This window comes from Streptomyces sp. NBC_00322 (assembly GCF_036147535.1).
GTDB lineage: Bacteria > Actinomycetota > Actinomycetes > Streptomycetales > Streptomycetaceae > Streptomyces.
Genome location: NZ_CP108019.1, coordinates 5617534 through 5732876, shown reverse-complemented (window position 1 = coordinate 5732876; position 115343 = coordinate 5617534). Strand labels below are relative to the sequence as shown.

Annotated in this window: 96 protein-coding genes, 2 tRNA genes and 3 pseudogenes (2 of these 101 only partly in view); 56 read left to right on the top strand and 45 right to left on the bottom strand. The window is 70.2% G+C overall.

Annotation, left to right across the window (positions count from 1 at the left end):
* Window positions 1-913: the 5' portion of a vWA domain-containing protein gene (locus tag OG905_RS26260; protein WP_328677776.1), read on the bottom strand. The gene continues 674 nt to the left of window position 1, outside the view; only the first 913 of its 1587 coding nucleotides appear in the window; the start codon lies at window positions 911-913; the stop codon falls past the left edge of the window.
* Between the two features lie 435 nt (window positions 914-1348).
* On the opposite strand from OG905_RS26260, the gene OG905_RS26255 reads away from it, so the two are divergent.
* Window positions 1349-1951: a DNA-binding response regulator gene (locus OG905_RS26255; protein WP_328677775.1), complete on the top strand. Its 603-nt coding sequence runs from the start codon at window positions 1349-1351 to the stop codon at window positions 1949-1951.
* 23 nt (window positions 1952-1974) lie between these two features.
* On the opposite strand, the gene OG905_RS26250 is transcribed toward OG905_RS26255, so the two are convergent.
* Window positions 1975-2832, bottom strand: coding sequence for an ABC transporter permease (locus OG905_RS26250; RefSeq protein WP_328677774.1), 858 nt, complete (start codon window positions 2830-2832; stop codon window positions 1975-1977).
* On the bottom strand, window positions 2829-5600 hold the full coding sequence (locus OG905_RS26245) for an alpha/beta fold hydrolase (protein ID WP_328677773.1): 2772 nt from the start codon (window positions 5598-5600) through the stop codon (window positions 2829-2831). Before OG905_RS26245 ends, OG905_RS26250 begins: the two co-directional genes overlap by 4 nt.
* A gap of 133 nt (window positions 5601-5733) precedes the next feature.
* Between OG905_RS26245 and OG905_RS26240 the strand changes: the two genes are divergently transcribed.
* From OG905_RS26240 to OG905_RS26230, 3 genes are all read left to right on the top strand, one after another.
* Window positions 5734-6150: a GNAT family N-acetyltransferase gene (locus OG905_RS26240; protein WP_328677772.1), complete on the top strand. Its 417-nt coding sequence runs from the start codon at window positions 5734-5736 to the stop codon at window positions 6148-6150.
* 186 nt (window positions 6151-6336) lie between these two features.
* Window positions 6337-7524 carry a S8 family peptidase gene (locus OG905_RS26235; RefSeq protein ID WP_328677771.1) on the top strand — a complete coding sequence of 396 codons (1188 nt, stop codon included), beginning with the start codon at window positions 6337-6339 and terminating at the stop codon, window positions 7522-7524.
* A gap of 168 nt (window positions 7525-7692) precedes the next feature.
* Window positions 7693-8058, top strand: a complete 366-nt coding sequence (locus OG905_RS26230; protein WP_328677770.1) for a hypothetical protein — start codon at window positions 7693-7695, stop codon at window positions 8056-8058.
* A gap of 55 nt (window positions 8059-8113) precedes the next feature.
* Here the strand turns inward: OG905_RS26230 and OG905_RS26225 are convergent, their stop codons facing one another.
* Genes OG905_RS26225 through iolC form a run of 5 tightly spaced genes read right to left on the bottom strand, consistent with a single transcriptional unit; the run spans window position 8114 to window position 14360 of the window.
* Window positions 8114-9613, bottom strand: coding sequence for a CoA-acylating methylmalonate-semialdehyde dehydrogenase (locus OG905_RS26225; protein WP_328677769.1), 1500 nt, complete (start codon window positions 9611-9613; stop codon window positions 8114-8116).
* A 26-nt stretch (window positions 9614-9639) separates the two neighbouring features.
* A complete protein-coding gene (iolD, locus tag OG905_RS26220) occupies window positions 9640-11520 on the bottom strand; it encodes a 3D-(3,5/4)-trihydroxycyclohexane-1,2-dione acylhydrolase (decyclizing) (protein WP_328677768.1) in 1881 nt (626 codons plus the stop codon).
* A complete protein-coding gene (gene iolB / locus OG905_RS26215) occupies window positions 11517-12407 on the bottom strand; it encodes a 5-deoxy-glucuronate isomerase (RefSeq protein ID WP_328677767.1) in 891 nt (296 codons plus the stop codon). The genes iolD and iolB overlap by 4 nt, the downstream gene beginning before the upstream one ends.
* Before the next feature lie 16 nt (window positions 12408-12423).
* Complete coding sequence (locus OG905_RS26210; protein ID WP_328677766.1) at window positions 12424-13308, bottom strand: Cgl0159 family (beta/alpha)8-fold protein; 885 nt, start codon at window positions 13306-13308, stop codon at window positions 12424-12426.
* Window positions 13305-14360 (bottom strand): 5-dehydro-2-deoxygluconokinase, encoded by a 1056-nt coding sequence (gene iolC / locus OG905_RS26205; protein WP_328677765.1) that lies wholly within the window; start codon window positions 14358-14360, stop codon window positions 13305-13307. Before iolC ends, OG905_RS26210 begins: the two co-directional genes overlap by 4 nt.
* A gap of 129 nt (window positions 14361-14489) precedes the next feature.
* On the opposite strand from iolC, the gene OG905_RS26200 reads away from it, so the two are divergent.
* Together OG905_RS26200 and OG905_RS26195 are read left to right on the top strand one after the other, a co-directional pair.
* Window positions 14490-15401 (top strand): sugar phosphate isomerase/epimerase family protein, encoded by a 912-nt coding sequence (locus tag OG905_RS26200; RefSeq protein ID WP_328677764.1) that lies wholly within the window; start codon window positions 14490-14492, stop codon window positions 15399-15401.
* Between the two features lie 214 nt (window positions 15402-15615).
* Window positions 15616-15813 carry a helix-turn-helix transcriptional regulator gene (locus tag OG905_RS26195; RefSeq protein ID WP_328677763.1) on the top strand — a complete coding sequence of 66 codons (198 nt, stop codon included), beginning with the start codon at window positions 15616-15618 and terminating at the stop codon, window positions 15811-15813.
* A 93-nt stretch (window positions 15814-15906) separates the two neighbouring features.
* On the opposite strand, the gene OG905_RS26190 is transcribed toward OG905_RS26195, so the two are convergent.
* The gene (locus tag OG905_RS26190) at window positions 15907-18249 is read right to left on the bottom strand and encodes an MMPL family transporter (RefSeq protein ID WP_328677761.1); all 2343 of its coding nucleotides are present in this window, start codon (window positions 18247-18249) and stop codon (window positions 15907-15909) included.
* 253 nt (window positions 18250-18502) lie between these two features.
* On the opposite strand from OG905_RS26190, the gene OG905_RS26185 reads away from it, so the two are divergent.
* From OG905_RS26185 to OG905_RS26175, 3 genes are all read left to right on the top strand, one after another.
* Window positions 18503-19279: a TetR family transcriptional regulator gene (locus tag OG905_RS26185; RefSeq protein WP_443044086.1), complete on the top strand. Its 777-nt coding sequence runs from the start codon at window positions 18503-18505 to the stop codon at window positions 19277-19279.
* A gap of 109 nt (window positions 19280-19388) precedes the next feature.
* Window positions 19389-19700, top strand: coding sequence for a heavy-metal-associated domain-containing protein (locus tag OG905_RS26180; protein ID WP_328677759.1), 312 nt, complete (start codon window positions 19389-19391; stop codon window positions 19698-19700).
* A gap of 173 nt (window positions 19701-19873) precedes the next feature.
* Window positions 19874-22093 carry a heavy metal translocating P-type ATPase gene (locus OG905_RS26175; RefSeq protein WP_443044085.1) on the top strand — a complete coding sequence of 740 codons (2220 nt, stop codon included), beginning with the start codon at window positions 19874-19876 and terminating at the stop codon, window positions 22091-22093.
* A 427-nt stretch (window positions 22094-22520) separates the two neighbouring features.
* On the opposite strand, the gene OG905_RS26170 is transcribed toward OG905_RS26175, so the two are convergent.
* The 5 genes from OG905_RS26170 to OG905_RS26150 form a co-directional block, all read right to left on the bottom strand.
* Window positions 22521-23810: a citrate synthase gene (locus OG905_RS26170; RefSeq protein ID WP_324978645.1), complete on the bottom strand. Its 1290-nt coding sequence runs from the start codon at window positions 23808-23810 to the stop codon at window positions 22521-22523.
* A gap of 229 nt (window positions 23811-24039) precedes the next feature.
* Window positions 24040-26247 carry an SF1B family DNA helicase RecD2 gene (gene recD2, locus OG905_RS26165; protein ID WP_328677752.1) on the bottom strand — a complete coding sequence of 736 codons (2208 nt, stop codon included), beginning with the start codon at window positions 26245-26247 and terminating at the stop codon, window positions 24040-24042.
* Between the two features lie 463 nt (window positions 26248-26710).
* Entirely contained in the window at window positions 26711-27508 is a 798-nt protein-coding gene (locus OG905_RS26160; RefSeq protein ID WP_328682611.1) for a sugar phosphate isomerase/epimerase family protein, read from the bottom strand.
* A 32-nt stretch (window positions 27509-27540) separates the two neighbouring features.
* Window positions 27541-28680, bottom strand: a complete 1140-nt coding sequence (locus tag OG905_RS26155) for a dihydrodipicolinate synthase family protein (protein WP_443043993.1) — start codon at window positions 28678-28680, stop codon at window positions 27541-27543.
* Window positions 28677-29828, bottom strand: a complete 1152-nt coding sequence (locus OG905_RS26150; protein WP_328677751.1) for a Gfo/Idh/MocA family protein — start codon at window positions 29826-29828, stop codon at window positions 28677-28679. The genes OG905_RS26155 and OG905_RS26150 overlap by 4 nt, the downstream gene beginning before the upstream one ends.
* A gap of 138 nt (window positions 29829-29966) precedes the next feature.
* Here OG905_RS26150 and OG905_RS26145 point away from each other — a divergent pair, with 138 nt between their 5' ends.
* A complete protein-coding gene (locus tag OG905_RS26145) occupies window positions 29967-31031 on the top strand; it encodes a LacI family DNA-binding transcriptional regulator (RefSeq protein ID WP_328677750.1) in 1065 nt (354 codons plus the stop codon).
* Window positions 31032-31078: 47 nt separating this feature from the next.
* Here OG905_RS26145 and OG905_RS26140 read toward each other — a convergent pair whose 3' ends face one another.
* The gene (locus tag OG905_RS26140) at window positions 31079-31486 is read right to left on the bottom strand and encodes an ATP-binding protein (RefSeq protein ID WP_328677749.1); all 408 of its coding nucleotides are present in this window, start codon (window positions 31484-31486) and stop codon (window positions 31079-31081) included.
* A gap of 179 nt (window positions 31487-31665) precedes the next feature.
* On the opposite strand from OG905_RS26140, the gene OG905_RS26135 reads away from it, so the two are divergent.
* From OG905_RS26135 to OG905_RS26125, 3 genes are all read left to right on the top strand, one after another.
* Window positions 31666-32424, top strand: coding sequence for a GntR family transcriptional regulator (locus tag OG905_RS26135; RefSeq protein ID WP_328677748.1), 759 nt, complete (start codon window positions 31666-31668; stop codon window positions 32422-32424).
* A gap of 199 nt (window positions 32425-32623) precedes the next feature.
* On the top strand, window positions 32624-32812 hold the full coding sequence (locus tag OG905_RS26130; protein ID WP_328677747.1) for a hypothetical protein: 189 nt from the start codon (window positions 32624-32626) through the stop codon (window positions 32810-32812).
* 93 nt (window positions 32813-32905) lie between these two features.
* On the top strand, window positions 32906-33283 hold the full coding sequence (locus OG905_RS26125) for a hypothetical protein (protein WP_328677746.1): 378 nt from the start codon (window positions 32906-32908) through the stop codon (window positions 33281-33283).
* An 18-nt stretch (window positions 33284-33301) separates the two neighbouring features.
* On the opposite strand, the gene OG905_RS26120 is transcribed toward OG905_RS26125, so the two are convergent.
* On the bottom strand, window positions 33302-35350 hold the full coding sequence (locus OG905_RS26120; protein WP_328682607.1) for a TerD family protein: 2049 nt from the start codon (window positions 35348-35350) through the stop codon (window positions 33302-33304).
* 265 nt (window positions 35351-35615) lie between these two features.
* Between OG905_RS26120 and OG905_RS26115 the strand changes: the two genes are divergently transcribed.
* Window positions 35616-36551, top strand: coding sequence for a bifunctional helix-turn-helix transcriptional regulator/GNAT family N-acetyltransferase (locus OG905_RS26115; RefSeq protein WP_328677744.1), 936 nt, complete (start codon window positions 35616-35618; stop codon window positions 36549-36551).
* Window positions 36548-37309: pseudogene (locus tag OG905_RS26110) on the top strand (sugar phosphate isomerase/epimerase family protein); the annotation flags it as partial. The gene OG905_RS26115 and the pseudogene OG905_RS26110, both read left to right, overlap by 4 nt.
* Here OG905_RS26110 and OG905_RS26105 read toward each other — a convergent pair.
* A complete protein-coding gene (locus OG905_RS26105) occupies window positions 37212-38168 on the bottom strand; it encodes an EamA family transporter (RefSeq protein WP_328677742.1) in 957 nt (318 codons plus the stop codon). The pseudogene OG905_RS26110 and the gene OG905_RS26105 overlap by 98 nt on opposite strands.
* A gap of 112 nt (window positions 38169-38280) precedes the next feature.
* On the opposite strand from OG905_RS26105, the gene OG905_RS26100 reads away from it, so the two are divergent.
* The 3 genes from OG905_RS26100 (at window position 38281) to OG905_RS26090 (ending at window position 42229) form a co-directional block, all read left to right on the top strand.
* Window positions 38281-39180: a LysR family transcriptional regulator gene (locus tag OG905_RS26100; protein ID WP_328677741.1), complete on the top strand. Its 900-nt coding sequence runs from the start codon at window positions 38281-38283 to the stop codon at window positions 39178-39180.
* Window positions 39181-39591: 411 nt separating this feature from the next.
* Entirely contained in the window at window positions 39592-41409 is a 1818-nt protein-coding gene (locus OG905_RS26095; RefSeq protein WP_328677740.1) for a glycoside hydrolase family 3 protein, read from the top strand.
* 184 nt (window positions 41410-41593) lie between these two features.
* Window positions 41594-42229, top strand: coding sequence for a hypothetical protein (locus OG905_RS26090; protein ID WP_443043992.1), 636 nt, complete (start codon window positions 41594-41596; stop codon window positions 42227-42229).
* A gap of 34 nt (window positions 42230-42263) precedes the next feature.
* Here OG905_RS26090 and OG905_RS26085 read toward each other — a convergent pair whose 3' ends face one another.
* The 9 genes from OG905_RS26085 to OG905_RS26045 form a co-directional block, all read right to left on the bottom strand.
* Window positions 42264-43697 (bottom strand): S28 family serine protease, encoded by a 1434-nt coding sequence (locus tag OG905_RS26085; RefSeq protein WP_328677737.1) that lies wholly within the window; start codon window positions 43695-43697, stop codon window positions 42264-42266.
* A gap of 111 nt (window positions 43698-43808) precedes the next feature.
* A complete protein-coding gene (locus OG905_RS26080) occupies window positions 43809-44237 on the bottom strand; it encodes a hypothetical protein (RefSeq protein ID WP_328677735.1) in 429 nt (142 codons plus the stop codon).
* Between the two features lie 79 nt (window positions 44238-44316).
* Window positions 44317-48024: an ABC transporter ATP-binding protein gene (locus tag OG905_RS26075; protein WP_328677733.1), complete on the bottom strand. Its 3708-nt coding sequence runs from the start codon at window positions 48022-48024 to the stop codon at window positions 44317-44319.
* A gap of 108 nt (window positions 48025-48132) precedes the next feature.
* Entirely contained in the window at window positions 48133-49089 is a 957-nt protein-coding gene (locus OG905_RS26070) for a serine hydrolase (protein ID WP_328677731.1), read from the bottom strand.
* A gap of 111 nt (window positions 49090-49200) precedes the next feature.
* On the bottom strand, window positions 49201-50238 hold the full coding sequence (locus OG905_RS26065; protein ID WP_328677728.1) for an esterase-like activity of phytase family protein: 1038 nt from the start codon (window positions 50236-50238) through the stop codon (window positions 49201-49203).
* A gap of 256 nt (window positions 50239-50494) precedes the next feature.
* Window positions 50495-51976, bottom strand: coding sequence for a UDP-N-acetylmuramoyl-L-alanyl-D-glutamate--2,6-diaminopimelate ligase (locus tag OG905_RS26060; RefSeq protein ID WP_328677726.1), 1482 nt, complete (start codon window positions 51974-51976; stop codon window positions 50495-50497).
* A 486-nt stretch (window positions 51977-52462) separates the two neighbouring features.
* On the bottom strand, window positions 52463-54145 hold the full coding sequence (locus OG905_RS26055) for a thiamine pyrophosphate-binding protein (protein ID WP_328677724.1): 1683 nt from the start codon (window positions 54143-54145) through the stop codon (window positions 52463-52465).
* Complete coding sequence (gene speB / locus OG905_RS26050) at window positions 54142-55113, bottom strand: agmatinase (RefSeq protein ID WP_328677722.1); 972 nt, start codon at window positions 55111-55113, stop codon at window positions 54142-54144. The genes OG905_RS26055 and speB overlap by 4 nt, the downstream gene beginning before the upstream one ends.
* 43 nt (window positions 55114-55156) lie before the next feature.
* The gene (locus tag OG905_RS26045) at window positions 55157-56626 is read right to left on the bottom strand and encodes a sodium:solute symporter (protein WP_328677721.1); all 1470 of its coding nucleotides are present in this window, start codon (window positions 56624-56626) and stop codon (window positions 55157-55159) included.
* Between the two features lie 123 nt (window positions 56627-56749).
* Here OG905_RS26045 and OG905_RS26040 point away from each other — a divergent pair, with 123 nt between their 5' ends.
* The 4 genes from OG905_RS26040 (at window position 56750) to tesB (ending at window position 61019) form a co-directional block, all read left to right on the top strand.
* The gene (locus OG905_RS26040) at window positions 56750-58246 is read left to right on the top strand and encodes a PucR family transcriptional regulator (protein WP_328677719.1); all 1497 of its coding nucleotides are present in this window, start codon (window positions 56750-56752) and stop codon (window positions 58244-58246) included.
* Between the two features lie 113 nt (window positions 58247-58359).
* Window positions 58360-58830 (top strand): hypothetical protein, encoded by a 471-nt coding sequence (locus tag OG905_RS26035; protein WP_328677716.1) that lies wholly within the window; start codon window positions 58360-58362, stop codon window positions 58828-58830.
* A 125-nt stretch (window positions 58831-58955) separates the two neighbouring features.
* Window positions 58956-60113, top strand: a complete 1158-nt coding sequence (locus OG905_RS26030) for an acyl-CoA dehydrogenase family protein (protein WP_328677714.1) — start codon at window positions 58956-58958, stop codon at window positions 60111-60113.
* Window positions 60114-60143: 30 nt separating this feature from the next.
* Window positions 60144-61019 (top strand): acyl-CoA thioesterase II, encoded by an 876-nt coding sequence (gene tesB / locus OG905_RS26025; RefSeq protein WP_328677712.1) that lies wholly within the window; start codon window positions 60144-60146, stop codon window positions 61017-61019.
* 6 nt (window positions 61020-61025) lie between these two features.
* Here tesB and OG905_RS26020 read toward each other — a convergent pair whose 3' ends face one another.
* From OG905_RS26020 to OG905_RS26005, 4 genes are all read right to left on the bottom strand, one after another.
* Complete coding sequence (locus OG905_RS26020) at window positions 61026-61367, bottom strand: helix-turn-helix domain-containing protein (RefSeq protein WP_328677710.1); 342 nt, start codon at window positions 61365-61367, stop codon at window positions 61026-61028.
* A 117-nt stretch (window positions 61368-61484) separates the two neighbouring features.
* The gene (locus OG905_RS26015; RefSeq protein WP_328677708.1) at window positions 61485-62273 is read right to left on the bottom strand and encodes a phosphatase; all 789 of its coding nucleotides are present in this window, start codon (window positions 62271-62273) and stop codon (window positions 61485-61487) included.
* Between the two features lie 127 nt (window positions 62274-62400).
* On the bottom strand, window positions 62401-62679 hold the full coding sequence (locus OG905_RS26010; RefSeq protein ID WP_328677706.1) for a hypothetical protein: 279 nt from the start codon (window positions 62677-62679) through the stop codon (window positions 62401-62403).
* A 97-nt stretch (window positions 62680-62776) separates the two neighbouring features.
* Entirely contained in the window at window positions 62777-63373 is a 597-nt protein-coding gene (locus tag OG905_RS26005; protein WP_328677704.1) for an SACE_7040 family transcriptional regulator, read from the bottom strand.
* An 88-nt stretch (window positions 63374-63461) separates the two neighbouring features.
* Between OG905_RS26005 and OG905_RS26000 the strand changes: the two genes are divergently transcribed.
* The 10 genes from OG905_RS26000 (at window position 63462) to OG905_RS25955 (ending at window position 76376) form a co-directional block, all read left to right on the top strand.
* Window positions 63462-65078, top strand: coding sequence for a carboxyl transferase domain-containing protein (locus tag OG905_RS26000; protein WP_328677702.1), 1617 nt, complete (start codon window positions 63462-63464; stop codon window positions 65076-65078).
* Between the two features lie 14 nt (window positions 65079-65092).
* The gene (locus OG905_RS25995) at window positions 65093-67102 is read left to right on the top strand and encodes an ATP-binding protein (protein WP_328677701.1); all 2010 of its coding nucleotides are present in this window, start codon (window positions 65093-65095) and stop codon (window positions 67100-67102) included.
* Complete coding sequence (locus tag OG905_RS25990) at window positions 67099-68037, top strand: hydroxymethylglutaryl-CoA lyase (RefSeq protein ID WP_328677700.1); 939 nt, start codon at window positions 67099-67101, stop codon at window positions 68035-68037. Before OG905_RS25995 ends, OG905_RS25990 begins: the two co-directional genes overlap by 4 nt.
* A gap of 7 nt (window positions 68038-68044) precedes the next feature.
* Window positions 68045-69205, top strand: a complete 1161-nt coding sequence (locus OG905_RS25985) for an acyl-CoA dehydrogenase family protein (RefSeq protein ID WP_328677698.1) — start codon at window positions 68045-68047, stop codon at window positions 69203-69205.
* A gap of 121 nt (window positions 69206-69326) precedes the next feature.
* Window positions 69327-70352 (top strand): ABC transporter substrate-binding protein, encoded by a 1026-nt coding sequence (locus OG905_RS25980; RefSeq protein ID WP_328677696.1) that lies wholly within the window; start codon window positions 69327-69329, stop codon window positions 70350-70352.
* A gap of 2 nt (window positions 70353-70354) precedes the next feature.
* Window positions 70355-71230, top strand: coding sequence for a siderophore-interacting protein (locus OG905_RS25975; protein ID WP_328677694.1), 876 nt, complete (start codon window positions 70355-70357; stop codon window positions 71228-71230).
* 116 nt (window positions 71231-71346) lie between these two features.
* Window positions 71347-72822, top strand: a complete 1476-nt coding sequence (locus OG905_RS25970; RefSeq protein WP_328677692.1) for a pyridoxal phosphate-dependent decarboxylase family protein — start codon at window positions 71347-71349, stop codon at window positions 72820-72822.
* Entirely contained in the window at window positions 72806-74071 is a 1266-nt protein-coding gene (locus OG905_RS25965) for a lysine N(6)-hydroxylase/L-ornithine N(5)-oxygenase family protein (protein ID WP_328677689.1), read from the top strand. Before OG905_RS25970 ends, OG905_RS25965 begins: the two co-directional genes overlap by 17 nt.
* Complete coding sequence (locus OG905_RS25960) at window positions 74068-74598, top strand: GNAT family N-acetyltransferase (RefSeq protein ID WP_328677686.1); 531 nt, start codon at window positions 74068-74070, stop codon at window positions 74596-74598. Before OG905_RS25965 ends, OG905_RS25960 begins: the two co-directional genes overlap by 4 nt.
* Window positions 74595-76376, top strand: coding sequence for an IucA/IucC family protein (locus tag OG905_RS25955; RefSeq protein WP_328677685.1), 1782 nt, complete (start codon window positions 74595-74597; stop codon window positions 76374-76376). The genes OG905_RS25960 and OG905_RS25955 overlap by 4 nt, the downstream gene beginning before the upstream one ends.
* 59 nt (window positions 76377-76435) lie before the next feature.
* Here the strand turns inward: OG905_RS25955 and OG905_RS25950 are convergent, their stop codons facing one another.
* Window positions 76436-78058, bottom strand: coding sequence for a beta-N-acetylhexosaminidase (locus OG905_RS25950; protein WP_328677683.1), 1623 nt, complete (start codon window positions 78056-78058; stop codon window positions 76436-76438).
* A gap of 293 nt (window positions 78059-78351) precedes the next feature.
* Between OG905_RS25950 and OG905_RS25945 the strand changes: the two genes are divergently transcribed.
* The 3 genes from OG905_RS25945 (at window position 78352) to glmS (ending at window position 81410) form a co-directional block, all read left to right on the top strand.
* A complete protein-coding gene (locus OG905_RS25945; RefSeq protein ID WP_328677680.1) occupies window positions 78352-79206 on the top strand; it encodes a DUF4429 domain-containing protein in 855 nt (284 codons plus the stop codon).
* A gap of 66 nt (window positions 79207-79272) precedes the next feature.
* Entirely contained in the window at window positions 79273-79551 is a 279-nt protein-coding gene (locus OG905_RS25940) for a hypothetical protein (protein WP_266478803.1), read from the top strand.
* Window positions 79552-79592: 41 nt separating this feature from the next.
* Window positions 79593-81410, top strand: a complete 1818-nt coding sequence (glmS, locus tag OG905_RS25935) for a glutamine--fructose-6-phosphate transaminase (isomerizing) (RefSeq protein ID WP_328677678.1) — start codon at window positions 79593-79595, stop codon at window positions 81408-81410.
* 184 nt (window positions 81411-81594) lie between these two features.
* On the opposite strand, the gene OG905_RS25930 is transcribed toward glmS, so the two are convergent.
* Window positions 81595-82164, bottom strand: coding sequence for a GPR1/FUN34/YaaH family transporter (locus OG905_RS25930; RefSeq protein WP_328677675.1), 570 nt, complete (start codon window positions 82162-82164; stop codon window positions 81595-81597).
* A gap of 172 nt (window positions 82165-82336) precedes the next feature.
* Entirely contained in the window at window positions 82337-82858 is a 522-nt protein-coding gene (locus OG905_RS25925; RefSeq protein WP_328677673.1) for a universal stress protein, read from the bottom strand.
* A 408-nt stretch (window positions 82859-83266) separates the two neighbouring features.
* Between OG905_RS25925 and OG905_RS25920 the strand changes: the two genes are divergently transcribed.
* From OG905_RS25920 to OG905_RS25905, 4 genes and pseudogenes are all read left to right on the top strand, one after another.
* Window positions 83267-83572 (top strand): hypothetical protein, encoded by a 306-nt coding sequence (locus OG905_RS25920; RefSeq protein WP_328682606.1) that lies wholly within the window; start codon window positions 83267-83269, stop codon window positions 83570-83572.
* Between the two features lie 386 nt (window positions 83573-83958).
* Window positions 83959-85175 (top strand): annotated as a pseudogene (locus tag OG905_RS25915) (GlxA family transcriptional regulator).
* Window positions 85176-85276: 101 nt separating this feature from the next.
* Window positions 85277-85879 (top strand): oligoribonuclease, encoded by a 603-nt coding sequence (orn, locus tag OG905_RS25910; RefSeq protein ID WP_266476179.1) that lies wholly within the window; start codon window positions 85277-85279, stop codon window positions 85877-85879.
* A 101-nt stretch (window positions 85880-85980) separates the two neighbouring features.
* Window positions 85981-86053, top strand: a tRNA-His gene (locus tag OG905_RS25905).
* Between the two features lie 8 nt (window positions 86054-86061).
* Here OG905_RS25905 and OG905_RS25900 read toward each other — a convergent pair.
* Window positions 86062-86295, bottom strand: coding sequence for a hypothetical protein (locus OG905_RS25900; RefSeq protein WP_328677669.1), 234 nt, complete (start codon window positions 86293-86295; stop codon window positions 86062-86064).
* A 327-nt stretch (window positions 86296-86622) separates the two neighbouring features.
* A complete protein-coding gene (locus OG905_RS25895; RefSeq protein WP_328677667.1) occupies window positions 86623-87042 on the bottom strand; it encodes a hypothetical protein in 420 nt (139 codons plus the stop codon).
* Between the two features lie 827 nt (window positions 87043-87869).
* Here OG905_RS25895 and OG905_RS25890 point away from each other — a divergent pair.
* The 3 genes and pseudogenes from OG905_RS25890 (at window position 87870) to OG905_RS25880 (ending at window position 89701) form a co-directional block, all read left to right on the top strand.
* The gene (locus OG905_RS25890; protein WP_328677665.1) at window positions 87870-88610 is read left to right on the top strand and encodes a DUF6879 family protein; all 741 of its coding nucleotides are present in this window, start codon (window positions 87870-87872) and stop codon (window positions 88608-88610) included.
* Window positions 88607-89089, top strand: a pseudogene (locus tag OG905_RS25885) (Scr1 family TA system antitoxin-like transcriptional regulator); the annotation flags it as partial. The gene OG905_RS25890 and the pseudogene OG905_RS25885, both read left to right, overlap by 4 nt.
* Before the next feature lie 237 nt (window positions 89090-89326).
* Window positions 89327-89701, top strand: a complete 375-nt coding sequence (locus OG905_RS25880; RefSeq protein WP_328677663.1) for a hypothetical protein — start codon at window positions 89327-89329, stop codon at window positions 89699-89701.
* 357 nt (window positions 89702-90058) lie between these two features.
* Here the strand turns inward: OG905_RS25880 and OG905_RS25875 are convergent, their stop codons facing one another.
* Window positions 90059-91108 (bottom strand): LacI family DNA-binding transcriptional regulator, encoded by a 1050-nt coding sequence (locus OG905_RS25875; protein ID WP_328677661.1) that lies wholly within the window; start codon window positions 91106-91108, stop codon window positions 90059-90061.
* Window positions 91109-91332: 224 nt separating this feature from the next.
* On the opposite strand from OG905_RS25875, the gene OG905_RS25870 reads away from it, so the two are divergent.
* Genes OG905_RS25870 through OG905_RS25855 form a run of 4 tightly spaced genes read left to right on the top strand, consistent with a single transcriptional unit; the run spans window position 91333 to window position 96099 of the window.
* Entirely contained in the window at window positions 91333-92649 is a 1317-nt protein-coding gene (locus OG905_RS25870) for an ABC transporter substrate-binding protein (RefSeq protein WP_328677659.1), read from the top strand.
* 5 nt (window positions 92650-92654) lie between these two features.
* Window positions 92655-93695: a carbohydrate ABC transporter permease gene (locus OG905_RS25865; protein ID WP_328677657.1), complete on the top strand. Its 1041-nt coding sequence runs from the start codon at window positions 92655-92657 to the stop codon at window positions 93693-93695.
* Window positions 93696-93719: 24 nt separating this feature from the next.
* The gene (locus tag OG905_RS25860; RefSeq protein WP_443044084.1) at window positions 93720-94637 is read left to right on the top strand and encodes a carbohydrate ABC transporter permease; all 918 of its coding nucleotides are present in this window, start codon (window positions 93720-93722) and stop codon (window positions 94635-94637) included.
* A gap of 46 nt (window positions 94638-94683) precedes the next feature.
* Window positions 94684-96099 carry a GH1 family beta-glucosidase gene (locus OG905_RS25855; RefSeq protein WP_328677655.1) on the top strand — a complete coding sequence of 472 codons (1416 nt, stop codon included), beginning with the start codon at window positions 94684-94686 and terminating at the stop codon, window positions 96097-96099.
* Window positions 96100-96183: 84 nt separating this feature from the next.
* On the opposite strand, the gene OG905_RS25850 is transcribed toward OG905_RS25855, so the two are convergent.
* From OG905_RS25850 to OG905_RS25830, 5 genes are all read right to left on the bottom strand, one after another.
* Window positions 96184-97002 carry a trypsin-like serine peptidase gene (locus OG905_RS25850; protein WP_328677652.1) on the bottom strand — a complete coding sequence of 273 codons (819 nt, stop codon included), beginning with the start codon at window positions 97000-97002 and terminating at the stop codon, window positions 96184-96186.
* Between the two features lie 162 nt (window positions 97003-97164).
* Window positions 97165-97572, bottom strand: a complete 408-nt coding sequence (locus OG905_RS25845; protein WP_266476145.1) for an ATP-binding protein — start codon at window positions 97570-97572, stop codon at window positions 97165-97167.
* 223 nt (window positions 97573-97795) lie between these two features.
* Window positions 97796-99286, bottom strand: coding sequence for a glycoside hydrolase family 18 protein (locus tag OG905_RS25840; protein ID WP_328677647.1), 1491 nt, complete (start codon window positions 99284-99286; stop codon window positions 97796-97798).
* Between the two features lie 134 nt (window positions 99287-99420).
* Window positions 99421-100830 (bottom strand): sensor histidine kinase, encoded by a 1410-nt coding sequence (locus OG905_RS25835; protein ID WP_328677645.1) that lies wholly within the window; start codon window positions 100828-100830, stop codon window positions 99421-99423.
* Window positions 100827-101543: a response regulator transcription factor gene (locus OG905_RS25830; RefSeq protein ID WP_328677643.1), complete on the bottom strand. Its 717-nt coding sequence runs from the start codon at window positions 101541-101543 to the stop codon at window positions 100827-100829. Before OG905_RS25830 ends, OG905_RS25835 begins: the two co-directional genes overlap by 4 nt.
* Before the next feature lie 104 nt (window positions 101544-101647).
* Here OG905_RS25830 and OG905_RS25825 point away from each other — a divergent pair, with 104 nt between their 5' ends.
* Window positions 101648-102196 (top strand): hypothetical protein, encoded by a 549-nt coding sequence (locus OG905_RS25825; RefSeq protein WP_443043991.1) that lies wholly within the window; start codon window positions 101648-101650, stop codon window positions 102194-102196.
* A gap of 2 nt (window positions 102197-102198) precedes the next feature.
* Here the strand turns inward: OG905_RS25825 and OG905_RS25820 are convergent, their stop codons facing one another.
* Both OG905_RS25820 and OG905_RS25815 read right to left on the bottom strand, forming a co-directional pair.
* Complete coding sequence (locus tag OG905_RS25820) at window positions 102199-103074, bottom strand: spermidine synthase (RefSeq protein ID WP_328677639.1); 876 nt, start codon at window positions 103072-103074, stop codon at window positions 102199-102201.
* A gap of 33 nt (window positions 103075-103107) precedes the next feature.
* The gene (locus tag OG905_RS25815; RefSeq protein ID WP_328677637.1) at window positions 103108-103596 is read right to left on the bottom strand and encodes a hypothetical protein; all 489 of its coding nucleotides are present in this window, start codon (window positions 103594-103596) and stop codon (window positions 103108-103110) included.
* A gap of 239 nt (window positions 103597-103835) precedes the next feature.
* Between OG905_RS25815 and OG905_RS25810 the strand changes: the two genes are divergently transcribed.
* Window positions 103836-105245, top strand: coding sequence for a tetratricopeptide repeat protein (locus tag OG905_RS25810; RefSeq protein ID WP_328677635.1), 1410 nt, complete (start codon window positions 103836-103838; stop codon window positions 105243-105245).
* A 128-nt stretch (window positions 105246-105373) separates the two neighbouring features.
* Here OG905_RS25810 and OG905_RS25805 read toward each other — a convergent pair whose 3' ends face one another.
* Complete coding sequence (locus tag OG905_RS25805) at window positions 105374-105970, bottom strand: histidine phosphatase family protein (RefSeq protein ID WP_328677633.1); 597 nt, start codon at window positions 105968-105970, stop codon at window positions 105374-105376.
* 197 nt (window positions 105971-106167) lie between these two features.
* On the opposite strand from OG905_RS25805, the gene OG905_RS25800 reads away from it, so the two are divergent.
* From OG905_RS25800 to OG905_RS25770, 7 genes are all read left to right on the top strand, one after another.
* Window positions 106168-107046 (top strand): phosphatase PAP2 family protein, encoded by an 879-nt coding sequence (locus OG905_RS25800; protein ID WP_328677632.1) that lies wholly within the window; start codon window positions 106168-106170, stop codon window positions 107044-107046.
* On the top strand, window positions 106976-108094 hold the full coding sequence (locus OG905_RS25795) for a hypothetical protein (RefSeq protein WP_328677630.1): 1119 nt from the start codon (window positions 106976-106978) through the stop codon (window positions 108092-108094). The genes OG905_RS25800 and OG905_RS25795 overlap by 71 nt, the downstream gene beginning before the upstream one ends.
* On the top strand, window positions 108085-109671 hold the full coding sequence (locus tag OG905_RS25790; RefSeq protein WP_328677628.1) for a hypothetical protein: 1587 nt from the start codon (window positions 108085-108087) through the stop codon (window positions 109669-109671). Before OG905_RS25795 ends, OG905_RS25790 begins: the two co-directional genes overlap by 10 nt.
* The gene (locus tag OG905_RS25785; protein ID WP_328677627.1) at window positions 109668-111011 is read left to right on the top strand and encodes an AAA domain-containing protein; all 1344 of its coding nucleotides are present in this window, start codon (window positions 109668-109670) and stop codon (window positions 111009-111011) included. The genes OG905_RS25790 and OG905_RS25785 overlap by 4 nt, the downstream gene beginning before the upstream one ends.
* 272 nt (window positions 111012-111283) lie before the next feature.
* Window positions 111284-111625 (top strand): hypothetical protein, encoded by a 342-nt coding sequence (locus OG905_RS25780; RefSeq protein WP_266476131.1) that lies wholly within the window; start codon window positions 111284-111286, stop codon window positions 111623-111625.
* Between the two features lie 125 nt (window positions 111626-111750).
* Window positions 111751-112407 carry a bifunctional DNA primase/polymerase gene (locus OG905_RS25775; protein WP_328677620.1) on the top strand — a complete coding sequence of 219 codons (657 nt, stop codon included), beginning with the start codon at window positions 111751-111753 and terminating at the stop codon, window positions 112405-112407.
* A tRNA-Lys gene (locus OG905_RS25770) sits at window positions 112398-112471 on the top strand. The genes OG905_RS25775 and OG905_RS25770 overlap by 10 nt, the downstream gene beginning before the upstream one ends.
* An 85-nt stretch (window positions 112472-112556) precedes the next feature.
* Here OG905_RS25770 and OG905_RS25765 read toward each other — a convergent pair.
* Window positions 112557-113813, bottom strand: coding sequence for a M6 family metalloprotease domain-containing protein (locus tag OG905_RS25765; RefSeq protein WP_443043990.1), 1257 nt, complete (start codon window positions 113811-113813; stop codon window positions 112557-112559).
* A 363-nt stretch (window positions 113814-114176) separates the two neighbouring features.
* On the opposite strand from OG905_RS25765, the gene OG905_RS25760 reads away from it, so the two are divergent.
* On the top strand, window positions 114177-115343 hold the 5' portion of the coding sequence (locus OG905_RS25760; protein WP_328677615.1) for a putative bifunctional diguanylate cyclase/phosphodiesterase. The gene runs 642 nt beyond the window's last position; only the first 1167 of its 1809 coding nucleotides appear in the window; it begins with the start codon at window positions 114177-114179; its stop codon lies off the right edge, out of view.

Genomic DNA, 115343 nt, shown 5'->3' with positions numbered 1-115343 from the left:
GGTCGAGGATCGCGTCGGCGTCGGTCTCCCCCGTGTTGGCGAGGGCGTCGGAGAGGAGCACAACGCGATTGGTGGCTCCGCGGCGACGGCCCTCGACCGCCTCGTCGTAGCCGGTCCGCACGCCTGCCTCGACATTGGTGGAGTCGGTCGGCTCCAAGCTGTCGATCACCGAGTGGATCCGCTCGCGGCTGCCCTTGAGCCGGGTCATCGGCAGCCGGGTCTCGGCCTCGTCGCTGAAGGTGACGACGGCGATCGAGTCGTCGTCGCGCAGCTCGTCGGTGAGGATCCCCAGCGATTCCTGGACGAGGTCGAGGCGGCCCGGCTCGGCCATGGAGCCGGAGATGTCGATGACGAACGTGAGGGCGGCGGGCGGCCGTTCGCCCGTGCGGTCGGAGGGGCGGGTCGAGAGCCCCACGCGCACCAGCGACCAGTCCTCCCCGTCGACTTCGCCCTCGGCACCACGGGGCCGCGCGCCGTCGACCGTCACCGAGAAGCCGTCGCCCCTCGGCCGCGGATAGTCCTGCCGGAAGCTGTTGACGAACTCCTCGGGCCTGACGTCACCGGGCTGCGGCCGCTGTCCGTCGGCGAGTGTGCGGCGGGCATAGCCGTACGAGGCGGTGTCGACGTCGAGCGCGAAGGTGGACAGATAGTCGGCCGCGGGCCTTGAATCCTGGAGCGCGTCGTCCTTTCGCTGTCCTTCCGACCCGCCGTCAACCCCCTCCGCAGGTGCGCCTCCTCCACCGTCCGGCGCGATCGGCGCGGGTGCGGGCTTCGAGCCGTCGTTCGCCCTCTGCTCGCCGCTTCGAGAGGCCCGGTCGGCCTGGCCGCCCGCCCCGCAGCCCGCGGTCAGCAGCATGCCGCCGGCCAGTATCGCGGCCGCCGCTCCCCTGTACGTCCGTGTGCTGAGCTTCATCTGGGCTCCCCTGGATCGTCACTTGTGAATGTGACGTCCGAGACGGCTCCAGGGAGCAGTCGAAGGAGTTGCGGATGAATCTCAATGCGGCAACGGCGGGCGAGAGTTGCCCCCGGCCGGGAAGGGCAACTCCCTCAGTGGCTCTGCTGCTCGCACTCATCTCTCCTGCCTCCAGCGTGACCGGCCACCGCTCGGAAACGAAGGGACTGGCAAGGACTCGCCAGTCCCCGACCAGGCTCTTGTCACCATGTGCATTCATGTGCGTACATGGAGTGGCATACGAGTCCGAAGGGGACGGACCGTATGTCTGCGTGGATGGCGGGGGGATGATCTGCGATGGCAGTGGGGGTGGTTCCGGGCTCCGTGCTCGGTCCAGAGGTTTCACGGTCTGTTCTGCGCGACGCGCCTGGGCAGCCTGTTCAAGGAGTGGCACAGGTGAGAGCGGCCCTGACCGGGCTGGTCCGCTCCGCACGCCGTGAGCTCCTCAGCTTCGACGACCCGGCAGGTGCGCTGGGCCAGGGCATTCCGGAGCGGTTCCTCGAATTCGCCGGCGCCTGCGTGCGTTCGGCCACCGGGCAGACCGCGGCGGTCCGGCGTATCGCCCCCCGGCAGGGGCTGACTCATATGCGGGAGCCGTTACGCTGCCCCGGCGCGGTCAGGGTGACGGACTCCATTCCGTTCAAGATGGTGGTCGCGGACCGCACGGTCGCTGCCGTGCCGCTCGATCTGGAACTGCACTACAACGGCGTGCTGTTGATCCGCGATCCCGTTGTCGTCCAGACCCTGGTCCGCACGCACCGCACCTGGTGGGACACGGGTGATGATCCGACCCGACATATGGTGGTCGGTCCCGTGCCGACCCATCTGCAGTCCGTGCTCCACGCCATGCTGACCGGGCTCACGGACGAGGCGGCCGCGGTCCGGCTCGGCATGTCGGGGCGTACGTACAGCCGCCGCGTCGGTGAACTGCTCACCGCTCTCGGCACGACGAGCCGCTTCCGGGCGGGAGCGGAAGCGGCTCGTCGGGGCTGGCTGTAGCGATACGACTCGCCGGACACCCGTTAGGACACGATGTCCTTGCGGGAGAAGTTCCGGAAGGCGAGCGCGAACAGCACCAGTGCATACGTCACCGAGACCGCCGCGCCCTTCACCATGCCGTTCCACTCCAGCTGTGGCTGGAGCGCGTCGATCCATGCGAACTGCCAGTGCGCGGGCAGCCCATCACGCCATGACCCGAGCGCCGTGACCGCGTCCAGCACATTGCCGATGATCGTCAGACCCACCGCGCCGCCGACCGCGCCCAGCGGGGCGTCGGTCTTGGTGGACAGCCAGAACGCAAGCCCGGCCGTGACCAGTTGGGAGACAAAGATGAACGCCACGACCAGCCCCAGACGCGGCAGCGTGTCGCCGGTGTCAAGGGAGCCGCCCGTGGGCAGTTCCAGCGGCCCCCAGCCGTAGGCCATGGTGCCCGTCGCCAGAGCCACCAGCGGCAGCAGCACCATCGCCGCCGCGCTGAAGCCGAGCGCCACCGCCAATTTGGACCACAGCAACCGGGTGCGCGGCACGGGCGCCGCGAGGAGATAGCGCAGGGACGACCAACTGGCCTCCGACGCCACCGTGTCGCCGCAGAACAGCGCCACCGGCACCACCAGCAGGAAGCCCGCCGAGACGAACAGACACGTGGCCGCGAAGTTCGCCCCGGACGCGGTGGCCGTGTCCATCAGGGTCACCCGGCCGCTGTCCCTGCCGTCCGGGGTGCCGCCGATCGCGAAGGCGGCGATCAGAATGAGGGGCAGCGCGGCCAGCACCCCGGCCATGACCAGCGTCCGCCTGCGCTTCAGCTGCCGTACGGCCTCGACACGCAGCGGCAGGGTGCGCCGCCCCCGGTAGCCCGGGGCCGACTCGGCCAGCGTGCTCATGCGGGTCCTCCGATCAGGGTGAGGAAGGCATCCTCCAGGCGGCGGTGCGGACCGACGCCCGTCAACGGCACATCCAGACGGACGAGTTCGGCGATCATGCCGGTGGCCGTGGCCCCGTCGAGGCGTACGAGCAGCCCTTCGTCCGTACGGGACGCCGAGCCGATTCCCGGCAGCGCGGCGATCTTCTCGACCACCGGCTCCGCAATCTCCTCGGCGGTGGTGACGAGCAGGGTGTCGCTCTCGCCGGTGATCTCCGCGACCGGTCCTGCCTGCACCAGCCGGCCGCGGTCCATGACCACGAGATGGGTGCAGGACTGTTCGACCTCGGAGAGGAGGTGACTGGAGACGATCACCGTGCGGCCCGCGGCCGCGTACCGGATCATCACGTCCCGCATTTCGCGGATCTGGGGCGGGTCGAGTCCATTCGTCGGCTCGTCGAGAATCAGCAGATCCGGCATGCCGAGCATGGCCTGGGCGATGGCGAGGCGCTGCCGCATTCCCTGCGAGTAGGTGCGTACGGCGCGGGCGAGGGCGTCGCCGAGACCCGCGATCTCAAGGGCCTCCTCGATATGCGCATCGCCGGCGGGGCGGCCGGTGGCCTGCCAGTAGAGCTCCAGGTTGTCGCGGCCCGAGAGATGCGGCAGGAAGCCCGCGCCCTCGACGAACGAGCCGACCCGGGAGAGGACGGGCGCGCCCGGGCGGATGGCATGGCCGAATACCCGGATCTCGCCCTCGTCGGGCCGGATGAGACCCATCAGCATGCGCAGGGTGGTGGTCTTGCCCGCGCCGTTGGGGCCGAGCAGGCCGAGGACCTGGCCCTTCTCGACGCGGAAGGACAGCTCCCGTACGGCATACCGGTCGGCGGACTTGGCGTACCGCTTGGTCAAGCCGGTGATCTCCAGCGGCACTTCGGCCAGCTCGGGGTCGGGCGCCGGGGCGAGGACCCGGCGCCGGGCGGTAAGCAGGAGCGCCGCCGCGATCAGTGCGCCCGCGGCCGGGAGCGCCCAGGTCCACCAGGGAAGTCCCGCGGCCTGGGTCTTCACGGCGGGTGCGGTGGGCACCGCCAGGGTGCCGCCTCCGACGAGCGCGACGGTGTACGTGGCGGGGGCGGCCGGGGACGCATAGCCGAGGTCGGTCGCGGACAGGACCAGCCGCAGCCGGTGTCCGGCGTCGACCTGATGGTCCACGGCCGGCAGGGTCAGTGCGACGTCCCTGCCCTGCTTGGCGTTCTCGACGCGGACGGGGGCGACGAGCTGGGAGGGCAGCACCTGTTCACGGCCGTCGGGCCCGACGTCGTAGACCTTGCCGAACAGAACCGCTTCACCGCTTGAGGAGGTGACCTTGACCTTGACGGTCGGCGAGCCGGTGATCCGCAGGGACTGCTGGAGGGGCTCGGAGTCGAAGCGTGCGAACTGGCCGGGGAAGTCGAGGGAGAGACCGAGACCGAGACCGAGGGAGGAGAGCTGACCGAGGCCGCCGCCGAGGCCGGGGACCGCGGAGATGGCGGGCGGGGTGGCGCCCGCCGGGTTGGAGAAGCTCTGCTCGCGGCCGGTGAGCGCGATCGGCTGTGCGCCGCTCGCGAGCCCCGGGTAGCGGTCGCCGGTCGCGCCGCGCAACAGCGCCTGGCCGTCGGTGGAGTCGATGCCTCCGGTACGGCTGACGCGGAAGGCGGGTCCGGTGTCGGTGCCCTTGTCCTGCTTGAGGTAGCGGTCGAACCAGTCGCTGATCCGGGACTCGATCCGGCCCGTCTCCCGGTCGCCGCCGTCGTGGCCGCCGACGATCCAGTCGACGGAGACGGGCGCGCCGTTGGCGCTGATCCGCTTGGCCATGGCGTCGGCGTGTGCCAGCGGGAAGAGGGAGTCGGACTGGCCCTGCACGATCAGCGTGGGCACCTTGATTCGCTCGCCGACGGCGGAGGGGCTGCGGCGCTCAAGGAGTTGCTCGGCGGCGGCGTCGGGCTTTCCGGCAACGGCGACGCGTTCGTACATCGCGCACAACGCGGGCTGGAAGCGTCCGCAGCCGCCCGGGTTGGCGGGGCCCGCGGGGGTGGCCGCTCCGGCTGCACCCTGAGGCCCGGCACCGCCCGGGGGCGTGTCCCCGGCAGGTGCGTCGGCGGGTGTGTCGGCGGGCCGGTCTTCGGAGGTGCCCGGTGCGCCCCCGGAGCTGGTGGAGAAGAAGATCCCGGCCCAGAGCTTCTTGAAGACGCCGTCCGGGAAGAGCGCGTCGGAGAGGTTCCAGTAGGTGATGGCGGGGGCGATGGCGTCGACGCGCTTGTCGTATCCGGCGGCGAGCAGCGAGATGGCTCCGCCGTAGGAGGCACCGGTGACGCCGACGCGCGGGTCACCGTTCGCGTCCAGCTGCACCTCGGGCCGTTTCGCCAGCCAGTCGATGAGCCGCGAGACGTCCTTGACCTCGAAGTCGGGGTCGTTGAGCCCGATCTGCCCGGTGGATGTGCCGAAGCCGCGGGCGGACCAGGTCAGTACGGCGTATCCGTCGCGGGCCAGCTTCTCGGCCTGGGCGCGTACGTCGTCCTTGCTGCCGCCGAAACCGTGGCCGAGGAGCACGGCGGGACGGCGCTCCTTGCCGCCCGTCGTGAAGTAGGAGGTGTCGATCTTCGCGCCGGGCATCTCCTGCACCCGGTCCTCACGCTGCACGGTCGGTGCGCCGTCGTCGGCGACCGCGGTCCAGGTGCCCGCGCCGGCGAGTACGGCGATGGCGGCGACGCCTGCGAGCCATCGGCCGCGCGGCCCGGGAAGTCGGATCTGCATGCTTGAAACCCTAAGCGGATCCCTGTGCTCGCTCGGCTGCCGCCAGGCGGAACTGCTGAGCCTCCTCGAGTAGTACGCAGTACGGTCCTCGTACACCAGACGCGGTATGCACCGCCGCCCCGAAGGGACCCGTATGGACATCCGGCGCGCGACCACGGTGGCCGAGCTCGTCGCGGCCGAGCATCTCTATGACGGGCCGGTGCGGGCGGAGTGGGCGGAGCGTTTCCTGGCGGCGCCCGGGCATCTGATGCTGATCGCCTATGTCGAGGAGGCGCCGGCCGGAATGGTCTCGGGCATCGAGATGCTCCACCCCGACAAGGGCACGGAGATGTGTCTGTACGAACTGTCGGTGGACGAGCCGTATCGCAGGCGCGGCATCGGACGGGCCCTGGTCGAGGCGCTGCGTGAGGTGGCGCGCGAGCGCGGCTGCTACGACCTCTGGGTCGGCGTGGACACGGACAATGACCCGGCGCTGGCGACATACCGCTCGGCGGGCGCGAAGGACGACGGGGTGTTCGCGATGCTCACCTGGGAGTTCCCGGCCCGGTAGTGAACACCGGGGGCGCGAGCGGCGATTTGTGACCTTATGCGTGTTCACAATGTGTGGATCCGTCATGCGGCAAGTGGCGATGCTGTCTTGTGTCGCAGGTCACGTCACGAGACCCTGGTCAGCGCATATGCGGCTCCTGGCACCATGCACGCCCGTACTTGTCCGTCATCGGTCAACGAAAGGTAGGTGCACGAGATGAGAGCCACTGCCCGACGCTTCGGGGCGCTGATACCCGTAATCGCCCTTGCCGCCGGTCTCCAGTTCGCCGCCTCCCCCACCGCGCAGAGCGCGTCCCTCGGCGATCTTCGTCTCGCTCCCACTGCAACTGCCGTACAGAACAGCTGGATTGTCGTCCTCAAGAACGGCTCGACCCGCGCCGCCGATCTCGGCGTCACACCGAAACTCACCTACCGCAGCGTTCTCCAGGGCTTCTCCGCGACCATGTCCGGCGAAAAGGCGGCGAAGCTCGCCGCCGATCCGCGCGTGGCGTACGTCGAGCAGAACGCCACGGTCCGCCTCAACGACACCCAGGCCAACCCCACCTGGGGCATCGACCGCATCGACCAGCGGGACCTGCCGCTGTCGAAGTCGTACACCTACAAGACCACCGCGTCGAACGTGAACGCGTACATCATCGACACCGGGATCCGCACCTCCCACAGCGAGTTCGGCGGCCGCGCGAGCGTCGGCACGGACACCGTGGGCGGCGGCCAGAACGGCCAGGACTGCAACGGCCACGGCACGCATGTGGCAGGCACGGTCGGCGGCAGGACGTATGGCGTGGCCAAGGCCGTCAAGCTCATCGCCGTACGCGTCCTGAACTGCCAGGGCTCCGGGACGACGGCCGGGGTCATCGCGGGAATCGACTGGGTGACCGCCAACGCGAAGAAGCCGGCCGTGGCCAACATGAGCCTGGGCGGCGGGGTGAACACCTCGCTGGACAACGCGGTGAAGAAGTCCATCGCCTCGGGCGTCAGCTATGCGATCGCCGCGGGCAACGGCAACTTCCTCGGCCTTCCCGCGAACGCGTGCAACTACTCGCCGGCCCGAGTCCCCGAGGCGATCACGGTCGGCGCGACGGACAACACGGACCGGAGGGCGTCGTTCTCCAACTACGGGACGTGCCTTGACCTGTTCGCACCGGGCGTGAACATCACCTCGTCGTGGAAGGACAGCGACACGGCGACGAACACGATCTCGGGAACGTCGATGGCGACGCCGCACACGGCGGGCGTCGCGGCGCTGTATCTGGCGACGCACGCGACGGCCACCCCGTCTCAGGTCAGGGACGCGCTCGTGAACGGCGCGACGACGGGCAAGGTCCAGGACCCGCGGACCGGTTCCCCGAACAAGCTGCTGTACTCGCTGTTCTAACCGAGCCGGCTCTTCTGATCGGTCAACTGCCCGAGGAGCTCCTGCCCAGCCGGGTACGGGCGCTCCTCGGGCAGCGGCGTTCACCCCTGCGAGGGCCGAAATCCACTGGCCGCGGGCGGGACCGGCCTGGCAGCATCGGGCGCATGACGATGAAGAACCCTGGGGGTCATGCCGCGTAGGCGGCCCGGGCGGGTGCGCGCCGAGGTCGAGGTGTTGCGCTGCTGCCGGAGGAACACGCTGAACCCGATCCTCGGGCTCTCGCGCCGGACTCTGTGCGAGATCGTCCGGATCGAGGAGACCCGTAACTACCTATGGCCCGGCGACGTGGGCCAGTCACTGCGGCGGTGGCGGAGTTTCGTGTACGAGCCGGACCACCGGCTCTGGGACCCGCGTTATCCCGGCTGCACGGAGTGGCTGTGCTGCGGGGATCCCTTTCGGGCGCGTGAGAATCTCGAGGGCGCGATGCTGGCGCTGCCGCGGCGCGCCGCGCGCGAACTCCGGGTTCTCGTCAGCGCGTTGGACGAGAGGTACTGAACGAACCTGGCCCGCACGGACGAGGCGTCCGTGCGGACCGAGTCGTTATGCGGACTCAGTGATTGCGCGGGAAGCCCAGGTCCACGCCGATGTGGCCCTCCGACGGGTCCGGCCAGCGGGTGGTGACGACCTTGCCGCGGGTGTAGAAGTGGACGCCGTCGTTGCCGTAGATGTGGTGGTCACCGAAGAGCGAGTCCTTCCAGCCGCCGAAGGAGTGGTAGCCCACCGGGACCGGGATCGGCACGTTCACGCCGACCATGCCCGCCTCGACCTCCAGCTGGAAGCGGCGTGCGGCGCCGCCGTCGCGGGTGAAGATGGCCGTGCCGTTGCCGTACGGGGAGGCGTTGATGAGGGCCAGGCCCTCCTCGTAGGTGTCCGCGCGCAGCACGCACAGCACCGGGCCGAAGATCTCGTCGCGGTACGCGTCGGAGTCCGTGGAGACCTTGTCGAGCAGCGACAGGCCGATCCAGTGGCCGTCCTCGAAGCCGTCGACCGTGTAGCCGGTGCCATCGAGCACGACCTCCGCGCCCTGAGCCGCCGCGCCCGTCACATAGGTGGCGACCTTGTCACGGTGGGCCTTGGTGATCAGGGGGCCCATCTCGGACACGGGGTCGTTGCCGGGGCCGATCTTGATCTTCTCGGCGCGCTCGCGGATCTTGTCCACCAGCTCGTCGGCGACGGAGCTGATCGCCACGACCGCGGAGATGGCCATGCAGCGCTCGCCCGCGGAACCGTACGCCGCCGAGACCGCCGCGTCCGCGGCCGCGTCCAGGTCCGCGTCGGGCAGGACCAGCATGTGGTTCTTCGCGCCGCCGAGCGCCTGGACGCGCTTGCCGTTGGCGGATGCGGTGGCGTGGATGTAGCGGGCGATCGGCGTGGAGCCGACGAAGGAGACCGCGGCGACGTCCGGGTGCGTGAGCAGCGCGTCCACCGCGACCTTGTCGCCATGGACGACATTGAGCACGCCGTCGGGCAGGCCCGCCTCGGCAGCCAGCTCCGCGAGGAAGTTCGCGGGCGAGGGGTCCTTCTCGCTGGGCTTCAGTACGAAGGTGTTTCCGCAGGCGATCGCCAGCGGGAACATCCACATCGGGACCATCGCCGGGAAGTTGAACGGCGTGATGCCGGCGACGACGCCGAGCGACTGGCGGATCGCGGAGACGTCGACCCGGTTGGAGACCTGGGTGGACAGTTCGCCCTTGAGCTGGGTGGTGATGCCGCAGGCGAGCTCCACGATCTCCAGACCGCGGGCGACCTCGCCGAGCGCGTCGGAGTGGACCTTGCCGTGCTCGGCGGTGATCAGCGCGGCGATGTCGTCGCGGTGCGCGTCGAGCAGTGCGCGGTAGCGGAAGAGGATGGAGGTGCGCTGGGCGAGCGAGGCCGTGCCCCAGGTGGCGTACGCCTCCTTCGCCGCGCTGACGGCGGCGTCGACCTCGTCCGCCGAGGCGAGGGCGACCTGGGTGGTGACGGCGCCGGTCGCCGGGTCGGTGACCGGGCCCCAGTTGCCTGACGCGCCCTCGACGGTCTTGCCACCGATCCAGTGGTTGACGGTCTTCATTTCGTGCTCCTTCGCAGATGGCGGCGTCACAGATGGCGGCGTCGGGCTGAGACTTGCCGGTCGTACTCCTCCCGGGCCTTGACCGCCGACGGGCGGGTCGCGGTCTCGGCCACCGGAACATCCCACCACGCCTGCGCCGGTGGCGCGCCCGACACAGTGTCTGCCGTTTCGGTCTCGACGTAGACACCTGTGGGGACGTCCGCCTCACGCGCCTCGGCAAGCGCTTCGCGCAGGTCACGCACCGTCTTGGCACGGATCACGCGCAGCCCGAGGGAGGCGGCGTTGGCGGCCAGGTCGACGGGGAGCGGGGCGCCGGTGTACGTACCGTCGGCGGAGCGGTGGCGGTAGGCGGTGCCGAAACGCTCGGCGCCGACCGACTCGGAGAGGCCGCCGATCGAGGCGTATCCGTGGTTCTGCAGGATGATCACCTTGATCGGGATGTTCTCCTGGACGGCGGTGACGATCTCGGTGGGGTTCATCAGATATGTACCGTCGCCGACGAGCGCCCACACCGGTCGTCCCGGCGCGGCCATGCCGACACCGATGGCCGCCGGGATCTCGTATCCCATGCAGGAGTAGCCGTACTCGACGTGGTACTGGTCCGCGGAACGGGCGCGCCACAGCTTGTGCAGGTCGCCCGGGAGCGAGCCCGCCGCGTTGATCAGGATGTCGTCGCCGGTGACCAGCGCGTCGAGTGCGCCGAGCACCTGGGGCTGGGTGGGGCGGGTGTCCGGGTCCTCGGCCTCGTAGGCGGCATCGACGCGGTGCTCCCAGCGCTCCTTGTCGTCGCCGTACTCCGTCGCGTAGGCGGGCTCGACGCGGAAGCGGGTGCCGAGCGCCGAGGCCAGTTCGTCCAGGGCGGTGCGGGCGTCCGCGATCAGGGAGAGTCCGGCCATCTTGTGGGCGTCGAAGGCGGTGATGTTGATGTTGAGAAAGCGGACGGCGGGGTTCTGGAAGAGGGTCGCGGAGGCGGTGGTGAAGTCGGACCAGCGGGTGCCGATGCCGATCACGAGGTCGGCGGTACGGGCGAGCTCGTCGGCCGTGGCGGTGCCGGTGTGGCCGATTCCGCCGACGTCACAGCGGTGGTCGTGGGGCAGCGACCCCTTGCCCGCCTGGGTGGAGGCGACCGGGATGCCGGTGGCGCCGGCGAAGGACCGCAGCGCTTCCTCGGCCTCGCTGTGGTGGACGCCGCCGCCCGCGACGATCAGGGGGCGGCGGGCGGATGCCAGCGCGCGGCGGGCCGCTTCGAGGGCGTCCAGATCGGGCCGGGGGCGGCTCACCCTCCAGAGGCGCTCGGCGAAGAAGTCCTCCGGCCAGTCGTACGCCTCGGCCTGCACGTCCTGCGGCAGTGCCAGCGTCACGGCTCCCGTGTCGGCCGGGTCGGCGAGGACGCGCATCGCCTGCAGGGCAGCCGGAATGAGCATCTCGGGACGGGTGACCCGGTCGAAATAGCGCGAGACCGGTCGCAGGGCGTCATTGACCGACACATCGCCCGCATAGGGGAGTTCGAGCTGCTGGAGGACCGGGTCGGCGGGGCGGGTCGCGAACATGTCGCCGGGCAGCAGCAGGACGGGCAGCCGGTTGATGGTCGCGAGCGCCGCGCCGGTGACGAGGTTGGTGGCGCCAGGGCCGATGGAGGTGGTCACGGCGTGGGCGGAGAGGCGCCGTGACTGGCGGGCGTAGCCGACGGCGGCGTGCACCATCGCCTGCTCGTTACGGCCCTGGATGTACGGCATGTCTGTTCCGGACTCCAGGAGCGCCTGGCCGAGTCCGGCCACATTGCCGTGGCCGAAGATGCCCCAGGTGGCGTTGATCAGGCGGTGGCGGCGGCCGTCGCGCTCGCTGTACTGGCGGGCGAGGAAGGCGACGAGGGCCTGGGCGACGGTGAGTCGGCGCGTACTGCTCATCGGGCACCCTCTTCGGTTCCGGCGTCGTACAGGGGAAGGCGGGGGTCGACGGGCTGCGCCGGCCAGGTGTCGCGGATCCAGCCGTGGTCCGGGTGGTCGCAGATCAGCCACTCCCGGGTGGCGCCGGGGCCCGCCATGACATTGAGGTAGTACATGTCGCAGCCGGGCGCGGCGATGGACGGGCCGTGCCAGCCGTCGGGGATGAGAACCGCGTCGCCGGTGCGGACCTCGGCCAGCACGTCCGTACCGCCGGGCCTCGACGGGGAGACGCGGTGGTAGCCCATGCCGTCGTGGTCGATCTCGAAGTAGTAGATCTCCTCGAGCTCGGACTCGGCGCCGGGGCGGTGCTCGTCGTGCTTGTGCGGCGGGTACGAAGACCAGTTGCCGCCGGGTGTGAGCACTTCGACCGCGATCAGCTTGTCGCAGTCGAAGGTGTCGGCCGCGGCGAAATTGTTGACCTGGCGCGAGCAGCTGCCCGCGCCGCGCAGCTCGACCGGAACCTCCGGCGCGGGGCCGTAGCGAGCGGGGAGTCGTCGCTCGCACTTCGCTCCTGCCAGGGCGAAGCGGCCTCCCGCACCGGAGGCGATCTGTGCATGGGCATCTCGCGGGACATAGGCGAAGTCACTCACTCCGCCGAACACGCTTTCTCTGCCCTGCAGTTCAAAGATCTCGCCTTGTGTCTGCACCGTGCAACCGCCGGTGAGCGGCAGCACGATCCACTCACTGTCTCCGGCGACGAGGGAGTGTGAACCGCCAGGCTTCAGCTCCAGTACACGCAGGCTGGAGTACCCCCAGCCGGCCTGTTCGGGGTCGATCCGGAGGGCATAGGGCCCGTCGGCCGCGCTGCCCGCCCGCAGGTACTGCTTCTGGTCGTCGTGGTCGCTCATGACTTCTCCGTACCCCCTACAGCAGTCCTACGGCCGTATCGACCGCACCGGCGACGTCTCCGTCGACCGGATAGAGCAGCGAGCGTCCCACCACGAGTCCTTGGACGGTGGGCAGTTGCAGCGCACCACGCCATTTCTCGTACGCGCCGTGCTGGTCGTCGCCGATCTCTCCCCCGAGAAGGACCGCGGGCAGGGTGGAGGTCTCCATCACCGACGCCATGTCGTCGGGGTCGTCGGTGACAGGGACCTTCAGCCAGGTGTACGCGGAAGTGCCTGCAAGCCCGGACGCGATCGCTATCGACCGGGTAACCGCTTCGGCGCTGAGATCGTTGCGGAGCTGTCCGTCGATCCGGTGACAGATGAACGGCTCGATGAAGACGGGAAGCTGACGCTCCGCCATCTCGTCGACGACCCGGGCGGTGGCGTGCAGGGTGTCGAGCGAGCCCGGGTCCTCGTAGTCGATACGGAGCAATAGCTTGCCCGCGTCGAATCCGAGGCGGTCCAGGTCCCGGGGGCGGTGGCCGGTGAACCGGTCGTCGAGCTCGAAGGTGGCGCCGGCCAGGCCGCCGCGGTTCATCGAGCCCATGACGACCTTGTCGTCGAGGGCGCCGAGGAGGAGCAGGTCGTCGAGGATGTCGGCGGTGGCGAGTACGCCGTCGACGCCGGGGCGGGAGAGCGCCAGACAGAGCCGTTCGAGCAGATCGAGGCGGTTGGCCATGGCGAGTGGACGCTCGCCGACGGCGAGGGCGCCGCGGGCGGGATGGTCGGCGGCGATGATCATCAGGCGTCCGCTCTCGCCGATGAGCCGGGGCCGCCTGCGCCGCCGGGATGCGGCTTCGGCGACGGCCTCGGGGTGGCGGGTGCGGATCCCGACGAGCTCGGCGATGTCGACGGGGCTCACGACAGGGCTCCGGGCGGGACCGGCCCGAGCGCGGGCGCCTCGCCGGGCGGCGGGACAGGCCCGAGCCCGGACCGCGACGGCGGTGGGGTCGGGGACGGCGGGACCGGGTCACCGGAGAGGACCTGGTCGACCTCGGCGGCGTACGGCATCGCGGTGGAGCAGGCGAGGCGCGCGGCGACAATCGCTCCTGCGGCATTGGCGTACCTCATGATGCGCTCCAACTCCCAGCCGGACAGCAGCCCGTGGCACAGAGCCCCGCCGAACGCGTCTCCCGCGCCAAGCCCGTTGACCACCTCGACCGGGACCGGCGGAACCTCGGCCTGTGTACCGTCCCGGTGAACGGCGAGGACCCCCTTGGGCCCCTGCTTGACCACGGCGAGCTCGACCCCGGCGGCCAGCAGCGCGCGGGCTGCGGCATACGGTTCACGCTCGCCGGTGGCGATCTGGCACTCCTCCAGATTGCCGACGGCGACGGTCGCGTGCGCGAGCGCCTCGGCGTAGTACGGCCGCGCCTCGTCCAGGTTCTTCCAGAACATCGGCCGCCAGTCGAGGTCGAAGACGGTGGTCCCGAACCTGTCCCGGTGGGCGAGCGCGGCCAGCGTCGCCGTACGGCTCGGCTCCGCGCACAGACCGGTCCCCGTCATCCAGAACACGCGCGCCTCGCGAATGGCCGCCAGGTCCAGCTCGTGCTCGTGGATCTCGAGGTCGGGGGCCTTGGGCTGCCGGTAGAAGTAGAGAGGAAAGTCGTCCGGCGGGAAGATCTCGCAAAAGGTGACGGGAGTCGGGTATTCGGCCACCGGCGTCACCCAGCGGTCGTCGACGCCGAACTCCCGGAGTGCCTGGTGGAGATAGTCCCCGAAGGCGTCCTGGCCGGTGCGGGTGATCACCGCAGTCCGCCGGCCGAGCCTGGCCGCCCCGACCGCGACATTCGTGGCCGAGCCGCCGAGGAACTTTCCGAACGTGTCGACCTGCGCCAAAGGGACCCCGGTCCGCAGCGGATAGAGGTCCACCCCGATCCGTCCCATCGTGATCACGTCGTACGGCTGAGGCATGCGCGTCCCTTCGGTTCGACGCCGACTGCACCCAGGTCTAGTGCTCCTTCCTGAGCCCTGTCAACATTTTGTCCTTACATTCGGACGAACTCTTGACACCCTTCTCCGGCGGCCGGAAAGCTGACCGGCATGACCTCATCCGTCCCCTCCCTGAACCGCATCCGGGTCGGCTCGGCCCCCGACTCCTGGGGGGTGTGGTTCCCCGACGACCCTCAGCAGGTCCCCTGGCATCGCTTCCTCGACGAGGTCGCCCAGGCCGGCTACGAATGGATCGAGCTCGGCCCGTACGGCTATCTCCCGAGCGACCCCGCCCGCCTCGGCGAGGAGACCGCCCGTCGCGGCCTGAAGGTCTCGGCCGGAACGGTCTTCACCGGCCTGCACCACGGGCCCGCCGTCTGGGACAAGACCTGGGCACATGTCTCGGACATCGCGGCCCTGACACAGGCGATGGGCGCGGAGCATCTGGTCGTCATCCCCTCCTTCTGGCGCGACGACAAGACCGGCCAGGTGCTGGAGGACAGCACCCTCGCACCCGCACAATGGCGCGATCTGGCCACTCAGACCGAGCGGTTGGGCCGCGAGGTGCGTGAACGCTACGGGCTGAAGATCGTCGTCCATCCGCACGCGGACACGCATATCGACAGCGAGGAGAACGTCAGCCGTTTCCTCGACGCCACCGATCCCTCGCTCGTCTCGCTCTGCCTGGACACGGGGCATTACGCCTACTGCGGCGGCGACAGCGTCAAGCTGATCGAGACCTACGGCGAGCGGATCGGTTACCTCCATCTCAAGCAGGTGGATCCCGAGATCCTGGCCGAAGTGGTCGCGGACGAGGTGCCGTTCGGGCCGGCCGTCGGCCGCGGTGTGATGTGCGAGCCGCCGGCCGGGGTGCCCGCGCTGGAGCCCGTACTGGCCGCGGCCCAGGCGCTTGACGTCGAACTCTTCGCCATCGTCGAGCAGGACATGTATCCCTGCCCGCCCGACAAACCCTTCCCGATCGCCCGGCGGACACGCCGTTTCCTGCGCTCGTGCGGTGCCTGACGCCCACGCACCACTTCTGTCACGGTTGTCGCCCGCTCATCACGCATGTCTCCATTACGCGGGTCTTCCGTCACAGTCGATCAACAGGCCCACCCCTCCCGTCACCCGCAGTCGTTCAACGGGCACAGGCTCAGTGATCGCCAGCGTCCGCGCCGCAGCTCCCCCGACGGCCCCCCGGCTGCCGCTGCCGCGCACGCAGGGAGGTGCCACACATATGACGGACAGAAGACTCTGGTCGTACAAGGAGATCGCCGCGCATATCAAGGTGCAGCCGGACACGGTCCGTTCGTACCGAAAGCACGGCCTTCTCCCGCCGCCCGACCATGTGGAGACCGGCAAGCCCTACTGGTACGCGGACACGATCCGTGCGTGGGTCGCCAATCGCCCCGGGAACAGGGGCCGCCGGGACTGAGAGCTGAAACGCCCCGCCGACGGGCGCTGCCGACAGGACCTGCACCACCGGAGCCCCGCCCCCCTGATGCGGGGCTCCGGCGTGCTCGCGGTGTCAGGCCTCGACCTTGTCCCGCACCGCGTCGGGGTCCGTCTCCGGTCCCGAGTCCGTCGTCGGCTCCGTGGCCGAGTCCGTCGTCGGCTCCGTGGCCGAGTCCGTCGTCGACTGCGGGGCCGACGGCGAGGTCGGCTGCGGCACGGGCTGGGATATCTCGCCCTCACTCAGTCCGAACCGCTGGTGGAAGCGGCGCAGCGGCCCGGGCGCCCACCAGGTCGAGGCGCCCATCAGTTTCATCACCGACGGGACCAGCAGACTGCGCACCACCATGGCGTCCATCAGCACGGCCAGCGCGATTCCGAGACCGAGCATCTTGGTGTTGGTCACCCGTGAGGTGCCGATGCCCACCATCACCACCGCCAGGATCACGGCCGCCGCGGTGATCAGCCCGCCGGTGCGCTGAAGGCCGAACCTCACCGCGTGCTCATGGTCGCCCGTGTGGTCGTACTCCTCCTTGATACGGGAGAGCAGGAAGACGCCGTAGTCCATGGAGAGCCCGAAGGCGATGCAGAACATCAGCACGGGCAGCGTCGTCTCGATGTCCCCGGTGGAGGTGAACGAGAGCACTCCGGAGAGGTTGCCGTCCTGGAAGACCCAGACGACCGCACCGAACATCGCTGTCAGGCTCAGGGCGTTGAGCACGACCGCCTGGATCGGGATCAGCACACTGCCGGTGAGCAGGAAGACCAGGAGCAGGGTGACCACGGCGATGATCCCCAGCGCCAGCGGCAGCCGGTCCGCTATGGCTGCCTTGGAGTCCTCCAGCACCGCCGCCCTGCCCGTCACCGAGGTCTCGAACGGGGCCGGGACATCGCGCAGTTCGTGCACGAGCCGCTGGGCCTCCCGGCCGACCGCCTCGCCCTTGGGCTGGACCGTGAAGTAGGCCGAACCATTCGCGGCGACAGGCCCGTCGACCCGCAGCACACCCGGTAGGGCGGCGATTCGAGCGCGGTAGTCGGCGTACTCGGCGGGTGTCGTGCGGGACTTTGTGTCCCCGGTGTCCTCGGCGAAGACTTCGAGGCCACCGGCGGGGCTGCCGGGGAAGCCGTCCCGTATCTGCTGCTGGACCACATGCGATTCGGCGGTCGACGGCAGCTGGCGGTCGTCGGGCGTACCGAACTTCACGCCCAGGAAGGGCAGTCCGAGCAGCACCAGACCCGCAACGGTGGCGAAAGCGAAGAGCGGGGCGCGGCGCATCACCAGGCCCGCGACGCGCCCCCATCCCGCACCGGTCTCAGCCGTGTCCCCGTCCGCACCCGCAGCGCCCTTGCCGCGTCCCCTCCGCAACAGGCGGCGCAGATCAAGCGCGTTGACCCGATGCCCCAGGAGCATCAGCGCGGCCGGCAGCAGGATCAGCGCGGCGCCCGCCGCCAGCAGCACCACCGCGATCCCGGCATAGGCGAAGGACCGCAGGAAGTACTGCGGGAAGACCAGCATCGCGGCCAGCGACACCGCCACGGTCAGCGCGGAGAACAGAACCGTGCGCCCCGCCGTGCGCAGCGTGATGCCCACCGCCTCCCGCACCTCTGCCCCCGCGGCCAGCTCCTCGCGGAATCTGCGCACGATGAACAGGGCGTAGTCGATGGCGAGTCCGAGGCCGAGGGCCGTGGTCAGGTTCTGTGCGAAGACCGAGACATCGGCGAACTCGGTGATGCCACGCAGTACGGCATTGGTCCCCAGGATGGCGACGATGCCGACTCCCAGCGGGAGCAGCGCGGCGATCGCGCTGCCGAACACCATCACCAGCAGCACCAGCGTCACCGGCAGGGCGATCATCTCGGCCCGCAGCAGGTCGTCCTGGATGATCGTCGTCATCTCGTGCTGCACCGCGACAGGGCCGCCGATCGAGACGTCCACCGGGCCGTGGGCCCCGCGGAAGTCGGGCGCTATCCGCTGCAGCACCTCGGCCGCGGCCTTCTCGTCGCCCTGGATGCGGGCGGCGATCAGAGCCTGCCGACCGTCCTGGGCACGCAGCGCGGGCGAGCCCGTCTGCCAGTACGAACCGACGCCCGTGACGTCCTTCTCGGCGGCCAGCCGCTCCGCCAGTCGCCGTCCCTCGGCGGCGACCGCCGGGTCGTCCACGCTTGCCCGACGGCTGTCCACGAGCAGCAGCACGTTCGGCTGGGAGGAGGGGAACTCCCGCTCGAGCGCCTTGGTGGCATACGTCGACTCGGCGGACGGGTCCGCCCAGCCACCGCTGCCCATGCGCTCGGCGACTCCGCTACCGGCGAATACGGCCAGCGCGGTGAGGACGAGGGCGGCAAGCAGCGAGAGCCGGGGGCGCGCGGTGACGAAGCGGGTCCATCCCCCGAGAGGAGGCGGGCTGTTGACTTCGGACATGGTGCGGTGTCCCCTTCACCGTGGCCCATGCGCTGGCTTCCCGGCAGGCAGCATGGGTCGACCATTGCCATAGACTGGCAAACACGAGCTATCGCTCGCATTAATCAAGAATGCGAGCGACCACTCGCGTTTGTCAACCGCTTGAGGAAGCTGGGGATTTCACGTGCCGGAGCCCACGACGCCGGAGCCCGCCGCGACCGCCGAGCCCGCCCCCACCCGGCGCACCCGCGCCGCGACCGCCGAGCCCGAGCCGATCAAGACTCAGCCGACAAAGGCCGAGCCGCCCGCAAGCCGGCCCACCCGGCCCGCCCCCACCGAGCCCGCCACCGCCACCGCCACCGCCGCGACCGACGAGCACCCGCCCGCCGCCAAGCCGCGCCGTCGGCAGGCCCGCGGTGAGCGCCGTATCGCCCAGCTCCTCGACGCCGCGGCCAGCGTCTTCTGCACCAGCGGCTACACCGCGGCCAGCACCAACGCCATCGCCCGCGAGGCGGGCGTCTCCCCCGGCACGCTCTACCAGTTCTTCCCGAACAAGGAGGCCATCGCCGTCGAGCTGGGCGGCCGGCTCCTTGAGCGGTGGCGCGAGTCCCACGGCGCGGCACTGACCGCCGCCAATCTGGACCTCCCGCTCGACCAGCTGCTGGACGCGGTCCTCGATCCGCTCTTCGCCTTCAATCACGAGAACCCGGCCTTCGCCGTCCTCGTGCACGGCCCGGACGTGCCCGGTCAGATCACCCAGGAGTTCGACGCTCTGCACGCCGTGCTGCTCACGCGGATCGAGGAGATCATCGCGAGCTTCCTCCCCGACGCCCCACCCGCCGAGCTCTCCCGCATCGCGACCATGATCTTCGCCATTTTCAAGGCGGGCCTCGATCTGGTCCTCGCCCACGAGGGGGAGGCGCGGCAGGCGTACATCGACGAGATCAAGAAGGTCATGTTCCGCTACCTGGCCCCCATCGTCGGCCTCTGCCCGGCCGGACAGCGGGCCACGGAGCAGCGCAACGCGGAGCCGGGCGCACATTCGCATTAATACCCCCTAGGGGTATAGTCTGGCGAGTGTCAGGGAGTCTCGGTATTCCCGTGGCCCTCCGGCGCCCCCATGACCTCGTACGTGTTGCACCCTCGAAGAGGAGAACGCCATGACCGCCGAGACGAACACCGAGACCGCCCAGGCGACCGGCTCCTGCTGCTCGTCGACCGGCTCCTGTCACGACGGTACGGCTGACGTGCAGATCGGTGGCGTCACCACCGTCTACCAGGTCACCGGCATGACCTGCGGCCACTGCGAAGGCGCCGTCACCGCCGAGATCTCCGAGCTCCCGGGCGTCACCTCGGTGAAGGCGGTCGCCGGGACCGGCCGGGTGACGGTCGTCTCCGACGCCCCGCTGGCGGAGACCGCCGTACGCGAGGCCGTCGACGAGGCCGGGTACGAGCTCGTCGGCCGGGCCTGAGCGCGGAGACCCCGACCGCCGGGCGCAAGCCCTCCGTCGACGCCCCTCAATACCCCGTCAACGCCTCCCGCCGGGCCGTACCCGACCAGTCCGATACTGGTCCTGTACGGCCCGGCCCCCGTTTTGGAGTCCTGAACGTGGAAACATCCCAGGTCGAGCTCACCATCGGCGGGATGACCTGCGCCTCCTGCGCCGCCCGCGTCGAGAAGAAGCTCAACCGCATGGACGGCGTCAGCGCCACGGTCAACTATGCGACCGAGAAGGCGAAGATCTCCTACCCGCAGGGGCTGGAGGTAGCGGACCTGATCGCGACCGTCGTGAAGACCGGCTACACGGCCGAACAGCCCCCGCCGCCCGCGCCGAAGCCCGCCTCCGGGCTCGACGAACCCGCCGGCCCGGACACCGCGGCGCACCGTGACCCCGAGACGGCCGCCCTGCGCCAACGCCTCGTCGTCTCCGCCGTACTCTCCGCGCCCGTCGTCCTCATGGCGATGATTCCCGCCCTGCAGTTCGACAACTGGCAGTGGCTCTCACTCGCCATGGCCGCCCCCGTGGCCGTCTGGGGCGCCCTCCCCTTCCACCGGGCCGCCTGGACCAACCTCCGGCACGGCGCGGCCACCATGGACACCCTCGTCTCGATCGGCACGCTGGCCGCCTTCGGATGGTCGCTGTGGGCGCTGTTCCTCGGGGACGCGGGGATGCCCGGAATGCGCCACGGCTTCGACCCGACCGTCTCACGTTCCGACGGCGCATCGACGATCTATCTCGAAGTCGCCGCGGGCGTGACCACCTTCATCCTCCTCGGCCGCTATCTGGAGGCCCGCTCCAAGCGGAAAGCGGGCGCGGCCCTGCGCGCCCTGATGGAGCTGGGCGCGAAGGACGTCGCCGTACTGCGCGGCGGTACGGAAGGCGGCGGCAGGGAGGTGCGGATACCGGTCGGACGGCTCGCGGTCGGCGACTGTTTCGTCGTACGCCCCGGAGAGAAGATCGCCACGGACGGCACAGTCGTGGAGGGCGTTTCGGCCGTCGACGCCTCGATGCTCACCGGCGAGTCCGTGCCGGTGGACGTGACCGCGGGCGACCCGGTCACCGGCGGCTGTGTCAACACCGCGGGCCGCCTCGTCGTCGAGGCCACCCGCATCGGCGCCGACACCCAGCTCGCCCGGATGGCCAGGCTGGTCGAGGACGCCCAGAACGGCAAAGCCGAGGCGCAGCGCCTCGCCGACCGGATCTCCGCCGTCTTCGTGCCCGTCGTGCTGCTGATCGCGCTGGGCACCCTCACCGGCTGGCTCCTGACCACCGGGGACACGACCGCGGCCTTCACCGCCGCCGTCGCCGTACTGATCATCGCCTGCCCCTGCGCGCTCGGCCTGGCGACCCCGACCGCCCTCATGGTCGGCACGGGGCGCGGCGCACAGCTCGGCATCCTGATCAAGGGCCCCGAGGTGCTCGAGTCCACCCGCAGGGCCGACACGGTCGTCCTGGACAAGACCGGGACCGTCACGACGGGCCGGATGAACCTTCAGGACGTGTACGTCTCCGAAACCGCCGAGGAGCATGAACTGCTGCGCTTCGCGGGCGCACTGGAGCACGCCTCGGAGCACCCCATCGCGCGCGCCGTGGCAGCGGGAGCCGCGGAACGCGTCGGTCCCCTTCCGCCGGCGACAGCCTTCGAGAACGTTCCCGGACTGGGCGTACGAGGCGTTGTCGAGGGACACCAAGTACTCGTCGGACGCGCTCAGCTGCTCCAGGACGCGGGTGTGGACCTGCCCGCCGAGCTGACCGCAGCCGCCGGCACCGAGGGACGTACGGCGGTCTTCGCCGCCCGGGACGGCAAGGCGCTCGGCGTCCTCGCCGTCGCCGACACGGTCAAGGACTCCAGCGCCGAGGCGGTCGTCCGGCTGCGGGCCCTGGGCCTGACTCCGGTACTGCTGACCGGCGACAGCAGGGCGGTGGCCGAGGCGGTCGCGGCCGAGGTCGGCATCGACGAGGTGTATGCCGAGGTCATGCCCGAGGAGAAGGTGGCCGTGATCAGGCGTCTGCAGGCCGAGGGCCGCAGCGTCGCGATGGTCGGGGACGGCGTCAACGACGCGGCCGCACTCGCCGCAGCCGATCTTGGGCTGGCGATGGGCACGGGCACCGACGCGGCGATCGAGGCCGGTGACCTGACACTCGTACGTGGGGATCTGAGGGTTGCCGCCGACGCCATCCGTCTCGCACGCCGGACGCTGGCAACGATCAAAGGGAATCTTTACTGGGCCTTCGGCTACAACGTCGCCGCACTGCCTCTCGCGGCATCGGGCCTGCTCAACCCCATGATCGCCGGATTCGCCATGGCCTTTTCGTCCGTATTTGTGGTCACCAACAGCCTCCGCCTGCGCTCCTTCTCGTGACTACAAATAGGTCACAAGACCTTCACAAGGAGACCTAGATCACAGATATTGAGGGGTAACCATTAAGGCTCCTCGCGAGTCTAAATTGGCAATGCCGAGAACGTCTTGGGGGACGTTCATGGGATGTCTTGGGGGACGTCCCAGGCAAGCGTTGGCCGGGGCACGTGCCCGGGGAGCTTTGAGCGGCCCTCCCGTGCGTACGTACCCCGGCAGACCGCGTGAGGAGCTCCTGCAGCCAGCAGGCGCCCGGCCGGATCCCGTGGGGGGAATCCGCTCCGGGGATATGGGAAGCGCCCCGCCCGCCGACCCGTGGGGGGATCGGCAGCGGGGCGCTTTCCGCGTTCTGTGCGGCGGCGTTCAGCGGGGTACGGTCACCGGCTCCACCTACTGCCGGGACCGCCCGCCGCCGACCGCCGCGGACGCGGTGTCAGCGGGCCTCGACCGGGACGAAGTCGCGCAGCACCTCGCCGGTGTAGATCTGGCGCGGACGGCCGATGCGGGAACCCGGCTCCTTGATCATCTCGTGCCACTGGGCGATCCAGCCCGGGAGACGGCCGATGGCGAAGAGCACGGTGAACATCTCGGTCGGGAAGCCCATGGCCCGGTAGATCAGACCGGTGTAGAAGTCCACGTTCGGGTAGAGGTTGCGCGAGACGAAGTAGTCGTCGGAGAGCGCGTGCTCCTCCAGCTTCAGCGCGATGTCCAGCAGCTGGTCGGACTTGCCGAGCGCCGAGAGGACATCGTGCGCCGCGGCCTTGATGATCTTCGCGCGCGGGTCGAAGCTCTTGTAGACGCGGTGGCCGAAGCCCATGAGCCGGACGCCGTCCTCCTTGTTCTTCACCTTGCGGATGAAGGAGTCCACGTCGCCGCCGTTGGCCTGAATGCCCTCGAGCATCTCCAGCACCGACTGGTTGGCGCCACCGTGCAGCGGGCCCCACAGGGCGCTGATACCGGCGGAGATCGAGGCGAACATGTTCGCCTGCGAGGAGCCGACCAGACGCACGGTGGAGGTCGAACAGTTCTGCTCGTGGTCCGCGTGCAGGATCAGCAGCTTGTCGAGCGCCGAGACCACGACCGGGTCCAGGTCGTACTCCTGCGCGGGGACCGAGAAGGTCATCCGCAGGAAGTTCTCCACGTACCCGAGGTCGTTGCGCGGGTAGACGAAGGGGTGGCCGATCGACTTCTTGTACGCGTACGCCGCGATCGTCGGCAGCTTGGCGAGCAGCCGGACCGTGGAGAGGTGACGCTGCTTCTCGTCGAACGGGTTGTGGCTGTCCTGGTAGAACGTCGACAGCGCGCTGACCACCGAGGACAGCATCGCCATCGGGTGTGCGTCACGCGGGAATCCGCCGAAGAACCGCTTGACGTCCTCGTGCAGCAGCGTGTGCTGGGTGATCTCACCCTTGAAGGCCGCCAGCTCGTCGACCGTCGGAAGCTCGCCGTTGATCAGCAGGTACGCCACCTCGAGGAAGGTGGAGCGTTCGGCCAGCTGCTCGATCGGGTAGCCGCGGTAGCGCAGGATGCCCTGCTCGCCGTCGAGGTAGGTGATGGCGGATTTATAGGCGGCGGTATTGCCGTATCCGCTGTCCAGGGTGACCAGACCGGTATTGGCTCGGAGCTTCCCGATGTCGAAGCCCTTGTCGCCGACGGTGCTCTCGACCACCGGGTAGGTGTATTCACCGTCCGCGTACCGCAGTACTACAGAGTTGTCGCTCACGTCATCCCTCACCGACGTAGTGCCTCTTCTTCGAGGTGCCCTGACTGTCTCTACCATCCCCCATTTGGCTCAGGAGAGTGCACTCGGGGTCGACCATTGGGCCTACTGGCGGCACTCAGTGCCGCCAACCTGCTCATCTTGCCCCGTTCGCCCAGGTTCCGGAAACCGGGGTGGTGTTTCCCACCCCTCGGGGCCGGGTGACTTCCCCCGGCCGGCCGAGCCGTCCGTGTCAACCGCCGGTCAGCCGGTGGTCGAGCGCGGTGAAACGTCTGCCTGCGGAAACGGTGCGCACTGCCTGTCCTATCGCCTTACGGGAGCCGACCAGCACGACGAGCTTCCTGGCCCGGGTGACCGCGGTGTACAGGAGGTTCCGCTGCAGCATCATCCACGCTCCTGTGGTGACAGGGATCACCACCGCGGGGTATTCGCTGCCCTGGGAGCGGTGAATGGTCACGGCATAGGCGTGGGCCAGCTCGTCCAGCTCGTCGAAGTCGTACGGAACCTCCTCGTCCTCGTCCGTCAGCACCGTCAGCCGCTGATCGTCCAGTTGGAGCGAGGTGACCACGCCGACCGTGCCGTTGAAGACGCCGTTCTTGCCTTTCTCGTAATTGTTGCGAATCTGGGTGACCTTGTCGCCGACCCGGAAGACCCGGCCGCCGAAGCGCTTCTCCGGGAGGTCCGGCCGCGCGGGGGTAATCGCCTGCTGAAGCAGCCCGTTGAGCGTGCCGGCGCCGGCCGGACCGCGGTGCATCGGCGCGAGAACCTGCACATCGCGCCGTGGGTCGAGGCCGAACTTTGCCGGAATCCGGCGGGCGGCCACATCGACGGTGACCCTGCCCGCGTCCTCCGTCTCCTCCTCCACGAAGAGAAAGAAGTCCGAGAGCCCCGAAGTGATGGGCTGGACGCCGGAATTGATGCGATGGGCATTGGTGACGACACCCGACTGCTGGGCCTGGCGGAAGATCCGGGTGAGGCGGACGCTGGGCACCGGGCCGCCGTCCGCGAGCAGATCGCGCAGCACCTCGCCCGCGCCGACGCTCGGCAACTGGTCGACGTCCCCCACCAGCAGCAGATGCGCGCCAGGAGCCACCGCCTTGACCAACTTGTTGGCCAGCAGCAGATCCAGCATTGACGCCTCGTCGACCACCACCAGGTCCGCGTCCAGGGGCCGGTCCCGGTCGTACGCCGCGTCCCCGCCCGGCTTCAGCTCAAGCAGCCGGTGCACGGTGGAGGCCTCGGCTCCGGTGAGCTCGGCAAGACGCTTGGCCGCGCGCCCTGTCGGGGCCGCGAGCACGACCTTGGCCTTCTTGGCGCGGGCCAGCTCCACGATGGAGCGGACCGTGAACGACTTGCCGCAGCCCGGGCCTCCGGTCAGGACGGCCACCTTGCTGGTGAGCGCGAGACGGACCGCCTGCTCCTGCTCGGTCGCCAGCTCGGCGCCCGTCCGCTCGGCCAGCCAGGCCAGCGCCTTGTCCCACGCGACCTCCTGGAACGCCGGCATCCGGTCCTCGGCGGTACGCAGCAGACGGTTCAGCTGAGCCGCGAGCGAGATCTCGGCGCGGTGGAAGGGGACGAGATATACCGCGGTCAGCGCCTCGCCGCCGTCGGGGGCCGGGACCTGCTCCCGGACGACCCCCTCCTCGTCGCCCGCGAGTTCGGCGAGACACTCGATGACAAGGCCGGTGTCCACCTGGAGCAGCTTCACCGCGTCCGCGATCAGCTGCTCCTCGGGCAGGAAGCAGTGCCCCTGGTCGGTGGACTGCGACAGGGCGTACTGCAGGCCCGCCTTGACCCGCTCAGGGCTGTCGTGCGGAATGCCGACCGCCTGCGCGATCCTGTCGGCCGTGAGGAAGCCGATGCCCCATACGTCGGCGGCCAGGCGGTACGGCTGGTTCTTCACGACCGAGATCGAGGCGTCCTCGTACTTCTTGTAGATACGCACCGCGATGGAGGTCGAGACGCCGACGCCCTGGAGGAAGATCATGACCTCCTTGATGGCCTTCTGCTCCTCCCAGGCGGCGCCGATCAACTTCGTGCGCTTCGGGCCGAGTCCGGGGACCTCGATGAGCTTCTTGGGCTCCTGCTCGATGATGTCGAGGGTGTCGACGCCGAAGTGGTCGACGATGCGCTCGGCGATTTTCGGGCCGATGCCCTTGATCAGGCCCGAGCCGAGATAGCGGCGTATGCCCTGGATGGTGGCCGGGAGGACGGTGGTGTAGTTCTCCACCGTGAACTGCTTGCCGTACTGGGGATGGGAGCCCCAGCGGCCCTCCATACGCAGGGACTCGCCCGGCTGCGCGCCGAGCAGCGAGCCGACCACCGTGAGGAGATCACCGCCGCCGCGGCCGGTGTCGACGCGGGCGACCGTGTAGCCGTTCTCCTCATTGGCGTACGTGATCCGCTCGAGGACCCCTTCGAGCACTGCCAGATTGGACATGATCCGACGCTACAGCCGGGGTCCGACAGTGCGGGCGGCCTGTGGACAACTCCGGCCCGCCGGGCGGGCGGCGTCCTGGCAGGTGCCCCGACAGCTGGTGCCCGGCCAGGCCAAGGGGGCCCGGTCGGCCGACCGGGCCCCTCGAACTCCCCCTCCATCAAGGGCTCCCCGATCCCCCCGGATCCCCCCAGGAGCCTTGATGCCAGGTACGACTCGCGTCACAGGGAAAGGGTTGCACGACTGCGGGCAGTTATTTTTGCGGAATCTCGGAATTCCGACGAAATGGGCTGATCGTTGCGTTTCGCCCGGGGCGTGGGCGCGGGTGCGGGTGTGTTGGTCCCCCACCCCGCCCCTTCCCGAAACTGGGGGCTGACGCCCCCGGACCCCGGAGCGGCAGCTTCGCGCCGCGGGGTGAGCCGCAGGGAGCTGCGAGCCTCCCGTCCCACCGGGCACGGCAGTGCCCCTACGCCACGTGCTCCGCGTACCGCCCCACTGTCTCCCGCAGCACCTCCACCCCGTCCCTCGCCCACAACCCCTCGTTGAACAGCTCCACTTCGATCGGCCCGCCATACCCCGCCGCGTCCACCCGTTCCCTCCACTCGCGCAGGTCCACCGCACCGTCGCCCAGCTGGCCGCGCCCGTTCAGGACGCCTGTCGGCAACGGGGTGATCCAGTCCGCCAGTTGGAAGGCGTGGATGCGGTCCGACGCGCCCGCGCGGGCAACTGCCGACGGGGCCGTGTCGTCCCACCAGATGTGGTACGTGTCCACCGCCACGCCCACCTGGTCCGGCGGGAAGCGTTCCGCCAGGTCCAGGGCCTGGGTCAGGGTGGAGACCACGCAGCGGTCCGACGCGAACATCGGGTGCAGCGGCTCGATCGCCAGGCGCACGCCCCGCTCCCCCGCGTAGGGAGCCAGGACCGAGAGCGCGTCCGCGATGCGTTCGCGCGCCACCGGCAGGTCACGGCTGCCCGGTGGGAGGCCTCCGGAGACCAGGACCAGGGTGTCCGTGCCGAGCGCCGCGGCCTCCTCGATCGCCGTGCGGTTGTCGGCCAGGGCGCGGGCCCGTTCCGCCGGGTCGGTCGCGGTGAAGAAGCCCCCGCGGCACAGGCTGGTGACAGTAAGCCCCGCGTCCCGTACGAGCTTGGCGGCCGCGTCGACTCCATACGCCTGGACCGGTTCGCGCCACAGGCCAACCCCGCCGATGCCCAGGGTCCCGCATGCCTCGGTGAGTTCGGGCAGGGTCAGCTGCTTGACCGTCATCTGGTTGATGCTGAGGCACGTCAAGTCCGTCGTCACCGGTCGGCTCCGTACATCGTCAGCAGGGACTTCATACGGTGTTCCGCCAGTTCGGGATCCGGGAACAGTCCAAGGCCGTCGGCCAGTTCGTACGCCCGGCACAGGTGCGGCAGCGAGCGCGCCGACTGCAGGCCACCCACCATCGTGAAGTGCGACTGGTGCCCCGCCAGCCAGGCCAGCAGCACCACGCCCGTCTTGTAGAAGCGCGTCGGCGGCTGGAACAGATGCCGGGACAGCCCGACGGTCGGGTCGAGGAGTGTGCGGAAGCCGTCGGCATCGCCGGTGTCGAGGACCCGTACCGCCTGCGCGGCCAGCGGACCGAGCGGGTCGAAGATCCCCAGCAGCGCGTGGCTGAAGCCGCGTTCGTCGCCGGCGATCAGCTCGGGGTAGTTGAAGTCGTCGCCGGTGTAGCACCGGACACCCTCCGGCAGCCGCCGTCGCACGTCGATCTCGCGCTGCGCGTCGAGCAGCGAGACCTTGATGCCGTCGACCTTGTCGGGGTGCGCGGCGATGACCTCCAGGAACGTCCCCGTCGCCGCGTCGAGGTCGGACGAGCCCCAATACCCCTCCAGCGCCGGGTCGAACAGCGGGCCCAGCCAGTGCAGGATCACCGGCTCGGAGGCCTGGCGCAGCAGGTGGGTGTAGAGGGCCACGTAGTCGTCCGGGGTCCCGGCCGCGCCCGCCAGCGCGCGCGAGGCCATCAGGATCGCCTGCGAGCCGGTCTCTTCGACGAGTGCGAGCTGCTCCTCGTACGCCGCACGGACGGCCGACAGATCAGCCGGGCCGGTCAGTTGGTCGGTGCCCACCCCGCACGCGATGCGGCCGCCCACCGCCTTGGCCTCGGCCGATGAGCGCCGGATCAGCTCGGCCGCGCCCGCCCAGTCGAGACCCATGCCGCGCTGCGCCGTGTCCATGGCCTCCGCGACGCCGAGGCCGTGCGACCACAGATGGCGGCGGAAGGCGAGCGTGGCGTCCCAGTCGACGGCGGCGGGCGTGTCCGGCGAGACATCGGCGTACGGGTCGGCCACCACATGCGCCGCCGCGAAGACCGTACGGGAGGTGAGTGCGGCCCCACCGGCGAACACAGCCGGCTCGGTGCGGGGCTCGTACACCCCATCCAGGAGCCTGATCGTCACAGCGACAGCTCCGGCACCTCGAAGCGGCGGCTCTCGGCCGACGACTTCAGCCCCAGCTCGGCGAGCTGCACGCCGCGCGCGCCCGCCAGCAGGTCCCAGTGGTACGGCTCGCCGAGCGCGACATGTCGCAGGAACAGCTCCCACTGCGCCTTGAAGGGGTTCTCGAACTCCCCGTTGTCCGGCACCTCCTGCCACTGGTCGCGGAAGGACTCCGCGGCGGGCAGATCCGGGTTCCAGACGGGTTTCGGGGTCGCGGAACGGTGCTGGGCGCGGCAGCGGCGCAGGCCCGCGACGGCCGAGCCGTGCGTGCCGTCGACCTGGAACTCGACGAGTTCGTCGCGCATCACCCGTACCGCCCAGGAGGAGTTGATCTGGGCGACGGCACCGCTCTCCAGCTCGAAGATGGCGTACGCGGAGTCGTCGGCGGTCGCGGAGTACGGCTTGCCGCGTTCGTCCCAGCGCTGCGGGATGTGCGTGGCGACCCGCGCCGTCACGCTGGTGACCCGGCCGAACAGCTCGCGCAGTACGTACTCCCAGTGCGGGAACATGTCGAGGACGATGCCGCCGCCGTCCTCGGCGCGGTAGTTCCAGCTCGGGCGCTGCGCCTCCTGCCAGTCGCCCTCGAAGACCCAGTAGCCGAACTCCCCGCGTACGGACAGGATCTCGCCGAAGAAGCCGCCGTCGACGAGGCGCTTCAGCTTCAGCAGGCCCGGCAGGAAGATCTTGTCCTGGACGACGCCGTGCTTGATGCCGGCCGCGTCGGCGAGACGGGCCAGTTCCAGCGCGCCCGCGAGATCGGTGGCGGTCGGCTTCTCGGTGTAGATGTGCTTGCCCGCGGCGACGGCTTGCTTGATGGCGCAGGCGCGGGCGGAGGTGACCTGCGCGTCGAAGTAGATGTCGACGCTGTCGTCGGCGAGCACGGCGTCGAGGTCGGTGGAGACATGGGCGAGGCCGTGGCGTTCGGCGATCTCACGCAGGGCGTGCTCGCGACGTCCGACGAGAACGGGCTCGGGCCACAGGACGTCGCCGTCGCCGAGGTCCAGGCCGCCCTGTTCGCGGATCGCGAGGAGGGAGCGCACCAGGTGCTGGCGGTAGCCCATCCGCCCCGTGACGCCGTTCATGGCGATCCGCACTGTCCTGCGTGTCATCAAGTCGCCTCCACGTTCCCTCATTACGGCCGTGTTCCCTCGATACGGGAGTAGCAAGCGCTTTCTACACGGTATGACGCTAGCCTGCCCACAGCGGCCCGGACAAGGGCCCCGTCCCCTCTCCCGCGGAGGAAAGCGATGACAGTCACCCTGGCGGATGTGGCGGCACGCGCCCGGGTGTCCCCGGCCACCGTCTCCCGTGTCCTCAACGGCAACTACCCGGTCGCGGCGTCAACGCGGGAACGGGTGCTGCGAGCGGTTGACGAGCTCGACTACGTCCTGAACGGGCCCGCCAGCTCGCTGGCGGCGGCCACATCGGATCTGGTGGGCATCCTCGTCAACGACATCGCCGACCCCTTCTTCGGGATCATGGCCGGGGCCGCCCAGACCGAGATCGGCGGGCAGGAGGGCTCGGGGCGCGCGGGCGGCGAGAAACTGGCCGTCGTCTGCAACACCGGCGGCTCCCCCGAGCGCGAACTCACCTATCTCACCCTCCTCCAGCGCCAGCGCGCCGCGGCCGTCGTCCTGACCGGCGGCGCCCTGGAGGACCCGGACCACATCTCGGCGATGACCACGAGACTGGCCAAGCTCGCGGACGCCGGTACGCGGGTCGTACTCTGCGGCCGGCCGCCGCTGCCGGGCAGCGAGGCGATCGTCGCCGCGCTCGCCTTCGACAACCGGGGCGGCGGGCGCCGGCTCACCGAACATCTGGTCGCGCTCGGACACCGCAGGATCGGCTATGTGGCGGGGCCGACCGAGCGCACGACGACCCGGCACCGGCTGGAGGGCCACCGGGCCGCACTGGCCGCGGCGGGCATCGACGGCGACCAGGACCGGCTCACGGTCCACGGCCCGTACGCCCGCCGCTCCGGCTACGACGCGACCCTCGAACTGCTGCGCCGTGACCCCGGTTTGACCGCCGTCGTGGCCGCGAACGACACCGTGGCGCTGGGCGCCTGCGCGGCCCTGCGCGACCAGGGCCTGCGCATCCCCGAGGACATCTCGGTCGCGGGCTTCGACGACCTCCCCTTCTCGATCGACGCGGCACCCGCGCTGACGACGGTCCGGCTGCCGCTGTACGAGGCGGGGGCTCGGGCGGGCCGCCTGGCGATGGGCAAGGAGGCCCCGCCGCCGGGCGGCATCGCGACGATCGCGGCGGAACTGATGGCACGGTCGTCGACGGCGCCGCCGCGGAAGGGGTGAGGCGGGGGCGATTCCGGCAGGTGCGGCTACGGGCCCGCGCGCCAGGATCACCCGATCTTCAGTTCCGCCCAGACGGACTTGCCGATGCCGTGGCGTCGTGGGCAGCAGCCCCAGCGTTCCGCGAGGCCGACGACGAGGACGAGCCCTCGGCCGCCTTCGTCGTCGGCATCGGCCGAACGAGGTTCTGGGCGACGGTTGTTGGCGTCGGCCACTTCGACGCGCAGCATCCCGTCGTAGCGCGCGAGCCGCACGCCGATGTCGCGACCGGCCGGTGTGCGGGCGTGCCGGATGGAGTTGGTGACCAGTTCCGAGAGCAACAGCTCGGCGGTGTCGGCCACTTCGTCCCCGACCTCCCACATGGAGAGCTGCTTGCGCAGCAGCGCTCGGGCCCGCCCGGCGCTGCGAGGACTTCTCGGGAGTCGCCAGCCGACCTCGACGATGTTGGTCTTCGGCACGGGGAGCCTCCGCAAGGTCGCAGTGAGTCACATCTCTAGAGATCTTGGCCTGGTACGCCTTCCTCGGTCAAGAGTTCTCTAGAGATGTCCGCGCTCTGCTCGCCTGTGAGCATGGGGTGGCGGGTGATGGGCAGCGCGAGATGCCTAGGATGTCTAGAGATGATCAGGGAGGACCGTCCATGGGGAGCCAGGGCGCCGGCCGACAGCCCAAGTACCAGCGCATCGCCGCCGAGCTGAAGGCCGCCATCGATTCGGGTGAGTACGGTCCGGGCGATCGGCTGCCCGGTGAGAACGACCTGATGGCCACCTACGAGGTCGCCCGCATGACGGCCAGGCAGGCGCTCGGCGTTCTCCAGTCGGAGGGTCTGGCCGAGGCACGCAAGGGCGCCGGAGTCTTTGTGCGCGAGTTCAGGCCGATCCGGCGCCGCGGTGTCCAGCGGCTCTCACCCGCACTATGGGGCGACGGCCGATCCATCTGGACAGTCGACACTGAAGGCCGGGATCTGACGGTCGATCCGATCTCGGTGACCGAGGAAGACGCCCCTGAAGCGATAGCGCGAGTTCTCGGCCTCGTCGATGGCGCGCTGGCGTGCGTACGCCGCCGCCGGTTCGTACTCGACGGCAGACCAGTCCTGCTGGCCACCTCCTACCTCGACGCCGAGCTTGTGGCGGGCACGGCGATCACGCAGACGGACACCGGGCCCGGAGGCATCTACGCCCGGCTCGACGAGATCGGCTCCAGGCCGGTCCGCTTCCGCGAGGAAGTCCGCTCCCGCATGCCCACTGCAGAGGAAACCGAACGGCTCGGCCTGGCAACGGGCACACCGGTCGTCCTGATCTGCCGCACGGCCTTCGCCGAGGACGGGCGCGCCGTCGAAGTGAACGACATGGTCCTGGATGCGTCCGCCTACATCCTCGAGTACGACTTCGACGCCTGAGGCGTGCCTTGGCCTTATTTCGGATCACCTCGGGAGTCGGGCAATGATCCGAAGAGACCGCCCTGCAACACGTCCTACCTGGGCCGGGGCACCGCCCGGTGACGTCGACCTGCCAATCCCGGGCCGAACCTGGCCTACTCTCGGGGGAGTTGATCGAGAGGGGACTGGTGAGGGGCAGGTTTCTCAGGGGGCCGGCCGCGTGCGCAGCGGCGATGCTGGTGACCGCATGTACGGCACAGGGAGGGGCGCAGCCTTCACCGTCGCTTTCGACGGCGGCGCCGTCACCGACGGCTTCGTCATGGCCGTCGAAGCCGCCGTCTGGGCCGGCGAAGGCGATCGGGACTTCGAAGGCTACGGCTGCCGACCAGGCCTTGCTGGCTGCGGTTAGCCGGAACCCGATGCAGCCCCCTACACACGGCCCGCCACCGATGAGGTCGCGGTCATCCGTCGCGAGCCGCCCGACGCGGGTGAGTTGGCCTGGATGCAGGACGACCGCAGCTTCTGCTGGGCGGCGGTCAGTGAGGACCTTGCGCACCAGGAGTGCGGGCCGTTGCCGAAAGCCTGGCCCCGGGTGGGGGTCCTGCTGGTGCGGCCGGGCATGCCGTTCGGGGACCGCCAGGAGGACGACCACTACATGGTTTTCTTTGCGATCGTCGAGGGCGGGCACGGCCCTTATCACTACACCGGCGGTCCTCCGAGCGGCTCGGGCCCCGTCCGCGAGGGTACGGCGTCCTTCGCTTCGGGACGCACAGTGGGACTTCTGACGTACGAGCGCCCCTTCGGGCGCATCCCGACCGGAACCGAGATCTGCAGTGCGGACAACTCAGTCTGCTTTCCCGCCTATTACCCCGAGACCTAGCAATCCCACAACTCGGGCTCAGCCGACGGCAGACGGTTCCGTTGCCTGCGAGCGGCTTCCCAAGCGTCGTTCCAACGGCGTCAGCTGGGCAACTACGCTCGCGTAAAACCGGTCCACAGACTCGTCGACGCTGCGGATGAATCCGGATTCGGCACTGCCGCGAGTAGCGCCCATGCCCTTGAACAACGACAGCCGGAAACCGGTCGTCCGGGCGCCGTCCTTGGGCAGCATGTCGGCGGGCTCGGGGCGCAGCCGTTCCAGAGTGCCGCGCGGGCCGCTGCCGCCCTCGACGAGGGTCTCGACATGGAGGTCCGCCGGCGCCTCGGCCAGCAGTCGCAGCAGGCGCTTGGCCGAGGTGAGGGGATAACTCCCTTCCGGGGCCTGGATTTCGATGGATGTGCGAAGTCTGGCTGTCCGCAGGTCGGCCGTAATCCCGAGGACCCCCGGCGTTCCGTCGATGCGCAGCTCAGCGGCCAGGCGGCCTTCGTCGCACAGCCGGTCGGCGAGTACAGCGCGCCGGGACTGCGGGTCGGTACCGCGCTTGGCGCGCTGTACCGGCAGGGCCTTATGGCCGAGTTCGCCACCCAGGCGCAGGCAGACCTGGCGGATGAGCCGTTCCCAGCTCTCGACGACCTCCACGGCACGCGGATCGCCCTGGCAGAGAGTTTCCGTGTCGATGCCGTTCCGTACCGGCACCCAGGCCGGCCCCATGTTCTGAAAACCGTGGCAGCCGGAGTTCTCGTGCTGGAGATAGTGCAGCAATTCCTGCAGGAGCCAAGCGTGCGCGGCATTGCCGACACCCTCATGACGGATCAGCATCTGCGCCTGGTGGGCCACTTCGGCCCAGGACAGGTGCCACAGGGCGACCTTGTTCCTGCGCCGCCCGTCGATCTTGACGTCCACCAGCGGACTGCCTTCCAGGGCAACGTCGTTGGAAAGCGTGATGACGGCCTCGTAGCCGCGGCGGGCGGCGATGTCCATGTAGTTCTGGACCTGATCCGGCTTGAGCGGGTTTCCATTGGTCTTCGTCTCGACCAGAGCCGTCCACAGCTTGCCCGCGCGCTCCACACGGATCACACCGTCCGGGCGCTTGGGGGTATCGCCGTGCGGAAGCGTGACTTCGGTGAAGGTCTGCATTCGTCCGGCCGGTGCGCCGAAGGCGGCGGTGAGCCTTCGCCCCAACTCGGGCACTTCGGCCATCACGGAGAGGAGAACGGAAGTGGCCCGCAGCTCGCGCTCCTTGTCGCTCTTGAGCGACGGCGCCGGGAAGAGCCGGGCAGGCCGCCAGGAGTCGTTCTCAGCGAGGGACTTCTTGACCACCTTGGGCAGTGTGACCTTCTTCTTCGCGGTACGAGGGCCACGCGCGCGCTTTGTCGTGGGCTCCACGCCGACCTGCTGCGCCTCACGTACGGCCTGTGCGGGGATCGCCGCCGGTGGCAGGACGGCCGGTGGCCGCGGCTCATCGGCCTTCGGCACCTGCTCCACCGCTACCGCGTCGTCTTCGCTCTCGTCTTCGCTCTCGTCTTCGCTCTCTTCATCGATATCGATACCGAAGTCCGTGGCCAGACCCGCCAGACCGGTCTCGTAGCCCTGCCCGATGGCCCGGAACTTCCACCCCTCGCCCCGCCGGTAGAGCTCACCGAAGATGAATGCGCTCTCGACTCCGGCGTCGGTGATGGAGAATCCGAGCAGAGCTTCACCGCTGCCATCGGCGAGCGTTACCCGCAGGTCGTCGAGTTCACCGAAGCAGGAACCGCCGTACTGACTGGCCGTCACGACAATACGTTCAACATCCTCCGGCACAGCGGTCAGATCGAGGCTGATGCGGTCCTCGCTGCCGCTGTCGGTCGGTGTCTTGCCCAGCAGCTGCACGCTGCCGTCGGCCGCGGCGGGGTTGTTGTAGAAGAAGAAGTCGGCATCGCTGCGCACCTTGCCGTTGCCGTCCAACAGCAATACGGAGACATCGGCATCGCCGTCCCCCGCCGCACTGCTCCAACGCAGGCTCACGACCACCGATCCGGTGTCATCGCTCAGGGCTGCCAGGCCGATGTTGGAACCCTTGGCCATTTCGCGCATGCAGTCCCCCTGACGTACAGCCGTCTCAGGTCAGGCCCGAGCGGCGGCAACATGTCGATCTGTGACGTAGCTCGCACTCGGCGCTACGAAAAGTACCGTAGCGCTCACCGTCGGTGCGCGAGCAGGTGATGTGAAGAATCAACCATCTTCTGCTCCCGGACATGGAGCTCTGCCCGTCGGCACAGATCGCCCTCTTGCCGGGACTACGACCGCGTCGTACCGTTGACTCAGTCAAGGATAGAGCCCGGAGCAGCCCATGCCCATCCAGGAAATCCGCGCCTTCAACCGCTTCTACACCAACCTCATCGGCGCGCTCGACTACAGCAAGCACCTCTACACCCCGTACACCCTGACCGAGTCCCGCGTCCTGTACGAGCTCGCCCACAGTCCCCGTACCGACGCCGCCGATCTGCGGGCCGAGCTCTCCCTCGACGCCGGGTACTTGAGCAGGCTCCTCGCCAAGTTCGAGCGGGACGGACTGGTCGGACGGGCGCCGTCAGAGGTGGATTCGCGGCGGCAGCGGATCACGCTCACCGAGCGGGGACGCGAGGCCGCCGCGCTGCTCGACGAGCGGTCGCGGGAGGCCGTGGGGGCGCTGCTCGCCAATGTGCCCGCCGATGAGCGGCCGCGGCTCGTCGAGGCGATGCGGACCGTGCGCGAGATCCTCGGCCGGGAGCGGGCCGCCCACCGGGAAGGGCCCGTGCTGCGCGAGCCCGGTCCCGGGGATCTGGGGTGGGTCGTGCAGCGCCATGGTGCGCTGTACGCCGCCGAGTACGGCTGGAACGCCGACTTCGAGGGGCTCGTCGCCCGGATCGTCGCGGACTTCGCCCAGGACCACGATCCCCATCTGGAGCGGGTGTGGATCGCCGAGCTGGACGGGCGGCCGGTGGGGTCGGTCATGTGCGTACGGGACGACGCCCCGGCGACCGCGCGGCTGCGGCTGCTGCTGGTTGAGCCGGATGCGCGAGGGCACGGACTCGGCGACCTGCTCGTGCGTACCGTCGTGGATTTCGCTCGCGATGTGGGGTATCGAGATCTGGTGCTGTGGACCAATGACGTACTGGCCGGTGCCCGCCGGATCTATCAGCGGGCCGGGTTCACCCTCGTCGCCGAGAAGCCGCACCGTTCGTACGGAGCCGATCTGGTCGGCCAGGACTGGCGGCTGCCCCTGCTGGAAGGAACGATCACGTGAAGTTCGCCTTCTCCACCCTCGGTGTGCCGGGCATGCCGGTCCCCGACGTGGTCGCGCTCGCCGTGGACACCGGTTATCAGGGGGTGGAGCTGCGCGCCCACTCCGAGGAGCCGGTACATCCGGGGACCGGCATGCGGGAGCGGGCCGCCGTGGTCGCCGAATTCGAGCGGGCGGGCGTGGAGATTCTCACCGTGTGCGGGTACACCGGTGTCGCGGCCGCCGGTGACGACGCTCCGGTGTACAAGGAGCTCGACGAACTGATGTGGCTGGCCAAGGACTTGGGCGCCCCGTATGTACGCGTCTTCCCCGGCGCAGGCGACCAGGACCCGGACGAGGCCGAGGCCACCGCCGCCCGCCGGCTCGGGACCGCCGCCGAGACCGCGGCCGAACTCGGCGTACGGATCCTGCTGGAGACCCACGACTCGCACCGCACCGGCGCCGGTGTCTCGCGCATCCTGGGCACGGTCGGCCACAAGCACGTCGGCGCGATCTGGGACGTGGTGCACCCCTGGCTCGACGGCGAGACCCCGGCCGCGGCGCATGCCGCGCTCGCCCCCTTCCTCGGCTACGTCCAGGTGAAGGACGTCGCATCGGCCGACGACCTCGCGCCACTGCCGCTCGGCGCGGGCGTACTGCCGCTGGCCGAGTGTCTGGCCACGCTCACCGAGGAGACGTGGCTGTGCTGGGAGTACGAGAAGCGCTGGCATCCGGAGGCAGCCGATCTGCCGGGACTGCTGGTGCCGGGGCGGGAGCACCTGGAACTCCTGCTCGCGACAGTGAGGTGAGCGCCACGCCGCCGACCAGCAGCACCGCCGCGCCCCAGCGCAGCGGGCTCACCGACTCGTCGAGCAGCAGCGCCGCGGACGACATGCCGAAGACCGGGACGAGGAGCGAGAAGGGGGCCACGGCGGAGGCGGGATAGTGGCGCAGCAGGAAACCCCAGGCGCCGAAGCCGAACACCGTCGCGCCCCAGGCGACATAGACGATCGTGCCTGCCCCGCTCCAGTCCAGGGAGCGCAGCGCCTCCATGTCGGCCTCGGGGCCTTCGAGGAGGAGGGAGAGTGCGAGCAGCGGCAGCACGGGGACGGTGGAGACCCAGATCATGAAGTTCAGGGCGTCCGGCGGGGACGCCTTGCGGGTCAGCACATTGGACACGCCCCAGCAGGCCGCGGCCGCGATGAGGAGCAGGAAGGCGAGGACGGGGCCCGAGGTTCCCTCGTCGACCGCCGCGAGGGCGATGCCGGACAGGGCGATGGCCATGCCCAGGATCCGTACCCTGCCCGGACGTTCGTGCAGGACGACGGCCGCGAGCAGGGCCGTGAAGACCGCCTGGATCTGCAGGACCAGCGAGGAGAGCCCGGCCGGCATGCCGCGGTCCATACCGATGAACAGCAGCCCGAACTTCGCGACGCCCAGAGCCAGTCCGACGCCGATCACCCACTTCCAGGCGACCTTGGGGCGGCCAACGAAGAAGACCGCGGGCAGCGCGGCCACCAGGAAGCGCAGGGCGGAGAAAAGCAGGGGCGGGAAGTGGCCGAGCCCGAGTTCGATGACGACGAAGTTCACTCCCCAGACCGCGGTGACCAGGACGGCGAGTGCCATGTGTACGGGGCGCATGGGTCGATGATCAGCGGCGCCGACCATGTAGCACCAGCGCGGGTTTCTTCATGATGGAATTGAGCGTTGCTTATGAATGCCCGCTAAAGGACCGCACCACAGGGAGGCCGCCATGCTCGATCTGGGGCGACTGCGCGCACTGCACGCCGTCTCCGTCCACGGGTCCGTCGCCGCGGCGGCCGTCGCGCTCGGGTACACCCCCTCCGCCGTGTCGCAGCAGATCACCAAGCTGGAGCGGGAGACGCGTACGACTCTGCTGGAGCGCCGGGGGCGGGGCGTCGCGCTCACCGAGGAGGCGCGTCATCTGGCCGCCACCGCACAGGAGTTGCTCGCCATCGTCGAGCGCGCCGAGACCACTTTGGAGGAGCGCCGGGGGCAGCCGACCGGGCGGCTCACGATCGGCGCCTTCGCCTCGGCGGCGCGTGGTCTGCTGCCCGGGGTCCTCGCCGAACTGAGCCGCAGGCATCCAGGGCTCGACGCCCGCATGACCGAGGTCGACCCGCATCTGTCCATCGACCTGGTCGCCCGCGGCATGATTGACGTGGCCGTCGCGCACGACTGGGACATCGCGCCGCTGCCCGCCCCCGAGGGGGTGGAGCAGGCCGTCATCGGCGACGACCTGTGCGATCTGCTCGTGCCGGAGGGGCATCCGCTGGCCGCGCACGCGTTCGTGCGCCGCGAGGATCTGGCGGGGCAGCGGTGGATCTGCCAGCCGCCGGGTACGGTCTGCCACGACTGGCTGGTCCGTACCCTGCGCGCGGCCGGGTGCGAGCCCGATCTCGTCCACCGGGCCGAGGAGTACCACACCCAGCTCGCGCTGGTCGCGGCCGGACTGGGCATCGCGCTGATCCCGCGGCTCGGCCGGGGCACGCTGCCCGCGGGGGTGGTGGCGGTGGGCCTGGATCCGGTGCCGAAGCGGCGGTTGTACGCGCTGTGGCGGGCGGGGGCGGCGCGGCGGCCGGCGATCACGGAGACGGTGGGGGTGTTGCGGGGGCGGTGGGCGGGGTGTTGAGGGCGGGGGGTCCGGGGTGGGGGACATGCCCGCCCGCAAGCGCCACCTCCGCCCCGCGTGACGCCCCGCGTACCAATTGCCGACAACCCCGGCGTGGCGGGGAACCCCCCACCGGGGCCGGCCGTCTAACGGGCCGTACTGCTGGGTGAGTCTCCGCTGTGCGGTGTCGGCCCTCGCTGCTGGCTGCGATCGCTGACCACCCCCTCTCCAGCCGCCTGCGGCCGGCAGCACACCGCCACCGGTGCGGCCCCCTCCGACAGCACCGGTGGCGGCCCCCGTCCCGGTGACCTTCCGCGCGCCGCGCCGTCTTTCTCTTGCCACACCCTTGACCTGGCAGTAATTTTCGGGCTATCCGTGTGTCCTTGGAAGTTTCCTTCAACTCCCTTGTCGAGCAAGGCCGGAAGGAGCCCCATGCACGACCGGAGCCTCACCAGACGCACCCTCCTCACCGCGACTGCCGCCACCGCCGTGGCGGCGGGCGCCGTTGCCGGCGCCTCCCCCGCACTCGCCCTCCCCTCCCACCGCGACCGCCTCAAACGGCTCATCGCCCGGATGAGCCTGGAGGAGAAGATCGGCCAGCTCTTCGTGATGCGGGTGTACGGGCACTCCGCCACCGCCCCCGACCAGGCCGACATCGAGCTGAACCTCAAGGAGATGGGCGTCCGCACGGCCGCCGAGCTGGTCTCGGCGTATCACGTCGGCGGCATCATCTACTTCTCCTGGGCGCACAACACCCGTGATCAGTACCAGATCGCCGACCTGTCCAACGGCATCCAGCGGGCCGGACTCGCCCAGTCCACTCCCGTACCGTTGCTGATCTCCACCGACCAGGAGCACGGCATTGTGGCCCGCGTGGGCAGGCCGGCCACCCTGATGCCGGGTGCGATGGCGCTGGGCGCGGGCGGGTCCCGCTCCGACGCCCGTACGGCGGCGCGGATCGCCGGGGCCGAGCTGGCCGCGATGGGTATCTGCCAGAACTACGCCCCGGTCGCCGACGTCAACGTCAACCCCGCCAATCCGGTCATCGGTGTCCGCTCCTTCGGCGCCGACCCCGATGTGGTTGCGGGCCTGGTCGCCGCGCAGGTGAAGGGCTATCAGAGTGCGGGCATCGCCGCGACGTCGAAGCACTTCCCGGGGCACGGCGACACGACCGTCGACAGTCACACGGGCATCCCGGTCATCACCCACACCCGCGAGCAGTGGGAGGAGATCGACGCCCCGCCGTTCCGGGCGGCTGTCGCCGCCGGTATCGACTCGATCATGACGGCGCACATCCAGTTCCCCGCGCTGGACCCGAGCAACGACCCGGCCACGCTCTCGCACCCCATCCTCACCGGCATCCTGCGCGAGGAGCTGGGTTACGACGGTGTGGTGGTCACCGACGCGCTCAACATGCAGGGCGTACGCGACAAGTACGGCGACAGCCGGGTGCCGGTGCTCGCGCTGAAGGCGGGTGTGGACCAGCTGCTCAACCCGCCGGACCTGGCCGTCGCCTGGAACGGCGTCCTCAGCGCGGTCAAGAGCGGCGAGCTCACCGTGGCCCGCCTCGAGGAATCGATCCTGCGCATCCTGCTCCTGAAGGAGAAACTGGGCCTGTTCCGCGACCCGTTCGTCTCCCGGCGCGAAGTGGAGCGCACTGTCGGCGCCCGCGCGCATCTCGCCGCGGCCGACCGGATCGCCGAGGGCACCACGACCCTGCTCGTCAACGAGGGCGGGCTGCTTCCGCTGAACAGGCGCAGTGGGCGCAATCTCCTGGTGGTCGGCGCCGATCCGGCCTCGCCCACCGGGACGACCGGGCCGCCGACCTCCGTACTGACGAAGGTGCTGACCGAACTGGGCTTCGCCGCGACCGCGCTGTCCACCGGGATCACACCGACGGCCGCGAAGATCGACGAGGCGGTCGCGGCGTCGGGCGGCAAGGACGCGGTGATCGTCGGCACGTACAACGTCACGGCGACCAGCCCGCAGCGGACGCTGGTGGCCCGGCTCGCCGCGACCGGTGTGCCCGTCGTCGCGGTCGCCATCCGCAATCCGTACGACATCGCCCAGCTCACCGGCGTACGGGCGGCGCTCGCCGCGTACTGCTGGACCGATGTCGAACTGCGCGCGGCGGCACGGGTGATCGCGGGCCGGGCCGACCCGGAGGGGCACCTTCCGGTGCCGGTGCAGCGCGCGGACGATCCGCTTCAGGTGCTGTATCCCATCGGCCACGGCCTGTCGTACGACTGACGGAGACCGACAGACCGGAGAGTGAAAGACCGGCGGGCGAAAGACCGACATACGCAAACGTGCCACGCACCCCCGGCGGACTCCCGCAAAATGTCATCAAACGCCCCGCACGTCTGGCGTGGCCCGCCCCGGCGGGTCACGCTGGACGGACCGGCCGGGGGTCGGGGCTCGTGGGGGGTACGTGATGGGCGTGAAGCGACGGTCAGCCGGGGCGGTGAGCAGCCTGGTACCGGCACTCGCCCTGGTGGTGGCCCTGATCGCCGGCTGCCAGCAGGCGAGCGGACGCACCGGCGCGGCCGCGAGCAGCGTCGAGAGCGGCAGCCCAACGCCCCCGGGATACGGCCTGGTCTTCCTCGGACCCGGCGACTGCGCCTCGCGCGGCCGTGACTTCCGTGAAGTGCCCTGCACCAGCGAGAAGGCGTCCGCCCGGGTGACCGCCCGCTACGAGGTACGGCCGACGACGGGCCCGGCCTGCCCCGCCGCCACCGACTTCGTCCTGCACATCTCCGCGAGCCGTCCCTCCACGGACGAGGACGGCGACGGCGAGGTGGGTCAGGGGTACGCCTGCATGCGCAATCTGGAGCCGCCGCATCCGGGCGACCCGGGCGGGGGCGGCGGTCCGCACACCGCGGTCGGCGACTGCGTCTACAGCGCGAGCGCGGGCCAGGTGAAGGAGACGGCCTGCGACGGATCGGGCACGCGCGCACCGGAGTTCAGGGTGGCGTCCTCGGTGGATCGCAGGGCGCAGTGCCCGCCGTCCACGGCGCTGTATGTGCGGCTGGAGGGTGACAAGCCGGTGGGCTGCGCCCGCCGCGTGTGAGGATCACTCGGCGGCGGGCGCAGCCCCATGGGACCTACGGCCGCAGGGCCGGCTCCCGCTCGATGTCGCGCTTGTCGAGCTTCGCGTCGTACCTGGTCAGCGGCTTCGCCTTCGCCTCGTCCTGCTGGACGGCGGCCGGGGCGACGCCCGCCCACTTCAGAATCGCGGCGGTGGCTGCCGCCTTCTGGTCGGGCACCAGGGCGGCCACGTTGGCGCCGTGGTTGGCACCCGGAGCGACATACACATGGCTGTCGTGGGTGCCCCTGCCGGGCCGGAACTGCTCGGAGCCCCACGGGTCGTTCTGGCCGTAGACGAAGAGCATCTGGTTGGCGTTGTGCCGCACCCAGGTGTCCACGTCGCGCATGACCCACGGCTTGAAGCGCATCGGGATGTCACGCGGCACGAAGTTCCGCGGCGGCTGGTACCCGTACCGGGTCAGGCCGTTCAGGTGCGGCTGCTTGATGTCGGGCGAGCCCAGCTCGGTGCCTGCCTGGTAGTAGTACGGGGTGTACGTCTCCAGGCCCTGGTCGGTGTAGGCGGAGAAGCCGGAGATCGCGTCGATGCTGTCGTAGATCTCCTGGTCGCTCGCGGTCGCGGCGGCCGGGATCGATCCGCAGTCGGCGAGCTTGCTGTACTGCCAGAAGGCCCAGACGTAGTCGAGGACGACCGCCTCGTACGCCTTGTCGAGGCTGCCGACGGTCTTGAAGGTGTAGCCCTCGGCGGTCGCGGCCGCCTGGTACTTGGCCTCCAGGGGCTCGCGCCGCACCAGTGCCTCGCGCTGGACCCCGTTCAGCTTGTCGCGGCACTCCTTGGTGCCGACGTTCTCGAAGAACCGGTCGTACGCCGAGTCCTCCTTGTTGACCACGTCGTTGGGCGCGACGTACGCGACGACGCCGTCCATGTCCCGCGGGTAGTGGCGCTCGAAATAGGTGGCCGTCATGCCGCCCTTGGAAGCGCCGGTGGCGAGCCACTTCTTGGTGTAGATCTTCTTCAGCGCCTTGAAGACCCGGTGCTGGTCGCTGGCCGCCTGCCAGATGTCCAGCTTGGACCAGTTGGCCGGGTCGGGCCTGGACGGGGTGAAGAAGCGATACTCCAGGGAGACCTGGTTGCCGTCGATGATCGCCGTCGGCTCACTGCGGCGTGGCGTGGTGCTCACGTTGTAGCCGGAGGTGAAGAAGACGGTGGGGCGGCTGGTGTCCTTGTGCAACAGGGTGATCCGCTGCTTGAACGTGCCCTTGTCGGGGTGCCGGTGATCGACCGGCTGTGTGTAGTTGAGGACGAAGTACCGGTAACCCGGGTACGGCTTCTCCTCGATGAGACTCATGCCCTCAATCGCGAGGATCTGGTCCTTGATGTCCGTGCCGGCCGTCGGCTCGGCGGCGGTAGCCGCACCGGCCGTCGCACCGGCCGCACTCATCGTGCCAATGAGCACCACGAGCGACAGCAGCCATCTGAGCGCCTTGCGCATTCACCCTCCCCTTGATTCACCTGTGGTCGCGGTGAACCTAGCGGGGGCAACACCTGTCCCGCCAGCCCCAGTTGGGATCGGCTGGTCCGACCAGGTGTCAGGCGGCGGGCGTCAGCAGAGGATCCAGCCGGTCGAGCGCGAGACGCCCGCGATCGAACCGGTGGCCCGTACACAACGGTTGAGCGCGTGGACGGTGACGGGTCCCGCCTGGCGGGTGAAACTGCCCTTGTCGACCGCGGCCCGGCCGCCGCGCGCCTGGAGCGAGATGGACATGACCCGCCGCGCGCCGGGCTTGCTGGCGACCGTGACGGCGCAGGCGTACTGCCGGTTCTTGTAGATCCGCAGCTCGCCGGTCGGGAACTTGACGGTCTTCAGCGGCCGGCCGCTGCACGTGGAGGCGACGGCCTCGGCGTGTGGTGCGCCCGGTCCCGCCAGCGTGAGAGCACCTGCCGCGATGAGTACGGCGACGCCCTGCGCGAGTAGCCGCCGTCCCCGTCGTTTGTTTCCCGCCCCGTCTATGTTCCCCGTTCCACCGAACACGCTCGCACCCCTTTGTCACGGCTCCGTACATGCGTACGACGCAGCCGGGCCTCCTACGGTTGCGGTACTCGGCGATCCGTCATACGGCGGCGGGCTCGTCCTCCCCGATGAAGGTGCGCCAGAGCGTGGCGTACGGCCCGTTCAGGGCGAGGAGTTCGTCGTGCGTACCGTCCTCGACGACCTTTCCGCGGTCCATCACCACCACGCGGTCCGCGCGGGCAGCCGTGGTCAGGCGGTGGGCGACGACCAGCGTGGTGCGGCGGCCCGTCAACCGGTCCGTGGCCTGGTTCACCTGGGCCTCGGTGGCCAGGTCGAGGGCCGCGGTCGCCTCGTCGAGCAGCAGGATGTCCGGGTCGACGAGCTCGGCCCTGGCCAGCGCGATCAGCTGGCGCTGGCCCGCCGAGAGGTTGCGGCCGCGTTCGGAGACCTCGTGCAGGTAGCCGCCGTCGAGGGTGGCGATCATGTCGTGGGCGCCGACCGCGCGGGCCGCCGCCTCCACCTCGGCGTCGCTCGCGCCGGGGCGGCCGTAGGCGATGGCGTCCCGGAGGGTCCCCGCGAAGAGGTACGCCTCCTGGGGGACGACGCCGAGCCGGTGCCGGTACGCCGTCAGATCCAGCTCGCGCAGATCGGTGCCGTCGGCGGTGACCCGCCCGCCGGTCGGGTCGTAGAACCGCGCGACCAACTTGACGAGCGTCGACTTGCCCGCGCCGGTCTCGCCGACGAAGGCGACGGTCTGGCCGGCCGGGATGCGCAGGTCGATCGAGTTCAGCGCCGCCTCGTCGTCCCCGTACGCGAAGTCGACGTCCTCGAAGGCGATCTCGCCGCGCAGCGAGCGCACGTCGAGGGGCGCCTTCGCGGTGGCGGTCGATGTCGGCTCCTGGAGGAGCTCTTGGATGCGGCCCAGCGACACGGTCGCCTGCTGGTATCCGTCGAAGACCTGGGAGAGCTGCTGCACGGGCGCGAAGAACAGATCGATGTAGAGGAGGTAGGCGACCAGCGCGCCGGTGGAGAGGGTGCCCGCCTCGACCCGGCCCGCACCGACGATCAGCACGGCCGCGGCGGCCACCGAAGCCAGCAGCTGAACGAAGGGGAAGTAGACCGAGATCAGCCACTGGCCGCGCACCCGGGCCTCGCGATAGCTGTCGCTGCGGCCGGCGAACCTGTCCGCTCCGTCGCGCTCGCGCCGGAAGGCCTGCACGATCCGCAGCCCCGACACGGACTCCTGGAGATCGGCGTTGACGACGCTGATGCGTTCACGGGCCAGTTCGTAGGCCTTGACGCTCTTCTTGCGGAAGAAGTACGTGCCGACGATCAGCACCGGCAGGGTCGCGAAGACCACCAGCGCCAGCTGCAGGTCGATGACGAGCAGGACGACCATGATGCCGAAGAAGGTGACCACCGAGACGAACGCGGTGACCAGGCCCGTCTGCAGGAAGGTGGACAGGGCGTCCACGTCCGTCGTCATCCGCGTCATGATCCGGCCGGTCAGCTCGCGCTCGTAGTAGTCGAGTCCGAGCCGCTGGAGCTGCGCGAAGATCTTCAGGCGGAGGGAGTAGAGGACGCGCTCGCCGGTGCGGCCCGTCATCCGGGTCTCGCCGATCTGCGCCAGCCACTGCACGACCACACTCGCCAGCGCGAGAAGGGACGCCGCCCACACAGCGCCGAGCGCCAGCTGCTCGACGCCCTCGTCGATGCCGTGCCGGATCATGACGGGCAGCAGCAGGCCCATGCCCGCGTCGGTCGCCACCAGCAGCAGGCTGACCAGCAGGGGCAGACCGAAGCCGTGCAGCAGCCTGCGCAGGCCGTAGGTCTGCTCGGCGCGTACGGCACGCGCTTCGTCGATCTCGGGGGTGTCGGTCGCCGGGGGCAGCGCCTCGACCTGAGCCAGCAGCTCGGGGGTGGCGCCGGGTGCCGCAGACTCCTCGGCCCTTTCCTCGCGCTCCCACAGGCGCGGCGTGATGCCGCGCTCGACGTCGAACTCGGCGTCCAGCTCGTCTCGTACGGTGTTGTCCTCTTCCGGTTCCGCGGCGGGCAGCGGGGTGTGGCCCGGTGATACGCCGCCGAGCTCGTCCGGGTCGGTCAGCAGCCGCCGGTACAGGGCCGAGCGCCCGGTCAGCTCCTCGTGTGTACCGATGTCGGCGAGGCGTCCGCCGTCGAGAACGGCGATCCGGTCGGCGAGGCCGAGCGTGGAGCGGCGGTGGGCGATGAGCAGGGTGGTCCGGCCCGCCATGACGCTGCGCAGCGCCTCGTGGATCTCGTGCTCGACACGGGCGTCCACGGCCGAGGTGGCGTCGTCCAGGAGCAGCAGCCGGGGATCGGTGAGGATCGCGCGGGCGAGCGCGATGCGCTGGCGCTGGCCGCCGGAGAGGGTGAGGCCGTGTTCGCCGACCTTGGTGTCGTAGCCCTGGGGCAGCTCGGCGATGAAGCGGTCGGCCTGGGCCGCGCGTGCGGCGGTCTCGATCTCTTCCTGGGTGGCGTCCGGCTTTCCGTACGCGATGTTCGTCCGCACGGTGTCGGAGAACAGGAAGCTGTCCTCCGGCACCAGGCCGATGGCGGCGCGCAGGGATTCCAGCGTCAGCTCGCGCACGTCGTGGCCGCCGACCAGCACGGCGCCGTGCGTCACGTCGTAGAAGCGGGGCAGCAGCAGCGAGACGGTGGACTTGCCGCTGCCGGAGGAGCCGACGACGGCGACGGTCTCGCCCGGCCGGATCTCCAGCGAGAAGCCGTCCAGGACGGGGCGCTGCTCGTCGTATCCGAAGGTCACGTCGTCGAACTCGACCGTCGCGGGCGCGTCCGCCGGGAGTTCCTTGGTGCCGTCCTGCATCGTCGGCTCGGTGTCGATCAGCTCCAGTACGCGCTCGACACCGGCGCGGGCCTGCTGTCCGACCGTCAGCACCACGGCGAGCATCCGGACCGGGCCGACGAGCTGCGCCAGATAGGTCGAGAAGGCGACAAAGGTACCGAGGGTGATCTGCCCGCGGGTGGCCAGCCAGCCGCCGAGCGCCAGCATCGCGACCTGCCCGAGCGCGGGGACGGACTGGAGGGCGGGGGTGTACTTGGCGTTGAGCTTGATGGTCCGCAGGCGTCCCGCGAAGAGTTTGCGGCCGACCTCGCGCAGTTTGCCGGTCTCCTGGTCCTCCTGGCCGAAGCCCTTGACCACGCGTACGCCGGTGACGGCGCCGTCGACGACGCCCGCGACGGCTGCGGCCTGGCTCTGCGCGTACCAGGTGGCGGGGTGCAGCCGGACGCGGCTGCGCTTGGCGATGAACCAGAGGGCTGGGGCGACGGCCAGGGCGATCAGGGTGAGCGGCAGCGACAGCCACGCCATGATCACCAGCGAGATCAGGAAGAGCAGGATGTTCCCGATGGTCATCGGGAGCATGAAGAGCAGGCCCTGGATGAGCTGGAGGTCGCTGGTGGCGCGGCCGACGACCTGGCCGGTGGAGAGCTCGTCCTGACGGCGGCCGTCCAGACGGGTGATCGTCCCGTACATCTCGGTCCGCAGATCGTGCTGGACGTCCAGGGCGAGGCGTCCGCCGTAGTAGCGGCGTACATAGGTGAGGGCGTAGATGACCAGGGCCCCGACTATCAGCAGCCCGGTCCAGACGGCGACTGACCGTGTTCCGTCACCGATCACGTCGTCGATGACCACCTTGGTGATCAGCGGGACGAGCGCCATGACGGCCATACCCGCCAGCGACGAACCGAGCGCGAGCACCACATTGCGCCGGTAACGCCATGCGTAACCGGCGAGCCTCCGTGCCCAGCCTTGGTCTGCCGCCGCCACGTGGTGCCTCCCGGTCGCCCGATCCAGTTCTGAAATCGTGTTCTGATCTACCGGAAAGCACCAACGCGGCGAGCTGCGGATTTCATCCCGCTGCAACGAACGGACGCCTCAGCGGGTGGCGGAAATCGCGTCCCTCGCCGCCGTCTCCGGGGTGGCCGGCAGGGCCTCCTGCGGAATGGCGGGCGGCGTGAAGACCTCGGCCGACCGGGCTGTGGTCGGGTTGAGGTCCTTGTGGATGGCGCGGGCGACGGCCTGGATGGTGGTGACGCCGTAGTCCATGGTCGCGTTGTCCCACGTCAGGACGGTGATCGTGTAGTCGTGGCCGTTGCCGGTGAAGGCGCCGATGCTGTGGACGCGCCAGCCGTGGGTGGCCCGGGACAGCCAGCCGTTCTTGACCTGGACGGTGACGTCGGCGGGGGCTCCGGCCGGGGTGCCCCAGCGCTGGGAGGTGATGACCTTGCTCATCAGCTTGAGGGCGTACGCGCGGTTGCCGTCGGACAGCACGGTGTTCGGTACGGTCAGCAGCGCGAGCAGCTTCTGCTCGTCACGAGCGGTGATCTGGGTGAGCCCCCAGTAGCCATCGGCGCCGGGGACCGTCTGGGTCATCCCGGCGGCCGTGAGGAAGCTCTTGATCTTCGTCAGGCCGAGCTGCTTCCACAGGGCGCTGGTGGCGGCGTTGTCCGACTTGGTGATCATGTCGTAGGCGAGCGTGAACTCGCGCTGGGTGAAGCCGCGCTTCTGCCGCTGCGCGTCCAGCAGCAGGGCCCCGAGCACGGTCACCTTCACCACGCTGGCCGAGTCGTACTTCTGGTCCGGGCGCAGAACACAACTCGTCTTGCTGACACGGTCGTTGAGGAGCACGGCGGTCGTCGACCTGCGGCCCGAGAGCGCGGCGGTGATGTCGGCGGTCAGCTTGGCGGCGAGTCCAACGGTCTTGGAAGTGCAGGCAACCTGCGGGGTCGCGGCGGCCGCGGGCGCGGTGCCCACTGCCAGCGGCACGAACACGCCCGCGGCCACGACGGCCGAAGCCGCCCGCGCGCGGCGCGATATTCGGTGGTGAGTCATGGAGGCTTCCCTGTCTCCTGGTGCTGTCGCGGGTGCGCCTCTGCGGTGCACCCGCCACACATGACTCACGACTGGCCGAAAAGTTGTATGGGTTAGGTCTCAGTACCCCACTCAGTGCTGCGGAAGGCAGACCGAAAGCCGGTAGAATCGGGTGATTTGGGCGGGATTCTGATTGTCGTCGCTGGCCAGCAGAAGCTGGAGCCGTCCACCGGGTCCTCGCGAAGTGACCGCCATGGCCTCGATGTTGTCCAGCAGCGGATTGGGCTGGGGCTGCTTGGCCGGGGCACCGAGGGACGGGCAGTCGGCGATGTCGGCGAGCAGGGTCTTGCGTACGAGCGGGATCCCGTCCTGCCCCGTGACGTACTCGACACCGCTGACGTCGCCGGCATGCCGCAGGTCGGCGAGATAGATCCGGACGGTGTTGCCGATGCCCGGCGTGAACCCGCGCTCGAGCACGAGCAGCCGGCCGTCCCCGGTGGCGGTGGTCTCGCTGATCCCGAGACCGGCGTCGGCTCGGTACGCGTACTGCTCGTCGAGCCGGAAGTCCTGCTTCGGACTGTGCCGCTTCCAGGTCTGCAGCCGCACGATCCCGGCCCCGTCACCGGTGATCGGCCCCTCCATGGCGGCGACGAGGGTACGGCCGCCGGGGCCCAGCGTCAGTCCCTCGAAGGTGAGATTCCGCGTGGCCCGCCCGGCGGGAGCGACGCGCAGCGCCTCGGGCACGGGGAGGGAGCCGAGTATCGCGCCCTCGCGGCTGTAGCGGCGGATGGACGGCTCGATCTCGGAGCTGATGAGCCGACTGCCGTCCCGCTCGACGACAAGTCCCTCGGAGTCGAGCTGCGCCCCCTTCTCGTCGGCGAGATGCACGACGCTCGTCGGCCGCAGACTTACGCGGTCGAGGCCGAACAGCTCCGAGCGGTCCGAGACCGCCGCGACGGCGCCGTCCGTGTCGACGGCGAGGGCGGAGAAGTTGCCGACGAAGGTGCCCTGGAACTCGGTCTTGTCGAGCGCGTCGGAGTAGCTGTCGATGCTCACCCGGGGCGAGCAACTGCCCGTGCGGGGGCGGGAGTCGGCGGGAGCGGCGGCGCCGAGGCAGGTGGCGACGGCCAGGCCGGCGGTGACGGTGGCGAGTACGGTTCGCAGACGCATGGCGCCACCGTAGGCCGGTGCGGGTTGAGCCCGGGCGGACTTCCCGTGAACGTTCGGCCGCCCGGCCCTAGGGCCTGTCGTTTGGATCAGGCCGGATCAGTGAGCGGGGTCTGGTGCGTGCGATCGCAGGCCGGAGGATGGGGGTCCCCCCGCCGAAGGCAGGGGGAGAGCCGACGCGGAGCGTCGGCGACTGACGACAACGCAGCGAGCGTGCGTGCCAGGGCACGCGAACCCGGCAAGATCCGAACGACAGGCCCTAGGCCTGAGCGGCCGCGAGTTCGCGCGCCGTCGCCATGTCGCTGAAGGGGAGCAGCTGCTCGCCGACGGTCTGATACGGCTCGCTGCCCCTCCCCGCGACCAGGACGATGTCGTCCCGCCCCGCGGCGTCCAGCGCGAAGGCGATCGCCTCGCGGCGGTCGGCGAAGCGCTCGAAGCGGGTGCCGCTCGCCGCGAGACCCGGCGCGATCTGGTCCAGGATCGCCTCGGGGTCCTCGCTGCGAGGGTTGTCCGAGGTGAGGACGCACAGGTCGGAGTGGGTCCCGGCGATCTCCCCCATCTTCGCGCGCTTGGTGACGTCCCGGTCGCCGCCGCAGCCGAAGACGGTGACGACCCGGCCGGTGGCGAAGTCCCGGATGGCGGTCAGCACCTTGTCCAGGGAGTCGGGAGAGTGCGCGTAGTCCACGATCACGGAGGTGCCGCGGGGTGTCTCGAAGCGCTCGAAACGCCCAGGGACCGCAGGCATCCGGTCGAGTGCGGTGACCAGTCCCGTCAGGTCGTGCCCCAGCAGATGGCAGGCCGCCACGGCCGCCAGCGCGTTGGCCACCGAGAAACGCCCGGGGACGGGGATCGCCGCGGGGTACTTGCGGCCCGCGTGGTGGAGGGTGAAGCGCGTACCGAGGGCGTTCATGCTGAGGTCGGTCGCCCGGTAGTCGGCCTCGGCGTCGAGTGCGTACGTCGAGACCGCACCGGGCATCATGGCCCGGATCCCGGCTCCCACGGGGTCGTCCGCGTTGACCACCGCGCGCCGGCACAGCCCCTGGAACAGGCGCAGCTTGGCGTCCCGGTAGTTCTCCATGGTGCCGTGGTCGTCCAGGTGGTCCTGCGTGAGGTTGGTGAAGATCCCGACATCCAGGAACGCCCGGTCGATCCGGTGGGTCAGCAGGCCCATCGAGGTGGCCTCCAGGACCACGGTGCTCACCTCCCGGTCGCGCATGCACCCGAGCAGGTACTGGAAGTCCGGCGACTCCGGCGTGGTCAGCACCGATCTCGGCATCGGGATCAGTTCGTCCCCGATCCGGCTGCCGGCCGTCCCGATGACCCCCGCGCGTGCGCCCGCCGCGATCCGCAGCAGGGACTCGACCATGTACGACACCGACGTCTTCCCGTTGGTGCCGGTGACGGCCACCATGTCCATCGCCCGCCCGGGCTCGCCGTAGTAGCGGGAGGTGACGACCGCGGCCGCCTTGCGCGTGTCCGCCACCCGTACGACACAGACTCCTTCGGCCGACGCCCACACCGCGTCGGGTACCGCTCGGTCGACGAGGACCGCGACCGCGCCACGCGCCAGTGCGGGACCGACGAGTTCGAGTCCGCCCTCGCGGTGCCCGGGCACCGCGATGAACAGCGAGCCCGACGAGACGCGGTGGGCGTCGAAGCAGGCTCCCCCGGTGATCCTCGTCTCCGTATCGCCCAGAAGAACCTCATGGTCGTGCCCGGCCAGCAACTCGCTCAACTTCACAGGGGGTCCTCTCAAGGGTGTGGCTTCGCCGGTCGCCCGGCCGTCGCCGAAGGCGATGCCGATGGCACGCCGAGGAGTCGCGGAGGTGGTGTTCAGCAGACAGAAAGAAGGTGGTGCGGTGTTCCGGAAACCGGAGAGAAGCCCGGGCTGCGCGGAAAGAGCTCCGCGGGCGGGGCGAAAGGCCTAAGAGGGCCGGTCGAGCCGGTCGGGTCGGTCAGCCGTGACCGTGCAGAGCGCGGCAGCGGGCTCCGGGGCCGGAAACGCACAGCGCCCGAGGTGCCTGTCGCAGGCTCTCCCTCAGCGCTTGTGTGCAACCCATGGGTGGAGTGTACGTCCCACGGACCGGCCAGGACTCCGCGCTGCGGCGGACTCGGACGGCGCGCGGTGATCGCGCGGGGCGCACGGGGCGCCGGCGCGCGACATGCCTGCGCCCCGCCGTCTCGGGGGAGTGAACGGCAGGGCGCAGGGGTCGGGGGGCGGGTCGCCTCAGAGGTGTGTCGGGGCGAACATCCGCAGGACCGCCGGGAGCACGACCACCGAAGGGCCCGGCTCCGTCAGGGACTTCGCGAGGTCCTCGGCCAGGGACTGAGGGGTGGTACGGACCGCGGGCACCCCGAAGGATTCCGCCAGGGCCACGAAGTCCGGGCGGGACAGTTCCGTCGCCGTCGCCTCGCCGAAGGTGTCCTTCATGTACTCGCGCAGGATGCCGTAGCCGCCGTCGTCCACGATCAGCCAGGTCACCGGGAGGTCGTACTGGCGGGCAGTCGCCAGTTCCGCGATCGAGTACATCGCGCCGCCGTCGCCGGAGACCGCGAGGACCGGGCGGGTGGGGTCGGCCGCAGCCGCGCCCAGCGCCGCCGGGAAGCCGTAGCCGAGGCCGCCCGCGCCCTGGGCCGAGTGCATGGTGTTCGGGTGGCGGGCGTCGAAGGCGGACCACGCCCAGTAGGCGAGGATCGTCATGTCCCAGAAGCTGGGGGCGTCGTCCGGCAGGGCCTCACGGACCGAGGCGAGCACCTGCTGTTCCAGGGTGAGCTCCTGGGCCGCGATGCGGGCCCCGACCCGGTCCAGGACCGTCCGTACGGATGGGGCCGCCGTGTCGTCCTCGCGCTCCTCCACCGTCTCGAGGAGCGCCGACAGCGCGAGCCGCGCGTCCGCGTGGATGCCCAGGGCCTCGTGGTTGGACTCCAGCTTGCCGGCATCCGCCTCGATCTGGATGACCCGGCCGCGCGGCGCGAACGTGTGGTAGTTCGAGGACAGTTCGCCCAGTCCTGAGCCGACGACGAGCAGTACGTCCGCGGACTCCAGGAAGTCCGTGGTGTGGCGGTCCTCCAGCCAGGACTGGAGCGAGAGCGGGTGTTCCCAGGGGAACGCGCCCTTGCCGCCGAAGGTGGTGACGACCGGGGCGTTCAGCTTCTCCGCCAGTGCGAGCAGCTTGCCGGACGCGTCGGAGCGTACGACTCCGCCGCCCGCGATGATCGCCGGACGAGCGGCGCCCGACAGCAAATGGGCTGCGACCGCGGTCAGTTCGGGGCGCGGCACGACCTCGTGCGGCGTCGCGTCCATGGCAGTCACGACCGGCAGCGCCGTCGGCGCCAGCAGGACGTCCTGGGGGATTTCGACCCACACCGGCCCGTGGGGCGCCGTGAGAGCCGACTCCCAGGCCGCCGCGATCGCCGACGGGATCTGGGACTGGGTGCGGGCCGTGTGGACGGACTTCACCACATCCCTGAACGAGGCCTGCTGGTCGCGCAGTTCGTGCAGATAGCCGTGGCGCCCGCCGCCGAGCCCGGCCGTGGGCACCTGGCTGCCGATCGCCAGGACGGGGGCGGAGGCCGCCGCGGACTCCTGCAGCGCCGCGAGCGACATCAGCGCGCCCGGGCCGGTGGACAGCAGCAGCGGCGCCACCTCGCCGGTGATCCGGCCGTACGCGTCGGCGGCGAAGCCCGCGTTGTTCTCGACGCGCAGTCCGACGTACGAGAGCGAGGAGCGGCGCAGGGCGTCGAACATGCCCAGCGCGTGCTGACCCGGCAGCCCGAAGACAGTCGTCGCGCCGAGACCTGCCAGGGTCTCGACGACGAGATCGCCGCCGTTGCGGCCCGCCGGGGGGTTCAGCGCGGCCGCGGTCTGCGCCTCGGTCGGCCGCAGGACGAGATCGTGGTCGTGCGTCACTGCGCCGCCTTCGCGGCCGCGATCTGGCGGGACATGATCGTGGTCAGCTCGTACGCGGTGTGGGAGGCGGCCACGCACGTGATCTCCGCGTGGTCGTACGCGGGGGCGACCTCGACCACGTCCGCGGAGACGAGGTTGCAGGAGGCGAGGCCGCGCAGGATCTCCAGCAGTTCGCGGGAGGTCATGCCGCCCGCCTCGGGCGTGCCGGTGCCGGGGGCGTGCGCCGGGTCGAGGCAGTCGATGTCGATGGAGATGTAGAGCGGGCGGTCGCCTATGCGCTGCCGCAGCTGGTCGGCGACCTCGTCGGCGCCGCGCCGGTAGACGTCGGCGGAGGTGACGATGCCGAAGCCCATCTTCTCGTCGTCGGTCAGGTCCTGCTTGCCGTACAGCGGCCCGCGGATGCCCACGTGGGACAGGGCGGAGGTGTCGAGGATGCCCTCCTCGACGGCACGGCGGAACGGGGTGCCGTGGGTGTACTCCGCGCCGAAGTACGTGTCCCAGGTGTCCAGGTGCGCGTCGAAGTGCAGCAGCGCGACCGGGCCGTGCTTCTTGGCGACCGAGCGCAGCAGCGGCAGCGCGATGGTGTGGTCGCCGCCGAGCGTCATCATGCGCGCGCCGGTGCCGAGCAGATCGTCGGCCGCGGCCTCGATCGTCTCGACGGCCTCGTGGATGTTGAACGGGTTCGCGGCGATGTCGCCCGCGTCGGCGACCTGCGCGAGAGCGAAGGGCGAGGCGTCCTGCGCCGGGTTGTACGGGCGCAGGAGCCTCGACGCCTCGCGGATGGCGTTGCCGCCGAAGCGTGCGCCGGGACGGTAGGAGACCCCGGAGTCGAAGGGAACGCCGACCACGGCGACATCGGTGGTGCCGACCTCGTCGAGCCGGGGCAGCCGGGCGAACGTCGCGGGTCCGGCGTACCGCGGAATACGGGACGAGTCGATCGGGCCGCGCGGCTGCTCGTTGCTGCTCATGTGAATTGCCTTCTTTCGTACGCTTCGTTGCGGTAATTCGACTTTAGCTCGGTACAGCCACGGGCTCGGCGGCGGCCTCCTCGTCCTCGGCACCCCGGCCCGCCAGACGCTCGCGCCAGTTCGTCAGGATCGCCGCGTCCGTCGGCCTGGTCGCCAGCGAGACGATCACATACGCCGCGAGCGACAGGAGCAGGCCGTAGTAGATGGGCTCGTTGGCGAGGATCCCGTACGAGGCCATCAGACCGATGACCGCGACGCCGCCGACGATCACCGAGGCCAGTGCGCCGTACACCGTCCCGCGCTTCCACAGCAGGCCGCCGAGGATCGGCACGAGCAGTCCGCCGACGAGCAGGTTGTAGGCGACGGTGAGCGCCTCGACGACGTTGTTCAGCGCGATGGCGGTACAGATGACGCCGACGCCCATGATCAGGATGAAGACGCGGTTGCCCTTGACCTCGTCGTGGTCGCCGCCGCCCCGGGAGGCGAGACCGCGCAGCCGCGACCAGATGTCGTTGTTGGCGACGGTCGCGCAGGCGATCAGCGCTCCGGAGGACGTCGACATGACGGCGGCGAGGGCCGCGGCGAGCACCAGACCGCGCACCCCCATGGGCAGTTCGTCCTTGACGATGGTCGCGAAGGCGTCGTCGGCGTTGGACAGCTTCGGGTAGAGGACCCTGGCGGCGGTGCCGATGACGGCGCCGGCGAGAGCGTAGACGAGGCAGTACGTACCGGCGACGGTGCCGCCGTGGCGCGCGACCCTGTCGCTGCGGGCGGTGAACACCCGCTGCCAGATGTCCTGGCCGATCAGCATGCCGAAGGTGTAGATCAGGACGTACGTGAAGATCGTCTCGCCGCCGATGCCCAGCGGGTCGAAGTACTCCGTCGGCAGCGCGGCCTTCATCGCCCCGAAGCCGCCGGCCTTGACGACCGCGATGGGCAGCAGGAGCAGCAGCACACCGACCGTCTTCACGACGAACTGCACCATGTCGGTGAGGGTGATCGACCACATGCCGCCGAGGGTGGAGTACGCGACGACGATCGAGCCGCCGAGGATGATCGCGAAGGTCCGGTTCATGTCGAAGAGGACGTCGAAGATCGTGGCGTAGGCGATGGTCGAGGTGACCGCGAGCATCAGGGTGTAGGCCCACATCACGACGCCCGAGATGAGACCGGCCTTGCCGCCGTAGCGCAGGTCGAGCATCTCGGAGACGGTGTAGACCTTCAGCCGGGCGATGCGCGCGGAGAAGAAGATGGACAGGGCCAGCAGGCCGAGGCCGATGGCGAAGACCATCCAGGCGCCGGAGAGGCCGTACTTGTAACCGAGGCCCACGCCGCCGATGGTGGAGGCGCCGCCGAGGACGATGGCTGCCATGGTGCCGGAGTACATGCCGGGCCCGAGGCGGCGGCCCGCGACCAGGAATTCGCTCTTGGACTTGGCGCGCCGCATGCCCCACCAGCCCATGCCGAGCATGCCGGCCAGGTAGACGACGATTACTGCATAGTCGACAGCCATCGGCTTTCCTTCCGTCTCGTCCCCCGGGTCCTCAGGTCTTGTGCGATGACGGTAGGTGGCTGGAATGCAGCGCTGAAGTGTACGTTTTATCCATTCTTCACGCCGCCGATGGATGGACTGTCCATGCCGGAGACCGCAGCAGCCCCACCGACCCCGCCGATCCCACTCGTCGCACTGCTGGCCCGCGAGGATCTCGGTCTGCGCCAGATCGCCGGGCCGGTGGAGGCGGGCGCGGCGGTACACATGGTGCACACCTCCGAGATGGCGGATCCCTATCCCTATCTGCTCGGCGGTGAGCTGCTGCTGAGCGCGGGGGTACTGCTGAAGGACCCGGACCGGTATGTCTCGCGCATCGTTCAGGCGGGGGCGACGGCGCTCGGATTCGGGCTCGCGCCGGTGTACGACACGGTGCCGACCGGCCTGATCGAGGCGTGCGACCGGCATGGGCTGCCGCTGCTCGAGGTGCCGCCGCAGACGACCTTCACGGCGGTGGCTCGGGCGGTGTGGCGGCTGATGGCAGAGGCCCGCCACCGGGAACTGCGCCGGGTCACCCAGGCCCAGCAGGGCCTCGCCGCGGCGGCGGCCCGCCCGGACCCGGTCCCGGCGGTCCTGCACCAGCTGGCGGTACGGCTGGAGGGCTGGGCCGTCCTGCTGGGCCCGGAGGGCATGGAACTGTCGTCGTCGGGCCGCGCGCCGTCACCCGAGGCCAGGGCGGGGGTGATCCGGCTGGCGCGGGTGGTGAGCCCGGGCACGGGTCAGTCGCCGCGCCCGACTCCCGCATCGGCGACGGACACGGTGTCGCCGCCACCGGCATCGGAGCCCGGGGCCGCCGGATCCGCAGGGCCCGGGAGCACCGCCCCGACCGCCGTCTCCCACCTGTCCGCGTACGCCCTCGGCGGCAGCCGGGGCCTCGTCCTCGGGCTCGCGGCGCCCGCCCGCGAGGCGGGGGACCACACGGTCGCCGGGGTCGCCGTCGTCCTGCTCTCGCTGCTCACAGCCCCGCACCAGGGCGCCGACGCCGCGGGCCGCAGCGCCGCCCTCGTACGCATGCTGCTCGGCGCGAGCCCTGCCGAGACCGCCCCACTGCTGGGACCGGGGCCCTGGACGGTGGTCCATGGGCAGGGCGGCGACGACAGCCCCTTCGCGGCGACGGCACTGGGCGCGGCGTTCGGCAGCGCGCTGGTCGATCCGGACGCGGACGGCTGCGTACGGGTCCTGCTCCCCGCCGAGCGCGAGGTCGGCGCACAGCCCGGCTGGACGCTGGGCGTGAGCGCGCCCGCGCTCCCCGAGGAGCTGGCCGCGGCCGACGCGCAGGCAGCCAGGGCGGTGCGCCGCGCCACGGCCACCCGCAAGGCCCTGGTCCGCCACCGGGATACCGCCCCCGTCTCGCTCGACGAGGCCCGCCACCGCCTCGCGCCCCTCGCGGACTCCCCCGCCCTCGTCGAGACGCTGCGCACCTGGCTCTCCCTGCACGGCAGTTGGGACCGCACGGCGGCGGCGATGGAGATCCACCGCAACACGGTCCGCCAGCGCATCGCCCGATGCCAGACGCTCCTCGACGAGGACCTGGACGACGCGGACGTACGGATGGAGCTGTGGTTCGCGCTGCGGCACGGCTGAGTGACCGGCGTTCGGGGGGCGGACGGTTCTGGCGGGAGCCCACCAATGCCGGTCTCGAAAGCTGTCGCCACAACCTCAAGTCCCAGGAGGAGAAGGCGTGTTGGAATCGAGACATGACCACCACCGCCGGTTCCACGCGCCCGTCCGCCGATGAGCCCTCGCGCCGCCTGCGCGCCGAGATCGAGCGTCTGCGCGACGAGGCGACGCGGCAGCGGCAACTCGCCAACCAGCGGGCGGAGTTCTGGACGAAGGCCCACATCGCGCTGGGTTTCCCCGGGGCTCTGCTCGCTGCCATTTCGGGTGCCGCCGGGTTGGCGACGGCAGACGCACGCGTCCCCGCGGCGCTGATCGCCCTGGCCTCCGCCGGATTCGCGGCCGGGGCGGGCTTCCTGCGGAGCGATGCCAGGCGCATCGCCAACAAGCGCGCCCGCGGGGCATGGGCCGACCTGGAGGGCAGGGCCGGCCTGAAGCTGGCGCACGAGCAGCTGACCCCCGAGGACCTGCGCGAGCTGCTGGAATGCCGCCAGGCCGCGCTGGCGGCGTACGAGGGCGAAGCCTCTCAGCCGGGCCGGGCGGCCGCCTGACGCCCGCCCTGGGGGACAGCGCAGCGTGCTCATCATCACTCTGGACAGCACATGCGACTGCCGGGTAACTTAGTACTGAGCAAGCGCTTAGACATCTGCCCAGCACCCCGAAGGAGGCGTCGACCGTGCGCCGCACCGTTTACAACGAGGACCACGAGGCGTTCCGCGAGACGATCCGCGCCTTCATCGAGGCCGAGGTCACCCCCGTCTACGACGAGTGGTACGCGGCAGGCCAGGCGCCCCGCGACTTCTACTACAAGCTCGGCGAGCTGGGCGTCTTCGGCATCGAGGTGCCTGAGGAGTTCGGCGGCGCGGGTCTTGAGACCTTCAAGTTCGAGGCCGTCATAGCCGAGGAGTGCGCCCGCGCGGGCGTGTCCTTCGGCGGCAGCGGCGTGCACGTGATGCTCTGCCTGCCCTACCTCAAGGCATACGCCACGGACGAGCAGAAGAAGCGCTGGCTGCCGGACTTCGTCACCGGCCAGACCATGTACGCGATCGCCATGACCGAGCCCGGCACCGGCTCGGACCTCGCGGGCATGAAGACCACCGCCAAGCTCTCCGAGGACGGCACGCACTACATCCTCAACGGCGCCAAGACCTTCATCACCGGCGGCGTGCACGCGGACCGCGTGATCGTCTGCGCCCGTACCGACGCCCCCAGCGCCGAGGACCGCCGCCACGGCATCTCCCTCTTCGTCGTCGACACCAAGTCCGAGGGCTACACCGTCGGCCGCAAGCTCGACAAGCTGGGCCTGAAGGTCTCCGACACCGCCGAGCTGTCCTTCGTCGACGTCAAGGTCCCGGTCGAAGACCTGCTCGGCGAAGAGAACAAGGGCTTCTACTACCTGGGCCAGAACCTGCCGCAGGAGCGTCTCGGCATCGCCGTCGGCGCCTACGCCCAGGCCAAGGCCGCCGTCCGGTTCGCCCAGCAGTACGTGGAGGAGCGCACCGTCTTCGGCAAGACCGTCGCCTCCTTCCAGAACACCAAGTTCGAGCTGGCCGCCTGCAAGGCCGAGGTCGACGCGGCCGAGGCCGTCGTGGACCGCGCGATGGACGCCATCGACGAGGGCGAGCTGTCCGCCGCCGAGGCCGCGTCCGCGAAGCTGTTCTGCACCGAGGTCGCGCACCGCGTCATCGACAAGTGCCTCCAGCTGCACGGCGGCTACGGCTACATGAACGAGTACCCGATCGCCCGCCTCTACGCCGACAACCGCGTCAACCGCATCTACGGCGGCACCAGCGAGGTCATGAAGTCGATCATCGCCAAGGACATGGGCCTGTAAGGCAGTTGGCTTCTCAACTACCTTCTCCTCATGAGCGAAGCACTTGACGAACTGCTCGATCTGCTCGACCTGGAGCAGATCGAGCAGGACATCTTCCGGGGACGGTCCCGCTCGGCGATCGTCCCCCGCGTCTTCGGCGGACAGGTCGCGGCCCAGGCGCTCGTCGCCGCGGGCCGCACCGTCCCCGACGACCGCACGGCCCACTCCCTGCACGCGTACTTCCTGCGCATGGGCGACCCCGGCGTGCCGATCGTCTATACGGTCGACCGCATCCGCGACGGCCGCTCCTTCACCACCCGCCGGGTCGTCGCCGTCCAGCACGGGCAGCCGATCTTCCACCTCTCGGCGTCCTTCCAGACGTACGAGGAAGGCCTCGAACACCAGGCGCCGATGCCGCCCGCACCCGCCCCGGAGACCCTGCCGACGGCGGCGGAGATCCTGCCCAGGTACGCGAAGGACTTCGTCGACCCAGGCACCGTGGACCGCCTGCTGCAGGCGCGCGCCGCTATCGATCTGCGCTATGTCGACGAACCGCCGTACGGCACCGTGGGCCAGGCGCGCGAGCCGCGCTCGCAGGTGTGGTTCCGGGCCAACGGCAAGCTCGCCGACGATCCGCTGCTGCACGTCTGCCTGGCCACCTACGTCTCCGACATGACGCTGCTCGACTCGGTGCTGCTCGCGCACGGCCGCGGCGGCTGGGCGGTCGGCGACGTGGTGGGCGCGTCGCTCGACCACGCGATGTGGTTCCACCGCCCCTTCAGGGCGGACGAATGGCTGCTCTACGACCAGGAGTCCCCGTCGGCATCCGGCGGCCGGGGTCTGGGGCAGGCCCGGATCTACACCCAGGACGGCCGGCTGGCGATCTCCGTCATCCAGGAAGGCGTCGTTCGCGTCCCCCGCGGTTGAGGGCGGTCAGGCGGCAGGCACGTGCGCGGTGAAGGCGACCCGCGAGGTGTCCCCGTCCAGCTCCAGGCTGAGGGCCGCGTCCAGGGCACGTGCCAGCCGGGCGAGCAGGGGCAGCGTGGGCATGGTTCCGCCCAGCTCCAGCTTGGAGATCTGCGGCTGGGTCATGCCGGCCCGCTTGGCGAGCTCGGTCTGGGACATGCCGAGTTCGGTACGCCGGTCGTAGACGGCCTGCCCGAGGTAAAGAGCCATCCGGATCTCCTCGCGCATCCTTTCCACTTCGGGGCCCTCGCTGATCCCCTCGGCGATCTGCTTGTTGCGGGCGAGCTTCCATCGCGCGTGACTGGTCATCTGGAGCTCCCTACGTCCGTAGCGTCGAACGTATGGCTAACCCCGCATATGGAGGTATCGATCGCGAGCGAAGTCCACCGTCCGGGTGACTCCCGGAACCCGTACTGACGCCCGCCCTCAGGCCCGGGACGTCAGCCCCGCCGCGTCCAGCAGATACGCCGTCATCGGGTCGTAGAAGCGCGGGTCCGTGACGTGGTCGTCCAGCGGCACGGCCACCTGGAGCGTGCCCTCCGCCTCGCCGATGAAGAGCGCGGGGTCGTTGCAGTCGGCGTATCCGACGGAGTCCAGGCCGCGCTGTCCCGCGCAGCCCGCCCAGCCGTGGTCGGCCACCACCAGGTCGGGCTGCGGTCTGCCCTCGCGCTCCAGGCCGTCCAGGATCGCGGCCATGGGCGCCGGGGAGTGTGTGTGCCACAGGGTCGCGCCGCGCTCCAGCATCGCGACGTCCGCGAACTGGAAGACCATGCCCTCGTCGGCCATGAGACCGCCCGGAATCCGTACGATCTCGCACCCGGCGGCCCGCAGCGCGTCGGCCGTCTGCCGGTGCACGTCGAGGAGACCACCGGGATGGCCGGTCGCGAACAGCACCCGCTCCTGACCGGCGGCCGCCTTGCGCAACCGCGCCGCGAGCCGCTCCAGGGCGTCGACGGTCAGTTCCGGGTCGATGGTGTCCTGTCCGGTCCGGTGCTCGGGATCGTCGTTGACCCCGCACCGCTCGGCCATGACCGCGAGCACGTCCTGCTCGTCGGTCCAGCGGTCCCCGAGCTCGAGACCCAGCCAGAAGTGACGGTCGCCGTTGGCGAGCTTGCGGTAGTGGGAGAGGTTGTTGTCGCGGGGTGTGGCGACATCTCCGGCGATACGTGTGCGGACGAGGTGGTCGACAAGGGCGGCACGGCTGGGTATCGGCATGCGCCCATTGTGCCGTCAGGCGCACACGGCGTGCCGGGCGTCCCGAACGCTGGACGTGCCGATCGCGTCACTCACAGGCGCGGCCGCCCCTCGGGAGCGGCCGCCCGGCCGGAAGTTCAGGCGTGCGTCACCCGTGGTTCGCCCAGAACAGGACGCCCATGACGACGAGGAGCCCGAACGCGAACACCGCCCCGACACCGGGATTTCTGCGCTGCCCGGCAGACCTGCCGAGCAGGCCCAGGGCGGCGATCCATCCCGCGGAGTAGATGATCCAGGCGACAGTCGATGCGGACGAGGCATCGCCCTTCTGGAACAGGGCCCAGGACACGGCGACGAACATCGCGGGCGCGGCCCACAGGTTCCGCTCGATCGTTTCCCGGCGGTCGGGCCTGATGTGTTCTGACATGAAACCCCCGTTGTCGACAAGGCTGGTCAGGCCTCGCTGCGCCGGTCGTGGCGCAGATTGGGACTGTACATGTGCCCTTCGCGTACGCCAGGGCGCCTCAGGCGCCGTCCGCCGCGGCCGCGAAGGCCCCGCGGGCCAGGCGGTGGAGCAGGTCCGCCGTCGCGTCACGGCCCGGGCGGGCGTCCGGGCGGCCGAGGTGCGGAGTGGAGTTGAGCAGGCCGAAGACCGCGTGGACCGCTGCCCGGGCGTCCGCCTCGGCGAGCGCCGGGTACATCGCGCAGACCGCCTCGACCCACAGTTCCACGTACTGCCGCTGAAGCTGCCGCACCAGCTTGCGGTCGCTCTCCCGCAGGCGGTCCAGCTCCCGGTCGTGCAGGGTGATGAGTGGGCGGTCGTCGAGCGCGAAGTCGATGTGCCCGTCGATGAGTGCGGCGAGCAGCACCTCGGGGTCGGCGGCGGACTCCTCGACCCGCAGCCGGCCGCCGCTCAGCAGCCGTTCGCTGATGCCCACGAGCAGCTCGGCGAGCATCGCGTCCTTGCCCGCGAAGTGGCGGTAGAGACCCGGCCCGCTGATGCCGACGGCAGCTCCTATCTCGTCGACACCGACCCCGTGGAAGCCGCGCTCGGCGAAGAGGCGCGCGGCCTCCTTGAGGATCTGCTCGCGGCGCGTCGGGGCCGCCGTCCTGGTGCTCATGGGAATTCATTCTAGACAGGGCTGTTAGCGCTCGTTAACCTAGAGGAAACACGTTAACGCTCATTAACCGAGCAAGGGAGCTCGAGCGATGCAGCAGGCACCCGTGCTGGCGAGCGCGGCAGACCCCGCCTCCCCGGCCTGGCAGGCCAATGAGGCGGCGCACCAGGAGCTGGCCGACGCCCTGCGCGCCAAGCTCGCCGCCGCGCGTCTCGGCGGAGGTGAGAAGGCCCGCGCACGCCACACCGCGCGCGGAAAGCTGCTGCCGCGCGACCGGGTGGACACCCTCCTGGACCCCGGCTCCCCCTTTCTGGAGCTCGCTCCCCTCGCCGCCGAGGGGATGTACGAGGGGCAGGCACCGGCCGCCGGAGTGATCGCCGGGATCGGGCGGGTCAGCGGCCGCGAGGTGGTCGTCGTCGCCAATGACGCCACCGTCAAGGGCGGCACGTACTACCCGATGACCGTCAAGAAGCATCTGCGCGCCCAGGAGGTGGCCCTGGAGAACCGGCTGCCCTGCGTCTATCTCGTCGACTCCGGCGGCGCCTTCCTGCCGATGCAGGACGAGGTCTTCCCCGACCGCGAGCACTTCGGACGGATCTTCTACAACCAGGCACGGATGTCCGGCGCGGGCATCCCCCAGATCGCTGCCGTCCTCGGCTCCTGCACGGCGGGCGGGGCGTATGTGCCCGCCATGAGCGACGAGGCCGTGATCGTCCGCAACCAGGGCACGATCTTCCTCGGCGGCCCGCCGCTGGTGAAGGCCGCGACCGGCGAGGTCGTCACGGCCGAGGAGCTCGGCGGCGGCGAGGTCCACTCCCGTATCTCCGGCGTCACCGACCATCTCGCCGAGGACGACGCGCACGCGCTGCGGATCGTACGGAACATCGTCGCGACGCTGCCCGAGCGCGGCCCCCTTCCCTGGTCGGTCGAGTCGGCGGAGGAGCCGAAGGTCGACCCGGCCGGTCTGTACGGCGCGGTGCCGGTGGACTCCCGCACCCCCTATGACGTACGGGAAGTGATCGCCCGGATCACCGACGCGTCCCGGTTCCAGGAGTTCAAGTCCGAGTTCGGGCAGACCCTGATCACCGGCTTCGCCCGGATCCACGGCCACCCGGTCGGCATCGTCGCCAACAACGGCATCCTGTTCTCCGAATCCGCCCAGAAGGGCGCCCACTTCATCGAACTGTGCGACCAGCGCGGCATCCCCCTGCTCTTCCTGCAGAACATCTCGGGCTTCATGGTCGGCAAGGACTACGAGGCGGGCGGCATCGCCAAGCACGGCGCGAAGATGGTCACGGCCGTGGCATGCACGCGCGTGCCGAAGCTGACCGTCGTCATCGGCGGTTCCTACGGCGCGGGAAACTACTCGATGTGCGGCCGTGCCTATTCGCCGCGCTTCCTGTGGATGTGGCCCAACGCCAAGATCTCGGTGATGGGCGGCGAGCAGGCTGCCTCCGTGCTGGCGACCGTGAAACGGGACCAGTTGGAGGGGCGCGGCGAGGCGTGGCCCGCCGACGCGGAGGAAGCCTTCAAGGCGCCGATCCGGGCCCAGTACGAATCCCAGGGCAATGCCTACTACGCGACGGCCCGGCTCTGGGACGACGGCGTGATCGACCCCCTGGAGACCCGCCAGGTGCTCGGCCTCGCGCTCACCGCCTGCGCCAACGCCCCGTTGACCGACCCCGCCTTCGGCGTCTTCCGGATGTGAGACGGACCATGACGATGTTCAGCACAGTCCTTGTCGCCAACCGAGGCGAGATCGCGGTGCGCGTCATCCGTACGCTGCGCGCGATGGGCATCCGCTCGGTCGCCGTCTTCAGCGACGCGGACGCGGACGCCCGGCATGTACGGGAGGCGGACACCGCGGTCCGCATCGGCCCGCCGGCCGCCGCCGAGAGCTACCTCTGTGTGGAGCGCCTGCTCGAAGCCGCGGCCCGCACGGGCGCGGAGGCGGTCCACCCCGGCTACGGCTTCCTCGCGGAGAACGCGGGCTTCGCGCAGGCCTGCGCCGACGCCGGTCTTGCCTTCATCGGGCCGCCCGCATCGGCGATCTCGCTGATGGGCGACAAGATCCGAGCGAAGGAGACGGTGCGGTCGGCGGGCGTCCCGGTGGTTCCGGGCTCGTCGGGATCCGGCCTGAGCGACGACCAACTGGCCGACGCCGCCCGGGAGATCGGCATGCCCGTGCTGCTGAAGCCCTCGGCGGGCGGCGGCGGCAAGGGCATGCGGCTCACGCACGTGGAGTCGGCACTCCTCGACGAAATCGCGGCGGCCAGGCGCGAGGCGCGGGCCTCCTTCGGCGACGACACCCTGCTCGTGGAGCGCTGGATCGACCGGCCCCGGCACATCGAGATCCAGGTCCTCGCGGACGGGCACGGGAACGTGGTGCACCTCGGCGAGCGCGAGTGCTCGCTGCAGCGCCGCCACCAGAAGATCATCGAAGAGGCGCCGAGCGTCCTGCTGGACGAGAAGACCCGTGCGTCGATGGGCGCCGCCGCCGTGGAGGCGGCCCTCTCCTGCGGCTATGTGGGCGCGGGCACGGTGGAGTTCATCGTCCCGGGCAGCGACCCGTCCTCGTACTACTTCATGGAGATGAACACCCGCCTCCAGGTCGAGCACCCGGTGACGGAGCTGGCTGTGTCGATTGCGGGGGGCGGCCTGGACCTGGTGGAGTGGCAGCTCCGCGTCGCGGCGGGCGAGCAACTGCCCTTCGTCCAGGACGACATCACCCTCACGGGCCACGCGATCGAGGCCCGTATCTGCGCGGAAGACCCCTCCCGGGGCTTCCTGCCCTCCGGCGGTACGGTTCTGGCCCTGCACGAGCCGCAGGGCGACGGCGTGCGCACCGACTCCGGTCTCACGCAGGGCGCGGAGGTCTCCAGCCTGTACGACCCGATGCTGTCCAAGGTCATCGCGTACGGCCCCGACCGCGCGACCGCCCTGCGCAAGCTGCGTGCGGCCCTCGCGGACACGGTCACCCTCGGAGTCCCGACGAACGCGGGCTTCCTGCGGCGTTTGCTCGCCCACCCGGCCGTGGTGTCGGGCGACTTGGACACCGGCCTGGTGGAACGGGACGCGGACAGCCTGGTCGTGGACGGGGTCCCGGAGGAGGTGTACGCGGCGGCGGCGCTGGTGGCCCAACAGGACCTCCCCCCTGCCGGTGGCTGGACGGACCCCTTCGGCGTCCAGAACGGCTGGCGCCTGGGCGGCGTACCGGCCTGGACGGTCCACCACTTCCGCGTGCCGGGCCAGGATCCGGTGGCGATTCGCGTACGCGGCACAACGACGGACGCGGAACTCCTGCCCGGTGCGGGGGAAATCCGGCGCACCCGGCTCGTCCACGCCGCCGCAGGCCACGTCACCGTCGAACTCGACGGCACGACCCACACCTTCGCCCACGCCCCCTCCCCGGAGGGGACCTGGCTCGGCCGGGACGGCGAGTCGTGGCACGTCCAGGACCACGACCCCGTCGAGGCGTCCCTCAGCGGCGCCGCGCACGCGGGCGCCGACACCCTCGCCGCGCCCATGCCCGGCACCGTCACCGTCGTCAAGGTCGCCGTCGGGGACGAGGTCGAGGCGGGTCAGGGCCTCCTCGTCGTCGAGGCGATGAAGATGGAGCACGTCATCTCCGCCCCGCACGCCGGCACCGTCACCGAGCTGGACGTCACGCCCGGCTCGACCGTCGCCATGGACCAGATCCTGGCGGTCGTCACCCCGAGGGAGGAAGCATGACCGACGGGCTGCCCATGGCTGTTCCCGCACAGGATCTGCCGCCCCGCGTCCGGATCCACGAGGTCGGGGCGCGTGACGGCCTGCAGAACGAGAAGACGGTCGTCCCCACCGAGGTCAAGGCGGAGTTCATCCACCGGCTCGCCGACGCGGGCCTGACCACGATCGAGGCGACCAGCTTCGTCCACCCCAAGTGGGTGCCCCAACTCGCCGACGCCGAGCAGCTGTTCCCCCTCGTCGGCGACATCGAGGGGGTCGCCCTGCCCGTTCTCGTACCGAACGAGCGCGGTCTTGAGCGGGCCGCCGCCCTCGGTGCGCGCCGTATCGCCGTGTTCGGGTCCGCGACCGAGACCTTCGCGCAGCGCAATCTCAACCGCAGCGTCGACGAGTCGCTGGCCATGTTCGAGCCGGTCGTCGCCAAGGCCCGAGCCGACAGGATCCATGTCCGCGGCTATCTGTCCATGTGCTTCGGCGACCCGTGGGAGGGGCCCGTCCCCGTCCACCAGGTCGTCCGCGTCGCCAAGCAGCTCATGGACCTCGGCTGCGACGAGCTGAGCCTGGGCGACACCATCGGCGTGGCGACGCCCGGCCATGTGCTGGCCCTGCTCGCCGCCCTGAACGAACACCGCGTGCCGACCGATGCCATCGGCGTGCACTTCCACGACACGTACGGCCAGGCACTCGCCAACACCCTCGCCGCTCTCCAGCACGGCGTGAGAACCGTGGACGCCTCCGCGGGCGGCCTCGGCGGCTGCCCGTACGCGAAGAGCGCGACCGGAAACCTCGCCACCGAAGACCTCGTGTGGATGCTCCAAGGCCTCGGCATCGAAACCGGGGTCGACCTCGGCCGCCTCACCGCCACCAGCGTGTGGATGGCCGAACAGCTGGGCCGACCGAGCCCCTCCCGCACCGTCCGTGCCCTCTCCCACAAGGAGTGACTCCCCCATGTCCCTGGACCACCGGCTCACCCCCGAGCACGAGGAACTCCGCCGCACGGTGGAGCAGTTCGCTCATGACGTGATAGCGCCGAAGATCGGCGACTTCTACGAGCGCCACGAGTTCCCGTACGAGATCGTCCGCGAGATGGGCCGCATGGGCCTGTTCGGACTGCCCTTCCCCGAGGAGTACGGCGGCATGGGCGGCGACTATCTCGCCCTCGGCATCGCCCTGGAGGAGCTGGCCCGCGTCGACTCCTCCGTCGCGATCACCCTCGAAGCTGGTGTCTCGCTCGGCGCGATGCCCGTGTACCGCTTCGGCACCGAGGAGCAGAAGCGGCAGTGGCTGCCGCAGCTGTGCTCCGGCGAGATGCTCGGCGCCTTCGGCCTGACCGAGCCGGGCGCGGGCTCGGACGCCGGCGGCACGAGGACCACGGCCGTCCGCGACGGTGACGAGTGGGTGATCAACGGCTCGAAGTGCTTCATCACCAACTCCGGTACGGACATCACGGGCCTCGTCACGGTCACCGCGGTCACCGGCCGCACGCCCGAGGGCAAGCCGCTGATCTCCTCGATCATCGTCCCCTCCGGCACTCCCGGCTTCACCGTCGCCGCCCCGTACTCCAAGGTCGGGTGGAACGCCTCGGACACCCGTGAGCTGTCCTTCGACGACGTCCGCGTGCCGCTGGCCAATCTGCTGGGCGAGGAGGGCCGCGGCTACGCCCAGTTCCTGCGCATTCTCGACGAGGGCCGGATCGCCATCTCCGCGCTGGCGACGGGACTCGCGCAGGGCTGTGTCGACGAGTCCGTGAAGTACGCCATGGAGCGCCACGCGTTCGGGCGGCCGATCGGCGCCAACCAGGCCATCCAGTTCAAGATCGCGGACATGGAGATGCGGGCGCACATGGCCCGGGTCGGCTGGCGCGACGCGGCCTCGCGGCTGGTCCAGGGCGAGCCGTTCAAGAAGGAGGCGGCGCTCGCCAAGCTGTACTCCTCCACGGTCGCGGTGGACAACGCGCGTGAGGCCACCCAGATCCACGGCGGCTACGGCTTCATGAACGAGTATCCGGTGGCCCGGATGTGGCGCGACTCCAAGATCCTTGAGATCGGCGAGGGCACGAGCGAGGTACAACGGATGCTGATCGCCCGGGAGTTGGGGCTTACGGGCTGACCCAGTCGGCCCGGGGGGCGGGCTCGGGTCGGGACGCCCACTGGACAGTAGCTGAGGTTAGGCTAACCTACCTTCGAACTGCCCAGTGGCCGACCCGGCACGTACGAAAGCGGACATCATCATGCCCAACGCCCGCCCTTCCCATCTCACCCGTCGAGGCCTGCTCGCCGCGGGCAGCGCCCTCGGTCTCGGCGCGGCGCTGGCCGCCTGCGGCAGCGACGACAAAAAGGGCGGCACCAACAAGGCCGCCGAGCAGCCGGGCCCCTGGTCCTTCACCGACGACCGCGGCAAGAACGTCCAGTTGAAGGCGGTCCCGAAGAACATCGTCGCCTTCACCGGCACCGCCGCGGCCCTCTACGACTACGGTGTCGAGGTCAAGGGCGTGTTCGGCCCGACCACGACCAAGGACAACAAGCCCGACGTCCAGGCAGGCGACCTCGATGTCACCAAGGTCAAGGTCATCGGCAATGTCTACGGTGAGTTCAAGATCGAGCAGTACGCGGCACTGAACCCCGAGCTGCTCATCACCAACATGTGGGCCAAGGACGACCCGTGGTACGTCCCGCCGCAGTCCAAGGACAAGATCATGAAGCTGGCCCCCAGCGTTCTGCTGTGGGCGGCCGAGACCACGATGCAGAAGGCGCTGGAGCGCCACGCCGAACTCGCCGCGTCGCTCGGCGGTGACGTCAAGGGCAAGAAGGCGGCCGACGCCAAGGCCCGCTTCGAGAAGGCCGCGGCCCGCCTGCGCGCCGCCGCCAAGGCCAAGCCGGACCTCAAGGTACTCATCGGCTCCGGCAGCCCGGAGCTCTTCTACGTCTCCGTGCCGAAGATGTCCGCCGACACCCTGTACTTCCAGGAGCTGGGCGTGAAGTTCGTCGAGCCGAAGCCGAACGCGCAGGGCTTCTTCGAAGAGCTCAGCTGGGAGAACGCCGGCAAGTACGGCGCCGACGTCATCATCCTGGACAACCGCACCGGGACCCTCCAGCCCGACGCCCTCAAGAGCAAGCCGACCTGGACCCAGCTGCCCGCCGTCAAGGCCGGACAGGTCGTCCCGCGTGTCACCGAGCCGATCTACTCCTACGACAAGTGCGCGCCGATCCTCGAAGACCTGGCCAAGGCCATCGAGACCGCGAAGAAGGTCGCCTGACCATGACGACGACGGCCCAGCTCGCCCCGTTCCGCTTCTTCGACCTGAAGGTTGTACGGACCAGGCGGCTCGGCCCGTCCATGGTCCGCGTGACCTTCGGGGGCGAGGACATGAAGGCCTTCGCCGCCGGAGGCCGCGACCAGAGCCTCTCCCTCTTCCTGCCGCATCCCGGCCAGGAGGCTCCCGTCGTGCCGGTGCCCGAGGACGGGGACCTCTACGCCACGCTCGGCGCGTGGCGGGCGATGCCCGAAGACGTACGCGCCGTGATGCGCTCCTACACGGTGCGGGAGCAGCGGCTCCAACCCGCCGAGGTCGACATCGACTTCGCCGTCCACGCCGACGGCGGACCCGCCTGCCGCTGGGCCCTGAAGGCCGCGCCCGGTCACCGGGTGACGGTGCTCGGCCCGGCCGTCGCCGACAACACCGCCGTGCGCTGCCGTCCGCCCGAGGACACCGACTGGGTGCTGATCTGGGCCGACGAGACCGCGCTGCCCGCCGCCGCGGCGATCTTGGAGTGGCTGCCCGCCGGAATGCGGGCCCGGGTCTGGCTTGAGGTGCAGCACACCGAGGACCGCCAGGACGTGAGGACCGAGGCGGACGCCCATGTCACCTGGCTCGTACGGGAAGAGGGCGCACCCTCGGCCCTGGAGGCGGTCAGCCGGGCGGAGTTGCCCGAGGGCACGGGGTACGCCTGGATCGCGGGCGAATCGGGCAGCGTGAAGGCGCTGCGCCGCCATCTGGTGCGCGAGCGTGAACTCGACCGCCGGCGCGTCACGTTCGTGGGCTACTGGCGGCGCGGCGTGAGCGAGGACGGCCTGCGCGAACAGGCCGAAGCAGGCGTGCCGGACGAAGCCGCGAGCGAGGCCGACTGCATGTGAACAACGGCATAACAGCCGTGCCCCGAGGGGGCGAGGGACCGCTGGCACGGTAAGTTAGGTTAGGCTAACCTTACTTCAGCATTCCTCGCCCCCCTCGCTTGTCCGGAGGACATCGCATGCGCTCGCATCTGCTCAATGACGTGACGGCGGAGAGCTATCGGCGCTCCGTGACCGAAGGAGTCGAGCGGGTGGCGCACCGACTCGCCACCACCCGGAAGCCGTTCACCGGCGTGACCGCCGACGAACTCGCTCCGGTGATCTCCGCCGTCGACCTCGACCGGCCGCTGGGCGACGCCTCCGCCGCCCTCGACGAGCTGGAGACCGTCTACCTGCGCGACGCGGTCTACTTCCACCACCCCCGCTACCTCGGCCACCTCAACTGCCCGGTCGTCATCCCGGCCGTGCTCGGCGAGGCGGTGCTCTCCGCGGTCAACTCCTCGCTCGACACCTGGGACCAGAGCGCGGGCGGCACCCTCATCGAACGGCGCCTCATCGACTGGACCGCGCAGCGGATCGGCCTCGGAGCCGCCGCCGACGGCGTGTTCACCAGCGGCGGCACACAGTCCAACCTCCAGGCGCTGCTGCTCGCCCGCGAGGAGGCCAAAACAACGGACCTGGCAAAGCTGCGTATCTTCACCTCGGAGTGCAGCCACTTCAGCGTGCAGAAGTCGGCGACGCTGCTGGGCCTCGGCCACGAGGCCGTCGTGTCCATCCCCGTCGACCGCGACAAGCGGATGCAGACCCTCGCTCTCGCCGCCGAGCTGGCACGCTGCACCCGTGACGGTCTGGTCCCCATGGCCGTCGTCGCGACCGCGGGCACCACCGACTTCGGCTCCATCGACCCGCTGCCCGAGATCGCCGAGCTGGTTGAGCAGCACGGCACCTGGATGCATGTGGACGCGGCGTACGGCTGCGGACTGCTGGCCTCACCCACCCGCCGCCATCTCCTCGACGGCATCGAGCACGCCGACTCGGTGACCGTGGACTACCACAAGTCCTTCTTCCAGCCGGTGAGTTCATCCGCGGTGCTGGTCCGGGACGGAGCCACGCTCGGCCATGCCACGTACCACGCGGACTACCTCAACCCGCGGCTCGAACTGGACATGGGGGCACCTCCCGCGCCCGAAGGGCTGCGGGGGAGGATCCCGAATCAGGTGGACAAGTCCCTGCAGACCACCCGCCGTTTCGACGCGCTGAAGCTGTGGATGACGCTGCGCGTGATGGGCGCGGACGGCGTCGGACAGCTCTTCGACGAGGTCTGCGACCTGGCCGCGGCGGGCTGGGAGCTGCTGGCCGCCGATCCGCGCTACGACGTGGTCGTGCAGCCGCAGCTGTCGACGCTGGTCTACCGCTACATCCCGAAGTACGCCTCCGGCCCCACCGAGATCGACCGGGCCAACCTGTATGCCCGCAAGGCGCTGTTCGCGTCCGGCGAGGCCGTGGTGGCCGGTACGAAGGTCGGCGGCCGCCAGTACCTGAAGTTCACCCTGCTCAATCCCGAGACGACGACCGAAGACATCGCCGCCGTACTCGATCTGATCGCCGGCCACGCCGAGCAGTACCTGGGAGAGAATCTTGTCAACGCCTCGTGAGCCCCTGGATTTCATCGGTATCGGGCTCGGGCCCTTCAATCTCGGACTGGCCTGCCTGACCGAGCCGATCGGTGAGCTGAACGGCCTCTTCCTGGAGTCCAAGCCGGACTTCGAGTGGCACTCCGGCATGTTCCTGGAGGGCGCCCACCTCCAGACGCCGTTCATGTCGGACCTGGTCACCCTCGCCGACCCCACCTCCCCCTACTCCTTCCTCAACTATCTGAAGGAATCGGGGCGGCTGTACTCCTTCTACATCCGCGAGAACTTCTATCCGCTGCGGACCGAGTACAACGACTACTGCCGCTGGGCCGCGGCCAAACTGAGCTCCATCCGGTTCAGCACCACGGTGACCCGGGTCGAGTACGAGAACGAGCTGTACGTCGTCCACACCGAGGGCGGCGAACAGTTCCGCGCCCGGCGCCTCGTCCTGGGCACCGGCACCCCGCCGTACATCCCCGAGCCCTGCCGGGGACTGGACGGCGACCTTCTGCACAACTCGCGCTACCTCGACCACAAGGAGGCGCTGCAGCAGAAGGAGTCGATCACCCTCGTCGGCAGCGGCCAGAGCGCGGCGGAGATCTATTACGACCTGCTGTCCGAGATCGACGTACACGGCTACCGGCTCAACTGGGTCACGCGCTCCCCGCGGTTCTTCCCGCTGGAGTACACCAAGCTGACGCTGGAGATGACCTCGCCGGAGTACATCGACTACTTCCACGCGCTGCCCGAGGCCACCCGCTACCGCCTCGAATCACAGCAGAAGGGCCTCTTCAAGGGCATCGACGGCGATCTCATCAACGAGATCTTCGACCTGCTCTACCAGAAGAACCTCAAGGGCCCGGTCCCGACCAGGCTGCTCACCAACTCCTCGCTCCAGAGCGCGCGGTACGAGAGCGGGGCGTACACGCTCGGACTGCGCCAGGAGGAGCAGGGCAAGGACTTCGAGCTGCAGACCTCGGGCCTGATCCTGGCCACCGGCTACAAGTACGCCGAGCCCGAATTCCTGAAGCCCATCGCCGACCGTATCCGCCGTGACGGTCAGGGCCGCTTCGACGTCGCCCGCAACTACGCCATCGACACGGCGGGTCACGAGATCTTCCTGCAGAACGCGGGGGTGCACACGCACTCCATCACCTCGCCCGACCTGGGCATGGGCGCGTACCGCAACGCCTACATCATCGGAGAGCTGCTGGGATCCGAGTACTACGCCGTCGAAAAGTCCATCGCGTTCCAGGAGTTCGCCGCATGACGTTCACCGTCCGCCCCCTCGATCCCTTCGCCGACGCCGAGCTGGTGCACGGGTGGGTCACCCACCCCAAGGCCGCGTTCTGGCTGATGCAGGACGCGAAACTGCACGACGTCGAGCGCGAGTACATGGCCATATCGGCCCATGAGCACCACCACGCCTTCATCGGACTGAAGGACGGCGAGCCCGTCTTCCTGATGGAGCGCTACGACCCGGCGCACGTCGAACTCGTCGGGCTGTACGACGCCCGGCCGGGCGACGTCGGCATGCACTTCCTGGTCGCGCCGACCGATACGCCCGTGCACGGCTTCACCCGCGGCGTGATCACCGCGGTGATGGAGACGCTGTTCGCGGACGAGGCCACCACGCGTGTGGTCGTCGAGCCGGACGTGCGCAACAAGGCCGTGCACGCGCTCAACGAGGCCGTCGGCTTCGAGATCGTCGGGAAGATCGAGAAGCCGGAGAAGGACGCGTACTTGAGCATCTGTCCCCGGGAGCAGTTCATGGCCGCGCGAGGAGCGATCCGATGAGCCTCACCGACGCCGTATCGCATCTGACGCCCGAGCTGTGGGAGCAGGCCAACCGGCTCCTCGTACGCAAGGCACTGGCGGAGTTCTCGCACGAGCGGCTGCTGGTCCCCGAGTCGCTGGGTGACGACCGCTACCGGGTCCTCAGTGACGACGCCGCGAGCGAATACCGCTTCACCGCAGGCCGGTTCGCGCTCGACCACTGGCAGGTCCACGCCGACTCCATCACCCGCAACCGGGAGGGCGAGAAGCAGCCCCTGGACGCGCTGGACTTCTTCATCGAACTGCGCGGCTCGCTGGGCCTGAGCGAGGAGATCCTGCCGGTCTATCTGGAGGAGATCTCCTCGACCCTCTCCGGCACGGCGTACAAACTGACCAAGAAGCCCGTCACCTCCGCCGAGCTCGCCACGGCCGGCTTCCAGGCCATCGAGACGGGCATGACCGAGGGCCACCCCTGCTTCGTGGCCAACAACGGCCGGCTCGGCTTCGGGGTCCACGAATACCTCTCGTACGCCCCCGAGACGGCCGGCGATATCCGCCTCGTCTGGCTCGCCGCCCGGCGGGATGTCGCCACCTTCACGGCAGGCGCCGGACTCGACTACGAGTCGCTGGTCCAGGGCGAACTCGGCGAAGCGGCGCTCGCCCGCTTCGGCGGGCAGCTCAGCGCCCTCGGACTCGACATCGCCGACTACTTCCTGCTGCCCGTCCACCCCTGGCAGTGGTGGAACAAACTGTCCGTCACCTTCGCCGCCGAGGTCGCCCAGCAGCGGCTCGTGTGCCTGGGCGCGGGCGACGACGACTATCTCGCGCAGCAGTCGATCCGCACCTTCTTCAATAAGAGCGCTCCGGCGAAGCACTACGTCAAAACCGCGCTGTCCGTCCTGAACATGGGCTTCATGCGGGGCCTTTCGGCCGCGTACATGGAGGCGACACCGGCGATCAACGACTGGCTCGCGGGCCTGATCGACAGCGACGACGTACTGAAGGCGGCGCGCTTCTCGATCATCCGGGAGCGGGCGGCGATCGGATACCACCACCGCCAGTACGAGCAGGCGACCGACCGTTACTCGCCGTACCGCAAGATGCTCGCCGCGCTGTGGCGCGAGAGCCCGGTGCCGTCACTGCGGGCGGGTGAGCGGCCGGCGACCATGGCGTCGCTGCTCCATGTCGACCACGAGGGCGCGTCGTTCGCGGGCGCGCTGATCGACGAGTCGGGGCTCGCCCCGGCGGAGTGGCTGCGGCGGTATCTGGGCGCGTATCTGACGCCGGTGCTGCACAGTTTCTACGCGTACGACCTGGTCTTCATGCCGCACGGCGAGAACGTCATCCTCGTCATCGGCGAGGACGGCACGGTCCAGCGGGCGATCTTCAAGGACATCGCCGAGGAGATCGCGGTGATGGACGCGGACGCGGTACTGCCGCCGGCCGTCGAACGGATCCGCGCGGACGTCCCCGACGACATGAAGCTGCTGTCCGTCTTCACGGACGTCTTCGACTGCTTCTTCCGCTTCCTGGGGGCCACGCTGGTCGCGGAGGAGCGGCTGGACGAGGAGACGTTCTGGCGGACGGTCGCGGAGTGCGTGCTGGCCTACCAGGAGTCGGTGCCGCATCTGGCGGACAAGTTCCGGGAGTACGACATGTTCGCGGACGAGTTCGCTCTCTCGTGCCTCAACCGGCTCCAGTTGCGCAACAACAAGCAGATGGTGGACCTGGCGGACCCGGTGGGGGCGCTGCAGCTGGTCGGCGCGCTGGAGAACCCGATCGCGCGGTTCTCCCACTGAACGGGCGGACGCGCCGGTGAATACGGTCCCTCACCGGCGCGCCCGTCTCTCTTCCGTGGTCAGCCAGAACGCCAGGGCACCTGCGGGCTGCGGTAGAAGTCGATGCCCAGCGCCTCCATCCGCGGTCCCTGCGCCGCCAGCCGCACCCGGTATGCCTCCCAGTCGTGCGTGGACGCCGCCGACCAGCCCAGCTCCGCGACCCCCACCACCCTCGGGAACGCCATGAACTCGATGTGGTCACTCGTCGAGATCGTCTCCGACCACAGAGGTGCCTCGACCCCCGCCACCGCCGACGCCGGCGCGCCCGGCAGATACCCGCCCGGATCCCAGTCGTACGCCCTGCGCACCTCGACGAAGCCCGCCCAGTCCAGCCCCAGCGGGGTGTCCTTGTTGTACTTCATGTCGAGGTAGATCCGGTCGGCGGGCGACAGGATCAGCCCGGTGCCGTTCCGCGCGGCCCTCGCGACCTGCGCCTTCTCCTCGGCGCTGGTGTCGTCCAGACCCCAGTACTGCGCGAGCGCGCCCTTCGCGGGCGTGGCGCCGGTCAGCTGGTGCCAACCGACCACCGTCTTCCCGTACTTGGCGACGATCGGCTGCACCTTGTCCATGAACGCCACATAGTCCGCATGGCTGGTGGAGTGCGCCTCGTCGCCGCCGATGTGGAGGTACTTGCCGGGCGTCAGCGCGGCGAGCTCGCGCAGCACGTCGTCCACGAAGTCGTACGTCAGGGCCTTCGGCACACAGAGCGAGCTGAAGCCGACGTCCGTACCGGTGTAGAGGGGCGGTGCGACGCCGTTGCAGTTCAGCTGGGCGTACGAGGCGAGCGCGGCGTTCGTGTGGCCCGGCATGTCGATCTCCGGGACGACCTCCAGATAGCGGGAGGCGGCGTAGCCGAGGATCTCCTTGTACTGGGCCTTGGTGTAGTAGCCGCCCGGCCCGCCGCCGACCTGGGTCGAGCCGCCGTAGGTGGCCAGACGCGGCCAGGAGTCGATGGCGATCCGCCAGCCCTGGTCGTCCGAGAGATGCAGATGCAGCTTGTTGATCTTGTAGAGGGCGAGCTGGTCGATATAGAGCTTGACCTGGTCGACGGTGAAGAAGTGCCGGGAGACGTCGAGCATCGCGCCCCGGTAGGCATAGCGCGGGGTGTCGGTGACAGTGCCGCCCGCGACCTGCCACGGGCCACGCTGGCGGGCGTCCTTCTCCACGGCCGCGGGCAGCAGTTGGCGCAGTGTCTGCACGGCGTGGAAGAGGCCGGCGGGCTTGCGGGCGGTGAGGGTGAGCCCGGCGGGCGAGGACTGGAGCCGGTAGCCCTCGTCGCCGAGGGCGCGTTCGTCGGCGCTCAGCCGCAGCCGGATGCCGCCGGGGGCGGGGCCGTCGGTGAGGGGCAGCGCGTATCCGGTGGACGGCCGCAGAACCCCGGCGAGATACGTGCCGATCTGCTGCGCCTCGCGGGAGTGCTGGTCGACCCGGATCCGGGTCCAGGGGGTGAGCGTGTACGGAGCGCCGCCCGGGCTCACGGACGCGGGCGCGGGGACGATCTGCCCCAGCGGCCGCGGGGTGGACGCGGACGGGTCGGGCACCGACCGGTCGGGCGCGGGTCCGGCGCCGATGGCGGCGATGCCCGCGGCGGCGACAAGCAGCAGCGAGCCGAACAGACGGGGTAACGCTCTGGGCTGTCTCACAGGCTGGGTCCCTTCGACGGGCGTCGCAACTGTGCTGCTGAGCAACTGAACGGCAGTCATCATGCGTACCGTGCACCCCAGTTGAGGTCAAGGTGTAGACCACTTCCTCGCCCCAACTCGCCCCGGGCGAACCCCCGTACCCCACCCTCCGATGCGAGAATCGCGGACATGGCGGCCGTGCCATCCCGGGGGACAACCCCCGGACCCCCGGGCGAGAACCCCGCGAGCGTGACCCCGGCCAACTCGCCCCGGGCGAACCCCCGCACCCACCCCCCGATGCGAGAATCGCGGACATGGCGGAAATCATCCAGAAGGACGGCACCTGGACCTTCGACGGGGACACGGTGCGCATCGTGCCCGGCAGCGACAAGAGCGTCAGTCTGCTGCGCAAGACCCTCGGGGAAGTCGCCGTACCCCTGACCGCGCTCGCCGGGATCTCCTTCGAGCCCGGCAAGAAGTCCGGACGCCTCCGGCTGCGGCTGCGCAACGGCGCCGACCCGCTATTGCAGATCACCGGCGGCAAGCTGGAGGACAGCTCCGACCCCTACCGGCTCACCGTCGAGAACGACCGCACCGGCGTCGCCGAGTACTTCGTCGACGAGGTCCGCAACGCCCTGCTGCTCGACCAGGTGCAGACCGGCCCCGTCGACGCCTATCTCCTGCCGGGCCCCGCCCTGCCCATCACCGTCGGCGCGGGCGACGGCACCGCCACCTTCGACGGTGAGCGGATCCGGCTGGAGTGGAACTGGAAGACCGAGGAGTCCAAGTCATCCGGCGGTGCCCGCAGCGTCGCCCTGGAGGACGTGGAGGCGGTGGAGTGGCTGCCCTCGGCCGGTCTGGAGAACGGCTACCTCCGGTTCCGGGTGAACAAGGCCGGCTCCCCACCCCCACCGAAGTACGACCCGTACGCCGTGGAGCTGTGGGGCTTCCGCAAGGATCCCCTGATGGCGCTGGTCGGGGCGGCCGTAACGGCACGGATGCCGCATCCGTACGCACCGCAGGCCGCCGTGCCGCCCCCCGCGCCCAGCAGCGACGAGCATGACGCGCTGCTGCGCCGGCTGCGGGAGCTGGGCGAGCTGCATCAGGCCGGGATACTGACGGAAGAGGAGTTCACCACCGCAAAACGGGCGGTTCTCAAGCACCTCTGAGTGAGATGTGCCCGCAATCGGGCAGGATTCTTGCAATCGCGACAGGTGACCCCGCAATATCTACGGGTGCTCGAACGCCGCCCATCGTCCCACGACGATCTCATCGACCATCTGGTGCGCAGCACCGCGCTCCAGCGCGGTGAGGCAGCCCGGGTGGTGCTCGACGTGCTGGCGTACTTCGACGAGAGGACCGAGGAATTCGTCCGCCGCCGCCACCGCGAGCTGCAATCCGGTGGCCTGGCGAACACGGAGATCTTCGAGCGCATCGCGGCCGAGCTGCCGTACCGCGCCGTGGCGCCGCCGGAGCTCTCGCTCCGCCAGCTGCGCCGCATCGTGTACGGCTGACCGGCCGGGCACACACCTGATCTACCGGAGGGCATAGCTATATGTGTGGAATTGTCGGCTACATCGGCAAGCGTGACGTGGCTCCGCTGCTGCTCGAAGGCCTGCAGCGGCTGGAGTACCGGGGCTACGACTCCGCGGGCATCGTGATCACGAGCCCCAAGGCCGCCGGCCTGAAGATGGTCAAGGCCAAGGGCCGGGTCCGTGACCTGGAGGCCCGGATCCCCAAGCGCTTCGCCGGCACCACCGGCATCGCACACACCCGCTGGGCCACCCACGGCGCCCCGAGCGACATCAACTCGCACCCGCACCTCGACCCCGAGAACAAGGTCGCGGTCGTCCACAACGGCATCGTCGACAACGCCGCCGAGCTGCGCGCGAAGCTGGAGGCGGACGGCGTCGTCTTCGCTTCCGAGACCGACACCGAGGTGATCACCCACCTGATCGCCCGCTCCCAGGCCGAAAAGCTCGAGGAGAAGGTCCGCGAGGCGCTCAAGGTCGTCGAGGGCACCTACGGCATCGCGGTCATGCACGCCGACTTCAATGACCGCATCGTCGTGGCCCGTAATGGCTCCCCGGTCGTCCTCGGCATCGGCGAGAAGGAGATGTTCGTCGCCTCCGACGTCGCCGCGCTGATCTCCCACACCCGCCAGGTCGTCACCCTCGACGACGGCGAGATGGCCACGCTGAAGGCCGACGACTTCCGGACGTACACGACCTCGGGCACGCGCACCACCGCCACCCCCGAGACCGTCGAGTGGGAGGCCGCCTCCTACGACATGGGCGGCCACGACACGTACATGCACAAGGAGATCTCCGAGCAGTCGGACGCCGTGGACCGCGTCCTGCGCGGCCGCATCGACGAGAAGTTCTCCACCGTGCACCTCGGCGGGCTGAACCTGGACGCCCGCGAGGCCCGCGGCATCCGCCGTGTGAAGATCCTCGGCTGCGGCACCTCGTACCACGCGGGCATGATCGGCGCCTCGCTGATCGAGGGCCTGGCCCGGATTCCCGCGGACGCCGAGCCGGCCTCCGAGTTCCGCTACCGCAACCCGGTCGTGGACCCCGACACCCTGTACATCGCCGTCTCCCAGTCCGGTGAGACGTACGACGTGCTCGCGGCCGTGCAGGAGCTCAAGCGCAAGGGCGCCCGCGTCCTCGGCGTGGTCAACGTGGTGGGCTCCGCGATCGCCCGCGAGGCCGACGGTGGCGTGTACGTGCACGCCGGCCCCGAGGTCTGCGTCGTCTCCACCAAGTGCTTCACCAACACCGTGGTCGCCTTCGGGCTGCTCGCCCTGCACCTGGGCCGCATCCGCGACCTCTCGGTCTCCGACGGCAAGCGGATCATCGAGGGCCTGCGCAAGCTGCCCGCGCAGATCAGCGAGATCCTTGAGGGCGAGGCCGAGATCAAGAAGCTCGCCGAGGAGTACGCGGGCGCCAAGTCGATGATGTTCATCGGCCGTGTCCGCGGCTACCCGGTGGCTCTTGAGGCCTCCCTGAAGCTCAAGGAGATCTCCTACATCCACGCCGAGGCCTACCCGGCCTCCGAGCTCAAGCACGGCCCGCTGGCGCTCATCGAGCCCGCGCTGCCGACGGTCGCGATCGTCCCGGACGACGAGCTGCTGGAGAAGAACCGCGCGGCCCTGGAGGAGATCAAGGCCCGCAGCGGCCGGATCCTCGCCGTCGCGCACCGCGAGCAGGAGAAGGCCGACCACACGATCGTTGTGCCGAAGAACGAGAACGAGCTGGACCCGATCCTGATGGGCATCCCGCTCCAGCTCTTCGCGTACCACACGGCCCTGGCCATGGGTCGCGACATCGACAAGCCGCGCAACCTGGCGAAGTCCGTCACCGTCGAGTAGGTCGCCCCTTTTCCGGTCGTACCGCAACCACCAATTGAGCAACACCGACGGCGAGCAACCACCTCCGCGAGAGCGGCGGCGGTTCAGCCGCAAAGAGGGGCGGTCCCCCTGCGCAGCCACCATTGCGCAGGGGGACCGCCTTTTGGGTAAGCCGGCGCGGCCCAGGCGCCGGCTTGCGGCTGCCTCAGCCGGTGGCCGTCACTCCACGGCCGGCAGCGCGTCCGGAGAAGGTCGGCCACTTGGCGAGTGCGGCCGTCGCGCCGTACCAGGCCGCCAGGCCCGCGACCGCGCCGACCCAGCCGCCCGCCTTGGCCAGGCCGTCGTTGTCCGCGAACGACGCGATGCCTATGAGCAGCAGTGAGACGAACAGCAGCCCGTAGACGCCCTGTCCGAACAGTCCGCTGCCCGCGGACGCGGCGGTCAGGGTGAGTGCGAGCAGCGCCCACAGCAGCAGGAAGAGGCCTGCCGCCTCGGCCGACATCTCCGTGCCGACCCCGGTGCCCCAGGTGAACCAGAAGGCGCCGAGACCCGAAAACGCCGTGCCCGCACCGGCGTTGCCCGCGCGGTACTCGAGCAGTCCGATGATGAACAGTGTGACGCCGCCGACCCACGTCGCGAGACCGGCGGCGTCCGTCGCCGCCACATTGTCGATCACACCGGTGTGGCCGACGCCGAACGCCAGCAGGGTCAGTCCGAGCGCGAGGTGGCCGAGAGTCGAGGTAGTAGCGCTTCCCGCAGAGACTTCGTTGTCCACGGCGGGCTCCCTTCGTGTCCTGTGCAGTTGTGCTGCTTCCCAGCCACCCTTATCTACCCTTCACAAGCGCACAATCCACCTGTACGGGTGGGTAGATTTCCGTGCACACCAAGGGAGTTGACCCCGCCCGACCTGGACGGAAAGCGCAAGTGGAAGCGCGATTACGGGTTGGCTACGGGATGACGACAACAGGCCGCTGCGCGCGCTTCGCGAGCCTTCCGGCCACCGAGCCGAAGAGGCGCCCGACGATGCCGTGCGTCGAGCCGACCACGATCGCGTCGGCCGAATACTCCCGGCCGACCTCCTCCAGCTCGTGGCAGATGTCGCCACCGCGCTCGACCAGGATCCAGGGGACCTCGGCGAGATAGTCCGCGCAGGCGAGCTCCAGGCCCAGCACCTCAGTGCGGTGATCGGGGACATCCACGAAGACCGGGGGCTCACAGCCCGCCCAGACGGTGGTGGGCAGCCGGTTGGCGACATGGACGATGATCAGGCCGGAACCGGACCTTCTGGCCATGCCGATGGCGTAGGCGAGCGCCCGCTCACTGGACGTCGACCCGTCGAAGCCGACGACGACTCCGTGCCGGAAGGCCGGATCGCAGGAATGACGTGTCTCTTCTGCCGCCTGGAGGTCCGACGTGGGGTCGGCGACCTGCTTGCGGTCCGCGGGTTCGGGGAATTCGTGACCGGCCATCGGTGTCTCGGCGTTCAGATCCTCATGGGAGGGCGACGGTGGGCGGCAGAGCTGTGTCCGGGAATCATCTTCCCTGGCCCATACCCCCAAGGGTACGGCGACACTCCTTCCCCTGCCCAGAGCCCACAGCCCCTCTCAGGGCGTTCCAGGGAGCATGCCCGAGCCCGCCCCCGTATGGCAATGCCGCTTGGTGTGTACAGCCGTCTCGCGCACCGCTCGGGACGCCTCAGGGTGACCGAACCGCCGCGCCTGTCGTTGGCACCTCGGTCACCCCGCCGCCTCCAGGGAGCTTCCGTGTCCGCACCACCGTCCGCCCCGGCCTCCGCCCCCTCTCCCACCCCCTCCCCGGCCCCGCAGCACGGACGGCGCCGCGCGCCGCGACGGCAGCAGGAGGCGCCCGCCGGGCCCATCGGGCGCGTCCCGCACCCCTCGTCCGAGTCCGCCGGCGACGTGGTCCGCTGGGCGGCCTTCAGCTGTGTGCTCGTGCCTGTCGTGCTGGTCGTGTACGGGACGTCCGTCGGCGGGGCCGCCGCCGCGGCCCTCGGTCTCGCCGCGGTCACCGCCGCCTGCCGGGTCCTGCTGCGCCAGTCCGAACGCAGTGCGGCCCGGGCCCGTACGGCCGAGGCCACGCCGCCGCGCGGCCGCCGCGCGCGGACCGGTCCGGGGGCGCGCCGGGGCGGTCGGCACGGGGCGGGAAGTGCGCCCGGCGGCTGACGGGTTCGTACACTCGCACCCGTATGATTTCAGCCAACTTCGCGCCACCGGCTCTCCCTTGGTGAAATGGCCTGCCAACCCCCTTGCCACCAGGGAAGAAAGGACTATTCGCGGCCCTTGCGCCCTACGTGGATGGGCCATGAGTGCCAGGCGCACTTCCCTGGGCGCCCGACGAGTGGAACGCTTCGTGATCGAATGCTTCGCGCCAAGTTGCCATGTCGACATAGCGGGGCATGCCGAACTTGTCACGTCGGCGCCACGGGACACAGTAGATTCGATCATGAGTATCGAAGACTCGGGACTCGTGCAAAACCGAGGGGAAACGTGCAGGAGCGAAAGGCCCGAAACGAACGGGGAGACGCGAACACCGAGGGGGGCTTAGCGTCATGAGTCAGGACTCCGCCGCACCGGAGGCAGCGCGGAAGCTTTCCGGCCGCCGGCGCCGGGAGGTTGTCGCGGTGCTGCTGTTCAGCGGCGGCCCCATCTTTGAAAGTTCTATCCCGCTCTCGGTGTTCGGAATTGACCGTCAGGACGCCGGAGTTCCCCGCTATCGACTGCTCGTCTGCGGTGGCGAGGAGGGCCCGCTGCGGACCACCGGCGGGCTCGAACTGACCGCGCCGTACGGCCTTGAGGCCATCGGCAGAGCAGGCACCGTCGTCGTACCGGCATGGCGGTCGATCACGTCACCGCCACCGCCCGAGGCGCTCGACGCGCTGCGCCGGGCGCATGAGGAGGGGGCCAGGATCGTCGGACTGTGCACGGGTGCGTTCGTGCTCGCGGCGGCCGGTCTGCTGGACGGCCGCCCGGCCACCACCCACTGGATGTACGCGCCGACACTGGCCAAGAGATATCCGTCCGTCCATGTCGATCCGCGCGAGCTGTTCGTCGACGACGGCGATGTGCTCACCTCCGCGGGGACGGCGGCCGGAATCGACCTGTGCCTCCACATCGTGCGCACCGACCACGGCACCGAGGCCGCCGGGGCACTGGCCCGCAGGCTGGTCGTGCCGCCGCGCCGCAGTGGGGGGCAGGAGCGGTATCTGGACAGGTCTTTACCAGAGGAAATCGGGTCGGACCCGCTGGCCGAGGTCGTCTCGTGGGCGCTGGAGCATCTCCATGAACAGTTCGATGTGGAGACCCTGGCGGCCCGGGCGTACATGAGCCGGCGCACCTTCGACCGGCGATTCCGTTCGCTGACCGGCAGTGCGCCGCTGCAGTGGCTGATCACCCAGCGGGTGCTTCAGGCCCAGCGGCTGCTCGAGACCTCCGACTACTCGGTCGACGAGGTCGCGGGCCGCTGCGGCTTCCGCTCGCCGGTGGCGCTGCGTGGCCATTTCCGGCGCAGCTGGGCTCCTCACCGGCCGCGTACCGGGCCGCCTACCGGGTCCGCCGCCCGCAGAGCGAGTCCGCACCGCCCTCGGTGGTGGAGGCCGTCGTACCGGCGCAGGCGGGTCCCCAGGCCAGACGGGCCGCGGCGGCGGCCGGAGCGACGGGGCCGGCAGCCACATCGGCCGCTCCGCCGGAGCTCGGGAAGCCTCCTTCCGACGCGTACGCGTCGGGCCACGGCCGTCCGAGCCTGCCGGGCCAGCGGAGTGCGCCATAGTCCGACGGGAGGCGACGCCGCCCCCCGATCGCCGGTCGGCCTGGTCCGGTCCGGTCGACGATCCCGGCCTGGTCGGCCGGGCAGGACCTAAGGTAGGACGCATGAACGATCGCATGGTGTGGATCGACTGCGAGATGACCGGGCTCTCGTTGGCGGACGACGCACTCATCGAGGTGGCCGCACTGGTCACCGACTCGGAACTGAACGTGCTCGGCGAAGGGGTGGACATCGTGATCCGCCCGCCGGACGCGGCGCTGGAAACGATGCCCGAGGTGGTGCGGCAGATGCACACCGCCTCGGGCCTCCTCGACGAGCTTGCGGGCGGCACCACGCTCGCGGCCGCCGAGGAGCAGGTCCTGGCGTACGTACGCAAGCACGTCAAGGAGCCCGGCAAGGCTCCCCTGTGCGGAAACTCGGTCGGCACCGACCGCGGCTTCCTGCTGCGTGACATGCCCAAGGTGGAGCAGTACCTCCACTACCGGATCGTCGATGTCTCCTCGGTCAAGGAACTGGCGCGCCGCTGGTACCCGAGGGCGTACTTCAACAGTCCGGAGAAGAACGGCAACCACCGGGCGCTGGCGGACATCCGCGAATCCATCGCGGAGCTGCGCTACTACCGGGAGGCGGTCTTCGTGCCGCAGCCCGGACCGGACTCGGATACCGCGAAGAAGATCGCGGCGAAGCACGTCCTTCCCGCGGAGTAGGACCGGAGGGGGCGCGCGCCACGGGCCCTTAAACCCGGGCGCGAGCACCCTCCGGGACCCTGTACACTTTTTCTCGGCCGGTCGGAAAGTGACCGGTCGTGGTGGGTATAGCTCAGCTGGTAGAGCACCTGGTTGTGGTCCAGGATGTCGCGGGTTCGAGTCCCGTTACTCACCCTGAATGATCAGCCCTTGACCTGGCACAACAGGTCAGGGGCTGATCTTGTTTTATCTTGGCCAAACGCGGGCCTGACGGGGCCCTGGAATCGCGAGCCGCCATCGACGCCGATCCGCAGCTGCGCACGACGAACTGCTGCAAGCGCACGAAGCTGCCCCGCGTCAACGACCACACCACGGAAGAGACGACGTTCCTGGAGCGCGACGAGTACCAGCGGATCGCCGCCGAGATCACCGACCACGCGCGCGTGATCTCGCAGAGTGGCCCGTCGGCACCGGCATGCGCTGGAGCGAGGCCACCGCGCTCAAGGTCCACGACCTGTGCCTTGCCGAGGAGCGGCCGTCCGCGAGCATTCAGAGGGCATGGAAGAAGGCGAAGCAGGGGACCGTGGGCGGGGGCGTTCTACCTCGCCCCTCCCAAGACCAGGAAGGCGCGCCGAGTCGATTCAGACCACGGTGGACCGGTACGGGCGCCCGGGGCTGCGGCAGGTGGTCTGGGCGGCCGTGTCTTCCGGTGGCGCGGCGACACCGGATCACCTCCGGCAATCCGGTGTCGCGGCGCAGTCCGGCTAGAGCTTTGCGATGTCCTTGTGGACCAGTTCGGAGCCGTGATAAGCGGCCAAGCGCACCTTGAGCTGATGGCCCTTCGGCGCCTTGATGATCCGGTTGGGCGTCTCCAGCAGGTTGTTGCCGTAACAGGGAGGCTCGGAGTTGAGGGCGGTCCAACCGTCCCCCACGTCCTTCGGATCGTTCCACTCCACCCAGACGCAGTCGGGCTCGCCGGAGTAGGCCTCCACCGAGATGATCTTGACCGAGTTCACCGCGCCGTCGACGCGCTCATAGGTCACAGTCGCGGAATTGTGGTGGCGGCCGGTACCGGCCTCCAGGTAGACCGGGCTGACTGCGGTGTCGGCAGCGGCCGGAGCCGCTCCTCCCGCTACCGTCGCGGCCACGACCGCGACGGTGACAGACAGGGCAGGTATGCGCATGTATCCGTCTCCACGAAGCTAGTTGAGGAAGTCTCACCTTGTGAGATTGACTTCCGCGGGAAACGAGAAGCCTCCGGCTCCACCGTCACGCGACGAGAGCCTCGGAATATCCCGCCTCCCAGAACGCCTTCACCCTCGCGCAGAGCGACGGCGAGCGCGTCGGTGAAACCACTTAGTTCGACTACGTATGCGCGCGTTAACCTCGGCATTTCATGACGGTCCGTCGGGTGTTCGGCGGGCCGTTTCGGCTGTTCAGGCTGAGTGTGAGCAGGTTGGGGAGCCGACTGACACGCGGTGGGCTTCGCCGTGGCGCTGCCCGCCGTCGTCGCTGCGTCGGCGTCTCCGATGCTCTGCCGTGGGTCGCGGGCGGCCTTGCCGTCGCGGGCGCTTTCGCCCGGGTGATGGCGCTGCCCGGTGTCGAGCGGCTCCTTGACAGGTTCCGGCCTGGTCGACGAGCGGTGACGGAGCCGCAGGACCCGGACGTGTGCATCAGCCCGGCGCAGATGTACCAGGAGATGAGGCCCCTGCACGATGCCGTATCTCGGGTAGAGACGAAACTCGACGGACTTCGCGACGACTACAAGGACGGGACGGAAGACCTGAGCGACCACGAGACCCGTATCCGCGCTCTGGAGCGGGGGCGGTGGCCGCTGCCGACGATCGGTGTCGTGCCGCATCCCTTCGGGGAGTGCAGGGGGCCTTTCGCCATGCCCGGTTGCGCGCAACCAGCCCACGGCGGCCGGGATCGGCAATCTGACGCAATCCGCGGGCGCTCTCCAGCTGTCCGGCGCATCCTGGACCCCCAACCAGCCAGCACGGAGGTCCCTATGACGCTCAGGTTCATCGGCACCACCAGCGACGGCGGCGACTGCCCCACCCTCTACGAGGTCGAGGCGACCGGCGACATCCTCGTCCAGGGCGAGCGCGTGACCGACCCCGAGCAACTGGCCAGACTCCGCGACGTGAAAGAGAGCGAGACGTTCGTCATCGTCCCGCGTGACCTACTCACTCGCTTCGCCCCGCGGAGCGAGCCTGCGGCCATCTTGCCGTTCACGGAAGTCACCCATCTATTCCGCGACTTCAAGCACACGGCATGGAGGCTGGAGACCCGCCGGGGTTACGCCTCCGACCGCAACAGCCCGAAGTGGCAGCGGTGGCAGGCCGGGGAGGACATCGCCGCCGAGCCGTTCGACGACTGGCGCAACAACGTCGCCGCACAGGTGGCGCAGGGGAAGCGCTTCGAGCGGGTCCGCATCGTCGACACGCCGCCCCCCGACGGGCAGCGATTCCTCCTCGCCTCCGGCCTCGGCAATGTCGCCGCAGGCGAGGACATCCGCAACCTCACCCGCGCGGACGCCGAACGCTACGGCCTGCCGGACTGGGACTTCTGGCTCTTCGACTCCCGCACCCTGGTGCACTTCGTGTTCGACGAGCAGGACACCACCCTCGGTGTCATCGTCAGTGAGGACCCCGCTGAAGTCCTCGCCGCCTGCCAGGCCCGGGACACGGCATGGCATCACGCAACCCGTACCGCCGACTTCGTAAGGCGGGTACGTTCCACCGTGTGAGCACGGATTTCCAGCAGGCCAGGATCGTCCTCGGTGCGCGGCTGCGCGAGCTGCGCACGGGGGCGGGCCTGGACGGCAAGGGCATCGCCGAGCGGCTCGGCTGGCAGCGCTCGAAGGTCTCGCGACTGGAGACCGGAAAGCAGACCCCGTCCCGTACCGATCTGGCCGAGTGGGCCCACGCGGTCGGCCGGCCTGACCTCGCCGCAGAACTGACGGGGCGCCTGACGGGGATGGAGACTCTTGAGACCCAGCACCGGTCGTGGCGGCGGCAGTTGGCCGCCGGGCACCGTGCGAGGCAGGAGCTCGCGATTGCTGAGACGTCGGCGACGCAGATGATCCGCGGGGTGGAGGTGGCCCGGATCCCGGGTCTGTTCCAGACGGCCGAGTATGCGCGGTACACCTTCGAGTCGAACGCCGAGTTCCGGCAGGTCGCGAAGGACGTTGAGGACGCAGTACGGGCGCGGATCCGCCGCCAGGAACGGTACGGCCGGTACATCCACCACGCCCCGAACTCCCGGTATCGGGACAAGGCCGCGATGGTCGACGTCGTCGGGAAGATTCGCGCAGCCGGCTACGCGGTCGACGAGTCGCTGCGGGGCACGAAGGCGGACTGCAACGAGCCGGCCTGCTGCGGCGACGGCCCCTGCTGCTAGCCCCGATCCCCGTGCGCGGCCGTCGAGAAGGCGGCCGCGCGCCACTCGCAGAACGGAGCCGCCGTGGTTGCCCTTCTCTCCGCCTGCAGCCGCATCACGGTCTTCCCGCTGGAGGGCCTGACCGTCGCCTACACCACACAGTCCAGCGACTCCCGCGGCCTCGGGGATGTCGCCGTCGTCGGCCTCATCGACCCCGCCACTGCGAGCGGCGACCATCTGTGGTGGCTGGCCGCGAGCATGTACACCAATCCGCCCTCCAGCCAGACGCAGGCCCGGTGGATCCTCACCCAGTGCACCCGGGCCCGCACCGTCCGGGCGCCCTCATACCGCGATCTGCCTGATGCGAAGTGGACCGGCGACCTGACCCGCGAGTTCCGCCTCGACGCCCTCTTCGCCAACCACGCCATCCTGCGCACGGGCCGCCTCACCATCGAGTGATGTAAGAAACGTCAGCTCTGTCGCGACGGACGAGCCGCCCGCCCCCGTAGAGCAGGTGTCGGAGCAATCCCCGGCACCCGAAAGCCGCCCCGGTCTGCCTGCGTCCCCCGTCGCGGACAGGCCGGGGCTCTTGCGTGCTTGCTCACCGATCGAGCGGCTCAGAGTCCTGCCACCGTCGCAGGAACCCTTTCCCTTTCGGGGTGAGAGCAACGAAGATCTCCAGCGGTGTACCACCCAGCGCGATGCTCGGCCGGCCGTGGTTCTGTACCCGCCCATGATCCCGTCCGCCAACAGGTTCCTGATCATCAAGAACAGGCAGCGATGGCCCGGTCTTCGGACCGGGGCCCTTGATCGTTTCTACGACGACTCGCGTACGACAAGCTCCGTCGGCAGCACGATCTGCGGTCGCCCCGTCGCCCGCCCCGTAATTTCCTCAAGCAGCACCCGCGCCATCGTGCGCCCCATCTCCTCGATCGGCTGGCGCACGCTCGTCAGCGCCGGGTCCATGTGGCGGGCCACCGCCGAGTCGTCGAAGCCGACCAGCGCCACGTCGTCCGGGATCCGGCGGCCCGACTCGCGCAGCACCTGGCGGGCACCCGCCGCCATCACGTCGGAGGCCGCGAAGACCGCGTCCAGCTCGGGGCAGCGCTCCAGCAGGTCCCGCATCGCACGGCGGCCGCCCTCCTCGGTGAAGTCCGCGGGGGCCGTCAGCCGCGCGTCCGGGGGCAGGCCCGCCGCCGCCAGGGCGGCGCGGTAGCCCTCCAGGCGGCACTGCGCGCCGTACACGTCCAGGCGTCCGGTGATCGTCGCGATCGAGCGGCGGCCGCGGGCGGCCAGGTGCGCCACCGCGCTGCGGGCGCCCTCGAAGTTGTCGGAGTCGACCGCGGCGAGCGTCTCGTCGGCGGAGCGGCGGCCGCTGATCACGGCCGGGATGGAGAGGTCCTCCAGCATGTCGGGGATCGGGTCGTCGGCGTGCACCGAGACCAGCAGCACGCCGTCGACGCGGTGGGCGGCCAGATACTGGGCCAGACGGCGGCGCTCGCGGTCGCTGCCGGCGAGGGTCAGCAGCAATTGCATGTCGGTGTCGGCGAGGGCCGCGCCGACCCCGCGGACCATGTCGGAGAAGTACGGCTCGGCGAAGAACCGGTCCTCCGGCTCCGGGACGACCAGGGCGATCGCGTCGGTGCGGTTGGCGGCCAGCGCGCGGGCCGCGCGGTTGGGTACGTACCCGAGCTCGGCGACGGCCGCCTCGACGGCGGCGCGGGTGGCGTCACTGACCCGCGGCGAGCCGTTGATCACGCGGGAGACCGTGCCGCGGCCGACGCCCGCGCGTGCGGCGACTTCTTCGAGGGTGGGCCTGCCCGTGCCCCGCCCGCCATTGCGCGTACGGATTGTGCGAGACACCATCTCCGCCTCCCCAGGCTTCCCGTCCGAGAACATAACGTGCCGGGTGCCTTGACACCCCTGCGGCGAGCCGCGACCCTTCAACACATCACATATGGGAGCGCTCCCACCGTACCTCAGTCATACACAACCCGCACGTTCCCCGCCCGAGCCGCAGAACGTCAACGTAACGGGGCTGCACGCCAGTTGGCCGGGGGGTCGGCACGTCAGGGCACAAGGAGGACGCAATGCGCAGGGCAGTAATCCTCGCGGTCGTCGCCGCGCTCGGCGCCGGTCTGCTGGCCGGCTGTGCCGAGGACAGCGACGAACCCACCGGCAGCGCCTCCAACGGCGGCGGCGGTGCGGGCAAGGGCAGGACCACCCTCACCGTAGGGGTCTTCGGCGCCTTCGGCCTCAAGGAGGCCGGTCTGTACGACGAGTACATGAAGCTCCACAAGAACATCGAGATCAAGCAGACCTCCATCGAGCGGAACGAGAACTACTACCCGCAACTGCTGACCCACCTGGGCAGCGGCAGCGGACTCGCCGACATCCAGGCCGTCGAGGTCAACAACATCGCGGAGATCACTGCCACTCAGGGGGGCAAGCTGGTCGACCTCGGCACGACGGCCGGCGTACAGAAGGACGCGTTCCTGCCCTGGAAGTGGGCGCAGGCAACCACCAAGGACGGCAAGACGATCGCGCTCGGCACCGACATCGGGCCGCAGGGTATCTGCTACCGCAAGGATCTCTTCGCCAAGGCCGGGCTGCCGACCGACCGTGAGGCGGTCGGCAAGCTGTGGACGGGCGACTGGAACAAGTACCTGGACGCGGGCAAGCAGTTCAAGGCGAAGGCCCCCAAGGGCACGGCGTTCGTGGACTCGGCGACCGGGGTGATGTCGGCCATCACCGGCAGCAACGAGAACCGCTTCTACGACAAGGACGGCAAGGTCGTCTACAAGACCAACCCGGCCGTGAAGCAGGCCTGGGACATCGCCGCGTCGTTCGCGACGGAGGGTCTGACCGGCAAGCTCCAGCAGTTCACGCCCGCCTGGGACCAGGGCTTCGCCAACGGCACCTTCGCCACCGTCTCCTGCCCCGCCTGGATGCTCGGCTATATCCAGGACAAGGGCGGGGCCGCGGGCAAGGACAAGTGGGACGTGGCCGCCGCGCCCCGGCCCAGCAACTGGGGCGGCTCCTTCCTGGCCGTGCCCGACGCGGGCAAGAACAAGGAGGAGGCGGCCAAGCTCGCCGCCTGGCTGACCGCCCCCGAGCAGCAGGCGAAGCTCTTCGCCAAGCGCGGCAGCTTCCCGAGCGCCAAGGCCGCGTACTCCCTGCCCGAAGTCTCCGGCGCCAAGCACGCGTACTTCGGCAACGCGCCCATCGGGGAGATCTTCTCCAAGGCCGCCGAGGGTGTGCCGGTCCAGATCATCGGGCCGAAGGACCTGATCATCGCGCAGAACCTGGGAGACGTGGGCATGCTCCAGGTCGACCAGAAGGGCCGCTCCTCCCAGCAAGGGTGGGACGCGGCGGTGAAGGCGATCGACAACGCACTGGACCAGTGACCGGTATGGCAAGTGACGCACAGGCCGCCGCGCCCTCCCAGGGGGAGGAGGGCGCGGCCCCGCGCACACTCTCCGGCCCGCACACATCGTCCGAGTCGCGCACACCGAGCGAGTCGGCGGCCGACCAGCGCCGCCGGGACCGGCGCAGCCGCCGCTACCGGCTGGACGTCAGGTGGAGTCCGTACGCCTTCGTCGCGCCGTTCTTCGTGTTCTTCCTGGCCTTCGGGCTCTTTCCGCTGCTCTACACCGGCTGGGCCTCGCTGCACCGGGTGGAGCTGACCGCGCCCACCGACATGGAGTGGGTGGGGCTGCGGAACTTCTCCCGGCTGCTGGAGGACGAGTTCTTCTGGAACGCGCTGAGGAACACCTTCACCATCGGGCTGATCTCCACGGTTCCGCAGCTGCTGATCGCGCTCGGCATCGCGCATCTGCTGAACTACCGGCTGCGCGGTTCGATGTTCTTCCGCGTCGCCGCGCTGACTCCGTACGCCACCTCGGTGGCCGCCGCGACGCTCGTCTTCGTGCTCCTCTTCGGACGCGACTACGGAATGATCAACTGGGCGCTGGGCCTGGTCGGCTTCGACAAGATCGACTGGCAGAACGGTACCTGGACCTCCCAAGTGGCCGTCTCCACCATCGTCATCTGGCGGTGGACGGGCTACAACGCGCTGATCTACCTGGCCGCGATGCAGGCCATCCCGAACGATCTCTACGAGTCGGCCGCGCTCGACGGCGCCTCGCGCCGTCAGCAGTTCCTGCATGTCACCGTCCCCTCGCTGCGGCCCACGATCCTGTTCACCTGTGTGGTCTCGACGATCGGCGCGACCCAGCTCTTCGGTGAGCCACTGCTGTTCAACGGCAGCGCGGGGGCGACCGGCGGCGCCGAGCATCAGTTCCAGACGCTCGGGCTCTATCTGTACGAGCAGGGCTGGGTGAATCTCCATCTCGGCCGGGCTTCCGCGATCGCCTGGTCGATGTTCCTGCTCCTGCTGGTCATCGGCGCGGTGAACTGGCTGCTCGCCCGCCGTCTGAGCAAGAGCGCGTAGGGGGTACGTGACGTGACGACTTCGCTGAGCACCAGGCGGGCCAAGGGCCGCACCGCACGCACCCAAGGCACCGGCCGCACCACAGGTGCCGGAGGCAGCCGGGGCGCCAAGCGCGCCGGACGCCATCTGCACGGCGGCCGGATCACCTATGCCGTGCTGATCATTTTCACCATCGGCTCCCTCTTCCCTCTCGTGTGGACGGCCATCGCCGCCTCCCGCAACAACACCCGGCTCGCGCAGACTCCCCCGCCCTTCTGGTTCGGCGGCAATCTCTTCAAGAACCTCCAGTTCGCCTGGACCGACGCCAATATGGGCACCGCCCTGCTCAACACCACGATCGTCGCCGGGTCGATCGCGGCCGGGACCGTCGTCTTCTCCACGCTGGCCGGCTTCGCCTTCGCCAAACTCCGCTTCCGCTTCAAGAACCTCCTGCTCGTGCTGGTGATCGGCACGATGATGGTGCCGCCGCAGCTCAGCGTCGTACCGCTGTACATGCTGATCGCCGAGCTGTCCTGGACCGACCAGCTGCAGTCCGTCATCCTGCCCACCCTGGTCAGCGCCTTCGGCGTGTTCTTCATGCGGCAGTACCTCATCGAGGCACTGCCCACCGAGCTGATCGAGGCGGCGCGCGTGGACGGCGCGAGCAGTTGGCGCGTGGTGTGGCATGTCGTCTTCCCCGCCGCGCGGCCCGCGATGGCCGTGCTGGGGATGCTGACCTTCGTCATGGCCTGGAACGACTTCTTCTGGCCGATCATCGCGCTGACCCAGAACGGCAGCCCCACCGTGCAGGTCGCGCTGACCGGGCTCGGCCGCGGCTTCATCCCCGACCAGTCGGTGATCATGGCGGGTGCGCTGCTGGGCACACTGCCGCTGCTGATCGCCTTTGTCCTGTTCGGGAAACACATCGTCGGCGGCATCATGCAGGGCGCCGTCAAGGGCTGACGCCTCCTCACATCCACGTACCTACACACATGTTGGGAGCACACCCATGTCCGACGCGCCCATGACCTTTCCGCCCGCCTTCCTGTGGGGCGCCGCCACCGCCGCGTACCAGATCGAGGGCGCGGTGCGTGAAGGCGGCCGCACGCCATCGATCTGGGACACCTTCAGCCATACGCCGGGCAAGGTGGAGGGCGGTGACACCGGGGACACGGCCGTCGACCACTTCCACCGCCGCGCCGAGGACGTCGCGCTGATGGCGGACCTGGGCGTCAACGCCTACCGCTTCTCGGTCTCCTGGCCGCGCGTGCAGCCCACCGGCCGCGGCCCCGCCGTCCAGCGCGGCCTCGACTTCTACCGCGGCCTCGTCGACGATCTGCTCGAGCGCGGCATACGTCCCGTGCTCACCCTCTACCACTGGGATCTGCCCCAGGAGCTGGAGACGGCGGGCGGCTGGCCCGAGCGGGACACCGCGCACCGCTTCGCCGACTACGCGCGGATCGTCGCCGACGCCCTGGGCGATCGTGTGGATATGTGGACCACCCTCAACGAGCCCTGGTGCAGCGCCTTTCTGGGATACGGCTCCGGTGTGCACGCTCCCGGCCGCACCGACCCGGTCGCCGCCCTGCGGGCAGCCCACCATCTCAACCTCGGCCACGGCCTGGCTGCCCAGGCGCTGCGCTCCGCGCTCCCTGCGGGCGCCCAGCTCTCCGTCAGCCTCAATCCGAGCGTGGTCAGGGTGAGCAGCCAGAGCCCCCAGGACCTGGACGCGCGCCGCCGGATCGACGCGCTCGCGAACCGGATCTTCGCGGACCCGATGCTGAAGGGCACGTATCCGGAAGATCTCTTCGCGGACACCGCGCGCCTCACCGACTGGTCCTTCGTCCACGGCGACGATCTCGCAGTCATCAAGCACCCCCTGGACTCGCTCGGACTGAATTACTACGCACCTGCAGTTGTATCGGCTGCCACTGACAATCACGCCGAGCGCAATGACGGCCACGGCGCGAGCGAGCACTCCCCCTGGCCCGGCGCGGACGCGGTCTCCTTCCACCAGCCGCCCGGCGATCGCACCGAGATGGGCTGGTCGATCGACCCGACGGGGCTGTACGACCTGCTGCTGCACTACACCCGCGAGGCCCCGGGCCTGCCGCTGATGATCACCGAGAACGGCGCGGCGTACGTCGACAAGCCCACCGCCGACGGTTCGGTCCACGATCCCGACCGCATCCGCTATCTGCACGGCCATCTCCTCGCGGTCGGGCAGGCGATCGCGGAGGGCGCGGATGTGCGCGGCTATTTCCTGTGGTCGCTGATCGACAACTTCGAGTGGTCGTACGGGTACGGCAAGCGCTTCGGCGCGGTGTACGTGGACTACGAGACGCTGGCCCGTACGCCCAAGTCGAGTGCGTACTGGTACGGGGAGCTGGCGCGGACGGGGGTGCTGCCGGAGCCTCCGGCGTGACTCACGGCCGGGGCTCAACACCGGTGCTTCAACGCCGCTCCTTCAACGCCGGTGCTTCAACGCGGGTGCCTCACCACCGGTGCCTCACCACCGGTACGGAGGGCGCTTGATGTCCACGTCGCTCCTGTCCGCCACGGCGTCGTCGTACAGAGCCTGCGCGTCCTTGGCGTACACCGGCGAATAGGTGATCCAGTCGACGTTCTGGTCGTTGCCTCCGCCGTTGTAGCCCCCGGTGTTGCCGATGACCTTGCCAGTACGGGTCGCCGGGTTGTAGTCCGTGATCCAGGGGCCGCCGGACACCCCGCCGTGGAAGCCGGCGCACGTCATCCGCATCTGCCGGAAGCCGGTGAGGCGCGAGGTGGTGACATCGCAACGGAGCGCCTGGTGCTTCTTGTTGACGGCCTCGCCGCTGGGATAGCCGATCACGGTGGTGTTGTAGCGGTAGCCGGCGGCCCGGGTGAGGGTGAGGGAGCCGGTGACGTCCTCGGCCCTGCCCCTGCTGTTGGGGGCGAGCCGCACGAAGGCGAAGTCCAGGTCGGAGACGGGTTTCTTGGTGTTCTGCTCGTAGCGCGGGTCGACGAAGACCCGCCGCACCTCGAAGATGCCGCTGGGCTGGCCTGTGGCGGGGGCTCCATGGCGGTACTGCGGTACGAAGACGCTGTGCGTGGAGCGCTTGAGGCCGTTGGCGCAGTGGCCCGCGGTGAGGACCAGATCCTTCGTGGCGCTGTGGACGACACTGCCGGTGCAGGAGGTCACGTCTCCGCCGAGCGGTCTGCCGTCGTAGAAGAAGGTGCCGACCATCGGCAGTCCGCCGAAGTACTCCCCCTTCTTGATCCCGCCGGGCGCGGCCGCCCGCAAACGGGACGTGCCTGAGGCGGAGTCGACGGCTACGGCATCGGCCATGCGCTGCGCCGTCCAGTACCCGTCTGCGGTCGGGTTCGGGTTCGGGTTCGGGGCCTGGCGCGGACCCGCTCCGAGGGCTCCCGCGCAGAGGATGAGCGCGAGAACGGGCAACCCACGTGGGCGCAACAGACTGTCCTTCCCGTGGATGATCAACCGCCGGACTCAGTGGGTCAATTCGAACCAGGTCGCCTTGCCACGGCCCGGGCCGTGGCTGCAGACACCCCACGCGTCGGCGCCGTACGAGATCAGCTGCATGCCGCGACCGCTCTCGTCCTCCTCCGCGGGCGTCTGACAGGCCGGAACCCCGGGCGCCTCGTCGTGCACGAGGATGCGCAGGCGGTGGGCGTCGGTCCAGCCGGCGAAGAGGGTCACCGGGGCGGTGCAGCCCTTGAGGACGCAGGCGTTGATCGCATTCGTCACCGCCTCGGAGGTGAGCAGGACCGCGGTGTCCATCAATTCGGTTCGCCGGGTCGCGCCGAGGAGCGTACGTACGGTTTCGCGAGCCGCGCGGACCCACAAGGGGTCGGGCGGGAAGACCAGCGAGACATCGCCGGTCGGGGGATCCTCCATGGGGCGCCTCCAGGTGGGGGATGCGGTGCCTGTGACCCTCGTTCGCCGCTGTTCAGTACGGAGTGGGGCGATGAATCACTCAATGACGGATGAAAGCGCGCCCCGGCCGGATGGGGGGTGGTCCGGCCGGGACGCGCTGGTGGGGGGCGCCGACGTTCTCGCTGGGGAGTGTCTTCGAAGTAGCGTCGCCAGGCAGACGGGACTATGAAGACACGACGTAGGGTTACTTGAAGGCGCCGAAGGCCTTCGTGAAGGCCAGCGGCTCCTGGACGATCGAGGAGCACGTCGCGTCCGCGGAGGGCTTCGCACCGCCCGCGCACTGCTTGTCACGCGCCGACGACCACATCGCCAGCCAGCCGATGCCCTTCGACTTCGCGAACTCGACCAGCTGCGTGGCGTCGTCGACCTTGAAGATCTCGGTGGCGACGTCGTTGACGCCGATCATCGGGGTGACGGCGATGGCCTTCCACGCGGCCGCGTCCGACAGACCGAGCACGCCCTTGATCTGCGCCTGGGTCGCGGTCGCCGCCTGGATGGCGTACTGGCCCATGTCGCCGCTGTAGGCGGGCCCGTAGTCCATCGCCATGATGTTGACCGCGCTGACCTTCACGCCGTTCTTCTTGGCGTCGGCGATCAGATCCACGCCGGGCTGGGTCAGTCCCTCGGGCATCACGGGCAGCGTGAAGGAGACGTCCAGGCCCGGGTGGGACTTCTGGAGCTGCGCGATCGCCTGCGAGCGGCGGGAGTTGGCGGCGGTGTCCGGCAGGGCCGCGCCCTCGATGTCGAAGTCGACCTTGGTGAGCTTGTACGCGTCGATGACCTTGCCGTATGCCTTCGCGAGCTCGTCGGCGGAGGTGCAGCGCAGGCCCAGCTCGGAGCCCGCGGCACCACCGAAGGAGACGCGGACGTCGCCGCCCTTGGCACGCAGCGCGCCTATCTGGGAGGCCACCTGGTCGCTGCCGAGGTCGGTGACACCGCCCCAGAGGGGCGCGCAGCTGCCGCCGGAGGTGATGAAGGCGAGGTTGAACTCCTTGACCCCGGTCTTGGTCGCGGTGTCCACCAGGTCGTACGCCGGGTAGAGCGAGGTGTCGACGTACGGCGCGAAGCGCGCGCCGGTGCCGGTGCCGCCGCCGGGTGTCTCGGTGGGCGTGGGCGTCGGCGTAGGCGTCGGTGCCGAGGTCGGGGGCTTGGTGGGGGTGGTGCTCGCCGTCGGGGTGGGCGTCGGCTTGGGCTGCTCGGTGGGGCGGCCGCTGGGCTGCGGGGTCGCGCCGTCGTCCACCGAGCACTTGACCTTGTTGATGAGACAGGAGGTCGGGTCGCCCGCGGTCGCGGTGGTGCTCGCGGCGGTGACGAAGCCGACGGTGACCGAGGCGCCGGGCGCGAGCTGCTTGTTCCAGCTCGCGGGCTTCACGGTGACGTGCCGGCCGCTGACCGTGTGCTCGCCGTTCCACAGCGAGCTGATGGTGGTGCCCGTAGGCAGGTCGAATTCGAGCGTCCAGCCGGTCTGCGCCGTGTCCGTGTCATTGGTGATGACGTACTGGCCGGTGTAACCGCCGGTCCAGGAGCTGGTCTTGGTGTACGCGGCGCCGACGGACGCGGCCTGCGCGGTGCCCGTGAGGGCGAATGCCGCGCCGCCGATCACCGCGGCGGCGACGACGGCGCCGACCGCCTTGGTCCTGACGCTCGCCCTGCGCCGGTGCGTACTGCTGCCCATTGCGTGCCTGCCTCTGCGTTACGGGGGTGGGGGGTGGTGAGGCAGCACGCTAGCGATACGGAAACGGACAAATGACCAGTTCGGGGCGGGGGTTGAACTTCTTAGGACGGCCTTAAGGAAGGCATGGGAAGCGATTAATGGTAGAGACCAGTTGCCTTCGTCCGCCTGCGTCGCGAGACCGTTCCGCGGTGGCCGCGGCGGCGCACCGGGCCCACGCCCTCGCGCGGGTCGAGGCCGATCCAGATCCGTACCTCCGTGCCGCCGAGCACCGAGCTGCCGATCCGTACGTCCCCGCCCGTGGACTCCGCCACCCGGCTCACGATGTCCAGGCCGAGCCCGGTCGAGCCGTCCCTGTGCCCGCTGTTGCCGCGGGCCATGGCCGCCTCGGGGTCGGTGATGCCCGGGCCCGCGTCCGAGACCAGCACGATGACCGCGTCCTCGCCGTTGTGGACGTCGACCGAGAAGGCCGTGCCCTCCGGGGTGTGCCGGAAGACATTGCCGAGCAGCGCGTCCAGCGCGGCGGCCAGTTCGGGGCGGGCGACCGGGATACGTACGGGACGGTCGACGCCCGCGACCCGCACCTTGCGGCCCTCGTCCTCCGCCAGCGCCGACCAGAAGTCCATCCGTTCCCGTACGACTTCGGCGGCGTCGCAGCCCGCGCCGGGGCCGGCCGCCATGGTCTGCGGCTTGGCCTCGCGGGCGGTGCGGATGATCGTGTCGACCTCGCGCTCCAGCTGCTCGACGGCGGCCCTGGTCTGGTCGGCGGCGGGTCCTTCACCCAGCGAGGCGGCATTGAGGCGCAGCACGGTGAGCGGTGTACGCAGCCGGTGCGAGAGATCCGCGGCCAGTTCGCGCTCGTTGGCGAGCAGCTGGACGACCTGGTCGGCCATGGAGTTGAAGGCGACCGCGGCGGAGCGCAGTTCGGTGGGGCCCTCCTCGGGGACGCGCGCCCCGAGCTTGCCCTCGCCGAGGTCGTGCGCGGCACCCGCGAGCCGCTGGGCGGGCTGCACCATCCGTATGCCGAGCCGGTCGGCGACCGCGACCGAGCCGACGACCAGCGCCAGACCGACGCCCGCGAGCACCAGCCAGGCCGTGTCGACGCCGTTGGACACCTCGCCGTCGGGCACGAAGACCTCGACGACGGCGATCTGGCCGGTGCTGATCGCCGTGGGCTGGAGCAGCGCGGAGCCGCCGGTGACCTCGGTGATGGAGGCGCGGCCGAGCCGCTGCGTGGTGAGCAGGTCCTTCTGGGCGGCCCGGCGCGTGCCGATGTTCACGGGCCTGCTGCCGGGCTCGCCGGAGGCCGGTATGTGCACGGCCATCCGCCCGGCCGAACCGGCTTGGGTGGACAGGACGGCGCGCTCCAGCGGATCGCGGTCGGCGGTGATGGAGAGGGTCGGGCCGATGGCGGCGGCCTGTCGCTCGGCGTTGGAGAAGGCCCGGTCCCTGGCCATCTCCTTGATGACGATGCCCAGCGGGACGGCGAAGGCGAGCACGACCATCACCGTGACGGCGAGGGAGACCTTGACCAGCGCCCATCTCATGGCATGTGTCCGTTCGACCGCTGTCCGTTCGGAGGTTCGAGCTTCACGCCGACACCCCGCAGGGTGTGCAGATAACGGGGCTTCGCAGCCGTCTCCCCGAGCTTGCGCCGCAGCCAGCTCAGATGGACGTCGATGGTCTGGTCGTCGCCGTAACTCTGCTGCCACACCTCGGCGAGCAGCTCCTTGCGCGGTACGACGACGCCTGGCCGCCCGGCGAGAAAGGCGAGCAGGTCGAACTCGCGGCGGGTCAGGTCCAGTGCCGTACCGTCCAACTCGGCCTGGCGGCGCAGCGGGTCGATGGAGAGCCCGCCGACCTGGATGACGCGCGACGGCGGGGCCTCTCCGGCGGCGGCCCGCGAGCGGCGCAGCACGGCGGCCATCCGCGCGGACAGATGCTCCACCGAGAAGGGCTTGGTGAGGTAGTCGTCGGCGCCGTCGTTGAGCAGCCGGACGATCTCCGTCTCGTCGTCCCGCGCGGTGGCGATGATCACCGGTACGTCGGTGATACCGCGCAGCATTTTCAGCGCCTCGGCCCCGTCCAGATCCGGCAGACCGAGGTCGAGGATGACCACGTCGAAACGGAAATGGGCCACCTCGCGCAGCGCCTCCAGGGCCGTGCCGACGCTCCTCACGGTGTGGGAGGCCTCGGTCAAGTGCCGGATGAGGGCGGAGCGCACGAACTGGTCGTCCTCGACGACGAGCACACTTGCCATGGGCGGCACCGTACGCCATCCGGCCCGCGGCGGGAGCCGCTGATGTCACTACGGGAGTCCCCGTCACACCCTGGCCGGGACAGACGTGGGGCGCGTGGTGCAGTATGGCCGGGATGCATCGAGGACTCGTACATGCCATGGCGTGGTCGCTGTCCACCGGAGCCGCAGTCACGCTCTCCTGGTGGGGCGTCCATACCGTCATGTCCGGTACCGCGTACGACCGTCCGCGCGCGCTGCCCATCAGCGCGGACGCGGCGACCACGCAGGGCGCGAGACCGCAGGCCTCCAGCACGCAGCGGCCGCCGAGCCCGAACGTATCGAAACCGGCCACACCGGACAAGAGCAGCAAGCCGCTGGCCACTGCTTCGGCCGGGAGGCCGAGCGAGACCAAGCCGCCGTACTCGCAGCCCCCTTCGTCGCCTCCGGCGCCGGGGAACGTGAAGGGCTACACCGTCGACGGCGGCCGGGTCGTCTTCGACATCGCCAAGACCTGGGCCGAGTTGGTGTCGGCGACTCCGGACGCGGGCTGGCAGATGCAGGTCTGGAAGCAACCGGAGTGGATCCGGGTGACGTTCACCCGCGACGGCCATGAGAGCTCGGTCTTCTGCACCTGGAACGGCCATCCGCCGATGGTGGAGTTCGACGAGCGTTAGCGTTATCGGAAGGCGGCGGGCGGTGGGATCGGTGACGGCCTCGCGCTCGCGTCCGTCACCGCGGGCGCGCCGCCCGTGAAGTCGGCCAGTGCCTTTCCGTGTTCGACACGCCCGGCGTGCGGATCTCCCGCCACGCGGCGGGTCAGTTCCGCGACGGGCAGCGGGACGTCCGAGGCGAGCAGCACCGCATTGCCGAAGCGGCGCCCGCGCAGCACCGTCGGGTCGGCGGCGAGGGCGAGCTCGGGGAAGACCGCCGCGGCCGTGGCGACCTGGGCGCGCAGATGCGCCAGCGGCGGCCCGTCGGCGAGGTTCGCGGCGTAGAGCCCGCCCGGCGCGAGGACCCTGCGCACCTCGCCGAGGAATTCCGTACTGGTCAGATGCGCGGGTGTGCGGGCGCCGCTGAAGACATCGGCGATCACCAGGTCCGCCCAGCCGTCCGGGACCTTGCCGAGCCCGGCGCGGGCGTCGATGGACCGGACGCGTATCCGCGCGGCCGGGTCCAACGGGAGCTGCCGACGGACCAGTTGGACCAGAAGGGCGTCCAGCTCCACGATCTGCTGGGTGGAGCGGGGGCGGGTGGCCGCGATGTAGCGGGCGAGAGTGAAGGCGCCGCCGCCGAGATGAACGGCCTGGAGGGGGCGGCCGGGTGGGGCGGCGAGGTCGATGACATGGCCGAGGCGGCGCTGGTACTCGAAGGAGAGATGGACCGGATCGTCGAGGTCGACATGGGACTGCGGGGCGCCGTCGATGAGCAGCGTCCAGCCGCGCGGCCGCTCACGGTCGGGTATCAGCTCGGCGAGCCCGCCGTCGATCTGCTCGACGACAGGTTCGGGGCTGCCTGCCCCGCCCGTGCGGTTGCGCCGCTTGTTCTTTGCCACCAACCCATTATCGGCGCAGAGCCGATACGGGGCTCAGCAGCAGTTGTCGGCGGCCTCGATCAGCCGGGCCGCCTCGCCGAGCGCCTCGCGCAGCACCACCGGGTCGGTGACCGGGTCCTTGTCGTCCGGCGGAAGCAGCCAGCCGGAGCCGGTGACCGGGGGCTCCTCGGGGATACGCAGACCGCGTCCCGCGGTCTGCGTACAGGCGCTGCCCGGCATGTCCCACCCGTCGGCGGTGCCCGGCGGCACCAGGAAGCCGAGGGTGTCGCAGGTGCCGTCGTGGAGTACGGGGCCGACGGCAGGGGCGGCACCGCGACGCAGGATGTCGACCGCTTCGAGCCCTTGGCGGGCGGGGACGGTCACCAGGTCGCAGGGCTCGATGGATTCGGTGGATTCGGTGGATTCGACGGGCGGCGGGGTGTGGGCCGGTGCGCCGTGAGGTGGTGCGCTGCTGTCCGCGGTTGGTCTGTGGCGAGCTGTCGTCGCAGTCGTGCCTGAGCCGCCAAGGGCGCTGGTCTCCATGCCGACCTCCAACAAGGGGATCCCCTCCTCGCTCGAGTGGAGACACGTACCGCGCCTCCAAAGGGTTCAACGCTTGTACGCGTCAAGGGCTACGGCGGCACGCCGCCGCAAAGGATGGCAGTTCATGGCAGATCAAGGGGGAGATATCCCTTTTGTAGGCAAACCCTGCGTGTGCGGCCCGTCACAGCAGGTACGTTCTTGCTCCGCCGGAACACGGTGCACCAAGAGAGGGCTCCGCCATGGCGTCGTCGTCACAGGCATCAGGGCAGGCACGGCAGGGATCACGGGCAGTTCCCAATCTCGCCTTCCGCAGACTGCGCGGGCAGCGCTCGCCGGGAGAGTTCGGGGCGGCGGTACGCAAGGCCGCTCGGGAGATCGGCGAACAGGTCTCGTGCGACGCCCGCTACATCGGGCGGGTCGAGGCCGGCGAGATCCGCTGTCCGAACTACGCCTACGAGCGGGTGTTCCTGCACATGTTCCCCGGTCTGACGCTGGCGGACCTGGGCTTCACGGCGCGGGAACGCGTGCGGGGCGGGAGGGGCGGCCAGGGCGCACCGGACACGCGGGGCCGAGGGCCCGAACCGGCGCATCCCTGCTGCCCCTTCGACATTGACAGCGCCATCGACAGCGACATCGACGAGGAGAGCGACGTGCTGCGTCGCGCATTCATGACGAGCGGCACCACCACGGTGGCGGCCGCGTCCCTCGGGCTCGGACTCGGTCTTGTGCCCAACCAGCGCCGGGTCGGCGATGCGGAGGTCAACGCCGTCGAGGAGGCCGTACGCCGGATCCGGCTGCTCGACGACCGGCACGGCGCGGACGGGCTCTACCGGCAGGCCGCACAGCCGCTGCGGGCGGCGTACGCGCTGCTCGACGCGGGCACGGCGGCACGGCGCTCGACCGTGGACCGGCTGCACTCGGGTGCGGGCGAACTCGCCATCTCCGTGGGCTGGCTGGCGCACGACTCGGGCCGCTTCGACGATGCGCGCTCGCACTACGCGGAGGCGCTGGCGACGGCGCGGGTGGCGGGCGACGGGGCACTTGAGGCGCACGCCTTCTGCAATACGTCGTTCCTGGCCCGGGACGCGGGCCGGTACCGGGAGGCCGTGCGCTCGGCCCAGGCGGGCCAGCGGGCGGCACACCGGCTGGCCTCGGCGCGGCTGCTCTCGCTGCTCTCGCTGCGGGAGGCGGGCGGCTGGGCGGGGCTCGGGGACCGCGGCGCCTGCGAGAAGTCCCTGGTGCGGGCGCACGGCTACTTCGACCGGGGCACGGCGGACTCGGACCCCGAGTGGATGTCCTTCTTCGGCGAACCGGAACTCGAGGCACTGCAGGCCCAGTGCTGGTCGGCCCTGGGCGAATGGTCCCGGGCGGCCCGCCACGCCCGCCGGGCGGCGTCCCTCCAGGACCGCCGCTTCACCCGCAACCTGGCGCTGTACCGGGCGGAACTGGCCCTGAACCTGGCCCACGCGGGCGCCCCGGCGGAGGCGGCGCGGGCGGGGCAGCAGGTGCTGGACCTGCTGGAGGAGGTCCGGTCGACGCGCATCCAGTCGATGCTGTCGGACACGGCGCGGGTGCTGCTGCCGCAGCGCAGGGCAGGGGACGTGGGGGTGTTCCTGGACCGGGTCGGGGAGGCGGCGCGGGGGGCGTAGGCGGGGCGGGCCGCTGCGCGGGGCTTGTTCCCCCACCCCGCCCTCCCCCAGACTCCGTCCGGGGGAGATCGAGGCGCGGGAACGGGGGCAGCGCCCCCGGTTACAGGCGCAGCGCACCCCCGGTCCCGTCACAACTCCATGTGCCCCGTGTCGTTCCAGCGGTCCAGCGCCGGCTCCCCGTACGCCCACCCCAGTACCGACAGCGACGTCGGATCCAGCCGGATTCTCGCCGCGAACGACGGGTCCATGCCCAGCCACCGCGCACCCAGGACGCGCAGGATGTGGCCGTGGGCGAAGACCAGGACGTCGCGGTCCGCCGAGCGCGCCCACTCGACCACCTCGTCCGCGCGGGCGCCGAGTTCGGCCAGGGTCTCGCCCTCGGGGACGCCGTCGCGCCAGAGGAACCAGTCCGGGCGGTCCGCCCAGATCGCCCCCGCGGTCAGGCCCTCGTACGCCCCGTAGTCCCACTCCATGAGCGCGTCCCATTCGGTCGCCCGTTCCGCGAACCCCGCCAGCGCGCAGGTCTCGCTCGCCCGCACCAGCGGGCTGGTGCGGACCTCGACGGACTCCAGGCCCGACCACGGGGAGCGGTGCAGTCGCTCACCGAGAAGTTTCGCCCCGCGCCTGCCCTCTTCGAGCAGGGGGATGTCCGTCCGGCCGGTGTGCCTTCCGAGCAGCGACCACTCGGTCTGGCCGTGCCGGGCGAGCAGGATGCGCGGTGCCATGAGGGGCTCTCCTGAGGTTCGCGAGCGGTTCACGAGCGGTGTCGTCCCATCATCTCGCACCTGAACGCAAGGCAACCTCCGGGAGGATCTCAGCGTCCTCCAAAGACCGGGCCCCGACGCCCGAGCACTATCTCGTACGCCGTACGGTTGAGCGGTTGGCCGATGGCCGCCTGAACACAAACTGGAGAAACGTTCGGATGTCGTACACCGCGACCCGCCATCGGCCCCGCTGGTGGACCGAACTCACGCTGCTCGCCGTGGTCTACGCGGCCTACTCGGCCGGCCGGCTGCTGGCGCGCGGCGATGTGAACACCGCGGTCGACCACGGCATGGCGATACTCCGGGCCGAGAAGGCACTCCTCCTCAACGCCGAACACCCGCTCAACCGCCTCTTCACTCACACCCCCGCGCTCGGCATACCCGCCGACTTCGCGTACGCCTCGCTGCACTATCTGGTCACCCCGGCCATCCTGGTCTGGCTCTTCCGCCGACGCCCCGCCCACTACCGGGCCGCCCGCACCTGGCTGATGCTCTCCACGCTTCTCGGCCTCGTCGGCTTCACGCTCGTTCCGACCTGCCCGCCGCGGCTCCTTGACGCGGGCCAGGGCTTCGTCGACACGATGGCGCAGTACGGCTCGTACGGCTGGTGGGGCGGCGAGGCGAGCGCCCCGCGCGGCATGGGCGCGATGACCAACCAGTACGCAGCGATGCCGAGTCTGCACGTCGGCTGGGCGCTGTGGTGCGGCGTGATGCTGTGGCGCCACGGGCGTACACCGCTGATGAAGGCACTCGGTGTCGCCTACCCGCTGCTCACCACCCTCGTGGTGATGGGCACGGCCAACCACTACTTCCTCGACGCGGTCGCCGGATGCGCCGTGATGGGCGTCGGCGCCCTGCTGACCAGGCCCGCGCTGCGTTTCGCCGACCGTGTGCGCACCCGCCTCCAGGCCGCTCCTTCCGGCTCGCAGTCCCCGATTGTCAGTGCCGGATGCGAGACTTCCGCGGGTGAGCGAATCCCTGGACAGCGGACCACCTCCGCAGACGCCGACGACAGCACTACGGCAGCGGCTCGCTGAGCTGCGCGGTCCCGCCGCCCAGCCCCATCCGCTCGACGCCCGCGCGCTGGCCGCCCTCGCGGCCAACCCCGGCTGCAAGCGGCGCGCGCTGCTGGACGGTGCCGGGGTGGACAAGGCGGCGCTCGCCTCCGCGCTGGGATCCCCGGCGGCGTTCGGCCAGTCCCAGTTCGCTTTCATGCGCGGCAATGCCTTCGAGGCGAAGGTCAAGGCCGACGGAGGCAAGGAGCTGACGCGGCTCCTCGGCGTGGACACTCCGGCCGAGGTCCGGGTGCCCGAACTGTCGGCCGCCGGGCCCGAGGGCCGGGCCGCACGCACGGCACTCGCGCTGCGCGAGGCGACCGCCGCGAAGGCGTGGACACTGCTCGACCACCCCATGCTGGCGCTGGAGGTCGCGGGCTCCCCCGCCTATCTGGAGCCGGACGCGGTGGTCGTCCACCCCGACGGGACGTGGACGGTCGTCGAGATCAAGTCTTTCCCGATGATTGACGCCTCGGCGGACGCGGCGAAAGTGGGCGCGGCCGCGCGCCAGGCCGCGGTGTACGTACTGGCGCTGGAGCGGGTCGCGTCAGTGACGGACGGGGCGCAGGTGGCCCGTTCGGTCCTGCTGGTCTGCCCCAAGGACTTCTCCAATCTGCCGACCGCGTCCGTCGTCGACGTACGCAAGCAGTTGTCGGTCACCCGCCGTCAACTGGCCAGGCTGACCCGGATCGAGGACATCGCCGCGGCCCTGCCCGAGGGCACGACCTTCGATGTGGAACGCCCGGCCGAAGAGCTGACGGCAGCGGTCGAGTCGGTGTCGGCCGCGTACGCCCCCGAGTGCCTGGCCGCCTGCGAGTTGGCCTTCCACTGCCGTGACCGGGCCCGCGACGCCGGTGCGGTGGAGGCGCTGGGGCGCGGGGTGCGCGGCGAGCTCGGCGGTCTTACGACCATCGGCGATGTCCTGGCCGCGGCCCGTGGCACGGCAGGCGATCCGGACGACCCGGCGGTCGCCGCCCTTCGCCGGGCCGCGTCACTGCGGGCCGAAGCGCTGGAGGCCGGATGTCGCTGATCTCCACCCTCGCCCGGCTGGAGGCCGTGGAGTCGGGGCGGGCCACCGCGCTCGCGACGGTGCGCCACCGGCATCTGTCCGAGCGCCCGCTGGTTCTCGTACCACTGACGACGGCCGGTGAGGCGGGGGCCCCGCTGGGCGCGCTGGTCGGCACCGACGAGCAGGAGCCGCGGCTGCTGGTCGTGGCACAGCCGCGCGACCGCGATCTGCGCTTCGCCTTCCTCGCCGAACTCGCCGACGCCGTACTGCCGCACCTGGACGCGTACGCCGACGACGTGGAGCCCGCCGAGCGCAGCGAGACCGATCCCGAGACCGGAAAGCGGGTCAAGGTCGAGGTCGAACTGTGTGCGGACGCACCGCAGTTGATCGTGCCGGGCCGGGCGGGCATCGACTTCGTACGGCTGCTGGGCCGCTCGATGCGCTTTCGGCGTACCGCCGAGCAGGACCCCGACGCGCCCCATCCCGCGCCGCCGCGCGTCCCGCTGCTCGGACGCTGGCTGACGCACTACGGCGAGCGGGCCCGGGTGCCCGGCTCCTCGCTGCTGCTCGCCGCGACCGATCTGCTGGGGCGGCACTGGGCGACCGGTCAGTCCTCGCTGGAGGACCAGCACCTCGGTGCGCTGCTCGCCTGGATCGACCCCCCGGAGGGCGAGTCGGGCGCGGACGCGGCGCTGCGGGCGGAGCTCGCCCGGGACGCCCGGGGCCAGCTGCTGTGCCCGCCCGCCGGTCCGGCCACCGACCCTGCCTTCGACAACAGACTGCTGGCCCCCGCGGTCGAGCGGTACGACCGGGCACGCCAGGCGCTCGGGGCGGCCGAGGACGGCGCCGAGGCCGATGCCCGGCTGGGTGAACTCACCCTCGCCGAGCGGGAGATCCGCCGCCTTGTGCTGACCCAGCTGACGCCCACCTGGCACGCCGTGTGGCGCAGCCTGGAGCTGCTGCGCACGCTGCCGGAGGGGCCCCGGGCTGCCGACCGCTGGACTCGGGACCGCTGGTCGTTCACCGGGCACCGCGACCGCGTCCGCGCGGGCGAGCCGCCGCAGCCACGACGCGACGACGCGGTGACGGCCGCGCGGAAGCTGGCCTCCCGCGAGACGGCCCAGGCCCAGCTGGAGGCGCAGGAGGCACTGGACGACCCGCTGGTGCTGGCCGGGCGCAGGCTGGCGGGCGAGGCGTTCCTGGGCGAGGTGACCGAGGTCGTGATGGCCTGGTCCGATTCGAAGCGGCCGAGCCCCCGCCCGCTGCTCACGGTCCGTACGGACGACCGGCCGCATCTGGGCGAGCGGGCGAAGGTGTACCGCTCGCTGGGCGGCAAGCCGCAGACGGCCGAGTTCGTACGCCACGAGGCGGACGGGACGCTGGTGCTGCGGCTCACCGACCGCATGGGCCGCTCCAGGGACCCCGCGGAAGGCTCCGTACCGGACACGGGCGAGCGGATCGCCTGGACCCTGTTCGAGCACGACCAGCGGGGCGGCCCGAAGCTGCCGGACCCGGAGGAGACCCCGTGGACGCACGGCGGGCCCCCGGGCACGGCCGCGGAGAGCCCGGACCCGGTGACTGCGGAGGATCTGCTGTGACGCGGCACGCACACCCCTTCGACCCGGCCGCCGAGGCCGCGCGGGCCACCGGCGCGATCCTCGCCGACACACTGGACGGCGCCCACCGCGGCGTTGTCGTGGACTCGCCGCCCGGCGCGGGCAAGTCCACACTCGTCGTGAACGCCGCGCGTGAACTGGCCGCTGCCGGGCGGCCGTTGATGGTCATCGCGCAGACCAACGCCCAGGTGGACGACCTGGTCCTGCGGCTCGCCGAGAAGGAGCCCGAGCTGCCGGTCGGGCGGCTGCACAGCAACGACCCCGACCCGTACGACAAGGCGCTCGACGAACTGGACAACGTCCGCAAGTCCGCGAAGGCGGGCGACCTCGCGGGCCTGGAGATCGTCATCTCGACCGCCGCGAAGTGGGCGCATGTCCAGGGCGTCGAGCCCTGGCGGCACGCCATCGTCGACGAGGCCTACCAGATGCGCTCCGACGCGCTGCTCGCCGTCGCCGGGCTCTTCGAGCGTGCCCTGTTCGTGGGCGACCCAGGCCAGCTGGACCCGTTCTCGATCGTCGGGGCGGACCAGTGGGCCGGGCTCTCGTACGACCCGTCCGCGAGCGCGGTCTCCACGCTGCTCGCCCACAATCCGGAGCTGCCGCAGCACCGGCTGCCGGTGTCCTGGCGGCTCCCGGCGTCGGCCGCGCCGCTGGTCTCCGACGCGTTCTATCCGTACACCCCCTTCCGCAGCGGCACGGGCGAGTCGGAGCGGCGGCTGGCCTTCGGGGTGGCGTCTGACGGCTCGGGCCCCGACCGGGTGCTGGACGAGGCGGCCGAGTCGGGCTGGGGCCTGCTGGAGCTGCCCGCCCGGCACACGCCCCGCACCGACCCGGAGGCGGTACGGGCCGTGGCCCTGGTCGTCCGCCGGCTGCTGGACCGCGGCGGCGCTGCCGTCTCCGAGCGCTCCCCGGACCCGGTCCCGGTGACCGCCGACCGGATCGCGGTCGGCACGGCCCACCGCGACCAGGCGGCGGCGGTACGGGCGGCGCTGGCGGAGGTGGGCGTCACGGATGTCACGGTGGACACGGCGAACCGCCTGCAGGGCCGGGAGTTCGATGTCACGGTCGTGCTGCACCCGCTGTCGGGCCGACCGGACGCGACGGCGTTCCACCTGGAGACGGGCAGGCTGTGCGTGCTGGCGTCGCGCCACCGGCACGCGTGCATCGTGGTGTGCCGCGCGGGCGTGAGCGACCTCCTGGACGAACATCCCTCGACGGAGCCGGTCCAGCTGGGCGTCACGGTCAAGTTCCCGGACGGCTGGGAGGCGATGCAGTCCACATGGGACCACTGGTCGAACCACCGCGTCACCTGGCGCCCGTGAGCCCGCGGCAGCGGACGGCATGGGCCCCCGTAACGCCGGACGGAGTCCGGCACGCCGCCGGAGGCGTCCCTTGGAAACAGCCCGGACGGCTGGGAGGCCAGCCACGCGCACCTGGTGGAACACCTGATGCGCTGGGCTCCGCAGGCGGCCTTGCGCGGGCCGCGACAATAGAAGACGGCCATGGGCAGACAGCGGCCGGGGAACAGATCAGAGAACAAGGTCAATGGGGGGCGGCCGGGACGGGGCCGAACCTGTGCGAGGAGGAGAACCATATGGCGCAACCCGAGCGGAGCGAGCGCAAGCTGCGACCGGCACCGCTGCTCTTCGAGCCGTCGGAGGCCGCCGCCGACCCCGAGCACTTCTTCGATCTGGAGTCGATCGAGGACCCCCGGGAGCTGCTGGCCCGGGCGACCGAGCTGACGCTCGCCTTCCGGGCGGCCACGGACCGGGCGGTGGAGTTCCAGGCCCTCGCGGCGGCCCAGCTCGCCGACCCCGGCCGTTTCGACCGGCTGACCCCCGCGGACATCGCCGAGCGGGCGGAGTGGACGGCCGACTATGCGAAGAAGATGATCGAATTCGGCCGCGAGCTGCAGCGCGGCGGGTCCCAGCAGTAAGGCGTGCCCCGGGAACATCCCACCCTGCATATGCCGGTGCGCAAGATACTCCTACCCGCCCCGCCCTGTCCCCGTTTCCGGCAACTCTCAGAAACGGAACGGTCACTCCGGGTAGATCTTGTTCCATGAGCGCATGGCTGCGAGACGACTCCCTGCTGAACCCCGGTGCCCGTGACGACGAGCGCCGGACCGACATCTTCGCCTTCCTCAGGGAGGAGGGCGGACACCACTCCGCCCATGTCACAACCCCCGGCGGCAGCTGGCTCACCTCCGCCGGCGCCCATCCGCGCTCGATGCTCGCACTCTGGGAGACCCGCCCGACCGCCCCCGCCGTACTCCCCTGCGGCTCGGTCTTCGACGTCGTGAACGTGCCCGCGATCTTCGGCCGCCGGATGCTCGACCGGCTGTGGGAGGAGGGACCCGGCTCCGGCCCCGTCGCCATGCACCGCGGCCGGATGCTGCTTTTCACCGCCCCCGGCACCGCCCAGCGGCTGCCGTCCCTGCTCGACTGGGAGGAGTGGGGCGAGGCCGTGCCGCCGATGTTCTGCCACGGCGTCGGCGACGCGGTGACCGTCCCGCCGCTGACCCAGGACCAGAGGGCATCCGGGCCGCGCTGGCTGGTGGCTCCCGACACCCTGCACCCCTGGCTGCCGGGGCCCGAGGTGGTGCTCTGGGCATGCGTGCGGGCGGCCCGCGCGACCCCGTCGCCGAGCGTCCGAGTATCGATTTTTCCTCCCGCCGATCAGGATGCTAAGGTCTACGACGTCGGCAGGCGCCGCTAGCTCAGTTGGTTAGAGCAGCTGACTCTTAATCAGCGGGTCCGGGGTTCGAGTCCCTGGCGGCGCACAGACGGAAAAGGCCCCTCGCGGAAGCGGGGGGCCTTTTCGTGCGCCCGGGAAGCCACCCAATCGGGGCCGCAGAGCCCCGGTGGTTACACCGTCGAGATCCGGACCGTCCATGCGCCCGCGCGCGTACGGTCCGCCACCTCCACCCGCGTCCGCTCCCCCGGCGCCCCCGGCATCGTGAACGTCTCACCGACCCCCAGCGGCGCGTCCGCGAGCGGCGGGTACACCGACTCGTCCCAGCACGCCTCCGTCTCCGGGTGCGTGTCGACGACCTCGACCGGGCCGCCACCCGAGTCAGCGTCGGACTGGACGCGGTAGATCAGCACGCCCTCCGTGCAGGTCGTCTCGTCATTGCCCGTCGCGCTGCGCGCCTCGATCGCGAGCGCCGTGTCCTCGCCGGTCCGTACGACCGCGAGCCGGGTGCCGAGGCTCGCGCCCGGCGCCGGCGCGGCGGAGATCGGCTCCAGCGTGATCAGCCCCGTCCTGGTGACGCACCGCACGGCCTGCCGGTCCAGCCAGCCCAGCTTCCACTTGTGCCAGCCGAAGAGGTCCGGCGACATCCCGAACTGGCTGCCCATCACATCCCAGTCGCCGACATACGTGTCCCAGTCACCCTGTCCGTCCACCGGCCGGTGGTAGAGGTCCGGCAGATCGAAGACGTGCCCGGTCTCGTGGGCCAGCACATTGCGGTCCGGGGGATGGTGTTCGAAGACGGTGACGACTCGTTCGATGTCGGTGCCGTCGGCGTGCAGCGGCTGGTCGAGGTTGACGACCTTCGTAGCGTCGGAGTCCACGCCGGGCGCGTCCGGGTCGGCGACCAGATAGACGATGTCGTAGCGCGAGAAGTCCACGCCCGCGTCGGCGGCATCGAGCGCGTCGCCCAGATAGGCGCTCCGCTGCTCGGACCGCCAGTCGCGTCGTATCCCGTACTCCGTCGAGGCCTTCGGCATCTTCACCCACTGGTGCTGCGGATCGGCCCGCAGCGAGAACCTGCCGTAGGAGGCGCGCGTGAAGAACGTGCTGGTGGCCGGGAAGTGGTCGGCGGCGAGCTCCTCCGGCGCGTTCGCCGGCACATGGTCCGGGAACGACACGAAGATCACGACCGCGTTCAGGGTCCGGGCCGGGCGCGGATACGTAGCGTTCCAGGTGTCCACGCCCAGGGAGTGGTGCGCCTCGGTGCGGGGAAGGGCGCAGGGGCCCGACGTGGTGGATGCCACCGCGGGGCCGGCGACCAAGGATGTGGCGGCGAGCGCCATGAGGGATGTGAGCGCGGCGGCGGCACTGCGCAGACGTACGCGTTCCACTCCCTCGGGTGTTCCCTCGGATGACTGCTGACCCTCCACGTGGACCTCCGGCTACGGAATGCGCGACACCTCAACCACCTTGTGCTTGTTTGCGGTAGTACGCCCTGTTCCGCTGCCCCACCCGGGTGACCGACCCGACACCGGCCCGACATCGACCCGAGACCCGGCGACACTCCGATGGCTCACACAACGTCACATTCGGTCAGAACGGAATCGGACCCGGCCAGGACCTGTGCAGGCCTGCGCAGAGACGATCGGCCGAAGGCGTGGAGGGGACTGCTCGCGGGCCTCGTCGCTGGAACGGCCCAGGCGCCTGGCTCTATGATCGGCTCACTTTCCCGACCTCTTCCCGACCACATCTGTACGACCCTGGACGACACAACTGCACTGCGGGAGCGAGCGGTGAGCGGAACCTCCGAAGGAACAGGGCCCGCGGGAGTCGCAGTCCCCGGGAATGTCCGGCCGTCGGTCACGGAGCGTCACACTGTCGGCGCGGCGGAACTGCGTGACCACTGGGCCGCGTTCAACGCCGCCCATCTCGCGATGGCGGTCGTCGACAACGAAGGCCTCGTCGTCACAGCGAACGCGGCACTCGCCACGCTGCTGGGCACCGAACCCGTGACCCTGCGGGAACAGTTCGCCGCTGATCTCGTGGACCTGGCGTCGGACCGCCGCACCTGGCACGCGTACCGCGAAGTGCTGCGTGGCCGACGGTCCCGCTTCCGCTGTACGCGCCGCCTCAAGCACCCCGACGGGCACGCGCTGTGGGCCGAGGTGACGGTGGCGCCCGTGCCCGACAGCCGCAACGTGCTGCTGTCCATCACGGACATCAGCGACCGCCGCGAGCTCCAGGCCCGGCTGCGCCATCTCCAGATGCACGACGCCGTGACGCGGCTGCCCAACCGCACGCTGTTCTTCGAGCGGCTGTCGGCGGCGCTCGAATCATCGGCGTACGACCACGGCTCGACCGGGCGGATCGGCCTCTGCTATCTCGACCTCGACGGCTTCAAGGCGGTCAACGACACGCTCGGGCACCGGGTCGGCGACCGGCTCCTCGCGGCGGTCGCCGCTCGGCTGACCGAGTGCGCGGACAGCGACGGCTATACGCGCAGCGGCGGGCACTTGGTGGCGCGGCTGGGCGGCGACGAGTTCGCGATCCTCGTCGAGGACTCCACCGGTACGGAACAACTCGCCGATCTGGCGCGGTGCGTACTGGCCGCGTTACAGCAGCCGTTCGACCTGGCCGGGCAGCGGCTCTCGGTCTCGGCGTCGATCGGCGTGGTGGAACGGTCGGTCTCGGGGACCACGGCCACCGGCCTGATGCAGGCCGCGGACACCACGCTCTACTGGGCGAAGGCGGACGGCAAGGCCCGCTGGACCCTCTTCGACCCCGAGCGCAACGCGCACCGGATGACCCGTCAGGCGCTCTCGTCGACACTGCGGCCGGCTGTGGAACGCGGGGAGTTCACGCTGGAGTACCAGCCGCTGGTGGGGATGGCGGACGGGGTCACGCGGGGCGTCGAGGCGCTCGTGCGATGGAATCATCCACAGTTCGGCACACTGGCGCCG

Excerpts from the sequence above, each read along its gene's own strand:
- OG905_RS26250 (WP_328677774.1), bottom strand. The coding sequence starts at position 2,832 with ATGAGCACGCTGGCCGAGTCGGCCCCGGGCTACCGGGGGCGGCGCACC.
- OG905_RS26245 (WP_328677773.1), bottom strand. The coding sequence starts at position 5,600 with ATGCAGATCCGACTTCCCGGGCCGCGCGGCCGATGGCTCGCAGGCGTC.
- OG905_RS26240 (WP_328677772.1), top strand. The coding sequence starts at position 5,734 with ATGGACATCCGGCGCGCGACCACGGTGGCCGAGCTCGTCGCGGCCGAG.
- OG905_RS26230 (WP_328677770.1), top strand. The coding sequence starts at position 7,693 with ATGCCGCGTAGGCGGCCCGGGCGGGTGCGCGCCGAGGTCGAGGTGTTG.
- OG905_RS26225 (WP_328677769.1), bottom strand. The coding sequence starts at position 9,613 with ATGAAGACCGTCAACCACTGGATCGGTGGCAAGACCGTCGAGGGCGCG.
- iolD (WP_328677768.1), bottom strand. The coding sequence starts at position 11,520 with ATGAGCAGTACGCGCCGACTCACCGTCGCCCAGGCCCTCGTCGCCTTC.
- iolB (WP_328677767.1), bottom strand. The coding sequence starts at position 12,407 with ATGAGCGACCACGACGACCAGAAGCAGTACCTGCGGGCGGGCAGCGCG.
- iolC (WP_328677765.1), bottom strand. The coding sequence starts at position 14,360 with ATGCCTCAGCCGTACGACGTGATCACGATGGGACGGATCGGGGTGGAC.
- OG905_RS26200 (WP_328677764.1), top strand. The coding sequence starts at position 14,490 with ATGACCTCATCCGTCCCCTCCCTGAACCGCATCCGGGTCGGCTCGGCC.
- OG905_RS26195 (WP_328677763.1), top strand. The coding sequence starts at position 15,616 with ATGACGGACAGAAGACTCTGGTCGTACAAGGAGATCGCCGCGCATATC.
- OG905_RS26190 (WP_328677761.1), bottom strand. The coding sequence starts at position 18,249 with ATGTCCGAAGTCAACAGCCCGCCTCCTCTCGGGGGATGGACCCGCTTC.
- OG905_RS26180 (WP_328677759.1), top strand. The coding sequence starts at position 19,389 with ATGACCGCCGAGACGAACACCGAGACCGCCCAGGCGACCGGCTCCTGC.
- OG905_RS26175 (WP_443044085.1), top strand. The coding sequence starts at position 19,874 with ATGACCTGCGCCTCCTGCGCCGCCCGCGTCGAGAAGAAGCTCAACCGC.
- recD2 (WP_328677752.1), bottom strand. The coding sequence starts at position 26,247 with ATGTCCAATCTGGCAGTGCTCGAAGGGGTCCTCGAGCGGATCACGTAC.
- OG905_RS26160 (WP_328682611.1), bottom strand. The coding sequence starts at position 27,508 with ATGACGGTCAAGCAGCTGACCCTGCCCGAACTCACCGAGGCATGCGGG.
- OG905_RS26150 (WP_328677751.1), bottom strand. The coding sequence starts at position 29,828 with ATGACACGCAGGACAGTGCGGATCGCCATGAACGGCGTCACGGGGCGG.
- OG905_RS26145 (WP_328677750.1), top strand. The coding sequence starts at position 29,967 with ATGACAGTCACCCTGGCGGATGTGGCGGCACGCGCCCGGGTGTCCCCG.
- OG905_RS26135 (WP_328677748.1), top strand. The coding sequence starts at position 31,666 with ATGGGGAGCCAGGGCGCCGGCCGACAGCCCAAGTACCAGCGCATCGCC.
- OG905_RS26125 (WP_328677746.1), top strand. The coding sequence starts at position 32,906 with ATGCAGGACGACCGCAGCTTCTGCTGGGCGGCGGTCAGTGAGGACCTT.
- OG905_RS26120 (WP_328682607.1), bottom strand. The coding sequence starts at position 35,350 with ATGGCCAAGGGTTCCAACATCGGCCTGGCAGCCCTGAGCGATGACACC.
- OG905_RS26115 (WP_328677744.1), top strand. The coding sequence starts at position 35,616 with ATGCCCATCCAGGAAATCCGCGCCTTCAACCGCTTCTACACCAACCTC.
- OG905_RS26105 (WP_328677742.1), bottom strand. The coding sequence starts at position 38,168 with ATGCGCCCCGTACACATGGCACTCGCCGTCCTGGTCACCGCGGTCTGG.
- OG905_RS26100 (WP_328677741.1), top strand. The coding sequence starts at position 38,281 with ATGCTCGATCTGGGGCGACTGCGCGCACTGCACGCCGTCTCCGTCCAC.
- OG905_RS26095 (WP_328677740.1), top strand. The coding sequence starts at position 39,592 with ATGCACGACCGGAGCCTCACCAGACGCACCCTCCTCACCGCGACTGCC.
- OG905_RS26090 (WP_443043992.1), top strand. The coding sequence starts at position 41,594 with ATGGGCGTGAAGCGACGGTCAGCCGGGGCGGTGAGCAGCCTGGTACCG.
- OG905_RS26085 (WP_328677737.1), bottom strand. The coding sequence starts at position 43,697 with ATGCGCAAGGCGCTCAGATGGCTGCTGTCGCTCGTGGTGCTCATTGGC.
- OG905_RS26070 (WP_328677731.1), bottom strand. The coding sequence starts at position 49,089 with ATGACTCACCACCGAATATCGCGCCGCGCGCGGGCGGCTTCGGCCGTC.
- OG905_RS26065 (WP_328677728.1), bottom strand. The coding sequence starts at position 50,238 with ATGCGTCTGCGAACCGTACTCGCCACCGTCACCGCCGGCCTGGCCGTC.
- speB (WP_328677722.1), bottom strand. The coding sequence starts at position 55,113 with ATGAGCAGCAACGAGCAGCCGCGCGGCCCGATCGACTCGTCCCGTATT.
- OG905_RS26045 (WP_328677721.1), bottom strand. The coding sequence starts at position 56,626 with ATGGCTGTCGACTATGCAGTAATCGTCGTCTACCTGGCCGGCATGCTC.
- OG905_RS26040 (WP_328677719.1), top strand. The coding sequence starts at position 56,750 with ATGCCGGAGACCGCAGCAGCCCCACCGACCCCGCCGATCCCACTCGTC.
- OG905_RS26035 (WP_328677716.1), top strand. The coding sequence starts at position 58,360 with ATGACCACCACCGCCGGTTCCACGCGCCCGTCCGCCGATGAGCCCTCG.
- tesB (WP_328677712.1), top strand. The coding sequence starts at position 60,144 with ATGAGCGAAGCACTTGACGAACTGCTCGATCTGCTCGACCTGGAGCAG.
- OG905_RS26020 (WP_328677710.1), bottom strand. The coding sequence starts at position 61,367 with ATGACCAGTCACGCGCGATGGAAGCTCGCCCGCAACAAGCAGATCGCC.
- OG905_RS26015 (WP_328677708.1), bottom strand. The coding sequence starts at position 62,273 with ATGCCGATACCCAGCCGTGCCGCCCTTGTCGACCACCTCGTCCGCACA.
- OG905_RS26010 (WP_328677706.1), bottom strand. The coding sequence starts at position 62,679 with ATGTCAGAACACATCAGGCCCGACCGCCGGGAAACGATCGAGCGGAAC.
- OG905_RS26005 (WP_328677704.1), bottom strand. The coding sequence starts at position 63,373 with ATGAGCACCAGGACGGCGGCCCCGACGCGCCGCGAGCAGATCCTCAAG.
- OG905_RS26000 (WP_328677702.1), top strand. The coding sequence starts at position 63,462 with ATGCAGCAGGCACCCGTGCTGGCGAGCGCGGCAGACCCCGCCTCCCCG.
- OG905_RS25995 (WP_328677701.1), top strand. The coding sequence starts at position 65,093 with ATGTTCAGCACAGTCCTTGTCGCCAACCGAGGCGAGATCGCGGTGCGC.
- OG905_RS25990 (WP_328677700.1), top strand. The coding sequence starts at position 67,099 with ATGACCGACGGGCTGCCCATGGCTGTTCCCGCACAGGATCTGCCGCCC.
- OG905_RS25985 (WP_328677698.1), top strand. The coding sequence starts at position 68,045 with ATGTCCCTGGACCACCGGCTCACCCCCGAGCACGAGGAACTCCGCCGC.
- OG905_RS25980 (WP_328677696.1), top strand. The coding sequence starts at position 69,327 with ATGCCCAACGCCCGCCCTTCCCATCTCACCCGTCGAGGCCTGCTCGCC.
- OG905_RS25975 (WP_328677694.1), top strand. The coding sequence starts at position 70,355 with ATGACGACGACGGCCCAGCTCGCCCCGTTCCGCTTCTTCGACCTGAAG.
- OG905_RS25970 (WP_328677692.1), top strand. The coding sequence starts at position 71,347 with ATGCGCTCGCATCTGCTCAATGACGTGACGGCGGAGAGCTATCGGCGC.
- OG905_RS25960 (WP_328677686.1), top strand. The coding sequence starts at position 74,068 with ATGACGTTCACCGTCCGCCCCCTCGATCCCTTCGCCGACGCCGAGCTG.
- OG905_RS25955 (WP_328677685.1), top strand. The coding sequence starts at position 74,595 with ATGAGCCTCACCGACGCCGTATCGCATCTGACGCCCGAGCTGTGGGAG.
- OG905_RS25945 (WP_328677680.1), top strand. The coding sequence starts at position 78,352 with ATGGCGGAAATCATCCAGAAGGACGGCACCTGGACCTTCGACGGGGAC.
- glmS (WP_328677678.1), top strand. The coding sequence starts at position 79,593 with ATGTGTGGAATTGTCGGCTACATCGGCAAGCGTGACGTGGCTCCGCTG.
- OG905_RS25925 (WP_328677673.1), bottom strand. The coding sequence starts at position 82,858 with ATGGCCGGTCACGAATTCCCCGAACCCGCGGACCGCAAGCAGGTCGCC.
- orn (WP_266476179.1), top strand. The coding sequence starts at position 85,277 with ATGAACGATCGCATGGTGTGGATCGACTGCGAGATGACCGGGCTCTCG.
- OG905_RS25895 (WP_328677667.1), bottom strand. The coding sequence starts at position 87,042 with ATGCGCATACCTGCCCTGTCTGTCACCGTCGCGGTCGTGGCCGCGACG.
- OG905_RS25890 (WP_328677665.1), top strand. The coding sequence starts at position 87,870 with ATGACGCTCAGGTTCATCGGCACCACCAGCGACGGCGGCGACTGCCCC.
- OG905_RS25875 (WP_328677661.1), bottom strand. The coding sequence starts at position 91,108 with ATGGTGTCTCGCACAATCCGTACGCGCAATGGCGGGCGGGGCACGGGC.
- OG905_RS25870 (WP_328677659.1), top strand. The coding sequence starts at position 91,333 with ATGCGCAGGGCAGTAATCCTCGCGGTCGTCGCCGCGCTCGGCGCCGGT.
- OG905_RS25865 (WP_328677657.1), top strand. The coding sequence starts at position 92,655 with ATGGCAAGTGACGCACAGGCCGCCGCGCCCTCCCAGGGGGAGGAGGGC.
- OG905_RS25855 (WP_328677655.1), top strand. The coding sequence starts at position 94,684 with ATGTCCGACGCGCCCATGACCTTTCCGCCCGCCTTCCTGTGGGGCGCC.
- OG905_RS25850 (WP_328677652.1), bottom strand. The coding sequence starts at position 97,002 with ATGGCCGATGCCGTAGCCGTCGACTCCGCCTCAGGCACGTCCCGTTTG.
- OG905_RS25845 (WP_266476145.1), bottom strand. The coding sequence starts at position 97,572 with ATGGAGGATCCCCCGACCGGCGATGTCTCGCTGGTCTTCCCGCCCGAC.
- OG905_RS25840 (WP_328677647.1), bottom strand. The coding sequence starts at position 99,286 with ATGGGCAGCAGTACGCACCGGCGCAGGGCGAGCGTCAGGACCAAGGCG.
- OG905_RS25835 (WP_328677645.1), bottom strand. The coding sequence starts at position 100,830 with ATGAGATGGGCGCTGGTCAAGGTCTCCCTCGCCGTCACGGTGATGGTC.
- OG905_RS25830 (WP_328677643.1), bottom strand. The coding sequence starts at position 101,543 with ATGGCAAGTGTGCTCGTCGTCGAGGACGACCAGTTCGTGCGCTCCGCC.
- OG905_RS25825 (WP_443043991.1), top strand. The coding sequence starts at position 101,648 with ATGGCCGGGATGCATCGAGGACTCGTACATGCCATGGCGTGGTCGCTG.
- OG905_RS25815 (WP_328677637.1), bottom strand. The coding sequence starts at position 103,596 with ATGGAGACCAGCGCCCTTGGCGGCTCAGGCACGACTGCGACGACAGCT.
- OG905_RS25810 (WP_328677635.1), top strand. The coding sequence starts at position 103,836 with ATGGCGTCGTCGTCACAGGCATCAGGGCAGGCACGGCAGGGATCACGG.
- OG905_RS25805 (WP_328677633.1), bottom strand. The coding sequence starts at position 105,970 with ATGGCACCGCGCATCCTGCTCGCCCGGCACGGCCAGACCGAGTGGTCG.
- OG905_RS25800 (WP_328677632.1), top strand. The coding sequence starts at position 106,168 with ATGTCGTACACCGCGACCCGCCATCGGCCCCGCTGGTGGACCGAACTC.
- OG905_RS25790 (WP_328677628.1), top strand. The coding sequence starts at position 108,085 with ATGTCGCTGATCTCCACCCTCGCCCGGCTGGAGGCCGTGGAGTCGGGG.
- OG905_RS25780 (WP_266476131.1), top strand. The coding sequence starts at position 111,284 with ATGGCGCAACCCGAGCGGAGCGAGCGCAAGCTGCGACCGGCACCGCTG.
- OG905_RS25775 (WP_328677620.1), top strand. The coding sequence starts at position 111,751 with ATGAGCGCATGGCTGCGAGACGACTCCCTGCTGAACCCCGGTGCCCGT.